Consider the following 113,624-nt stretch of genomic DNA (forward strand, 5'->3'; position numbering starts at 1 on the left):
CGCTGCGAGTACTTACCTGAGCGCACTCTCCCTCCTGAGAGTGCGCTGGCCCCGTGCATCTGCACGAGGGCCGTTTTTATTGCCATCGGAACCTGGCGACGCGAGCCCCGCCCGTGTCGCATCGCTTGACTAGCCACCAGCCACTCCAGCCGAAGGCCAGAACCGTCATGACGAGACCCACGCCCGAGACCCTCGCCCACACCGCCCGCCGGGCCCGCGCCTCCGCCGACCCCGCCGTCGACGTCGACCCGGCCGCCGCACGCAGCGCGGCCACCCCGGCTGTCCCGGCGGTACGACCCACCGCCTCGGCCCAGGTCTCCGGGGCCGGCTCGCTCGTGCGGTCCCTCGAGGCGCTCGACGTCGACGTCGTCTTCGGCATTCCGGGCGGCGCGATCCTGCCCGCGTACGACCCGCTCTACGACTCCACCGTCCGGCACATCCTGGTGCGGCACGAGCAGGGCGCCGGACACGCGGCGACCGGTTACGCGCAGGCCACCGGCAAGGTCGGCGTCTGCATGGCCACCTCCGGCCCGGGCGCGACGAACCTGGTCACCCCGATCGCCGACGCGTACATGGACTCGGTGGCGATCGTCGCGATCACCGGGCAGGTGGCCAGCCCGTTGATCGGCACGGACGGCTTCCAGGAGGCCGACATCCAGGGCATCACCCTGCCGATCACCAAGCACAACTTCCTCGTGCAGAACGCCGAGGAGATCCCGCGGGTGCTGGCCGAGGCGTTCCACCTGGCCAGCACCGGGCGACCCGGCCCGGTGCTGGTCGACATCCCCAAGGACGTGCTCCAGGCGCCGACCACCTTCAGCTGGCCGCCGACCCTGGACCTGCCGGGCTACCGCCCCACCCTGCACCCGCACGGCAAGCAGATCCGGGAGGCGGCGCGGCTGATGGCCGGCGCCCGCCGGCCGGTGCTCTACGTGGGCGGCGGCGTGCTCAAGGCCGGCGCCACCGACGGGCTGCGCCGGCTGGCCGAGCTGACCGGCATCCCGGTCGTCACCACGCTGATGGCGCTCGGCGCGTTCCCCGACTCGCATCAGCAGCACCTGGGGATGCCCGGCATGCACGGCACTGTCGCCGCGGTCTACGGCCTGCAGAAGGCGGATCTGATCGTTGCGCTGGGTGCCCGGTTCGACGACCGGGTCACCGGCAAGCTGGACTCGTTCGCCCCGGACGCGACGGTGGTGCACGCGGACATCGACCCCGCCGAGATCGGCAAGAACCGGCACGTGGACGTGCCGATCGTCGGCGACGCCAAGCACGTCATCGACGAGCTGATCGCCGCGGTGACCGTCGAGCGGTCGGCGGGTCACAGCACCGACCTGGGTGACTGGTGGACCCAACTGGACGACCTGCGCAACCGCTACCCGCTGGGCTACGACGAGCCGTCCGACGGCACGCTCTCCCCGCAGTACGTGATCAAGCGCCTGGGCGAGATCGTCGGCTCCGACGCGATCTTCGTGGCCGGGGTGGGCCAGCACCAGATGTGGGCGTCCCAGTTCATCTCCTACGAGAAGCCGTACACCTGGTTGAACTCCGGCGGTCTCGGCACGATGGGCTACGCGGTGCCGGCGGCGATGGGCGCCAAGGTCGGCAAGCCGGACACGGTGGTCTGGGCGGTGGACGGTGACGGCTGCTTCCAGATGACCAACCAGGAGTTGGCCACCTGCGCGTTGGAGGGCATCCCGGTCAAGATCGCCGTCATCAACAACGGCAACCTCGGCATGGTCCGGCAGTGGCAGACGCTGTTCTACAACGAGCGCTACTCCAACACCGAGCTCGGCACCCACAAGCACCGCATCCCCGACTTCGTCAAGCTCGCCGAGGCACTGGGCTGCGTCGGTCTGCGCTGCGAGAACGCGGCCGACGTGGACAAGACCATCGCCGCCGCAATGGAGATCAACGACGCCCCGGTGGTGATCGACTTCGTGGTCGGCAAGGACGCGATGGTCTGGCCGATGGTCGCCGCCGGCACCAGCAACGACGAGATCATGTTCGCCCGCGGCGTCCGCCCGACCTTCGACGAGGATGACATTTAACTATGAGTGAGCGAAGCGAACGAATCATCGAGCTCAGTGATGCGCAGGGGCGTGCCAGGACCGAGCGAAGCGAGGTCGTGGCATGACGATGCACACTCTGTCCGTGCTCGTGGAGAACAAGCCGGGCGTGCTCGCCCGGGTCTCCGGCCTGTTCTCCCGGCGCGGGTTCAACATCGACAGTCTCGCCGTGGGTGAGACCGAGAACCCGGACGTCTCCCGGATCACCATCGTGGTCAACGCGGAGTCGTCCCCGCTGGAGCAGGTCACCAAGCAGCTGAACAAGCTGGTCAACGTGCTGAAGATCGTCGAGCTGGATCCCCAGGTCTCGGTTGCCCGTGAGTTGCTGCTGGTGAAGGTCCGCGCCGACAGGTCCGCGAGGTCCCAGGTGCTGGAGACCGTCAACCTGTTCCGCGCCCGGGTCGTCGACGTCGCACCGGACACGCTGACCATCGAGGCCACCGGCACCCCGGACAAGCTCGACGCGCTGCTGCGCGATCTCGAAGCCTTCGGCATCAAGGAGATGGTCCAGTCCGGCCTGGTGGCGATCGGGCGCGGCTCGCGTTCGATCACCGCCGGTCCCGCGCTGCGGGCCGCCTGACCGCCACCCGGTCGGCCCTGGCGGGCTGCCCCGGAACCCATCAACACAGACCACGACGGGCCGCCCCGGCCGTCGTACGAAAGGGAAGTTCTCATGAGCGTTGAGGTGTTCTACGACGACGATGCCGACCTCGGCCTGATCCAGGCCAGGAAGGTCGCGGTGATCGGCTACGGCAGCCAGGGTCACGCCCACGCGCTGTCGCTGCGTGACTCGGGCGTCGACGTGGTGATCGGTCTGCCGGAGGGCTCGAAGAGCCGTCCCAAGGCCGAGGAGCAGGGCTTCCGGGTCCTCACGCCGGCGCAGGCCTCCGCCGAGGCCGACGTGATCATGGTGCTCGCACCGGACACCGCCCAGCGTTCCATCTACTCGGAGTCGATCGCCCCGAACCTCGCCCCGGGCAAGGCCATCTTCTTCGGCCACGGCTTCAACATCCGGTACGGCCTGATCACGCCCCCGGCCGAGGTGGACGTGGCGATGGTCGCGCCGAAGGGCCCCGGCCACCTGGTGCGCCGCCAGTACGCCGACGGCAAGGGCGTGCCCTGCCTCGTCGCCGTCGAGCAGGACGCCAGCGGCAACGCGTTCGCCCTCGCCCTCGCGTACGCCAAGGGCATCGGTGGCACCCGCGCCGGCGCGATCAAGACCACCTTCACCGAGGAGACCGAGACCGACCTCTTCGGCGAGCAGGCGGTGCTCTGCGGCGGTGCCTCCGCACTGGTGCAGACCGGCTTCGAGGTGCTCACCGAGGCGGGTTACGCCCCGGAGGTCGCCTACTTCGAGTGCCTGCACGAGCTGAAGCTGATCGTCGACCTCATGTACGAGGGCGGCATCGCGAAGATGCGTTACAGCATCTCCGACACCGCCGAGTACGGCGACCTCTCCCGCGGCTCGCGCATCATCGACTCCCGGGTCAAGGACGAGATGCGCAAGATCCTGGGCGAGATCCAGTCCGGCGAGTTCGCCCGCGAGTGGGTCGCCGAGGACGAGGCCGGCCGGCCCAACTTCACCAAGTGGCAGGCCGAGGGTACGGCGCACCCGATCGAGGAGACCGGCAAGAAGCTGCGCGGCATGATGAGCTGGGTCGACCGCCCGATCACCGAGACCGCCTGACGCATCCTGCGACACCGACGGCCCCGGCCGGCGCTCTCCCCAGCGTCGCCCGGGGCCGTCGACCATGCGCCGCCCGCCCCTCAACGCGCTCGATGCCCTCCGTGATCCGGGCAACATCAGGGATATTGCGCCCTCAGGTTGCTTCGAGGCAGCAGTTTCCCCGATGTTGCGCGGGTCATGGCACCGGTGGGCGGGCGCGGCGGCGGGCGGGACCGTTTCGGCCCGGTGAACGGTCGATGTCCGCCGCCCGACCGGGCGTGTGAGGGCCCTCACCCCGAAGACCGGAACATGCTGGGCAGCAAGGCACCTACGATCGCGGGTAGGTGCAGCAGCCGGCACCTGACGGCCACGGCACGGATCAGCGCAGGGTGCAGTGCGGCGCCCCGCCGCCCGGGCCGATCGCAAACACGACCTCTACGAGGACCGATGAATCCTGTCGTACTGATCGCCGAAGAACTCGCCCCCGCCGCCATCGAGGTGCTCGCCCACGACTTCGACGTCCGTCACGTCGACGGCACCGACCGTCCGGCCCTGCTCGCGGCGCTCTCCGAGGCCGACGCCGTGATCGTGCGCAGCGCGACCCAGATCGACGCCGAGGCGGTCGCCGCCGCGCCGCGACTCAAGGTGGTCGCCCGGGCGGGCGTCGGGCTGGACAACGTCGAGGTGCCGGCCGCCACCGCCCGGGGCGTCATGGTCGTCAACGCGCCCACCTCCAACATCGTCTCCGCCGCCGAGCAGGCCGTCGCACTGCTGCTGGCCGTCGCGCGTAACACCGCGAGCGCCAGCTCCGCGCTCAAGGCGGGGGAGTGGAAGCGGTCGAAGTACACCGGCGTCGAGGTGCAGGGCAAGACCGTCGGCGTGGTGGGGCTCGGTCGGATCGGGGTGCTCTTCGCGCAGCGCATCGCCGCGTTCGGCACCCGGTTGATCGCGTACGACCCGTACATCCAGCCGGCCCGCGCGGCGCAGCTCGGCGTACGTCTGGTCGGTCTGGAGGAGCTGCTGCGGGAGAGCGACTTCATCTCCATCCACCTGCCCAAGACGCCGGAGACGGTGGGGCTGATCGGTGAGAAGGAGCTGGCGATCGTCAAGCCCGGCGTTCGCATCGTCAACGCCGCCCGTGGCGGGCTGGTCGACGAGCAGGCGCTCGCGAACGCGATCGCCGAGGGGCGGGTCGCCGGCGCCGGTGTCGACGTGTACAGCAAGGAGCCGTGCACCTCGTCGCCGCTGTTCGCCTTCGACAACGTGGTGGCCACCCCGCACCTGGGCGCCTCCACCCACGAGGCGCAGGACAAGGCGGGTCTCGCCGTGGCCAGGAGCGTCAAGCTGGCGTTGCAGGGCGAGTTCGTCCCGGACGCGGTGAACGTGCAGGCCGGCGGCGTGGTCGCCGAGGACGTCCGGCCGCTGCTGCCGCTGGCGGAGAAGCTGGGTCGGGCGTTCACCGCTGTCGCCGGTGGGGTTGCCGCCAGCGTCACGGTCGAGGTGCGTGGCGAGATCGTCAGCCACGACGTGTCGGTGCTCAAGCTCGCCGCCACCAAGGGCCTGTTCAGCTCGGTGGTCGAGGAGCAGGTCACCTACGTCAACGCCCCGCACCTGGCGGCCGAGCGTGGCGTCGAGGTCACCCTGGCGACCCTGGCCGAGACGGCCGAGCAGCCCACGTTGGTGACTGTGCGTGGCGCGCTGCCGGATGGTCGTACGGTCAGCGTCTCCGGCACTGTCACGCACTCCGGTGCCCGGGACGTCCTCAAGCTGACCGAGGTGGACGGCTTCGACGTGGAGATCGGCGCGGAGGGCATCCTGCTCTTCCTGCGCTACGCCGACCGGCCCGGCGTCGTCGGCACCGTCGGCACCCTGCTCGGCGAGTCCGGCATCAACATCGCCGCCATGCAGGTGGCTCGGCGCGAGGCGGGCGGTGAGACGCTGATGACGCTGACCGTCGACCAGGCGCTCGGCGCGGACCTGCTGACCTCTGCCGCCGACTCGATCGGTGCCACGTCGGCCAGCGCCGCCGACCTGCGCGACGAGTAGTAGACGACAAACACCGTGGGGGGCCTGGCGATTCGCCGGGCCCCTCGTCATTTCCCGTCCGTGCCGCCGGTCAGGTCAGCCGGGCAGCCGGGCCGGGGGCGGGTAGACCGAGCCGTCCTGCGGGTCGAAGAGCATCAGCCCGTGCTCGCCGGCCAGCCGTTCGATGTCCAGCAGCACCTGGTCCGCGCAGGTCGGGTGCAGGTTCAACTCGACGTGATCGTGTGCGGCGTGCAGTGGCGCCACCGCCCACGGGCTGTTCGGGCCGGGGTGGCGGTCCGGATAGGAGGCGGTGATGGCGCGGTAGAAGCTGACCACCCTCGGGTCGGGGTAACGGTCCACGTGTCGCCCCTGTCGGCAACCCTCGACCGCTGTCCGTACGTCCTCGGGCGTCGCCCCGTGCTCCAGGGCCCACACGCTCAGATCGAAACTCACGGCGGACAGCGTGCCATCCGTCGTTCACCATGTCGAAACTGCCTCGCCGCCGGGTCAACCAACCGGATACCGCAGTCTCCGGTCACGACGGTCCGCTGTGGAGACTCTTGCGTCGAGTTGCGTCGATTCGCTAGCGTACGTCTGCGGTCACTGGCCGAGTTCGAGGCGCCGGCCCGTCTTCGGGTGGCGCGGTCGACGTCCAGCCCGACCGGTCCGCACCCCTCGATTGTGCGAGCCACGCGCACTCGTCGCTGACCGGCCCCCACGGTCGTTGCCGAGACCGTGGGGGCCGATCGCATTGGCCCGTCCGGCCGCCTGTAAGCGACCGAGGTGCGAATCGGGCCCGAGCGCCGCGGGGAGACGGGCTCGCTGCGACCGCGTTCTTCTCAGCGTCGGTGTGCGAACAGCGCCCGATAGTCGGAGTTGCCACGGAACCACGACAGGCCGGTGGGGCCGGCCGCGTAGAGCGCTGTGGCGTAGGCGTCGGCGATGGTGAGGTCGGGGCCCACGACGGTGGCGGCGACGAGCTGGTCGGCCGGCTCACCGGTGTGCGGGTCCACCACGTGCCCCTGCCGCCCGGTCACCCCGGACGTGCCGACCGCTCCGGCGGTCATCTCCAACACCAGCGGGGCGCGCTCGGGTGCGGTGGGGTGGTGCACCGCGACCCGCCAGGGCCCACCGTGCGGCGCGTGGCCGCGAACGACGAGGTCGGCACCGGTGAGGACGGCGTAGTCGTGGATGCCGGCGGCGCGAAGCCGCTCGGCGGCGCGTTCGACAGCCCAGCCGCCGAGCAGACCACCCGGGTCGAAGCCGCCGGGCACCGCCCAGGCGTCGAACCACCCGTCGGTGGCGGCGCGCATGGCCGTGCAGCGGTCCACCAGGTCGGCGAGTGGCGGGTACGAGTCGGGGCTGATCTCGCCCCTGCGCAGGCGGGAGACCAGGCTCTCCGGCCGGTTGGGACCGTAGGTGAGGTCGATGGCGCGCAGCTCCGCCACGCTGTCCCGCAGTGCCTCGCCGACGCCGCGGCGGCCGAGCCACGCGGGGGCGTTGAGCAGGAGGGTGTATTCGGCGGTCGCGGTGCGAACGGTGTGCTGCACCGCGATCCGGCCATCGGTGGCGGAGGTTGGGTCGATGCGGTGTCGACGGCTGCCGAGTCGGAGGTCCGGCCGGCGGTGGCGGAATGCGGCCGGGTCCGGCCAGCGGGTCCGCGGCTGCTCGTCGATGCGCATCGCATCTACCCCCTCGCGCTTGGCGTCGCGTCGTCGCGACGCCGATGGTCGGCAGGCCCCCGTGACCCGCTGATCACCACGGTATGCAGCGGACATGACCGCCCCATGAGTCTCAGCTGAGAGGGTGCTGTGCATCCGCGCGTCCCGAATATTGGAAGGCGCGTACCGGGAGGCGGGACACCCACGTACCGTTGCCCCGGAGGAGAACCCGTTGAGCAGAGGAGTGCGGTCGTGGCGCGGATCGCGGTGGTTGCCGGGGACGGTATCGGGCCCGAGGTGGTCGCGCAGGCCCGCAAGGTGCTCGACGCGGTGCTGCCCGGCGTGCAGGCCACCGAGTACGACCTCGGCGCCGCCCGCTGGCACCGTACCGGAGAGGTGCTGCCCGACTCCGTGCTGACCGAGCTGGCCGGGCACGACGCGATCCTGCTCGGCGCGGTCGGTGACCCGACGGTTCCGCCGGGTGTGCTCGAGCGAGGGCTGCTGCTCAAGCTCCGGTTCGCCTTCGACCAGTACGTCAACCTGCGCCCGTCCCGGCTCTGGCCCGGGGTCGCCGGCCCGCTCGGCAACGTCAAGCCGGGCGAGGTCGACCTGGTGGTGGTGCGCGAGGGCACCGAGGGTCTCTACGCCGGGGCCGGTGGTTCGCTGCACCGGGACACCCCCGCCGAGGTCGCCACCGAGGAGAGCCTGAACACCCGGCACGGCGTGGAGCGGGTCATCCGCGACGCTTTCGCCCGCGCCGGCCGCCGCGAGCGGCGCAAGGTCACCCTGGTGCACAAGACCAACGTGCTCACCCACGCCGGATCGCTCTGGTCGCGCACCTTCGACGTGGTCGCCGCCGAGCACCCGGACGTCGCCACCGAATACCAGCACGTCGACGCGGCGGCCATGTTCCTGGTCACCCAGCCCCAGCGCTACGACGTGGTGGTCACCGACAACCTCTTCGGCGACATCCTCACCGACATCGCTGCCGCCGTCACCGGCGGGATCGGGTTGGCCGCCAGTGGCTGCATCAACCCCGAGGGGGCGTACCCCTCGATGTTCGAGCCGGTACACGGCTCGGCGCCGGACATCGCCGGGCAGGGCATCGCCGACCCGGTCGCCGCGGTGCTCTCCGCCGCGTTGCTGCTGGAGCAGCTCGGGCACGCCGAGGCTGCGGCCCGGGTCAACGCGTCGGTCGCCGTCGAGCTGGCCAGCCGCACTCCGGGCGTGACGCTGCGTACCGAAGAGGTAGGCGACCGGCTCGCCGCCCACGCCGTAGCCTGACCGACCCGACCCCACCAGCGACCGGCCCGGCCTCGGCCCGGCCGGGCCGCTCTGTCTCGCCCGAGCGGCGCTACCCGCTGAACGACCGTTCGGGGTAAGTTTCTGGCACAGCCAAGTCGGTGTGCGATTCCGCATGCCGTTGTCCCGCAGGGAGGTCAGCGCGATGAGCGGTGGTGACAAGCTCGACTTCGAGATCCGTCCGAATCCCGCACCGGTATCGGCCGCCGACCGGGCCGCCCTGCTGGCCAACCCCGGGTTCGGCCGCGTCTTCACCGACCACATGGTCACGGTCCGTTACGCCGACGGCAAGGGCTGGTACGACGCCCGGGTCGAGGCGCGGGCCCCGATCCCGATGGACCCGGCCAGTGCGGTGCTGCACTATGCGCAGGAGATCTTCGAGGGGTTGAAGGCGTACCGGACGGCCGACGGTGGCGTGACGATGTTCCGACCGGACGCCAACGCCGCACGCTTCGCCACGTCGGCGCAGCGGATGGCGATGCCGGTGCTGCCGCCCGAGGTGTTCGTCGACTCGCTGCACAAGCTCATCGAGATCGACCGGGAGTGGATCCCCACCGACGAACACGGCAGCCTCTACCTGCGGCCGTTCATGTTCGCCAGCGAGGTCTTCCTCGGCGTCCGACCGGCCAACGAGTACCTCTACATGGTGATCGCCTCACCGGTCGGCGCGTACTTCACCGGTGGCGTCAAGCCGGTGACCGTCTGGGTCTCCCCGGACTACACCCGGGCCGCGCCCGGCGGCACCGGCGCGGCCAAGTGCGGCGGCAACTACGCCGCGTCGCTGGCGGCCCAGGCCGAGGCCATCGAGGCCGGCTGCGACCAGGTCGTCTTCCTGGACGCGGTGGAGCGCCGGTTCGTCGACGAACTGGGAGGCATGAACGTCTTCTTCGTCTACGACGACGGCACGGTGGTGACCCCACCGTTGACCGGCACGATCCTGCCGGGCATCACCCGCGACGCCATTCTCGCGCTGGCCGGGGCGGCCGGGCACCAGGTCGAGGAGCGGCCGGTCAGCTTCGCCGACTGGCAGGCTGACGCCGCCAGCGGACGCCTGAAGGAGGTGTTCGCCTGCGGCACCGCCGCGGTGGTCACCCCGATCGGTGGGGTCCGCTTCCCGGACGGCGAGTTCCTGATCGGTGGCGGCGAGCCCGGCCGGGTCACCATGGCCCTGCGTCAGCAGCTGGTCGAGATCCAGCGTGGCGAGGCCGCCGACCCGCACGGCTGGGTGCAGCGGGTCTTCTGACATCCGTCGCCGCGCCGGCCCGTCCAGAGGGACGGGCCGGCGCGGTCGGACCGGTACAGGCGTCCGGAACCTCGGCGGTCTACGCCTCGGTGGGCTCGGCGAGCAGGTGGGCGCGGAGCGCGGCGAGCTGCTCGTCGGTCACGCCGGCGTGCCGCAGGTACGCCTCGACCGAACCGTGCCCCTCGCGCAGCTCGTCCAGGAAGATCTGCATCGCCTCGGCGGGTGAGGCCAGGAACGGCGCCGGCAGGTCCCCGCCGCCCGGGTTGATGGAGGCCAGCCACGCGCTGTACCGGGCCGACGCCTCGCTGCTGAGCGCGTAGTCCGCGGTGATGTCCGCGTCGTCGACGCCGAGCACGGCGAGGGTCAGCGCGCAGACGATGCCGGTGCGGTCCTTGCCGGCGACGCAGTGCACCACCACCGGGGCGTTGGCGGAGTCGGCGATCAGACCGACGGCCTCGGCGAGCCCGGCGGTGCCGGTCTGGGCCAGGGCGGCGTACCGGTCCGCGAGGTACCGGGCCAGGCTCGCGCCCTCCTCGTGCGGCACGCCCGCCCAGTCGTCGTGCTCCGGGTGGATGTGCCGGTAGGTCAGCCCCTGGTATGCCGGCACCCGGCCGTCCCGTTCCACCTCGGTGGGGCGGCGCAGGTCGATGACCGTGCGGATGCCGATCGCGACGAACGCGTCCCGGTCCTGTTCGGTGAGGCGGTGCAGCGAGTCGGAGCGGTAGAGCCGACCACGGCGTACGGGTCGGCCACCGTGCCCGAGGTAGCCGCCGGCGTCGCGGAAGTTGAAGGTGGCGGGGAGCGGGATCTGTCGGCTGTCGTCGATGGCGTCCACGCCCTCACGGTAACGGCCGGTGGGTCCGTGCCCCACCGGCCGTCGGGGCCGAACCGTCAGCGTGCCGTGCCGGGTGGAAGCGCACCGTACGTCTCGTCGTAGTAGCCGCCCAGCTGGTCCCGGTAGCTCGGGTCGCTGTGGCTGGTCTCGTCGTACTCCGGGGCGGCCTTGATCTGGTCGCGGGTCCGGTCGACGGAGACGGTGCGCTGGTCGTGGTCGACCTGGTTGACGGTGCCGGCCGGCAGCATCACCTTCTTACCGAAGATCCAGGGGCCGGTGTCCACGACCAGGTAGCTGCCGCCCACCTCGTGGCTGGCGCTGTCGATCTTGCCGATTCCACCGTCGGTGGCCTCGACCTTGTAGCCGACCAGGTCGGCGTCGGCCACCCCGGCCTGGTCCCGGTAGCGCCAGGGGTCGAAAGTGCCGGCCGGCGCGCCGCCGGGCACCGTGCCCTGGTCGCCACCGCGCAGCGGGTCCGGCCCGGCGTGGGTGGCGTGGGGATCGATCCTGTCCATGCCGTTCACTCCTGACTGTCGCCGATCGTCTCGGCGTAGGTGGGTGCGTCCCCGCAGGAGCTACCCGTCCGCCGGGGGCCGGAAACGGCAGGAGGCCGAGGCCGCGGTGCGGCGGGACGCCGAGCCGCGCGGTGCTGCGGCGGCTCGTCGGGGCGTACGTGCTCGGCCCGGCGCTGGGGGCCACCCAGAGCGACCGTCCCGCTATATGGATTGTTCCTCCCAAAACCACGGGCGGAGTGGCAGAGTGGCCATCGTGACCAGCACCGCCCTGATTATTGCGACCTAGCGCGCCGGCCCCCTCCGCCGAGCGCGCAGACCTCCCGCATCCGCGGGAGGTCTTTTTGTTGCTCCGAGAAAGGATCCTGATGACGTTCCAGGTCTTCGACACCACGTTGCGCGACGGCGCCCAACGCGAAGGGCTCACCTACTCGGTGGTCGACAAGCTGGCCGTGGCCCGGCTGCTCGACGAGTTCGGGGTCGGCTTCATCGAGGGCGGTTGGCCGGGCGCGGTGCCCAAGGACACCGAGTTCTTCCGCCGGGCGCGCACCGAACTGGACCTGCGGAACGCCGTCCTGGTCGCGTTCGGCGCCACCCGCAAGGCCGGTGTGGCGGTCACCGACGACCCACAGGTGCGTGCCCTGCTGGACGCGCAGACGCCGGCGGTGGCGCTGGTCGCCAAGGCCGACAGCCGGCACGTCGAGCGCGCGTTGCGCACCACCGGTGCGGAGAACCTCGCGATGATCCACGACACCGTCAGTCACCTCGTCCGCGAGGGCCGACGGGTCTTCGTCGACGGCGAGCACTTCTTCGACGGCTACCGGCACGATCCCGCGTACGGCGCGGCGGTGGTGCAGACCGCGCTGGCCGCCGGCGCCGAGCGGATGGTGCTCTGCGACACCAACGGCGGCATGCTGCCGTCCCAGGTGACCGCCGTGATCGCTGACCTGACCGACAGGCTGGGGATCGACGCCGCGCTGCTCGGCATGCATGCCCAGAACGACACCTCCTGCGCGGTGGCCAACACGATCGCCGCCGTGGAGGCGGGTGTCCGCCACGTCCAGGGCACCGCCAACGGGTACGGCGAACGCCCCGGCAACGCCGACATCTTCGCGGTCGTCGCCAACCTCCAACTCAAGCTGGGCATGCCCGTCCTACCGGAGGGCTGCCTGGCACAGATGGTGCGGGTCTCGCACGCCATCGCCGAGATCGCCAACATCGCCCCCGACACCCACCAGGCGTACGCCGGGGCTGCTGCCTTCGCTCACAAGGCGGGGCTGCACGCGAGTGCGATCAAGGTCGACCCGTTGCTCTACAACCACGTGGACCCGTCGGTGGTGGGCAACGACATGCGGATCCTGATCACCGAGATGGCCGGCCGGGCCAGCGTCGAGCTCAAGAGCCGTGAGCTCGGCCTGGACCTGGCTGGCAGCCCGGAGGCACTGACCCGGGTCACCAATCGGGTCAAGGAGCTGGAGGCGGGTGGCTGGTCCTTCGAGGCCGCGGACGCCTCCTTCGAGTTGCTGGTCCGCTCCGAGCTGCCGGAGGGCAGCCCGGCCCGACCGTTCACTCTGGAGTCGTACCGGGTGCTGGTCGAGCACCGCGAGGACGGCGCGGTGGTCTCCGAGGCGACCGTCAAGATCCGGGTACGCGGTGAGCGGGTGATCGCCACCGCCGAGGGCAACGGCCCGGTCAACGCGCTCGACGAGGCGCTGCGGGTGGGGCTGGCCCGGCATTACCCGCAGCTGCGCGACTTCGAGCTGGCCGACTACAAGGTGCGCATCCTGGAGGGCAGCCACGGCACCGGCGCGGTGACCCGGGTGCTGCTGGAGACCGCCAACGGCACGGGCCGGGACTGGACCACTGTCGGTGTGCACCCCAACGTTGTCGAAGCGAGCTGGCATGCCCTGGTCGACGCCCTCACCTACGGCCTGGCCCCCACCACGGTCTAACCCCCGCCCCACCCCCACCCCACCCCACCCCCACCCCACCCCCACCCCACCCCACCCCACCCCAACCACCCCACCTGATCGATCATGGAGTTGTGGTGCTCCGCAAAACGGGTTTCCGTTCTCAAAATGCCCACCACAACTCCATGATCGACCGCAGCTGGGGTGGGCGTGACGACCGCAGGGGGGTTACCGGGTTGGGAGGGTCACGGTGGCTAGGACGGGGCGGTGGTCGCTGCCGGGTAGGGCGAGCACCTTCACCGACCGGACCGCGATGCGCCGGTCGACGAGCACGTGGTCGATGGTGACCGGTGGGATGAGGTCCCCGTCGTACGGGCCCCAGGTGCCGGTCAGTCCCTCTCCGGCGGCGTCGGCGGCGTCGACGTAACCGGTGCTCAGCAGGGCCCGCAGAGGGCTGTGGTCGAGGGTGGCGTTGAAGTCGCCGGCGAGGATCTGCAGGCCGCCGTCCGGGGTGGCCGGTGGTTGACCCTTCAGGTCGGCACGCCAGGCGCCAACCTGGTCCACCGCGTACGGCGCCGAGGGGTGGGCCGACTCCACGCGGACCGGGGGCCCGTCGGGGATGGCTATCGTGCCGTGCGCCTGGGTGAAGCCCCAGCCGCCGAGGTTGCGCCGCAGGCCGACGTCGGTGAGCGGCCACCGCGAGTAGAGCCCGGAGCCGGGTGTGCCGATCTCCGGGTTGAGCTGCCGGTGCGGCAGCAGCCCGTCGAGGCCGAACCGATCCAGGGCCGCCTGCGCGTCCGGGGTGAACTCCTGCACGGTGAGCACGTCCACCTCGTAGCGCCGGACCAGCTCGACCAGGGTCCGCGCGTCGCCGGCGCCGGCGAGCATGTTGGCGGTGAGCAGCCGGACGGTCGGCCCGGCCACCGTCGGCTGCGCGGAGGCCAACGCCCGGGGTGCCACGGCACCGAGCAGTGCCACCGCCGCCACTGCCGCGAGGGCCGCCGGCCACCAGCGCCGCAGGGCGAGGGCCAGGGCCAGGGGCAGCACGCTGAAGCCCGCGACGTACGGCGTGAAGGCGAGCGCCTGCACCAGCGGCCCCCGGTCCAGGCCGATCAGCCGGAGGGCGGCCCAGAGGGCTGTCGGGGCGACCACCAGCCAGCAGACCGCTGTGCGGAGCCGAGCGCTTCGGTGCCACCCCGGCGTGGGAATGGGCGTTGACGGAGCGTCGACGATCATGGCGCTGATCCTAGTTCAGAAGACCGAAGCAATTTCGTGAATGGTGACGCGCTCATCTTTCACAATTATCTGACGGCTGATTGACAGCTCGCCAAAGTGAGATCAACTATTGACTCCCGGCTTTTTCCGGTGCTACGTTCCATCTGGCTTAAACGACGCAACTCTGAGTAGTAATCCCAGCTCAGACGGGTTAGAGGTCGTTGAGAAATCAACCTCACTGGGTGCAGGAGAAACAACTTGCCCCAGCCCTGCCGTCGTCGTGTCGCCTATTTGAGGGCAGTCATCCGTCCCGCCCCGCGGGTCGGCCGAATTCGCACGGTCACACAAGGGGGACCTGTCATGAGCACATCTTTCCGACGTAAGGCGGCAGCGGTCACGTTCGCCGTCCTGGCGCTCAGCCTGGCTGGTGGGGGGATCGCTATCGCCCAGCCGTCGGCGAAGGCGCCGCAGGAGGCTGTCCAGCCCGCGGCCCGCGGCACGAACTCCCAGCCGCCGGTCACCGCCGAGTCGGCCCGGATGGCGAAGGCCGCGCTGAAGTCGGGTGCGGCCACCACGCTGGTCGCCAGCACCACCGTGGTCGTCGTCAACTCCAACGGCACCAAGGCACGCGGCGTCGGCACCGTCATCAAGTACGGCGTCGGCCAGTACGAGGTCCAGTTCGGTTACACCGTCACGTCGGGCGTCTTCGTGGCCACCGTCGGCCGGGCTGACGCCTGCTGCATCCCGCCGGCCGGCGAGATCTCGGTCGCGCCCCGGCTCAGCACGCCCAACGGGGTCTTCGTGCAGACCCGCAACTCGGCCGGCACCCCGACCGACCTGGGCTTCCACCTGGTCGTCCACCTCCCCTGATCGACCGACGTCCGGCCCCCGCGCCTCGTGCGCGGGGGCCGCACCATGTCCGCTGCGGGGCCCACCGGTCCCAGCCTGACTCCGGCTCTGATCCACTTGGTCTCCCGCAAGGTCCGGTTTCCGTGGTCCCGAGTCGACCGGCCGTCGCCGCGTGCCTCGTGCCGTTCTTCACCCGTTCGCGCGGCTCATCCCCGTTCGGGTCACCCAGGGCCGGTCCGGCCCGCACAATCCGACGTTTGCCGGGCACGTGCCCGGGAAGCAAGCACCGTGACGGACATCTCGGACACCCTGGCCAGCATGCCCAGCTCGGTCGATCCCGAGCCGACGGGCGCCGAGCTGGAACAGACCCTCTTCGAGGTCAAACGCGTGATCGTCGGGCAGGATCGCCTCGTCGAACGCCTGCTCACCGCACTGGTCGCCAACGGGCACTGTCTCCTGGAGGGGGTGCCCGGCGTCGCCAAGACACTGGCCGCCCAGACCCTCGCCACAGTGGTCGGTGGCAGCTTCTCGCGGATCCAGTTCACTCCGGACCTGGTCCCCTCCGACATCGTCGGCACCCGGATCTACCGGGCCTCCAAGGAGACCTTCGACATCGAGCTCGGCCCGATCATGGCCAACCTGGTGCTGGCCGACGAGATCAACCGTGCCCCGGCGAAGGTCCAGTCGGCGCTGCTGGAGGCGATGGCCGAACGGCAGGTCTCGATCGGCGGGCGGAGCTGGCCGGTCCCGGAGCCCTTCCTGGTGCTGGCGACCCAGAACCCGATCGAGTCGGAGGGGGTCTACCAGCTCCCGGAGGCGCAGCGCGACCGATTCCTGATGAAGGTGGTTGTCGACTACCCCAGCGACGCCGACGAACTGGCCATCCTCTACCGGATGAGCACCGACCGGCCGAGCCCACGGCGGGTGCTCGACGCCCAACGGCTGCGGGACCTCCAGCTCCACGCCGAGAGGGTCTTCGTCCACCACGCGCTGGCCGAGTACGTGGTGCGGTTGATCCTCGCCACCCGGGACCCGGGCCGGTTCGGGCTGCCGGAGATCGCACCACTGCTGGCGTACGGGGCCAGCCCGCGGGCCACCCTGGGCCTGGTCGCGGCCGCCCGGGCGCAGGCCCTGCTGCGGGGACGGGAGTACGTGCTGCCCGAGGACGTCCGTGAACTCGCCGTCGACGTCCTCGCCCACCGGCTGGTGCTCTCCTTCGACGCTGTGGCCGACGGGGTGTCGGCCGAGAGTGTGGTGCGCCGACTGGTCGAGGCGGTGCCACCGCCTCGGCTGGCCAGCCCACAGCAGACGCCGGATCTGGCGGCGGCATGAGACGCGTGCAGGTGGCACCAGCCGCCGCGCCGGCCGACCCCGGCCTGGCCGAGCTGGCCCCCGACCAGCGGTTGCGCCGCCTGGAGCTGACCGTCACCCGCCGACTGAACGGCCTGCTGCACGGCCAGTACCGCGGCCTGCTGCCCGGACCGGGCAGTGAACCAGCCGGCAGCCGCGAGTACCGGCCGGGCGAGGACGAGGTACGCCGGATGGACTGGGCGGTGACGGCCCGTACCGCCGTTCCGCACGTCCGGCAGGTCGACGCCGACCGTGAGCTGACCACCTGGCTGTTGGTCGACGGCAGCGCCAGCATGGAGTTCGGCACCGCCGAGCTGGACAAGCGGGAGCTGGCGGTGGCAGCCGTCGCGGCGGTCGGGTTCCTGACCGCGGGCGTCGGCAACCGCCTCGGCGCCCAGGTGCTGCGCGCGGACGGGGTACGCCGCTTCCCCGCCCGCGCCGGACGTACCCATCTGCTTGCTCTGCTCCGCGCGCTGCTCGCCGCCCCTCGTGCCACCGCACCCGGGTCGGAGGCCGGGGGACAACCCCGCCCGCCGGATCTGGCCGACGGGCTCGACGCGCTGCACCGGATCGCCAACCGGCGGGGACTGGTCGTGGTGGTGTCCGACTTCCTCGACGGGCTGCCCGACGACCCCGACAGGCAGGCGCCCTGGGAACGGACGCTGCGCCGGCTGACCGCCCGGCACCAGGTGCTGGCGATCGAGGTGACCGACCCGCGTGAGCTGGAGTTGCCGGACGTCGGCCTGATCACGCTGATGGACCCGGAGACCGGGCGTTGCCGTGAGGTGTGCACATCGGACCGTCGGTTGCGGGAGCGGTACGCCGAGGCCGCCGCCGCCCAACGCGATCAGGTCCGCCAGGCCTTGCGCCGCAGCGGGGTCACCCACCTGCCGTTGCGCACCGACGGGGACTGGAGCGCGGACATCGTCCGGCACGTCCACGCCCAACGTCGGCTCGCCGCCGCGCCGGCCGGCCACCGACGGGGAGGTGTCGCGTGATCTGGCAGTCGCCACTGCGACTCTGGCTGCTGCTCGGCGTGCTCGCCTTGGTCGTCGCGTATCTGGTGGTGCAGCGCCGACGCAGCCGCTACGCGGTCCGCTTCACCAACCTGCGGTTGCTGGACCGGGTTGCGCCCGAGCGGCCCGCCTGGCGCCGGCACGTGCCGGCCGGGCTCTTCCTGGCCATGCTGGCGCTGCTCGTGGTCGGGTTCGCCCGACCCAGCGCCGAGGTACGGGTGCCCCGGGAACGCGCCACGGTGATGGTGGCGGTGGACGTGTCCACGTCGATGCTCGCCACCGACGTGGAACCGGACCGGTTGACCGCCGCGAAGCAGGCGGCCCGGCGCTTCGTCGAGGGCCTGCCCGACGAGTTCAACGTGGGCCTCGTCGCCTTCGCGGGCAGCGCCGCCGTGCTGGTGCCGCCCGGCACCGACCGGGGCGCCCTCGACGAGGGGATCGACCGGCTCGCCGAAGGAATCACCGGGGTGCAGGGCACCGCGATCGGCGAGGCCATCAACACCTCGCTCGGCGCGGTCAAGAGCCTGGACAGCGAGGCCGCCAAGGAGACGCCGCCGGCCCGGATCATCCTGCTCTCCGACGGCGCCAACACCTCCGGGATGGACCCGATGGAAGCGGCGGCGGAAGCGGTGACCGCCGAGGTGCCGGTGCACGCCATCTCGTTCGGCACACCGTCCGGGTTCGTGGACCGTGGCGGACGGCCCATCCAGGTGCCTGTCGACGGGCAGACGCTCAAGGCGGTCGCCGAGGAGACCGGCGGCATGTTCCACGAGGCCAGCACCACCGACGAGTTGCGAGCCGTCTACGACGACATCGGCAGCTCGGTCGGATACCGCACCGAGCGGCAGGACGTCTCGGCCCGGTTCATCGGCCTCGGACTGGTGTTCGCGATGGGTGCCGCCGCCGGCTCGATGCGCTGGTTCTCCCGGCTGCCCTGATCGCCGCGCACGACCGACGTAGACCGTGAGGAGTACGCATGGCAGTGCAGACCGGACTGGGCGAACCGCGCGGTCCCTGGTTCATCTCGCCGGAACTCGACCCGGACGGGCGCGGGTGGTGGGACCCACCCGAGCGGGAACCGGGCGGGCGACAGCCTGGGCGGCTGCTGGCCGTGCTGGCCGTGGTGGCGGTCTCCGCGGTCTCCGGTGCTCTCGCCGGTGGCGTGGTGGCCAGCCGGGACGGGGCTGGGGGCCCGGCAGCGGCGTCCGCCGCCCCGGTGCCGGCCGAGCTGGTCACGGCGGCGGAGCGGACCGTACCCGGGGTGGTGTCGGTGCTGGCCGGCGGCGGCGCGACCGGCGGGTCCACGACCAGCGGGTCCGCGACCGGTTCGGGCTTCGCCGTCGACGACCAGCAGCACCTCATCACCAACGACCACATCCTGGCCAAGGGGGGCGGTGGGCCGGTGACAGTGGAGCTGCCCGACGGCCGCCGGTTCGCCGCCGAGGTGGTCGGACGGGAGCCGCGCAGCGACCTTGCCGTGCTGAAGGTGCCGGCATCGGCCGGGCTCACCCCGTTGCCCCTGGCCAAGCCGGGAGCGACCCGGGTCGGTGAGCCGGTCCTCGCCGTCGGTTCGCCGCTCGGCCTGGCCGGGACGGTCACCGCGGGCATCGTCAGCGCGTTGGACCGCGAGGTGCGGCTGGGCAACAACCGGCACACTGCCGTGCAGACCGACGCCTCCATCAACCCCGGCAACTCCGGTGGGCCCCTCGTCAACGCCCGCGGGGAGGTGGTCGGGGTGAACACCGCGATCGCCACCATCGACGGAAACGGATCGATCGGCATCGGCTTCGCCATCCCGATCGACCAGGTGCAGCAGACCGCCGACACGATCATCGGCAAGGGTGGCTGAGCTGCCCGGACGACCTCGCGGCGGGCGGTGGCAGCGCGGCCACTGTCAGATATCCGGCGGGACAGCATCGGGCCATGGAAATATTACGGTCGGTATGGATACTGGCGGAGGTGGAGAGTCCCCTTCTTGCGGTCCTCCTGCTGGTGGGCCTGGTCATTGGATGTGCAGTGGGGTCGGCGTACGCCCGGGCACGACGCGGGTGGAACGATTACCAGACCGTCAAGAAATCGGTGCCGGGCGCCCGTCGAGGCGCCTGGACACTCGTCCGTGGGCTCGTCGTCAAGGCCGCGGTGATCGCGCTGCTGCTCTTCGGTGCGGTGGCGTACGCGGCGGTCGGCGCCGACGAGGAAACCGCCGGGCCGACGCCCAGCCAGTCCCCGCCGCAGAGTGAGCGTCCACACCGATGACCCCCGGCGGGTCGTCGCGGGTTAGCCTCGGGGCGTGGACGACGGACTGCGGGTGACCGACCGGTGGGTCGTCCCCGCCGGGGAGCTGCGGGAGCGTTTCTCCCGCTCGTCCGGGCCGGGTGGGCAGGGAGTGAACACCGCGGACTCCCGGGTCGAGCTGAGCTACGACCTGGCCAACTCGCCGGCCGTGCCTGAGTGGCTGCGGTCGCGGGCCCTGGCCCGGCTGGCCAACCGCCTGGTCGACGGGGTGCTGACGATCGCCGCCAGTGAGCACCGGGCCCAACTGGCCAACCGGGAGGCGGCCCGCGAACGGATGACCGCCCTGCTGCGGGAGGCCGCCGCACCCCCACCGCCGGCCCGCCGAGCGACCCGCCCGTCGCGGGGGGCCAAGGAACGCCGGCTGGCTGAGAAGAAGCGCCAGTCCCAGCGCAAACGCGACCGCCGCGCCGACGACGACTGACTGGCGGCCCGGCTCAGGCCGGGACGGCGGCGAGCAGCCGGTCGCGCAGCACGGCGGCCCGGTCGGCGAACCCACGTTGCGCCGCCGCGTACTCCGCCCGACCCTCCGGCGTCTCCACCCGCACCGGCGGACAGCCCAGCGCCGCCAGGTCGTACGGGCTGGCCCGCATGTCCAGCGTGCGGATCTCCCGGGCCAGCTCGAACGCGTCGGCCACCAGTTCCGAGGTGACCAGCGGGGACAGCTTGTACGCCCACTTGTAGAGATCCATGTTGGCGTGTAGGCAGCCCGGCTGTTCGAGTGCGTGCTGCGTCTCCCGGGTCGGGGTGAGCAGGTTCAACTGTCGAGCCGGCGGCGTGAAGAACCGGAACGCGTCGAAGTGGCTGCACCGCACGCCGCGCTCCTCGACGACCGCGGCGGTCCGCTCCGGGGTCAGCCGCAGCGGCCAGGCGTTGTGCCGCAGCTCCTCACGGGTCTGCCGGTAGACCATCGCCCACTCGTGCATTCCGAAGCAGCCGAAGTGCGGGGCCCGCCCGGCGGTGGCCGCCAGCAGGGATCGGATCCAGGTGATCGACTCACCGCGCCGTGCGCGTACCGCATCGGTGTCGAGGGTGACCCCGGCGGCGGTGGCGCGGTAGTCCCGGCCGAACTCGGCCGGGTCGGCGTCGCGCAGCTCGACCCCGGCCCCCGGGTGCCAGCGACGGAGCTGGGCCGGGCGGTGCGAGTAGTAGGTGAACAGGAAGTCGGCCACCGGATGCCGCTCACCACGCCGTCGGCGGGCCAGGTGCGGCGTCAGCCAGACGTCCATGCGCTCCTCGTGGGCCCGTCGGCGGGCCTGCCACTGCGCCACGTCGAGCACGGCGGGGGCGAGGGCGGCGGTCACGCACCCAGGGTACGACCGCCGCCCGCACACCGGTCAGGGCATGTGCACCCGGACGCCGGCGGAGAACACCCCGCTGCGCAGCTCCAGCTGCTGGGGCGGGTCCCGCCCGTCGACGGTGAAGACCAGCGGGAGCACCATCCGGGTGCCCGCAGCCATCGGGTCGGCGAAGATGTCCCGACCCAGGTTGGCCGCCCGGGTGGCCGGCTCGTCGGTGCTCACCCAGCGCCCGCCGGGCAGGTACGCCCGTTGCAGCTGACCGTGCCAGGGCTGGTGGTCCCCGGTGACGTTGCGCACACCCACTGTGGCCTGGCAGCGTCGACCGTTGGCCGGTGCCGCACCACCGCCGTCGGTCTTCGCGGCAGAGCCGGGCGCACCACACGACATCCGGTACACGGTGAACTCGAACGCCGACTCACGCAGCGGCACACCCACCGGTCCGGTCACACCGCTACCCCTCCACGCGCCGCTGGTCGGCTGCTTCTGCGTGTCGATCTCCGAGACCTGCCGGGTCGCCGTCCAGCCGGCGGTGCCGACGACGCCGGCCAGCACCACGACGGCGGCACCCACCAACAACCAGACCGGCGGGGTACGCCGACGACTCGCCGGCCTCGGGGCTGCCGGACGCGGATAGATCGTCCCGCGATCACCCTCCGGCCCGCCGCTGGTGGCCAGTGCGGCAGCCGTCACCCGACGCCCGCGCCGATGTCGCCACACCCACAGCAGCGCGGCGCTGACCAACAGCAGGACCGCCAGGCCGGCGAGCAGCACCGGGTACCGCCGCCAGGGCGGCGCCTCGGTGACCTCGGCCGCCGGTGCTCCCGCCGCCTTCCAGGTGGCCGTCGCGCAGTCGTACGGCCGGCTGCCGTCACTGGTGAACGCGCAGGCCGGCGCGGTCAGCGGCTGGCCCGGCGCGGTCGCGGCGAGCGCGGTGCCCAGCGTGGTGCTGCTGTGCGCCGGCAGCCGCAACCGCCAGGTCACCTCCGTGCTGGAGCCGCCGGCGCTGGTGGACCGGCCGCCGGCGCTGATCGCGGTCGGCGAGGAGCCGGCCGGCAGCTCCTGACGCACAGTGGTGTCCACCGGCGCGTTGCCCACGTTGCGCACCTGGATCCGGTACCTCGGCGCCGGGCTGCTCTCCGGCGCGACCGCCACCGTGACCTGTTGCGGGGGCGCTGACGCCGGCGCCCGGGAGGGTGGTGCCACCGCCGGTGGCGCCGAGGGCGGGGTGGGCTCGGTCAGCCACGCGACCACCGCGACCGGCGGCTGCGTGACGGTCGGCCCGGCGGTCTCCGCCGGTGGCCGCGTGGCGCCCTGTCGTGGCGTCGCGGCGACTGGCGGCGCCGCAGCCGACGACCGTGGCGTCGCGGTCGTTGGTTGTGGCGTGGCGGCCGGTGGTCGTGGCGTGGCCGCCGCCTCCGGGGCCGCCGACGGCAGGGCCGGCACGGCGGCGAGGATGCCGAGGCAGTGTACGAACACTGCGAGGGCTCTGTGGTGTCGTGTCGATGCAGGCATACGAACGAACCTCCGGAGCCGACGGTAGGGGCGAGTTGCCTTCGTGCGGGTACGAAGTCGGGAAGACCGCCCCGCTCACCTCCTGCTCCGATAGGGTGCCGCGCTGACGTGTTGCGCACACCGCACGGCCGGTCCTGGCCGGTGGAGGTGTCGGCGGGGCTAGATTGGCCGGGTGCGTATCGCTCGTTTCGCCCATGCCAAGGGAATGTCGTTCGGTGCCGTCGAAGGCGAAGCGGAGGCCGGGCCGGAGGGCCTGACCATCGCCGAGATCGAGGGCCACCCGTTCGGCAAACTCTCCTTCAGTGGGGCCCGTTGGGCCCTTTCCGACGTTCGGCTGCTCTCGCCGATCCTGCCCAGCAAGGTCGTCTGTGTCGGCCGCAACTACGCCGACCACGCCGCCGAGCTCGGCAACGACGTGCCCAAGGAGCCGCTGCTCTTCCTCAAGCCGTCCACCTCGGTGATCGGCCCCCGCGACGCCATCCGACTGCCGATCTTCTCCAAGCAGGTCGAGCACGAGGCGGAACTCGCGGTCGTGATCGGGGCGCCGGGGGCGCGCCGCGCCGACCGGGCCGCCGCCGAACGGGCCATCTTCGGCTACACCTGCGCCAACGACGTCACCGCGCGGGACCTCCAGCGCTCGGACGGGCAGTGGACCCGGGCCAAGGGCTTCGACTCGTTCTGCCCGATCGGTCCGTGGATCACCACCGGTCTGGACGTCTCCGACGTGGAGATCCGCTGTGAGGTGGGTCGCAATCCGGAGGAGATGGAGGTACGCCAGCTCGGCCGGACCAAGGACATGGTCTTCGACGTGGCGGGCCTGGTGTCGTACATCTCGCACGTGATGACTCTGCTGCCCGGAGACGTCGTTCTCACCGGCACTCCGGCCGGGGTTAGCCCGCTTGTCGAGGGGGATACGGTCACCGTGCGGATCGAGGGCATCGGCGAGCTCACCAACCCGGTGGTTCCCGTCGCCTGATCCGTCCGATGCCCCTGTTTTCGCAGCTCACGAGTGGTTCGGGGGGATCGGATTTGGCCAGTCGGCACCGGGAGGGTAAAGTTCACTCCCGGCGCCGCAAGGTGCCAATGGGGTATGGGGTAATTGGCAGCCCGACTGATTCTGGTTCAGTTAGTCTAGGTTCGAGTCCTGGTACCCCAGCGCTGCTGGAATTCGCGAGAGTTCCAGACGCTGGATTCTGACGGAGTTCGACTCCGCCCCTTCGGGGGCGGAGAGTGGTCTTCGGTAGAGTGCAGCTCCTCCGCCCGCACGGGTGGGGGAGCAAAAGCTAGTTCTGGCCCCGTCGTCTAGTGGCCCAGGACGCCGCCCTCTCAAGGCGGTAGCGCCGGTTCGAATCCGGTCGGGGCTACATTGTGCACAGCCCGTCTCACCTGGTGAGGCGGGCTGTTTTGTTGTCCGCTTTGTGGTCCGAGCCAGCCCGCTGTGCGCCCTCTGGGCGCCCTCTGTGCGCCCGCACCCCGCGATCACGCCGGCGCGACGGTGCCGCTAGACTACAGCCGTGCCGCCCGCGAGGGCGGTGAACGGAAAAGTTCTGGCCCCGTCGTCTAGTGGCCCAGGACGCCGCCCTCTCAAGGCGGTAGCGCCGGTTCGAATCCGGTCGGGGCTACAACACCCAAAGCCCGTCCCGCCAATGGCAGGACGGGCTTTCCCGTACCCCACCCCGGCCCCCGGCCGCCTCCACCCAGCCCGGGTGATCAAGAGCTTTGCGTCACCACTTCCGGCGTGTCTTGACGCAAACCTCTTGATCACCCGGGCTGGGTGGGAGGGGGGCAGGGGCGGGGTGGGGTTAGAGGCCGGAGAGGCGTTGGCCGGCTCTCACCACTGCCATGGCGTGGCGTTCGCCGGGGCGGCGGCCCAGGCGCTCTATCGGGCCGGAGATGCTCACCGAGGCGATCACGCGGCCGGTGCGGTCACGGATCGGCGCGGAGACGCTCGCCACCCCGGCCTCCCGCTCGGCGACGCTCTGCGCCCAGCCACGACGGCGTACCTCGGCAAGGGTCCGGCCGGTGAACTTGCTGCGCGGCAGCAACGGCATCACCGCCTCCGGCGGCTCCCAGGCGAGCAGGATCTGGGCCGCGGAGCCGGCCGTCATCGGCAGCACCGAGCCGACCGGAACGGTGTCCCGCAGGCCGCTGGCGCGCTCTGCCGCCGCCACGCAGATCCGCTCGTCGGCGCGGCGCAGGTAGAGCTGTGCGCTCTCGCCGGTGGCGTCGCGCAGGGCGGCCAGCAGTGGCTCGGCGGCGGTGAGCAGAACGTCCGGTGCGGCGTTGGCCAGCTCACCCAGGCGGGGGCCCGGTCGCCACCTGCCCTGGGTGTCGCGCACCAGCATCCGGTGAATCTCCAGGGCCTGTGCCAGCCGGTGCGCGGTGGCTCGGGGCAGCTTGGTGCGTTCAACGAGTTCGGCCAGGCTGGCGCCGTCGACGCAGGCGGCCAGGATGACCACCGCCTTGTCGAGAACGCCGACACCGCTCATACTGTGTCCCACAAGCCGAAACTTACCTCCCAGAATTTAGGATGTCCAGATGGTGGGAGTCACTCCTGAGCCGAGGACCCTGGCCGAGAAGGTCTGGGACACGCACGTCGTACGGTCTGCCGCTGGTGAGCCGGACCTGCTCTTCATCGACCTGCACCTCCTGCACGAGGTGACCAGCCCGCAGGCGTTCGACGGGCTGCGGCTCGCCGGGCGCCGGGTGCGTCGTACCGACCTGACCCTCGCGACCGAGGACCACAACACCCCGACCGGGTACGCCGACCCGGCGTTCCGCCTCCGCCGTGGTGACCTGCTCACCATCGAGGACCCCACGTCGCGTACGCAGATCGAGACGCTGCGCCGCAACTGCGCCGAGTTCGGGGTGCGGCTGCACCCGCTCGGTGACGACAACCAGGGCATCGTGCACGTCATCGGCCCGCAGCTCGGTGTCACCCAGCCGGGCATGACGATCGTCTGCGGCGACTCGCACACCGCCACCCACGGCGCGTTCGGCGCGCTAGCCTTCGGCATCGGCACCAGCGAGGTGGAGCACGTGCTGGCCACCCAGACTCTGCCGCAGAGCCGGCCGAAGACGATGGCCGTGAACGTCACCGGCCGCCTCGCCCCCGGCGTCACCGCCAAGGACCTGGTGCTGGCGCTGATCACCCAGGTCGGCACCGGCGGTGGGCGCGGGCACATCGTCGAGTACCGCGGCGAGGCGATCCAGGCCCTCTCCATGGAGGGGCGGATGACCATCGCCAACATGTCCATCGAGTGGGGCGCCAAGGCCGGCATGATCGCGCCGGACGAGACCACCTTCGCGTACCTCAAGGGTCGGCCGAACGCGCCGCAGGGCGCGGACTGGGACGCGGCGCTGGCGTGGTGGCGGACGCTGCCCACCGACGAGGGCGCGCGCTTCGACGCCGAGGTGACCCTGGACGCCAGCCGGGTCACCCCGTTCGTCACCTGGGGCACCAACCCGGGCCAGGGGGCGCCGCTGAGCGCGCCGGTGCCGGACCCGGAGGAGTTCACCACCGACTCGGAGCGCGCCGCCGCCCGCCGTGCCCTGGAATACATGGACCTGCGCCCCGGCACCCCCCTGCGGGAGCTGCCCATCGACGTGGTCTTCGTGGGCTCCTGCACCAACGGTCGTCTGGAGGACCTGCGGGCCGCCGCCGACGTGCTGCGGGGGCACCAGGTCGCCGACGGCGTCCGGATGCTCGTGGTGCCCGGTTCCGCCGCAGTGCGGGAGGCCGCCGAGGTCGAGGGGCTGGACAAGGTCTTCACCGACGCCGGGGCCGAGTGGCGGTTCGCCGGCTGCTCCATGTGTCTGGGGATGAACCCCGACACGCTGAAGCCGGGCGAGCGCTCCGCGTCCACCTCGAACCGCAACTTCGAGGGCCGACAGGGCCGGGGTGGGCGTACCCACCTGGTCTCCCCGCCGGTCGCCGCCGCCACCGCCGTGGTCGGCCGGCTGGCCGCCCCCGCCGACCTGTAGAAGGGACCGAGGAGATGGACAAGTTCACCACCCACACCGGCACCGCCGTGCCGCTGCGTCGGTCCAACGTGGACACCGATCAGATCATCCCCGCCGTGTACCTCAAGCGGGTGACCCGGACGGGTTTCGCCGACGGGCTGTTCAACGCGTGGCGGGAAGATCCGGAATTCGTGCTCAACGATGACAGCTATTCCGGGGCGTCGATCCTCATCGCCGGCCCGGAGTTCGGCACCGGCTCCTCCCGGGAGCACGCCGTGTGGGCCCTGCGGGACTGGGGCTTCCGCGCGGTGGTGGCCCCGCGCTTCGGCGACATCTTCCGTGGCAACGCCCTCAAGGAAGGTCTGTTGCCGGTCGAGTTGGAATTGAAAGCCGTCGAAGAGTTGTGGGATCTGGTCGAGTCGGATCCGACCACCCCGGTGACCGTCGACCTGACCGCCCGCCAGCTCCGGGCGGGGGACGCCAGCTGGTCGTTCCCGCTGGACGACTTCAGCCGTTGGCGGCTGCTGGAGGGCCTGGACGACATTGGACTCACCCTTCGGCACGCCGCCGACATCGACTCCTACGAGGCGCGTCGACTGCCGTTCCTGCCCTCCGTGGCATAGCCGTATGCCCGCTCACACAGCGAATTCCACCCCCATCGGTCCAACCGGTGGGGGTGAATCCGTTACGACACAAGGGCTTTTTTCTACCGAATGTTTGTGTCTCGGCAGCACAGGGCATAACGTGCGCGCAGAATGGCTCGCGTCGAGTCAGTTGCACAATCGGGAGGAAGTCGTGAACAAGGCCGAGCTCATCGAGGCGCTCGCTGTTCGCCTGGGGGACCGGAAGATGGCGACGGCCGCGCTCGACGCGGTCCTCACCGAGGTCCAGGCGGCAGTCACCAAGGGCGAGAAGGTGGCGATCACCGGATTCGGAGCATTCGAAAAGCGTGTACGTGGCGCGCGAACAGCGCGCAACCCTCGTACCGGCGAGGCGGTGAAGGTCAAGAAGACGTCAGTCCCGACCTTCCGCGCTGGCGCCGGGTTCAAGGAGATGGTGGCCAGCGGCAAGGTGCCGAAGGCCACGGTGGCGACGAAGAAGGCCGCCACCAGCACCGCCACGGCCAAGGCGGCCGGCACCAAGGCAGCCGGCACCAAGGCGGCTGGCACCAAGGCTGCTGGCACCAAGGCGACCGCGGCCAAGACGGCCGCCAGCAAGAAGACCGCCCCGGCCAAGGCGAGCAAGAGCACCACGACGGCCAAGACGGCCGCCAGCAAGAAGACCGCCCCGGCCAAGGCGAGCAAGAGCACCACGGCGACCAAGACGGCCGCCAGCAAGAAGACCACCGCGGCGGCGAAGAAGACCACCGCGGTGACCAAGTCGACCGCGGCGAAGAAGACCACCGCGGCGGCGAGCAAGAGCGCGGCGGCCAAGAAGGCGCCGGCGAAGAAGGCTCCGGCCAAGAAGGCGGCCAGCAAGCGCTGACCGACCTGTTCCGAAAGGGCGTCCACCCGTGGGTGGGCGCCCTTTGGGCGTACGGGGACCGTTGACCCGCTCGCCTCGCTCGCGCAGAATCGCCGTGCCGGTCCCCCTCCGCCGGCCCGTCGACGCGAAATGGGGCGCCGGTGCGCTACCGCCAGCTCACCACCGGGACGCTCGCGCTGGGCGTCATCCTGCTCATCGACGTGCTGCGGGTCTGGCTGCCCGGCATCATCACCATCTTCGGCCAGGCGGCGTCCACGCCGGCCGAGCTGATGGGCGCGTTCGCCCTCGGCTGGTTCGTGCTCGCGCTGGGCGCACCCGCTGTGGTCCGCCGGGTCGGCGCCCGCCCCGTCACGGTCGCCGCCGCCGTTCTGCTCGCCGTCGCCCGGCTCGCGCTCACCGCAACACCCGGCGGGCGTACGCAGCTCTGGTTGGCCACCGCCGGGCTGCTCGCCGGGCTGGTCTGGCTGGTCGGCGTCGCCGCCGACACCGACCGCCCGGTTCCGGGGCTGGCGTTGGGTTTCGCTGTCAACGCGGCCCTGCACGCGGTGTTGGACACCGTCGACATGGTGTGGCGGGGCGGCTGGTTGGCCTGGCTGCTCAGCTCCGTCGCGGTCGTGCTGTTCGTGCTCGGGACGGCGCAGCCCGGCACCCGTGCCGATGGCGTGACCGGTACCGGTGGGGTGCGGGCCTGGCTGCTGGCCGGGCCGGCGCTGCTGCTGGCCGCAATGGTGGCGCTCTCCCCGGCGCTGGCCCGGACCGGGATGTCGTACCTGGTGGCCGGGGACGGGGTGGCTCGTTCGCCGCTGTTCGGCCTGGCGCCGGTGCCGGTGGCGGTCGCCGGGTTCCTGTGTACCGCGTTGACCCGACCGCCCCGGGGGTGGAGCCGTGCGTACGGGCCGGTGACGCTGCTGGCCGGCGCGGTGCTGTTCGCCCTTGACCGGGGTGACCTGCTCCTCCCGGCCATCCTGCTCGCGGCAGTCGGTCTCGGTGCCTGCCTCGCGCTGACCGACGACGCCAGCGGCCCGGACGGCGACACCAGCAACGCCAGCGACACCGCGAGCGCCAGCGACACCAGCAACGCCAGCGCCAGAGCGGCCCGCCGGGGGTACGCGGTGGCTGCCGGCATGCTCGTCTTCGCGCTGGGGGCGGTCGGGTATTACTCCGCCTACGACCTCGGCTACCCCAACGCGGCGGTGCCCGTGGTGGTGGCCGGGCTCGTCGCCGTCGTGGCGTTCGCCGCCCGTCCCGTCGTGCACCGGCTCCCCGGGCCGTTTCCGCCGCTACGGGCCGCCGCCGCGGTCACCGCGCTGGCCCTGCTGGCGCCGGTGTTCGCCGACGACATCCCGGTGGCCAGCAACCGGGACGGCCCGCCGGAGCGGCTGACCGTGGTGGCCTACAACATCCGAATGGGTTTCGGGCTGGACGGTCGGTTCGACCTGCCCGGCCTCACCGAGGTCGTCGAACGGCAACGACCCGACGTGGTGCTGCTCAGCGAGGTGGACCGCGCCTGGCTGCTCAACGGTGGGCACGACACCCTGGACCTGCTGGCAGGCCGGCTGGGTATGCCGTACGTCTTCGGGCCGGCTGCCGACCCGGTCTGGGGTGACGCGGTGCTCAGCCGTTGGCCGATGCGCGACCCGCGCAGCCTCCCGCTGCCGAGCGTCGGGGCGCCCACCGGTGCGCAGGCCCTCGCCGTCACGCTGGACCTGGGTGACGGTGTCCGTACCGCCGTGGTCAGCACCCACCTGCAACCGCCACCGGGGCGGGGCCCTGTGGTGCAGGCCCGCGCGGTCGCGGACTTCGCCACCCGGTACGCGGCCGGCCGACCCCTGGTTGTCGCCGGCGACCTGAACACCGAGCCCGGCGACGAGGCGTACGCGCAGTTCACCGACGCGGGCCTGGCCGACGCGTTCGCGGCCGCCCGACCGCTGGCGACCAGCCCGGCGGACGACCCGCGCCAGCAGATCGACCACATCTTCGTCTCGCCCGGCCTGACTCCCGGCGGCCCGGTGGCGCCTCGCAGCACGGCCAGCGACCACCTGCCGGTCGCGGTGACCCTGACCCTCCCGCCCCGCTGAAACGCCCTACAGGCGGTCGACGGCCAACAGGCGGTCGGCGGTGAAGGCAAGCAGCCAACCGCCGCCCTTGGGCGTCGTGAAGTCCTCGTCGGTGCGGCCGGTGAGCTGCTCCAGGGCGCCCGGCAGCACCTTGCCCTGGCTGCACACCGCCACCTGTCCACCGGCGTTGGCCAACTCCAGCAGCCGGGCGGCGGTGGCCAGGATCTGCTCGTCGCTCTGCTGGCCGGGCTGGGGTTCGTCCAGGTCGCCGCAGATCTCGATCGGCAGGTCGAGCAGCGCCGCCGCCGGGTCCAGTGTCTGCACGCACCGTCGCGGTGACGCCGACACCAGCCGGGACGGCCGGATCAGGGCGACCAGGTCGGCCAGGGCGCTCGCCTGGGCCCGTCCCTCGCCGTCCAGGGGCCGCCCGACGTCCGGGCCGGACCAGGTGGCCCGCTTGCCTGCGTGCGCGTGCCGGACCAGCGCGACAGTCGCGGTCACCGGCGGCAGCGCGGCGAACGCCGCCAGGACCTCGGCGTCGTGCGGGTAGCTGACCAACCGGATCGCGTCGTCCACCGCGAGCCAGCGCATGTCGTCCACCTCGGTGTCCGGTTGGAAACCGCCGCTGGCCACAGCGAGCATCGACCAGTAGTCGACGAGCTTGGCCTGCCCCTCGCTGCGGTACCGCACCGACGGCAGCCGGACCTGCGGTACGCCCCGCACGTCGGACTCCTCGGCCACCTCACGGACCGCTGCTGCCAGCGCGTGCTCACCCGGCTCCAGCTTGCCCTTCGGCAGCGTCCAGTCGCCGTAGCGGGGGCGGTGCACCACACAGACGCGTACGCCGTCGGGGGTCGGCCGCCAGGCCACCCCGCCCGCCGCCCGGATGCCGATCACGGCAGCCAACTGGTCCGCCGTCGCCGGGTCGCCCGGTGCCAGGCGGCCGGTAGGAGGCCGCGCGTGCGGCGTACCGACCCGCGTTCCCGTTCGGCGAGCCGCCCGGCGGTGACCGCCAACTCGTGGTCGTCCGGCCGCTCGGCGGCGATCTCCAGCCAGGTGTCCGCCGCGACTGCCGCATCCTGGTGCTCGCCGAGCACGTCCTGCACCCGGGCCAGGGCGCGGGACAGTCGACGCGCACCCTTGCCGACCGTCGGTGCCACGGCGTTGACCGCGTAACGGGCCTGTTTGGCCTCCTTGCGAACGGCGTGCCAACTGTCGTCCGGCGACTGTGCGTCGAGCCCGTCGACCCCGTCCGGCCCGGCCAGCCGCGCCCACGGCCGGGCCACCAGCGCGGGCAGCGCCTGACCCGCGGGCGCCGCCGCCCTGCGGGTCAGCCGGGGCGCGCGGGCGGCCAGCACCAGGGAATCCACCAGGGCCAGGTAACGCGCGGAGCGCAGCGCCTCGTCGATGGCGGCGTGCGCCGTCCGCTGCCGTTGGGCGAGCACCTCGTCCAGGCGGTCCACCGCGCCCTGGTCGAGCGGGCTGAGCGGGTCGGCGTCGGCGGTGCGGCGCAGCCGTGCGCGCAGCACCTCGGCATCGCGGGCCGCGCCGAGGACACCGGCCAGCCAGCGCAGCTCGTCACGCAGCGGACGGGACCACGTCTTGCGGAGCAGTGGCCTGAAGGTGCGCAGGTCACTGCGCAGGCGTCGACAGGCGACCCGCATCTGGTGCACGGCGGTGTCGCCACCGGCGGCCGGGGCGCGCAGCCGGACCAGTGGGTCGTGCGCCAGCAGCCGGCGGATCTCCTTGCGGACCGCTTCGGTCACCACGTCGCCCGCGCTCGCCTCGGCGGTCAGCCCGGCCGGCGCGACCAGGTCCGGATCGGCCTGCGCCGTCTCGCCCAGCGCCCGTACGTGCTTCGGGGTGAACGATCCACCCCGGGCACCAGCCTCGCGCAGCACCGCGCCGATCCGGTCGAGCAGCTCGCGGTCGCCAGCCTTGCGTTCCGCCTCCACCTCGCGGAACGTGTCGGTGGTGGCGTCGGAGTCGTCCAGCACGGTCACCCGGTCGTCCACCACCTCGGCGAGCACCGTGCCGGCCTTGTCACACACCTCGTACGCGTGCCGCACCGTCCGCACCACAGTCACCGGGGCCAGCGGCGCCCCCCGGTGCAGGACGGTGACCAGCTCCACCAGCTCCGGTGGTGGCCGCCCCTTCGGCCCTGGACGGGAGATCTCGTGCCGGACACCCTGTGTCCCGGTCGGCAGTTTCACCGTCCAGGGCAGCTCGTCGCCCTTGCGGTGGCGCAGCGAGGCACCGGCGCGGGCCAGCCGCAGGTCGACGGTGTCGAGATAGCGGGCGACCAGCGTCACCGGTGGCAGCGCCCGGACCCGACCCCCGGCCGGGGCCGTGGCGGTCAGGTCCGGCAGCACGTAGGCGTCGTCCACCTCGTACTTCTGCTCCTCCTCGACCATCAGCTCAGCCTATGCGCTGATCGTTCAGCCGGCCGTGCCACCGACGCGGCGCAACAACAGTTCCTGCAGATGCACCCGGGCGTTGTCGTCGACGCTGGTCCGCCGGGTCCAGCTACCGTCGCCGGCCAGCTCGAACGCGTCCACGTCCGGGCTCATCGCGGCGGTCAGCACGTGGTCCAGCTCGGCACGGGCGATCGGGTCGGTCACCTTCACCAGCGCCTCCACCCGACGGTCCAGGTTGCGGTGCATCAGGTCGGCCGAGCCCATCCAGAACTCCGCCTCGCCGTTGTTGCCGAAGCGGAAGACCCGCGAGTGCTCCAGGAAACGGCCGAGGATCGAGCGGACGCGGATGTTCTCCGACAGCCCGGGCACCCCGGGACGCAGCGTGCACATGCCCCGGATGAGCAGGTCGACGTGGACGCCGGCCTGGGAGGCCCGGTACAGGGCGTCGGTCACCCCCTCGTCGACCAGGGAGTTGACCTTGAACTGGACCAGACCGGGCATGCCCAGTCGGACGTGCGAGATCTCCCGCTCGATCCGCTCGATGAGGCCGGTGCGGATGCCCTGCGGGGCGACCAGCAACCGCCGGTAGGCGGTCTGCCGGCTGTAGCCGGTGAGGACGTTGAACAGGTCGGTGAGGTCGGCGCCGATCTCCGGGTCGGCGGTGAGCATCCCGAAGTCCTCGTAGAGTCGGGCGGTCTTCGGGTGGTAGTTGCCGGTGCCGATGTGGCAGTAACGGCGGATCTGGTTGCCCTCCTGGCGGACCACCAGCGCGGTCTTGCAGTGCGTCTTCAGGCCCACGAGGCCGTACACCACGTGGCAGCCGGCGCGTTCCAGCGTGCGGGCCCAGCCGATGTTGGCCACCTCGTCGAAGCGGGCCTTCACCTCCACCAGCACCACCACCTGCTTGCCGGCGGCGGCCGCGTCGACCAACGCGTCGACGATCGGGGAGTCGCCGCTGGTGCGGTAGAGGGTCTGCTTGATGGCCAGCACGTTCGGGTCGGCGGCGGCCTGCTCGATGAAGCGCTGCACGCTGGTCGCGAACGAGTGGTACGGGTGGTGCACCAGGATGTCCCCGTCGCGCAGTGTGGAGAAGACGCTGCGCGGCACCTCGCCCTCGGCGAGCCGGGGGTGGGTGGAGGGCACGAACGGCGGGTCCTTGAGGTCCGGCCGGTCGGCCTCGCCGTAGACCTGCCACAGCGCGGACAGGTCCAGCAGTCCGGGCACCCGCAGTACGTCCTGGTCGTCCATGTCCAACTCGCGGACGAGCAGCTCCAGCACGTGGTCGGAGATGGACGCGGCCACCTCCAGCCGGACCGGTGGACCGAACCGCCGCCGGGCCAGCTCCCGTTCCAGGGCCTGCAGCAGGTCCTCGTCGCGGTCCTCGTCGACCTCCACCTCGGCGTTGCGGGTGACCCGGAACAGGTGGCACTCGACCACCTGCATGCCGCTGAACAACTGCCCCAGGTGCACTGAGATCAGGTCTTCCAGGGGCAGCATCCGCACGCCCGGCTGACCCCTGTCGACCCGGACGAAGCGGGGCACGTTGTTGGGCACCTTCACCCGCGCGAACAGCTCGGAACCGCCGTTCGGGTCGCGGACCGCCACCGCCAGGTTCAGCGAGCGCCCCGAGATGTACGGGAACGGGTGCGCCGGGTCGACCGCGAGCGGGGTCAGCACAGGGAAGATGTGCTCCCGGAAGTAGGTGCGCAGGCGTTCCCGCTCCGGGTCGCCCAGCTCGCCCCAGCGCAGGATGCGGATGCCCTCGTCGGCCAGCTTGGGCAGCACGTCGTCGACGAAGCAGGCGGCGTGCCGGGCACCCAGTGCCGCGGTGCGCTCGGCGATCAGCTCCAACTGGGTACGCAGGGGCAGCCGGTCCCCGCCGCGCACCGGCAGGCCGGCGGAGAGGCGCCGCTTCAGCCCGGCGATCCGCACCATGTAGAACTCGTCCAGGTTGCTGGCGAAGATCGCCAAGAACTTGGACCGTTCCAGCAGTGGGGTGCGCTGGTCCTCGGCCAGGGTGAGCACGCGGGCGTTGAAGTCGAGCCAGGAAAGCTCCCGGTTGAGGAACCGGTCCTCCGGCAGCGGCGCCGGCGGCTCGTCGTCCTCGTCATCGGCGCCGGTCGGTAGGTCGCCGGGCAGGACCTGGTGGACGCCATCGGCGGTCGGGCCGGCAGCCTCGACGCTCGGCGTGGGGTCGAGGACCTCGTCCAGCCCGGAGGAGGCGGCAGCCGGGTCGTCGGCGAGGGTGTCGGCGCGGGCGGCGCTGGCCCTCTCCGCGCGGGACGGGCGGAAGCGGCCGTCGGTGCCGCGTACGCGGGAGCCGTTGCGGAGGTCGGTGGTGGGCGGGTGGGCCGGTTGCTCGCGAGGGGTGCTCACCCGCTCATAATCACCCGATTACGGTGAACGCAAAATGAACTTGGGCTCGCCGGCTCAGATCATCGTCGGCAATGTCACCCGGACGACCTCTCCGTCGGGATCCGTGTCGATGCGGACCCGCTGGCCCAGCCGGAGCAACCGCAGCCCGGAGGCATCGAAGGCCCGCGCGGGGAAGCGCATCTCGGTGCCGTCGTCGAGCAGCAGCACCCCGCTGCGTGTTGCCGCGTCATAGCTGGCCACCGTGCCCTGCATGCTGGCACCGTACACCCGGGGGTCACCCGGCGGAGCGGGCCGGACGGCTGGCGGCGGCGACGAGTGCGGCGGTGCGCGGCCCCAGTCCGAGCCGGGCGGCGGCGGCCAGGTCCGCGGCGGTGTCCACGTCCCGGCGCAGGCTGGGCCAGTCGCCGGTCAGGGGCAGCGCCCCACTCGCCGCGTGCGCGACCGCCGAGCCCACCCCGAAGCGAGGATCCAGCGGCACACCCGGCGGGGCGGCGAGCAGCACAGTGCCGCTGCCGGGCGCGTCCGGCACGAACCGGCGTACCCCTTCCCGGCCGTTCTGCGCCGCGAGCAGCGCGCCGGCCAGCTCGGCCGGGCGCAGCGCAGGCAGGTCCGCGGTGAGCCCGGCCACCCAGCCGGCGGTGGTCCCGGCGGCACCGTGCCGGAACGCCGCGTTCAGGCCGGCGTCCGGCCCGTCGGGCAGCACCCGCGCGCCGGCGCCCAGCGCCGCCGCCGCGACCCGGGCGTCGTCGGTGACCACCAGGACCTCGGCGACCGCCGGGCAGGCCAGCACCGCGCGGAGGGTGTCGGCCGTCAGGGCCAGCGCCAGCTCCTCGTGCGGTACGCCGGACAGCGCGCCCCGCAGCCGGCTCTTGGCAGCAGCCAGATGCTTCACCGGCACCACCACGGCCCACCTCGGCTGACTCACGCCCGCAATCCTGCCAGCCGCACGGCGGGACCCTCGCTGGCCGTACCGGGGGCGAGCAGGCATGATTTCCGCTGCGGGTGTCGCGGGCGGGATCGCGGCGGGGTTGGGGCGCGACGAGGAGGCACAGTGGCACGGCGGAGGCTGGGGTTCTGGCAACGGTTCGCCGTGTGGCTGATCAAGCCGGTGATGACCGTGTGGACCCGGCGCACCTGGCGGGGCCAGGAACACCTCGGCGGCGACAGTGGCGTGATCATCGTGGCGAACCACATCTCGCACGCCGACCCGCTCGTCTCCGCGCACTTCATCTACGACTCCGGGCGCTGGCCGCAGTACCTGGGCAAAGCCAGCGTGTTCCGGGTGCCGGTGGTCGGCTGGATCCTGCACCGGTGCCTGCAGATTCCGGTCGAGCGGGGCAGCGTCGACGCGGTCCGCTCGCTGGACGCACTGGTCGCCGCGCTCGATCAGGGCGGTGCCGTGGTGATCTACCCGGAGGGCACCACCACCCGACAACCGGAGCTGTGGCCGATGAAGGCCAAGACCGGTGCCGCCCGGCTGGCCCTGGCCACCGGCGCACCCGTCGTACCGGTGGTGATGTGGGGACCGGAGCGGATCTTCGACCCCCGGACCAGCCGCGTCAACCTGCGCCCCCGGACCCCGGTGACCGTCGTCGCCGGAGACCCGATCGACCTGAGCCGGTGGGCGGACGCCCCGCCGACCCGGGCCACCCTCGAGGAGATGACGGACACCATCATGTTGCGGCTGCGGGACATGCTCGCCGAGATCCGTGGCGGCACCCCGCCGCCGCTGTGGGAACGACCGGCCCGGTCCTCCGTCCGGCACGAGCAGCAGGGCGACCTGGCATGACCGGCCACGTCGCAGTGCTCGGCGCCGGTTCCTGGGGCACCGCGTTCGCCAAGATCCTGGCCGACGCGGGGCGTGACGTGACAGTGTGGGCCCGCCGTGCGCCGGTCGCCGAGAGCATCCGGACCGAGCGCCGCAACCCGGAGTACCTGCCCGACCTGCTGTTGCCCGCCCGGGTCACCGCCACCGCCGACGCGACCGAGGCGATCACCGGCGCGGAGCTGGTGGTGCTGGCAGTGCCGTCGCAGACCCTGCGCGGCAACCTCGCCGAGTGGGTCGGACACCTGCACCCCGACTCCACCCTGGTGTCGCTGATGAAGGGCATCGAGCTCGGCACCACCAAGCGGATGAGCGAGGTCATCGTGGAGACCGCCGGGGTCGCCGCGGACCGGGTGGTCGTCGTGTCCGGCCCGAACCTGGCCCCCGAGATCGCCGCCGAGCAGCCCGCCGCGACCGTCGTCGCCGGGACGAACAGCCACCGCACCGCGCTCGTGCAGGCGTCGATCCGGACGCCATACCTGCGGCCGTACACCAACGACGACGTGATCGGCTGCGAGCTGGGCGGGGCCGTCAAGAACGTGATCGCCCTGTCGTACGGCATCGCCACCGCGATGGGTTTCGGCGACAACACCCGGGCCATGCTGATGACGCGAGGGCTGGCCGAGACCGCCCGGCTGGGCGTGGCGCTCGGCGCGGACCCGATCACCTTCGCCGGCCTCGCGGGAATGGGCGACCTGGTCGCCTCCTGCTCGTCCCCGCTGGCCCGCAACCGCACCTTCGGCGAGCACCTGGGCCGGGGCGAGACGCTGGAGCAGGCCCAGACGGCCACCCGGCAGACCGCCGAGGGTGTGAAGAGCTGCCTGGCGATTCGCGACCTGGCCCGCGCGCACGGTGTGGAGATGCCCATCACCGAGCACGTCGAGCGGATCTGCCACGAGGGGATGGACCCACGCCTCGCCGTGGAAGCCCTGATGAGCCGCACCGCAAAACCCGAGTCGTACGAGTGAGGAAACCGATGAGCGAGTTGGGAGACGGCACCCGCTGCGTACGCGCCGGGCTGCCGGAGCCGGCACCAGGGGACCCGTTCCTGCCCGGGCCGGTCTTCGCCGCGCCGTACCACCTCGACCCGTTCCAGGGCCAGGGCACGTCGCCGAACGGCTACGGTCGCCCCGACAACCCGACCCGGCGGCTCCTGGAGGCGGCCGTGGGCGAGTTGGAAGGCGGCGACTGCCGCGTCTTCGCCACCGGTCAGGCGGCCATCACCGGCCTGCTGCTCACCCTGCTGCGCCCCGGGGACACGGTGGTGCTGCCCTCCGACGGATACTTCCCGGTCCGGGCGTTCGCCACCGACGTGCTGGAGGGCATCGGCGTCCGGGTGCTGTTCGCGCCGACCGCCGGGCCCTACCCGTCGTTCGAGGGCGTCCGGCTGGTGCTGGTGGAGACGCCGGCCAACCCGGGCCTGGACGTGGTCGACGTGGCGGCCCTGGCGGAGAGGGCGCACGCCACGGGCGCGCTGCTCGCGGTGGACAACACCACCGCCACCCCGCTCGGTCAGCGCCCACTGGACCTCGGCGCGGACCTGGTGGTCGCCTCGGGCACGAAGGCGCTCACCGGCCACTCCGACCTGCTGCTGGGTTACCTGGCCAGCCGGTCCACCGAGCTGATCGGGGCGGTGACGACCTGGCGTACGACCACCGGGGCGGTGCCGGGAGCGTTCGACGCCTGGCTGGCACACCGGTCGCTGGCCACCCTCGATCTGCGGCTGGCCCGGCAGAGCGCGAACGCCGCCGCGGTCGCCGACCTGCTGGCCGCCCGGCCGGACGTGACGGGCCTGCGCTGGCCGGGGCGGCCGGGCGATCCCGCGTACGCGGTGGCCTCGGTCCAGATGCGTCGGATGCCGGGGGTGCTCTCGTTCGACCTGGGTAGCGCCGACCGGGTGGGCCGCTTCATCCAGGCCGCCCGGCTGGTGGCGGCGGCGACCTCCTTCGGTGGCCTGCACACCACGGCGGACCGGCGGGAGCAGTGGGGCGACGACACCACACCCGGCTTCGTCCGGCTCTCCTGCGGTGCGGAGGACACGGCCGACCTGGTGGCCGACATCTCCGCCGCCCTGGACGCGGCCGGGTCGGTCCGAGGAGGCTCGTGACGTCGGCGCCCCTGGCCGACCGGTCCGCGCTCGTGGGCCGGCTGCGTGCCGCCGGCTGCGTGTACGCCGAGGACGAGGCCGACCTGCTGCTGGCCGCCGCGGACACTCCGGCGGCGTTGGCTGAGCTGACCGACCGCCGGGTGGCCGGTGAACCGCTGGAGTACCTGCTCGGCTGGGCCGAGTTCTGCGGGCTGCGGATCGCCGTCGACGCTGGCGTCTTCGTGCCGCGTGGGCGGACCGCGCTGCTGGTCGAGGTGGCCGCCGAACTGACCGGCCCGGCCCCGGCCGTGGCCGACCTCTGCTGCGGCTCCGGGGCCACCACCGTCGCGCTGGCGCACCGGCTCGCCCCACGCTGGCTGGCCGGTGCCGACATCGACCCGGCGGCCGTAGCGTGCGCACGCCGCAACCTCGCCGGGCTGGACGCCGAGGTGTACGAGGGCGACCTCTTCACACCGCTGCCCCGGCAGTGGCGGGGTCGGCTGGACCTGGTGGTCGCCAACGCCCCGTACGTGCCGACCGACGCCGTGGCGCTGATGCCCGCCGAGGCGCGGCTGCACGAGGCCCCGGTGGCGCTCGACGGCGGGCCGGACGGGCTCACCGTGCTGCGCCGGGTGGGCGTGGGTGCCGCCTCCTGGCTGGCCCCTGGCGGACACCTGGTGGTCGAGGCCAGCGACGCCCAGGCGGACGTGCTCTGCGCGGCGCTCGCCGCCGCCGGGCTGGTGCCGAGCGCGCGACACGACGAGGACCTGGACGCCACAGCGGTGACCGCCCGCCGCCCCGACTGAGCCCGCTCGGGTGGCCGGGCGTAGCGGGGGAGGAGGGTTGGCACTAGCCTCGGCTCACACTCATGACGGCGGGAGGCGGTATCGGTGGGCAGCGCAGGTGTGCCGGTGGTCGTCGGGCTGGACAACGGCGGCACCAGCAACAACGCCACCGTGCTGACGGTGGACGGCCGCTTCCTGGTGGACGGGCTGTTGGAGATCCCCAGCGAGGTACGGGCCGGGCCGGAGGCGGCGATCGAGGCACTCGCCCAGGCGCTGGACGGCGCCCTGGCGCAGACCGGGGTGCCGCGCGACCTGGTCCAGGCGGTCGGGCTGGACACTCCAGGCCCCGCCAGCGCCGACGGCGTCATCTCGTCGCGGGGCTCCACCAACTTCTCCCAGCCGGCCTGGCGGGGCTTCGACGTGCGGGGCGCGCTGGAACGACGGCTCGGCCTGCCGGTCGTCTATCACAACGACGGCAACGCGGCGGCGCTCTACGCCCACCACGTGTACTTCGGCGCCGACGCGATGGGCCGCTCGTCGGTCTCCGCGATCGTCGGCACCGGCCTCGGCGGCGGTGTGGTCGAGAGCGGTCGGGTGATCGCCGGTGCGGCCGGAATGGCCGGGGAGCTCGGTCACGTGCACATCCCGCTGAACGGGCTGCTCAGCCCGGGGCAGCAGGAACCCACCTGTGCCTGCGGCTTCACCGGTGACGTCGAGAGCGTGGCCTCGCTGACCGGCATCGAGCGCAACCTGCTGCCGTACTGGCTGACCCGCTACCCCGACCACCCGCTCGCCGCCGAGCCGTTGGCCCGGGCGGCCAAGCTGGTTCGCGGGTACGGCGAACGGGGAGACGCCCTCGCACGGGACCTCTTCACCCAGCAGGCGATGGCGCTGGGCCGGCTGTTCACCGTTGCGGCGAACTTCACCGACCCGCACGCGTACTTCGTCGGTGGCGGGGTGGTCGAGGCGGCACCGGAGTTCCGCGACTGGTTCCTGGCGACGGTCCGCGAACACACAGTGCTCCGCGAGGAGCAGGCCGCGGTGGCCACCTTCGCGCTGGTGCCGGACCGGGACATGGCTGGCGCCCGGGGCGTGGCGATCGCCGCGCTGGAAGCCCTGCGCGCCGTCCCGGAGCCCCGCCCGCTGGTCGCCTGAGCCTGCCGGGCCTGGGCCTGCCACGCCTGGGCCTGCCACGTCCCTGGCCTGGCCCGCCGCGCGCCCTGATCGGCGGCGCGGCGGGCGGTCAGCAGGGGGCGGTGCCCGGTCCGGACTGCGGTGGCCCCAGGTCGGGTCAGCGGTGCGACGGCCTGGTCAGCGGCGAGGTGGCGCCTGAGCGAAGGCGGCCCAGGCGCCCGTTGCGAACAGCAGAGCCGGGCCGGCCGGGTCCTTGGAATCGCGGACGGCCACCAGCCGTGGCAGCGCGGCAACCTCGACGCATGCACCCTCGTCGCCGCTGCGGCTGCTCTTGCGCCACGCGGCCGCGGCCAAGGCCGCTGTGATTGTCGGTGTCATCGGTCCTACCGTCCCTTCAGGACTGACAGGAGCATCTCGCGGCTGTCCGCCGGGCTGAGCGCCACGCTTCGGAGATGCTCCATGATCTTGGTGCAGGTACGCGTCTCGCCGGCCCGGTCGAGGATCATCTGACCTGCCACGGTCTCCACCGAGGCGATGATCGGGTCCTCCGGGTCGGCGAACTCCAGGATGTGCAGCGAACCCCGCGTGCCCCGGTGGTAGCCGGCGGAGAGCGGGATCACCTGGACGCTGATGTTGGGCAGCTCGGCCATCTTGACCAGGTGACGCAGTTGCCCGTCCATCGCCGACTTGTCGCCGACGGGACGCAGCAGCGCGCCCTCGTCGATGATCGCGTCGAAGATGGGCGGGTTGTCGGCGGTGAGCCGTTGTTGACGGTCCAGCCGGATCTTGACCCGTTGCTCCACCAGGTCGTCGCCGAGGGTGTGCGGCCCGCCGCGCATCACGCCACGGACGTAGTCCGCGGTCTGTAGCAGGCCGGGCACCACCGAGGGCTCGAAGTTGGCGATGGCCGTCGCCTCGGCCTCCAGCGCGATGAAGTCGATGGTGCGCGGATCCAGCAGGTACGAGTACGACACCCACCAGCCCGGCTTGCGGGCGTCCTTCGCGAGCTGCACCGCCGCAGCCACCTCCTCGGCACCCACCCCGTACGACGTGAGCAGGGCGCGCACGGTGGCCGGGCTGATCAGGGTCTGGGCGTTCTCGTACCGGGAGAGGGTGCTGCGGGTGCTGTTGATCTCATCCGCCGCGGTTTCCAGCGTCAGGCCGGCGGCTTCCCGGTGATGGCGCAGGGCGATGCCGAGCCGGCGGGCGCGGGCGGTCTTGGGAGCCATACATCGATGGTCGCACACATTTGCGGGAACGTCTGCATGAGAAAACGTCGATGAGAGTTGCATTCACGGCTGTACACGTGTCAATCTGTTACCGCGTCCTCACCGCCGGTTGTCGTGGCGACGGTGGTGGTGAGCGACCGGAGGGGATGGGGCGCGCGGCGATCGGGTTTCTCCCCCGTGCCCGATCGTCGCGTGCCGCCCCGCCATCCCGTCCCGCCGGAAGGAGACGACGTGCGAACCTGTCCGGAGCCCTCCGCCGTGCACCCGGGCGGCTGTCGATGACCCGCTTCCTCGTGGTTCTCACCGACGTGCGCCCCGTCGAGGGCATCGACCGCAACGAGAGGGTCGCGCCCGAGCGGCGCCGACAGGTGGTCGGCGCCAGCAGTCGGGAGGCCGCCGACCGGATCGCCGGAGCGTTCATGGCGCTGGGCATGGTGCGGGCCGGCCGGCAACGGGTCAAGGTGATCGCGGTCGGTCGCCGGCACTCCCGGGACTGAGCAGGCCCAGGTCACCGGTCTGCAACACCGCGACTGTCCCGTCACGCACCGTACATCCTCTGTTGACCGATTGCCGTGTCGTGCTGTGGCTCGCCGGGTATCGCCTCGCCCTATCGCCACGCACAGTAAGGTCAACCGGGTGAGCGCCACCGGCGAGCACGACCAGCCGCAGTCGCGTACGAAGAGGTGACCGGAGTGACCACCCCAGGCAAGACCCGCGTGGCGATCGTGTTCGGCGGCCGCAGCCCGGAGCACGGCATCTCCTGCGTCAGCGCCGGCAGCGTCTTCGGCGCGCTCGACCCCGACGAGTTCGAGGTGGTGCCCGTCGGCATCACCCGGGCCGGCCAGTGGGTCCTGACCAGCGGAGATCCCGCCCAGCTCGCGATCAACGCCCGTCAGCTGCCGGAGATCACCGCCGACTCCGGCGACGACATCGTGCTGCGCGCCGACCCCACCGGCAACGGGCTCATGGTGCTCGACCCGACCGAGGGCCCCCGGGTGCTCGCCGACGTCGACGTGGTCTTCCCGGTGCTGCACGGCACGTACGGCGAGGACGGCACCATCCAGGGCATGCTGGAGATGGCCGGCATCCCCTACGTCGGGGCGAACGTGTTCGCGTCCGCAGCGGCGATGGACAAGGAGTTCACCAAGAAGCTCTGCGCCGTCGAGGGCATCCCGGTCGGCTCGTACGCCGTGCTGCGCAACGGCATGACGCTCAGCGAGCAGGACAAGGAGCGGCTCGGTCTGCCAGTCTTCGTCAAGCCGTCCCGGGCCGGGTCGTCGTTCGGCATCACCCGGGTCACCGACTGGGCGCAACTCGACGACGCGGTCGCCGCCGCCCGGCAGTTCGACCCGAAGGTCATCATCGAGGCCGCGATCATCGGCCGCGAGGTCGAGTGCGGTGTGCTGGAGGGCGAGGCCGGCGGTGCGCCCGAGGCGTCCGTGCTGGCCGAGGTGCGGGTCGTCGCCGACCACGACTTCTACGACTTCGAGGCGAAGTACCTCGACGACTCCTGCGAGTACGACATCCCGGCCGGCCTGCCGGACAAGGTGACCCGCCAGGTGCAGGAGTACGCCGTCCGCGCGTTCACCGCGCTGGACTGCGCGGGCCTGGCCCGGGCCGACTTCTTCGTCACCCCCGAGCTGGATATCTACCTCAACGAGATCAACACGATGCCCGGGTTCACCCCGACATCGATGTTCCCCCGGATGTGGGCGGCCTCCGGCCTGGAATATCCGAAGCTGGTCAACCGCCTGATCCGCACCGCCCAGCGGCGCGGCGTCGGCCTGCACTGAGCCACCCGGCCCAGGAGCGTCAGCCAGCTGAGCCGCCGGGTCCCGCCCGATGTGCGTCAGGCGGCGCGGGATCGGGTCAGCGCTGGCAGCCGGACGGGATGGCACCGCCGGAGGGCACTGTCGCCACGATCGTGCTGGAGATGGTCGTCAGCCACTGCAACGGCTGCTCGTAGGAGCGCGGGACACGCACCGTGATCAGCGTCTCCCGGTCGACAGTGCTGAGCACCGCCGCGTCGGCCTGCTCGGCCAGGTGCCAGCAGACCCGGTTCACCGTCCAGACCTCGTCGGTGCTGGGGAACTCCGGCTCGGTGCCGCCGCAGGCCACGGTGAGAGCGGGGTCTCCGTACGCCGCGTTCTGCTCGGGTCCGGCGGTGACCGGCCGCTGGGTCAGGTCGCGGATGTTCGCCGGCAGTTGAGAGAGCAGGGCCCGGCAGACCGTGGCCGGGCGGGCGGCCAGCGCCGGGGCGGCCATCTCCACCGGGGCGGTGGACTGCACCCGGGGAGTCGTCGCGGACGGGGTCGGCGCGGCCGCGGGTGCGCCCGGGCTGAGCTTGTTGAAGGCCAGCACGGCCACCAGCAGCGTGATCGGCAGCGCGATCACCGTGGCCAGTAGCGCGGCGCCGCGAATGGTCCGGTCCCGGCCGGCCGGCGCGGCGACGGCGGTGTCGGCCGGGTCGCGGTTACCGTCAGCCGGCTCACGCGTCCGGTCGTCGTCACGTGCAGAGGAGGCCGTCATCTCGTCCACTTACAGCCGCACCACCGAACACGTGAGGGTGCGGGTGATGCCAGGCACCATCTGCACCTTGCTGACGATGAGCTTGCCGAGCTCGTCGACGGTGTTCGCCTCGGTGAGGACGACCACGTCGTACGGCCCGGTGACGGCGTCGACGCGCACCACGCCGGGGATGTCCGCGATGAGACCCGCCACGTCACGTGCGCGGCCGACCTCGGTCTGGATGAGGATGTACGCCTGTACCACGACTCGACCTCCGTCCGTCGCCGCCCGGGAGCGGCCCGAAGGGTGAAACTACCTTACGGACCAGGTCTGATCCCTATCGGTCGTCAAGGAGCAGCGGTGAGCGAGCACGGCGGAGCCGGGCAGCACGGGCAGAACGCCGGCAGTGGCGCCAGTGTGTCCGGGATCGGGGAGTTCGGGCTGATCGGGAAGATAACTGCCCGACTCTCGTTCGGGCCCGCGACCCTGCTCGGTCCCGGCGACGACGCGGCGGTGGTGGCCGCCCCGGACGGCCGGGTGGCGGCCTCCACCGACGTGCTCGTCGACGGTCGGCACTTCCGGCGGGACTGGTCCTCGGCGCGCGACGTCGGGCACCGGGCGGCGGCGGCCAACCTGGCCGACATCGCGGCGATGGGCGCCACGCCGACCGCCCTGCTGGTCGCGCTCTGCATGCCGGCTGACCTGGAGACCGGCTGGGCGGAGGAGCTGGCCGACGGGCTCGCCGCCGAGGCGGCCACGGTCGGTGCCAGCGTCGTCGGCGGCGACATGTCGGCGAGCCCCACCCTGACCGTGGCGGTCACCGCGCTGGGCGACCTGGAGGGCCGCCCACCCGTGCTGCGCTCCGGCGCCCGTCCCGGTGACGTGCTCGCCCTGGCCGGGCGCAGCGGGTACGCGGCTGCCGGGCTGACCGTGCTCACCCGCGGCTTCCGCACCCCCCGGCTGCTGGTCGAGGCGTACCGGCGGCCGCAGGTGCCCTACCAGGCCGGCCCGCAGGCCGCCCGGCTCGGCGCCACCTCGATGATCGACGTGTCGGACGGGCTGCTCGCCGACCTCGGCCACGTGTCCGCGGCCAGCGGGGTGGCCATCGACGTGCGGCGGGACGCGTTCGAGGTGCCCCGGCAGATGGCCGACGCGGCACAGGCACTCGGCGTCGACCCGTACACCTGGATCCTGGCGGGTGGCGACGACCACGCGCTGGCCGCGACCTTTCCCCCGGCGGTCGTGCTGCCGCCGGACTGGCGGCCGGTGGGCCTGGTCACGGAGGGTGCCGGGGTGACGGTCGACGGCGCGCCCCACGACGGCCCGACCGGCTGGGACCATTTCCGGTGAGGCCTGGGGCCCGCCGTACCCTGGACACCGTGAGTGAGATCGAGATCCGGACGGTGCGGTTTGACGCACCGGTGGCACAGCAGTTGATCCAAGCCGCACTGGCCGACCTCGGCGCCCGCTACGGCGGCACCGGCGACGACACCCCGGTGGACGCGACCGAGTTCGAGCCGCCGGATGGCGCGTTCCTGGTCGCCTACCTGGCGGGCGAGCCGGTTGGGTGCGGTGGCTGGCGCAGCCACGGCGCGGACACCGCGGAGCTGAAGCGGATGTACACGGCCCCGGCTGCGCGTGGGCGGGGCGTGGCCCGCACGGTGTTGGCGGCCGTCGAGCGCTCGGCCCGGGAGCAGGGCCGCAAGCGGGTGGTCCTGGAGTGCGGGGACAAGCAGCCCGAGGCGATCGCGATGTACAGCTCCGCCGGTTACGAGCGGATTCCGAACTTCGGCTTCTACAAGGACGCGGAGGGCTGCGTCTCCTTCTGCCGCACCCTCTGACTCCGTTGCGGCGATCGACTCGGGTTTCTTGAACTCGGGCTGTCCCCAGCGCCGGACACCCCGACTCCCGGAAAACCGAGTCGATCAAGGCGGCACGCCACAGCTCAAGCAGCACAGCTCAGGCGGCGACCGGACGCGACAGAGCCGGCGGACCTCAGGGTCCGCCGGCTCCGCCGTACGAGAAGGTGGGTGCTACCGCGTCAGGCGCGGGTGACCTTGCCGGCCTTGATGCACGAGGTGCAGACCTGCAACTTCTTGGTGTTGCCGCCACCGGCCGGGGTACGCACCGACTGGATGTTCGGGTTCCAGCGGCGGTTGGTCCGCCGGTGCGAGTGGGACACGTTGTGGCCGAAGCCCGGTCCCTTGCCACAGACGTCGCACACGCTAGCCACGGGATACTCCTGGGATTGATACGTTCATGGGGTCGCCGGCAGGTGCTGCCCGGGCAACCTGGTCAGGTTACCCGATGACTCGCCGACCCGGCCAACCGGCCCGGTCCGGCGCTCGCCCGTGCCCCGGCTTGTGCCTGGTCGTGGGCCCGCCCGCCCGTGGGTGGGACCGGCCCGGCGGCAAGGGTACCGGAGGAGTTTGCCCGTGTTACGGCCACCGCCGGAGCGGGGCGCGGGGGACACGCGGGACGAGTCCGACGCGTGTCGGTGCGCGCCAGTAGGCTTCTGGCCGTGCTGGACACCCTCGACGCCGCCGCGGTCCGCCGCTGGTGTGCGAGCGGGTTGGCCGCGCTCAAGCGTCACCAGGGCGAGATCGACCAGCTCAACGTCTACCCGGTGCCCGACGGCGACACCGGCACCAACCTGGTGCTCACCCTCACCTCGGCCCAGCAGGCCCTCGCCATGAACCTGGACACCCTCCCCGACAGCGGGCCGACCGCGCACGGGCACGCGCTGCGGCTGATGGCGCAGGGCGCGCTGCTCGGCGCGCGGGGCAACTCCGGGGTGATCCTCTCGCAGATCCTGCGGGGGTTCGCCGACGAGGTTGCCGGGGTGCCGGCGGTGCGCGGCCGGGAGTTGGCCGCCGCGCTGCGCTCCGGCGCCGCCGCGGCGTACACCGCGGTTGCCCGGCCGGTCGAGGGCACAGTGCTCACGGTGGTCGCAGCGGCGGCCACGGGCGCCGAACGGGCGGACAGCGACGACCTGCCGGCGGTGGTCCGCGCCGCAGCCCGGGCCGCCGCCGAGGCGCTCTCCCACACCCCGGAGCAACTGCCGGCGCTGGCCCGCGCAGGCGTGGTCGACGCGGGTGGCCGAGGGCTGTGCGTGCTGCTCGACGCCCTGGTCGCGGTGCTCACCGGGGAGAGCACCCCTCAGCCCGCGCCGACGCCGCGCTCCGCCCGCCCGGCGGCCACCGTCGCCCGGGAGACCGGTTCCGACGAGTACGCGTACGAGGTGCAGTTCCTGCTCGACGCCGGGGCGGAGGCGGTCGACGGGTTGCGACGGGCGCTGGACGCGCTGGGGGATTCGCTGGTCATCGTCGGCGACGGGCGTGAGCCCGAGGGCACCTGGAACGTGCACGTGCACGTCAACGACGTGGGCGCCGCGGTCGAGGCGGGGGTCGCCGCCGGTCGCCCGTACCGGATCTCGGTGACCCGCTTCGCCGACCAGTCGGAGCCGCCCTCGGGCCCGGTAACGGCCGGGCGGGCCGCGGTGGTGGTCGCCACCGGCGGAGGCATCGCCGAGTTGTTCGCCGCCGAGGGCGCCACAGTGGTGCCGGGCAACCCGTCCACGGGTGAGCTGCTGGACGCCGTGCGCAGCACCGGCGCGGCCCGGGTGGTGGTGCTGCCCAACGACGCCAACACCGAAGCGGTGGCGAGCGCGGCGGCCCGCGAGGCCCATCGGCACGGCATCAAGGTCAGCGTGGTGCCGACCCGATCGCCCGTGCAGGCGCTGGCCGCCCTCGCGGTCCGCGACGGCGACCGCCGATTCGAGGACGACGTAATCGCGATGGCCGAGGCGGCCGGTGCCTGCCGCTACGCCGAGGTCTGCCACGCCAGCCGGGAGGCGCTGACCGTCGCCGGCCCGTGCCGTCCCGGCGACGTGCTGGCGCTGGTCGAGGGGGAGGTGCACCTCATCGGCACCGACCTCACCGACACCTGCGCCGCCGTGGTCGACCGGATGCTCGGCGGCGGTGGCGAGATGGTCACCCTGCTGGCCGGGGCGGACGCCCCGGCCGGGCTCACCGATGCCGTCCGCGCGCACGTCGCGAGACGCTGGCCGTTCGTCGAGGTGCACGCGTACCCGGGGGGCCAGCCGTTTTATCCGCTCCTGGTAGGGATCGAATGAGCGAACCAGCCACGGTGGACACTCCGCTGAAGAAGCTGGTCGGGGACAAGACAGCCAAGGCGCTGGCCACGCACCTCGACCTGCACACCGCGGGTGACCTGGTCTACCACTTCCCCCGTCGTTACGACGAGCGCGGCGAGCACACCGACATCCGCTCGCTGGACGTCGGCGAGCAGGTCACCGTGCTGGCACAGGTGCAGCGCACCGCGGTGCGCCCGATGCGGCAGCGGCGGGGCAACCTGCTGGAGGTGACCGTCGGCGACGGCTCCGGCGGGGTGCTGACACTGACCTTCTTCGGCAACCAGGCATGGCGCGAACGGGAGCTGCGCCCCGGCCGGTGGGGGCTGTTCGCCGGCAAGGTCACCGAGTTCCGGGGCAAGCGGCAGCTCAACGGCCCGGAGTACGTCCTGCTCGGCGAGGGTGGCGACGGCGAGGCGGCGGTCAGCGACGAGATCGAGGAGTTCGCGGGCGCGCTGATCCCGGTCTACCCGGCCGCCGCGGCCGTGCCGACCTGGGTGATCGCGCGCTGCGTGCGAGTCGTCCTGGACACGTTCACCCCTCCGGACGATCCGCTGCCGGGCACCGTGCGCGCCAGCCGCAAGCTGGTCGGGTTGGGCACCGCGTTGACCGAGATCCACCGGCCGTCCAGCAAGGAGGAGCTGCACCGGGCGCGGCGGCGGCTCAAGTGGGACGAGGCGTTCGCCGTCCAGCTGACCCTTGTGCAGCGCAAACACCGGGCAGCCGACTGGCCGGCGCGACCCCGCCCCGCGCGGTCAGGTGGGCTGCTGGACGCCTTCGACGCCCGACTGCCGTACGAGCTGACCGCCGGTCAGCGCGACGTCGGCGTGGAGATCGCCGCCGATCTGGCCGCGCCGCACCCGATGCACCGGTTGTTGCAGGGCGAGGTCGGCTCGGGCAAGACCGTGGTGGCGCTGCGGGCGATGCTCCAGGTGGTCGACGCGGGCGGGCAGGCCGCGCTGCTGGCGCCCACCGAGGTGCTGGCCGCCCAGCACTACCGCGGCATGCTCGACCTGCTCGGGCCGCTCGGGCGGGCCGGCGAGCTGGGTTCCGCCGAGCACGCCACCCGGGTCGAGCTGGTCACCGGCTCGCTGGGCGCTGCCGCTCGACGGCGGGCCCTCGGTGAGGTCGCCAGCGGTGCCGCCGGCATCGTGCTCGGCACCCACGCCCTGCTCTACGAGGGGGTCGACTTCGCCGATCTCGGGCTGGTGGTCGTCGACGAGCAGCACCGTTTCGGTGTGGAGCAACGCGACGCTCTTCGCTCCAAGGCCGACCAGCCGCCGCACGTGCTGGTGATGACGGCCACCCCGATCCCGCGCACGGTGGCGATGACCGTCTACGGCGACCTGGAGGTCTCCACCCTCTCCCAGCTGCCCCGGGGGCGATCGCCGATCGCCTCGCACGTGGTTCCCGCCGCCGAGAAACCGGCCTACCTGGACCGGGCCTGGCGCCGACTGCGCGAGGAGGTCACGGCCGGCCACCAGGCGTACGTGGTGTGTCCGCGCATTGGCGAGGGACCGGCCAGCGAGGAGGAGCCGCCACCGGTGGACGACAACGGCCGCCGACCGCCGCTGGCGGTGACCGAGGTGGCCCCGTTGCTGGCCGAGGGGCCGTTGCACGGGCTGCGGATCGGGGTGCTGCATGGCCGCCTGCCGGCCGACGAGAAGGACGCGGTGATGCGCTCCTTCGCGGCCGGTGACCTGGACGTGCTGGTGGCGACCACAGTGATCGAGGTCGGCGTGGACGTGCCGAACGCGACCGTGATGATCGTGCTGGACGCCGACCGCTTCGGTGTCTCCCAGCTGCACCAGCTCCGTGGCCGGGTCGGCCGGGGCTCCGCCGCCGGGCTCTGCCTGCTGGTCAGCGAGGCGGCCGAGGGTTCGTCGGCGCGCGAGCGGCTGGACGCGGTGGCGTCCACGAGCGACGGCTTCAAGCTCGCCGAGCTGGATCTGGAGCAGCGCCGCGAGGGTGACGTGCTGGGTGCCACCCAGTCCGGGCACCGCTCACACCTGCGGTTGCTGTCTCTGAAACGCGACACGGAGCTGATCCGCGACGCCCGTGCCGAGGCGATCACCCTGGTCGAGGACGACCCGGAGCTGACCCGCAATCCCGCGCTGGCCGCCTCGGTGGCCGCGCTGGTGGACGAGGACCGCGCGGAATACCTGGAGAAGGGCTGAGGATCGCCCGCTCTGTGATCCCCGGCCCGGCCGGTGATCCTCCGCAATAGACCAAGGGCGCGTCGACCGGGTGGTCGACGCGCCCTCAGTTGTCAGAGCGGGTTGTCTCAGGCGGTGAAGCGCACCCGACGACGACGCGCCATCACGAACAGGCCAGCACCGGCGGCGAGCAGCACCACGGCGCCCGCGATGATCCCGCCGGTCGCGGCACCGGTCAGGGGCAGGGTCGGCTCGTCCTTGCCGCCACCCTGACCCGGGTTGCACTCGGCCGGCTTCTCCCAGGCGATCGGGGCGGTGTCGTCCAGGCCCTCGGCGGCCGGCGTCACGGTCAAGCCCTCGAACGCCTCGAACTCGACGAACACGGTCTGGCCCGGCTCCACGGTCCGCTTCTGGGCCTCGCCCTTGTTCGGGGTGAGGGTTACCTCGAAGGCCTTGCCGTCCTTCGGGTTAGCGAAGCCGAAAACGAGCTTGTCGCAGGTCGACTCGTAGCCAGCCTGGGGCTCGCCGGGCTTGACGCAGTCTTCGGGACTCGCCCAGGTGTAGGGCTTGTCGACCGCCTTGTCACCCTCGCTGACGGTGATCTCGCCGGCCTTGGCGGGAACGACGATGTCGCCCTTGCTGGCGCCCGGCTGGACGGTGTACGTCTTCTCGAAACCCTTGGCCTTCACGGTGAGCTTGGCCGCGGTCGTGGCGTCGGCAGCGTTGGCCAACGTGACCGTGACGGCGCCATCGCAGTCAGAGGCGAAGCTGGCCGTCGGGACGGTCACCGCCGGGGGGGTGGTCGGCGTGGGGGTGGTCGGCGTGGGGGTCGGCGTCGGCTGAGTCGGCTCTGGCGACGGCGTTACCGGAGTTTCCTCCTTGGCGCAGGTGCCCCCGAAGGTGACCTCGCCCTTGCGAGCGCTCTCCTCCTTGTAGCCGTCGTTCCACTTGGCCTTCACCGCGAGGGTGGCCTTCGTCGCCGACCCCGGCACCCGCTGCACACCGGTGAGCGGCGTGTTGACGTCGTGGGGGTAATTGTTGCCAGCGGTCTCGACGATGTTGGTAACGGTGGTGTTCTCCGGCGCCAACTTGACGCTGTGCAGCTTGAAGCCGGTGGAGGAGTAGTGAGCGACACTCTTCACGGTCCAGGTCACCACCCACTCGCCGGTAGCGGTGTCGCAGATCGCTTGGCCGCTCGGCACGGTGTAGTGGGCGCTGGCGGGGCTCGCCACGACGCCGATACCGGCGAGGCCGATCAGCGCGCCGGCGGCGATGGCCGCGACGCGCCGGAACGGAGACTTGGGACGGATCACGGGTACTCCTGGAGTGCTGAAGCGTCAGGGGTGTGGCACGGGAGCGACAGTGGACGGTTACTGCACGTCCGATCGGAGAGGCGCGCTCCCGCACCGCGGGCCGGTGGGTTGCCGCCGGCACCCGGCAGACCCTAGCGAGATCGCCGCTCGTGATACAGCGCTCAGGATTTGCTAAGGCGAATGTTACGAATTCGAGATCATTGATATACGAAAGGTGATCATGTGGTCGCCGTGCCGGTGCTGACGCTGTCGGCAGCCAGATCCGACGGGTCGCGTAGCGTCGCGGGCATGAGCAGGAGGAGACAGTGACCCGGATCGTGGCCGGGACGCTCGGCGGCCGGCGGATCGCCGCGCCCCCCGGTGCCGGCACCCGACCCACCTCCGACCGGGTCCGCGAGGCGCTGTTCAGCGCCGTCGAGGCCGAGGTCGACCTCGACGGCGCCCGCTTCGCCGACCTGTACGCCGGCTCCGGCGCGGTCGGGTTGGAGGCGCTCTCCCGCGGGGCCGCGCACGTGCTGCTGGTCGAGTCGGACGCGCGGGCGGCCCGGGTGATCCGGGAGAACGTGGCGGCTCTGCGTGCCGGCCCCGCCGCCCGCCTGGTCACCGGCAAGGTGGCGACGGTGCTGGCCGCCGGTCCGGACGGTGGGCCGTACGACGTGGTCTTCGCCGACCCGCCCTACGCCGTGCCGGACGCGGAGATCACCGCGCTGCTGACCACGCTGGTCGACGGCGACTGGCTGGCGCCGGACGCGCTGGTGGTGGTGGAGCGGTCCCGGCGGACCAGGGAGTTCGACTGGGTGGACGGGATCACCCCGGAGCGCAGTCGCCGTTACGGCGAGACCACCCTTTGGTACGGTCGCCGATCATGAGACGTGCGGTGTGCCCCGGTTCGTTCGACCCGGTCACCAACGGACACCTCGACATCATCGGGCGGGCCAGTCGGCTCTTCGACGAGGTGATCGTCGGTGTGCTGATAAATCAGTCGAAGAGTGGCCTGTTCACCGTCGAGGAGCGGATCGAGATGCTCCGCGAGGTGACCTCGTCGTACGGCAACGTGCGGGTCGAGTCGTTCCGAGGGCTGCTGGTGGACTTCTGTCGGGCCCAGCAGGCGAGCGTGCTGATCAAGGGTCTGCGGGCGGTCAGCGACTTCGACTACGAGTTGCAGATGGCCCAGATGAACATCGGGCTGGCCGGCGTCGAGACGCTCTTCATGCCGACCAACCCGCTCTACTCGTTCCTCTCCTCAAGCCTGGTCAAGGACGTGGCCAAGTGGGGTGGCGACATCTCCGCGCACGTCCCCGACCTGGTCCGTGAGGCCCTTCAGGCCCGGCTCGGCCCCCGCCCCTGACACCCCCCATCCGGCGGTCCTGCCGCTTCGGTCGCCGTGACGCCCCTTTTGCGGAAAATGACGCAAGAGTGCGCGCAGGGTGGGCGCGGTGTGACGATGTCGCGACGCGCCGGGTTGGGGTGGATGGGGCCGGTGTGGGGCCGGCACGACATGATTGGTGGCGCGGGGAACGGCCGTAGCCCGCATCATGGAGGTCGGCCGAAGAACGACAGGAGTGAGGTACCGGTGGACCCGCTCGATCGCATCGACGAACTGATCGCCATGGTGGAGCAGGCCCGCTCCGTCCCGATGTCGCGTAACAACTGCATGGTCGACCGGGGTGAGATGATCGCGGTCCTCGACGAGATGCGCGCCGACCTCCCCGCCGACCTGCGTCGCGCCGCCGCTCTCCTGGAGGAGCGCGACAAGATCATGGAGGCCGGCAAGCGCGAGGCGGACCGGATCATCAGCGAGGGTGAGGCAGAACACGCCCGCCTGGTCTCGGTGAACGAGATCACCGTGTCGGCCGAGCACGAGGGTGCCCGGATCATCGCCGAGGCCCGGGCTGAGGCACAGCGCCTGCGTGAGGAGGTCGACGACTACGTCGACACCGCCCTGGCCAACTTCGAGCAGTTCCTCACCCGGGCGCTGGCCTCGATAGAGCGCGGCCGGGACAAGATGCACGCACTGCGGGAGATCGGCACCTTCGCTGGGGATGAGGCGGAACGCCCGCTACCCTTCTGAGCGGCACCTCACCAGCCGACTTCTCAGGCGGGCGTCGCCCCCGGTTCGACGGTCCGGCGGTCGTCCAGGTAACCTTTTTTGTCGGCCTCTCACCGGCCGGAGTCTGACTATGCCCAAGCACTCGCCATCGACACTCAACCCCAGGTCGCCGTTGGTCCTCGACACGAGGGACCTCCCGCGCCGCCCTGGCGCGTTGCGTGAAGTCCGGCGGGTCGTGCCGGCACCGGCGGACCTCGGTGTGGAGTTGATCGGCGTGCCGGAGGGCGCGGACCTCGACCTCGATCTGAGGTTGCAGTCGGTGTCCGAGGGCGTGCTCGTCTCCGGGACCATCACCGGTCCCGTTCAGGGCGAGTGCGGCCGTTGCCTGCGCGAGATCAACGACTCGATGGGCGTGACGATCCAGGAGCTGTACGCGTACGAGGACAGCACCACGGACGCCACGACCGACGAGGACGAGGTGGGCCGGATGCAGGGCGATCTGATCGACCTGGAGCCGGCGCTGCGGGACGCGTTGGTGCTCACGCTGCCGACCAACCCGCTCTGCCGGGAGGACTGCCCAGGACTGTGCCCTGAATGTGGGGCGCACTGGGACGATCTGCCGGCCGACCACAGTCACCAGCAGATCGACCCGCGTTGGGCGGGCCTGTCGCAAATGACCGTTACAGAGGAGTAAGAACCGTGGCCGTCCCGAAGCGCAAGATGTCGCGCAGCAACACCCGGTCCCGCCGGGCGAACTGGAAGGCGACCGTGGTCGCGACCGTTGCGTGCCCGCAGTGCAAGTCCCCGAAGCTGCCGCACGCCGCCTGCTCCGTCTGCGGCACCTACAACGGCCGCCAGGTTCTCGAGGTCTGACCTGGACGCCGAGTGACGCCCCCGACCCCAGGTCGGGCGGCGCGCGCATCCTGGCATTCGCCCGGTGCCCCGGCTCCCTCCGACGCCCGGCCCACTCCGGCCGGCGTCCCGGTGGAGCCGGGCACCGCGCGGATCGCCGTTGACCTCCTCGGCGGGGACGACGCTCCCGCCGTCGTGGTTGACGGCGCTCTGCGGGCCATGCGCGCCGACCCTGACCTGCACCTGCTCCTCGTCGGCCCGACCGAGGTCGCCGACGAGATGATTGCTGCCCTCGATCCGGCGCAACGCGCCCGGATCACTGTGCGGCCCGTCCGCGATGTCGTCGGTATGGCCGACCACCCCAGTGCCGCCCGCGCGGAGAGCACCGTCCGTGCCGCGGTCACCGCCGTTCGCGACGGCACCGCCGACGCCCTGGTGTCCGCCGGTGCCACGGGTGCCACCGTCACCGCCGCCGTCCTCGGCCTCGGCCGTTGGCCGGAGATCCGCCAACCTGCCCTGGCCGCCACCCTGCCCGCCGTGGCCGGGCCGGTCGTCCTGCTCGACGTCGGCGGCTCCCTCGAACCCCGTCCGGCCACTCTCGCCCGCCACGCCGTGCTCGGCGCCGCGTACGCCGCGGTGGCGCACTCGATCGCCGCGCCGCGGGTCGGCCTGCTCTCGGTCGGCACCGAGGCCGGCAAGGGCGACCGGGTCCGCCGGGCCACCGACCCGTTGCTCGCCGTCGAGCCGCTCCCCGGCGGGGCGCGCTACGTCGGCCTGGTCGAGGGGTACGACGTGGCCCTCGGCGCGCGCGCCGATGTGGTCGTCACCGACGGCTTCACCGGTAACGTGCTGCTCAAGGCCATCGAGGGCGCGTACGCCATGGCTGGCGGCCCTCCCAGCGGGGGTGGCGCGCCCCGCGCGGCCGCCCTGTTGGGCGTTGCGGGGACTGTGGTCGTCTGCCACGGTTCCGCCCGCGCCGACGACGTCGCCTCCGGCATAGCTCTCGCCGCTCACCTGTGGCGGCGGCGCGCCACCGATCTGGTCTCCGCGTTGCTCGACGGCGACGCCGCGACGGACCGCACCGACCGTTCCACCGACACCGAGGTACGCACATCATGAGCAACGACAAGCGGCGGCGGGCATCCGTCGGTCACCTGGAAGCCGCCTTCGGCGTGAGCCTGGAACCCGAGCTGCTGCAGCGTGCGCTGACCCACCGCTCGTACGCGTACGAGAACGGCGGGTTGCCCACCAACGAGCGGCTGGAGTTCCTCGGCGACTCGGTGCTCGGCGTGGTGATCACCACAGCGCTCTTCCACAACCACCCGGACCTGCCCGAGGGGCAGCTGGCCAAGCTGCGCGCCAGCGTGGTCAACATGAGGGCCCTCGCCGACGTGGCCCGTGGTCTGGGCCCGGACGGCCTCGGCGCGTACCTGCTGCTCGGCAAGGGCGAGGAGACCACCGGCGGCCGGGACAAGGCGAGCATCCTCGCCGACACGCTGGAGGCGCTGCTCGGCGCGATCTACCTCCAGTACGGGTTGGACACCACGGGGATCGTCATCCACCGGCTCTTCGACCCGCTGATGGCGGAGTCGGCCGGCCGGGGCGCCGCCCTGGACTGGAAGACCAGCCTGCAGGAGTTGACGGCGGCGCTGGGGCTCGGCGTCCCGGAGTACCGGATCGAGGGCACCGGCCCGGACCACCTGAAGACGTTCACCGCCTGGGTGGTGGTGGCCGGCAACCGGTACGGCGGCGCCGAGGGGCGCAGCAAGAAGGAGGCCGAGCAGCGGGCCGCCGAGGCCGCCTGGCGGACGCTCGCCGAGCAGAACGGCCAGAACGACGACGGTCAGGACGGGCGGGCCGGCGACGGGCGCCAGGACCAGCCGGTCGACCGGGGCGGCTCGGCCGACTCCGACGAGCCGTTCGGGCCGTTGGAGCGCGCCGAGCGGGCGGCCCAGGCCGAGCAGGCCGACCATCTGGCGCAGGCACTGCCGGCCGGGGGTGCCGACGGCCACGAGACGGGGTCACGGGGTGCCTGAGCTGCCCGAGGTGGAAACCGTTCGGCAGGGCCTGGCCCAGTGGGTCGTCGGCCGCCGGATCACCTCGGTCGAGGTCCGTCACCCGCGTGCGGTCCGCCGGCACATACCGGGTGACGTGCACTTCGCCGACGTGCTCGCCGGCCGGACGGTGCTCGACGCCCGCCGTCGCGGCAAGTACCTGTGGCTGCCACTGGACAGCGGCGACGCCATCATCGGGCACCTCGGGATGTCCGGCCAGATGCTGCTCCAGCCACCCGGCACCACCGACGAGACCCACCTGCGGGTCCGGTTCCGGTTCGCCGACGACGGGCCGGAGCTGCGCTTCGTCGACCAGCGCACGTTCGGCGGGCTCTCGGTGAGCGAGGGCGGCGCCGAGCTGCCCGACGAGATCGCGCACATCGCCCGCGACCCGATGGACCCGGAGTTCTCCGACGCGGAGTTCGTCGCCGCGCTGCGCCGCCGGCACACCGAGGTGAAGCGGGCCCTGCTCGACCAGACCCTGATCTCCGGGGTGGGCAACATCTACGCCGACGAGGCGCTCTGGCGCGCCGGGCTGCACGGCGCCCGACCCACCGACGCGCTGACCGGCCCTGCCGCGCAACGCCTGCTCGGCCACGTCCGCGACGTGCTCGGCGAGGCGATCAGACAGGGCGGCACCAGCTTTGACGCCCTCTACGTCAACGTCAACGGCGAGAGCGGCTACTTCGACCGGGCGCTGAACGCGTACGGCCGCGAGGGAGAGCCGTGCCGGCGGTGCGGCGCACCGATCCGACGCGAGGCGTTCATGAACCGGTCCTCGTACAGCTGCCCGCACTGCCAGCCACGGCCCCGGGGTTCCCTTCGGGGATGACCCGGAGCCGACTCCGGGGTGGTGCCGGCGGGTCGCGGCCGGCCGCTCCGGGCTGGACCCTGGCGTACGTCCCGATAGCGGGCTGACGCCCGCCGAACCGACCCCCGCGCGCCCTGCGGTGATTCCGGGGTGCGCCGGGGCCGATCCCCGATGTGACCGCCTCGTCACGCACCTAACGTCAGCACCGATCACTGGGGGCTGACGTGACAGGGGGAGTCGGAATGAGGAAAAGACCGGTGACGGTGCGGCTGGCGCGGTGGAGCGCCGAGCACCCGTGGCGGGCGCTCGCGATGTGGGCGGTGTTCGTGGCGGTGTGCTTCGTCGGCGGCAGCGCCGCCGGTCTCAACGAGGCCACCAGCGGCGACCAGGCGATCGGCGAGACGGGGCGGGCCGGCCTGATCGTGGACGCCGCTGACTTCGACGACCCGGCCGTGGACAACGTCCTCATCACCTCCCGGGGCGGTGCGCTGGACGAGGCGGCGGCCCGGGCGGCGGCCGACGACGCGGCGGCCCGGCTGCGCACTGTCGTCGGGGTCGCCTCGGTGGGCCAGCCGGTCACCGCCCGGGACGGCTCGGCGCTGCTGCTGCCGATCACGATGTCCGGTGACCCGGAGACGGCATCGGAACGGGTGCAGCCGTTGCGCGACGCCACCGCCGACGTGCAGGCCGAGCACCCGCAGTTGCGCGTCGAGCAGGTCGGCGGGCCGTCGATCGGCCAGGCCCTCGACGACACCCTGGGCAAGGACTTCAAGCGTGCCGAACTGCTCAGCCTGCCGGTCACCCTGGCGATCCTGATCATCGCGTTCGGGGCGCTGATCGCGGCCAGCGTGCCGGTGCTGCTGGCGCTCTCCTCGGTCGCCGCCGCGATGGGTCTGTCCACTCTCGCCTCACACCTGGTGCCGGCCACCGACACCACCGCCCCGGTGATCCTCCTGATCGGCATGGCGGTCGGGGTCGACTACTCGCTGTTCTACATCCGTCGGGAGCGGGAGGAACGTGCCAAGGGCCGATCCGGCCTCGACGCCGTGGAGATCGCCGCGGAGACCTCCGGACACGCGGTGGTGGTCTCCGGCTTCGCGGTGATCATCTCGATGGCCGGGCTGCTGCTCGCCGGCGACGTGGTCTTCTCGTCCCTCGCCGTCGGCTCGATCCTCGTGGTCGCCGTCGCGGTGACCGGCTCGCTGACCGTGCTGCCCGCCCTCCTGGCCAAGCTCGGCCGCTGGGTCGACCGGCCCAGGGTGCCACTGCTCTGGCGGCTGACCGCGCCGCGCACCGGCCGGCACGGCGAGCCCCGCAAGCCCCGGCTCTGGCCCGCGGTGCTCCGGCCCGCGCTACGCGCTCCGGTGGTGACGCTGGTCATCTCGGTCGGATTGCTGCTCGCGCTGGCAGCGCCGGCGCTCGGCATGAAGCTGAAGTTCCCCGGCATGGAGGACCTGCCCCGCACCACGCCGGCCATGCAGGCGTACGACCGGCTCACCGCCGCCTTCCCGAGCACCGGCACCAATCACGTGGTGGCCGTGCGGGCGCCGGCCGAGCAGGCTGACCGGGTTCGCGCCGCCCTCACCGAACTGTCCACCCGTGCCGCTGGCGATCCGTTGTTCGCGCCGGTCGAGGCGGACGGTCCGAAGATCGAGGTGTCGGCCGACCGGCGGGTGTCGGTACTGGACGTGGCCACCCCGTACGCCAGTCGGGACGACCGGTCGGTGCAGTCGCTGGAGAAGCTGCGCGCGGACCTGGTCCCGGCGGAGCTGCGGGGCATCCCCGGCATCGAGTACGCGGTCGGCGGCAGCGTGGCCGACAGCGAGGACTATGCCGCTCACGTCCGGCAGAAGTTGCCCCTGGTCATGGGCTTCGTGCTGGTGTTGACCTTCCTGGTCATGGTGTTCACCTTCCGGTCGGTGGTGATCGCGGCGAGTTCGATCGCCCTGAACCTGCTCTCCGCCGGCGCCGCGTACGGGCTGCTGGTGCTGATCTTCCAGGGTGAGTGGGCCCAGGGGTTGCTCGGTTTCACCTCGATGGGCGCCATCGTGTCCTGGCTACCGCTGTTTCTCTTCGTGGTGCTCTTCGGCCTTTCGATGGACTACCACGTCTTCGTGGTGAGTCGGATCCGCGAGGGGATCCGGGCGGGGATGCCCAACCGCGACGCGGTGTCCTACGGGATCACCTCCTCGGCCGGGGTGGTGACCAGCGCCGCGATCGTGATGGTCGGGGTCTTCTCGATCTTCGCCACGCTGAGCACTATCGACATGAAGCAGCTCGGCATCGGCCTCGCGGCGGCGATCCTGCTGGATGCCACGATCATCCGGGGTGTGGTGCTGCCGGCGCTGATGACCATGCTGGGCGACGCCAACTGGTGGGCCCCGCGCTTCCTGCGCCCGCGTCCGGCGCCCGCGCCGGCCGACCCGCCGGCCCCCGCCCCTGAGCTGGTGCCGGTGCCCTGACCCGCCCGGAAACCGCCCACGCCGTCCCCGCCCCACCGCTCGCCGTTCTTGCCCCTTGATCAACTCGGGTTCATTGATGTCGCGGTATCCCAGGCCGCCTGATACCGCGACATCATGAAAGGCGAGTCGATCAAGGGGTGGAGGCGAGCGGGGCGGGATGCGGTGGGGTGTGGCGGGGCTGGGCTGGGCTGGGTGTAGCCGGGCCACGGCCACGGCCACGGCCCGGCCCACAGCCGTGTCAGGGCAGGGGGCAGGCTTCCCGCCAGGCGTCCAACGGACGGTCCTTTCGGATCGACGCGAAGCCGTAGCCGACGGTGGTGACGCAGAACTCGTCGGTCGAGCTGGCGTACTCCACGTGGAAGACCGGTTTGCCGGCGTCGACGAACGGCAGCAGCTTGGCGCACTGGCCCAGTCGGACGCACTCCTCGTTGACGACGAAGTCGAAGTCCGGGGCCAGTGCGGCGAGCTGGGGCACGTCGTTGACCAGCCCGGGGGAGAGGCTCAGCGAGCGGGCCAGCTCGGCCAGCCGGCGGTTGAACAGCAGTTGGTCGTCGAAGTCGAGCGGGAAGCCGGTGCGGGACGCGTACCCGTCGGCGTCGGCGAGCGCCACCGCGCCAAAGCCCTTGCCCCGGCACAGTCGGAAACGGTCGGCCAGCACCGGCTTGAGTGCGTCCCAGCTCCGCACGTCCAGCCACCGGCTGTCGGGCCGACGCCCGATCGAGCCCTGGACGATGTCCGGGAACCGGCTGGCGTCCGGATCGGTGGTGCGGACCGACCCGACGTGCACCTGGCAGATCAACCGGCGGTCCCGGGAGCGCAGGTCGGTGGTCTGTTCGGTGGTGGTGACCACCGGGTCGAGCAGGAAGACGTCTGCATCCACCGTCGGGTCGAGCGGGCCGCTGAGCTGCCACTGCCACTGCCACGTGCGGGCCGACGCGGTCGGCCACGCGGTGGGCGCGCCGGGCGGGGTCAGCTTGGCTCGGCACCCGTACGCCGGCACGACCAGGAGGAGCGCGACGCCGGCCGACAGGACGCGGCGCAGTGGGCGTACGGCGACGTGTCGCCGCGGCCGGATCCACATCGGCAGCTCCCGGGTCCCGGACGGCCCGTCGCCGCCCGCACCGGTACGCCGCCCCGCACCCTCGGCCCGACGTACCTCACCGGGTCAAACGAGCGCGGGGGCGCGGACGACGCGCGGTCAGCGCGGCGCGGCGAAGACCTGCGTCCAGTACGGCCCGTTGCTGCTGGCGATGCCGACGCCGATCTCGGTGAACGCGCAGTTCAGGATGTTGGCCCGGTGGCCGGAGCTGTTCATCCAGGCATCCATTACCGCAGCCGGGGTCTTCTGGTTCCAGGCCACGTTCTCGCCGTAGGTGCGCCAGGTGTAGCCGACCCGGTTCAGGCGGGTGCCGGCGTTGCTGCCGTCGCTGCCGGTGTGCGACATCTTCTGGTGGTCGGCCTGGTCCTGACTGTGCTTCTGGGCGGCGGTCATCAGCTTGGCGTCGATGCTCAGCGCCTTGCAGCCGGCCTTGGCCCGCTCGGCGTTGACCAGGTTCACCACCTCGCGGGCCTGGGTGCTGACGGTGCCGCTGGAGCCGCTGTTCGTGTTCGGCGCGGTGCTGCGCTCGACGCTGCGGCGCGACGCGGCGGTGGTCCGTGACGCCGCCGGGGTCGGCTTGACGACCTTGCTCGGCGAGGGGCTCGGCTGCGCCGGGCTGGGCGTCGCGGACGCGGAGGGTGCGGCCAGGGTGTCGATGGCCGGCTGCTCGGCCGGGGCCTCCGTCGCGAAGGTGTCGTCGACGGCGGTTGGCTGACTGCCCCCGTTGTCTCCGCCGGGCAGCGCGAGCGCGCCGACGCCGAAGCTCACCACGAGGGTGGCCGCTGCGGCAGCGCCTCCGATCATCAGTGGCTTGCGCCAGCGGCGGGGAGAGCGGTGCCGGCCCTCGCCGGGCCGGCCGGTCACGCCGACGCTCATCTCCGGGTCGCCGTCGGTGCGCCAGCCGCCGGTGGTCTCCGCGTCGGTGTCCGGGTGCCAGCCGCCGGTGGGGTCCTCGACCGGGCGGCTGTTGGCCCAGGCGCCGCTCCCGCCTTCCGGGCGGTGGGCCGGCCAGGTGGCGGTGTGGGCGTCGGCCGAGTCGACAGGTGTCGCCGGGTCCGACTGCCAGCCGGTGGCGGGCTGCTCCGGGTGCCACTCGTCGCCGGGCTGGTTGGAGTCGTCACCGAACAGGTAGGCCGAGCGGGGTTCCGGGCGGTCGTGCAGCCAGGCCGGCTCGTCGGTCGGCCGTTCGACGCGCCGGGGTGCGCCGTTCGGGTCCATCGGGTCGGTCCAGCCGTACACGCCTATGCCTCCAGGGGTCGGTTGCGGGCCGGGGTGACGCTACGGCGCGGCCCCGAGCTGCGGCAACGTGGCTAAGGAAGAGTTAAGGGGAAGTCGGACGCGAGGGGGCGGACTTCCGGAAATCCGGGCGTACAGTAAAGGTGTCCGGACAGAGAGTGTCCGTGCCTTGAAGGCAGCCCCCCGACAAGTGGACAGGTCGACGTGGAGATGATCTACGGCCTGCGAGAACTTGACGAAGGAGGGGGTTTCGGCTCAATATATAGGTGTCGCCAGTCGCGCCCGGTCATGCCCAGATACAGCCTGGAATGACAGCCGCGTACTTAATGGGCGCGCGTTGGCCGGCCTTTCCGGCAGCGCATATCAAGGAGTCAGCATGGCGAAGGCCCTCTACGGCCACGTAGGTGCAGCGCCCGACCGGCGTCTGCTCGACGAGGTCACCCGACTGCGTGCCAGGGTGCAGGCACTGGAGTTCGAGATCACGCGTCTGCGTGCCGACAACGATCGGCTCGCGGCGGCTGCGGCGGAGGCGGACGATCTGCTCCGTCTGGCCGAGCCGGCGCTGACCTGATCTCCACCTCGACAAAACTGAATCGCACTATCGCAAAAAGCGCGCCGACACGTTCTGTGCCGGCGCGCAACACTGTCCGGTTCCTTTCGGGCCGACGATTTGTGATCTTGTGGTCGGTCGCACGGGAACCGTCCCGGCCGCATCCGAATAGCGCGCCCACGGATAAGCCGATCATGAACTGCTCTCGCCATTATCGGGGCCGTCGGAACAACAGCGCGGTGGTGCCTCGCGCCCTCGACGCACACGACCCGGGGCGGGTCGCGTGCTCCTCCGCTCCCACCACCGGGTTAGTCTGCGAGTTCACCCAGGTCCCCAGAGCCGGCGACGGTACGGCGGCCACCGGACGAGGATCGAGAAGGTGTATCTCAAGAGCCTGACGGTGAAGGGCTTCAAGTCCTTCGCCTCCGCCACGACGTTGAAGCTGGAGCCCGGGATCACCTGTGTGGTGGGCCCGAACGGCTCCGGCAAGTCCAACGTCGTCGACGCCATCGCCTGGGTCCTCGGCGAGCAGGGCGCCAAGGCCCTGCGCGGCGGCAAGATGGAGGACGTCATCTTCGCCGGCACCGCCGGCCGGGCGCCACTGGGCCGCGCCGAGGTCACCCTCACCATCGACAACACCGACGGCGCGCTGCCGATCGAGTACACCGAGGTCTCCATCACCCGCCGGATGTTCCGCTCCGGCGAGAGCGAGTACGAGATCAACGGCAACACCTGCCGGTTGCTCGACATCCAGGAGCTGTTGTCCGACTCCGGCATCGGCCGAGAGATGCACATCATCGTCGGGCAGGGCCGGCTCGACGGCATGCTGCACGCCAAGCCGGAGGACCGGCGGGCGTTCATCGAGGAGGCGGCCGGCGTCCTCAAGCACCGCAAGCGCAAGGAAAAGGCGCTGCGCAAGCTCGACGCGATGCAGACCAACCTCAACCGCCTGACCGACCTCACCGCTGAGCTGCGCCGTCAGCTCAAGCCACTGGGCCGGCAGGCCGAGGTGGCCCGCCGTGCCGCCGCCATCCAGGCCAACCTGCGCGACGCGCGGCTGCGCCTGCTCGCCGACGACCTGGCCACCCTGCGCACCACCCTCGATCGGGAGATCGCCGACGAGACCGCGCTGCGCGAGCGGCGTGAGCAGATCGAGGGCGAGCACGTCGAGGTGCAGGGCCGGCTCGGCGAGTTGGAGGCCGCCCTCGCGGAGGACGCGCCGCTGCTCGCCGCCGCCCAGGACACCTGGTACAAGCTGTCCGCCCTCCAGGAGCGCTTCCGCTCGATCGAGCAGTTGGCCCGGGAACGGCTGCGGCACCTCAGCGCCAGCGGCGACGACGAGCGGCCCGGCCGCGACCCGGACCAGCTGGAGGCCGAGGCGGAGCGCGTCCGCGAGCAGGAGGAGGAGCTGCGCGGGGCACTTACCGACGACCAGATCCGGCTGGCCGAGGCGGTCGAGCACCGCCAGGAGCTGGAACGGCAGCTCGCCGCCGCCGAACGGGAGCTGGTCGCCGCCGCCAAGGCCATCGCCGACCGCCGGGAGGGGATGGCCCGGCTCACCGGGCAGGTCAACTCGGCCCGCGCCCGGACGACCAGCGCCGGCGAGGAGATCGAACGACTCGCCGTCGCCCACGCCGACGCGCTGGGCCGCGCCGAGCAGGCGCAGGCCGACCTGGACGCGGTGGCCGCCCAGTCCACCGAGGCCGACCGGGACAACGCGGACCTGGACGCCCGGCACGCCGAGGCGGTCGCCGTGCAGGAGCGGGCGCAGGCCACCGTGCGCTCGCTGTCCGACGCCGAGCGGGCGGCGGAGAAGGACGCCGCCACCTGGAAGGCCCGGGAGGAGGCGCTGGCGCTCGGGCTGCGCCGCAAGGACGGCGCGGGAGCGCTGCTCGCCCGGGCCGGCGACGTGCCCGGCCTGCTCGGCAGCCTCGCCGGGCTGCTCACCGTCGCGCCCGGCCACGAGGCCGCGCTGGCCGCCGCGCTCGGCGGTCTCGCCGACGCGGTCGCCGTCAGCGGGGTGGACGAGGCCGTCGAGGCGATGCGCCTGCTGAAGATCTCCGACGCCGGCCGGGCCGGCCTGCTCGTCGGCAGCCCGGCGGGGCCCGGCATGACCGGTTCCGCCGACGCGCTGCGCCCGAAGCTGCCCGACGACGCCCGGTGGGCCCCCGACCTGGTGGAGTGCAGCGCTGAGCTGCGTCCGGCCGTGCACCGGGCACTGCGCGACGTGGCGCTCGTCGACGATCTCGCCGCCGCCGCCGACCTGGTCGCCAGCAACCCCGAGCTGCGGGCGGTCACCCCCGACGGTGACGTGGTCGGGGCGTACGCGGCGGCTGGTGGGTCGGCCAAGGCCCCCAGCTACATCGAGGTGCAGGCCGCCGTCGAGGAGGCCCGCGCCAACCGGCTCACCGCCGAGCGCGCGGGCGTGGAGCTGCGCGACCAGCTCGTCGAGGCGCGCGCCGAGGGGGCCGCCGCCAAGGAGGCCGTGCAGCACGCCGCCGCCGAGAAGCGTGAGGCGGAGAGCCACCGCAACGCCGCCGCGCGCCGGCTGGCCGAGCTGGGGGCGGCGGCCCGCTCGGCGAAGGCGGAGACCGACCGGCTCGGTGAGTCCCGCTCCCGCGCCGAGGCGGCTCGACAGCGGGACCTCACCGCACTCGCCGAGCTGGAGGAACGGCTGCGGCTGGCCGAGGAGACCCCGGTCGACGCCGAGCCGTCCAGCGAGGAACGGGACCAGCTCGCCGCGATGGTGCCGCAGGCCCGGCAGAACGAGATGGAGGTCCGGCTCGCCGTGCGTACCGCCGAGGAGCGGGTCTCCTCGATCGCCGGTCGGGCCGACTCGCTGGCCCGGCAGGCCACCGCGGAGCGGGCCGCCCGGGAGCGCGCCGCAGCCCGGCGGGCCGCGCGCACCAGGGGTGCGGGCATCGCCCGGGCCGTCGCCGGCGGCGCCCGGGAGGCCCTCACCCGGCTCACCACCTCGATCGCGACGGCCGAGGAGCACCGCGACGCGGTCGCCCTGGAACGCGCCGCCCGTGAGGCGGAGCTTCAGGAGGTACGCGGGGCAGCCAAGCGTCTCGGCGCGGAGCTGGAGCGGCTGACCAGCCAGGTGCACCGTGACGAGGTGGCCCGCGCCGAGCAACGACTGCGCATCGAGCAGTTGGAGGCGAAGGCCGCAGAGGACTTCGGGCTGGACGTGGAGACGCTGGTCGCCGAGTACGGCCCCGCGCAGCCCGTTCCGCCGACCCAGGTCGACGTCGCGACGGCCGAACGGGACGGCCTGCCGGTGCCCGAGCCGGTGCGCTACGAGCGGCCGGTGCAGGAGAAGCGCGCCGCCAAGGCGGAACGCGAACTGGCCCTGCTCGGCAAGGTCAACCCGCTCGCGCTGGAAGAGTTCGCCGCGCTGGAGGAGCGCTTCAAGTTCCTCTCCGAGCAGTTGGAAGACCTCAAGGCCACCCGTCGGGACCTGCTCACCGTGGTCAAGGACGTGGACGAGCGGATCCTGGAGGTCTTCGCCAGCGCCTTCGAGGACACCGCTCGGGAGTTCGAGCAGGTGTTCACGGTGCTCTTCCCGGGCGGCGAGGGCCGGCTGATCCTCACCGAGCCGGACGACCTGCTCACCACCGGCGTCGAGGTGGAGGCCCGCCCGCCGGGCAAGAAGATCAAGCGGCTGTCGCTGCTCTCCGGCGGCGAGCGGTCGCTGACCGCGGTGGCCATGCTTGTGGCGATCTTCCGTGCCCGGCCCAGCCCGTTCTACATCATGGACGAGGTGGAGGCGGCCCTCGACGACGTCAACCTGGGCCGGCTGATCCTGTTGCTGGCACAGTTGCGGGAGAAGAGCCAGCTGATCGTCATCACGCACCAGAAGCGGACGATGGAGATCGCGGACGCGCTCTACGGGGTCACCATGCGCAGCGGGGTCACCCAGGTGATCAGCCAACGGCTCAACCGGGCCGACGAGGACGACCAGCGGCACGGCCGCGGCGAGGAGAACGGGTAGTGGCTCGGGAACGCGCGACGGCGCTCCTGCTGGACTTCGACGGCGTACTGCGCCGGTGGGATCCGGCGGTGGCTGCCGGTGTCGAGCGGGAGTACGGCCTGTCCGAGGGGGTGCTCGGCGAGATCGCCATGCAGTGGGGCCGGCTTCAGCCGGTGCTCACCGGCCAGGTCAGCCACGCCGAGTGGGTGAGCAGCGTGGCCGACGCTCTCGCCGAGCCGGCCGGTGGCCCGGACCGGGCCCGGGCAGCGGTGGAGCAGTGGCAGCGCTACCGGGGTGAGGTGGACACCGAGGTGCTCGACTTCGTCCGCGAGGTACGCGCGGCCGGGATCACCGTCGGGCTGGGCACCAACGCCACCGACCTGCTCGACGCCGACCTGGCCGCCCTCGGTCTGGTCGGCGAGCTGGACGTGGTGGTCAACTCCTCCACCCTCGGAGTGCACAAGCCCGCCCCGGAATACTTCCAGGCCGCCTGCCAGGCCCTGGCCACCCCGCCGGCCCGGGTGCTCTTCGTCGACGACGAGGACTGGGCCGTACGGGGTGCCCGCTCCGCCGGGCTGTCGGCGCACCGCTGGGGTGGCCACGCCGACCTGCGTTACCTGCGGGCGGCTCTGGGCCACTGAGCCGCGCCGCCTCTCAGCGCAGGCCGGGGACCTCGGTCACCGTGAACGGTGGCGCCGGCGCTGTCGCGTTGAGCTGGCTGTTGACCCACAGCAGCCGGTCGTGGTCGCGGGCCAGGGTGGTCGGGGACTGCTCCAGGCCGGCGGTGTGGGACTGTCGGACCACCCGGGCGGCCCGAAGGTCGCCGTCCAGCACCGCCAGGTTGACCGCGAAGCGGTACCCGCCAGCGGGATCGGGGAAGTTGACCACGCCGTAGAGGCGGTCGCCCTCCAGCAGCAGCCCGTCGGCGCCGAGTTGTCCACCCGACACGGCGACCTCGCTGGCCGTGGCGTCGGCGAGGTCGATGCGCCACAGACGTTCGGTGCCTGGCTCACCGGTGCCCTGGTCGGCAACGAGCGCGAGCCGACCGTCGGCGGTGGCGACGATGCCGTTGAGGAAGCCGGGGGCGGCCGGGAAGTCGGACGGCAGCAGCCACGGTACGAGCGGGCCGACGCGTCCACCGTCCAGCGTGGCCCGCCAGATCGTGCCGCCGGCCGAGTCGGTCACGTACACGGCATGGTCGGTGATCACCAGGTCGTTGAGAGCCGCACCGGTCACCGCGCTCCGCCTCGCCAGCAGGCGGCCGTCCGGGTCGTACACGAAGAGGGTCGCGGTGTCGTAACCGGCCACGAAGAGCCGGCCGGCGCGATCGACGTGGACCCCGGCGGCGCGGGTCCGCCCGTCCGAGCCGGCGGGGAGGAACGGGCGCAGCCACCGGTGTCGGACGTCGCCGCGGTAGACGGCGCCGGTGGCGACGCTGGTGACGTACATGGTGCCGGTGCGGGTGACGGCGATGCCCTCGGGCAGCACCCCCGGCACGCCGGAGACCACGTACGTGTCGGGACGCGCGACGGCGGCGTGCGCTGGCGCTCCCGAGGTGCCGGTGAGCACGACCAGGCTGGTGGCCAGGACAAGGAAGATGTTCATGGGCCGAGGATTCCGGTCCGGTCGCAGCCTGCTCCATGCCCTTTCAGGCAGGGCCGAAGGGTGGCTAGCGTCGGCTCATGCTGACGTTGCAGCTCACCGCGACGGATCTGAGCCGCACCGTCCTGCGCTCCGAACCCGCGGTGCTGCTGGAGCTCGGGGCGGCCGGCCAGCGGCTGTTCGAGGCCGCACCGGAACACCTCACGGTCTGGCGGGCACGCACCCGGGCGGCGCTGCGCCCGGAGATGCGCCCGTACCTCGACCTGTGCCGGCTGCCCTGGTGGTTTCCGGACTTCCTCACCCCGCCGAGCCTCGGCAGCGACCTGCCGGCAGCCCTGGACGAGGTGCTGGCCACCCCGACGGCGACGCTGGCGGCGGAACTGCGCCCCCGGATCGCCGCCGGCGACCTGCCGGCCCGGGTCGGTGCCCTCGCCTCCGGCGAGACGGCCGCCCGGCAGCGACTGAGCGCGGCGATGCGGGCGTTCCACCAGGTCGCGGTCGCGCCGTACCAGGACACGATCACGGCAGCGGTCCACGGCGACCGGGCCGTGCGGGCCCACACCATGGTGGACGCCGGGATCGACCGGGTCCTGCGTGACCTGAGCCCGTACCTGTTCTGGAAGCCGTACGGCGAGCGGTATGAGCTGTCGTACGAGTGCGGATTCGCCAACGGAGTCACCCTGGCCCCGGCCGGCCGAGGCGTCACGCTGGTGCCGTCGTACCTGCTGCCCCGACCGTGCGTCCTGGACGACCCGGCTGGCCCGATGGTGCTGGCCTACCCGATCCGGCCCACCCGACGGGCGCTGGTGAGCAGCAGACCTCTGGCCGACCTGCTGGGGCGCACCCGAGCGGCAGTGCTGGGTGCGATCGCCGACGGCCCGAGCACCTCACAGGTGGCCCGGACGGTCGGCATCTCCCTCGCCTCGGCCAGCCAGCACGCCACCATCCTCCGGTCGGCCGGGTTGGTCACCACCCGCCGGGCGGGCCCGGCGGTGCGACACACGCTCACCCCGCTGGGCGAGCACCTGCTCCGGGCCGGGCGCCCCGGCTGACGAGGGCAGCGGGTCAATCGCCGGTGACGCCGTCGATGCGTTCCCGGATCAGGTCGGCGTGGCCGTTGTGCCGGGCGTACTCCTCGATCATGTGGACGTACGCCCAGCGCAGGCTGAAGGTGCGTGTCCCATCGCTGCGGGTCAGCATGAACGTCTCGTCCAGGGACCGTCCCTCGGTGGCCGCCCGTGCCGCTTCGACCTCGGCTCGGAAGGCGGCGAAGGCGGCCTCCGCGTCGGCGCCCGCCGCAGCGTGGAAGTCGGCGTCGTTGTCGGTGGAGTAGTCGAAGAGGTCGGGCAGGTCCTGGCCGGCGAAGCGCTGGCGGAACCAGGAGCGCTCGACGTCGGTCATGTGCAGGACCAACCCGAGAAGGCTCAGGCCGGACGGCTCGACGCTTGCCGTGCGCAACTGCTCGGCGGTCAGGCCGGCGCACTTGTGCAGCAGGGTGTCGCGGTGGTAATCGAGCCAGCCCTCCAGCATGGTGCGCTCATCTGCGACCAGAGGCTCGTGACTGCGGTCGATCTCCGGTGCTCTCCATGTCGTCATCGCGTCATCCTGCGGCTCGGGTACGACAGCCGCGACCGGTTGTCAGGGCACCACGACGACGGGCCACCGGCCGGTGCGGACCAGCCGGGTGGCGACCGAGCCGACCAGCCGGTGACCGGCCTGCTCGGACGCGCCCACCACCACCATGTCGGCCTGGAACTCGTCCGCCGCCGCGCACAACTCCCCGTACGCGTCACCGCGCCGGGACAGGAAAGTCAGCGGTACGCCCAGTTCCTCGGCGCCGCGGCGGCACTCCCGGCGTAGCTCGGCGGCCAGCTCGTCGTGGGTCCGCTGCACCGCGCCGGCGTCCATCCCCGGCATCAGGGCGGTCAGCCCGCTCGTCGAGCTGACGTAGACCACCACCAACGCGGCACCCTGCCGGCGGGCCAGGCCGGCGGCGTACCAGCCGGCCCGCTCGGAGGTGCGGGTGCCGTCGACGCCGACCAGGACCACCCGGGGCCCGTCCGTGCCGCGTTCGAACGGCAGCGGGCGGGTCCGGGGGCCGTACTCCTCGCGGTCCGGTGCTCCCACGCTCATGGCTGGCTACCTCACCTCTGCTCGGCGGTGCGGACCACGGCGGCACCAGCGCCGGCCGCGATGGTTGATTCCTGCTCGACCTCGGTGCCGACCGGAGCGCTGCTGTGCTGCCGCAGCGGCACCTCCTTGATGAAGCTCACAGCGATCAGTGCGATCAGCGCGAAGGGGGCGGCGGCCAGGAAGATGTCGCCGGCGCCGTGGCCGTACGCGCTCTCCACCACGGCCCGGATCGGCCCGGGCAGGGTGTGCACGTCGGGCAGGACACCACCGCTGCCCGAGCCGGACGCGGCGATCCCGAGCCGACCGAGGCCCTCAGCGGTGTAGCCCGTGACCTTGTGGGCGAGCACCGCGCCGAGCACGGAAACGCCGATCGCGCCGCCCAGGCTGCGGAAGAACGCAACCGTCGAGCTGGCCACGCCGAGCTCGTGCGTGCCGACGGTGTTCTGGACGGCGAGGACCAGGTTCTGCATGGTCATGCCCAGGCCGATGCCGACCAGCGCCATGTAGACGCTGAGCAGGGTGAAGCTGGTGTCGGCCCGGAGCGTGCCCATCAGCGCGAAGCCGGCGGTGAGCAGCGCCGTACCGATGACCAGGAACCTCTTCCAGCGTCCGGTACGGGTGATGATCCGTCCGCTCAGCGTGGAGGAGACCAGCAGACCGAGGATCATCGGCAGCGTCATCAGGCCGGACATGGTCGGGCTCTGGCCGCGGCTGATCTGGAAGTACTGGCCGAGGAAGACCGAGGCGCCGAACATGCCTACGCCGACCGCGATGCTGGCGACGACGGCCAGGGTGATGGTGCGGTTGCGGAACAGCCGCGGCGGGATCATCGGCTCGGCGGCCCGGGTCTCGACCCGGATCGCCAGCGCGCCGAGCACCAGGGCACCGACCACCATGACGGCGCTCTGCCAGGAGGCCCAGGCGAACTGGCCGCCAGCGAGCGAGACCCAGATCAGCAGCAGCGAGACGGCTGCGGTGATCAGCGTGGCGCCCCACCAGTCGATCTGTGCCTTCCGCTTGATCACGGGCAGGTGCAGGGTCTTCTGGAGCACGACCAGCGCGGCGATGGCGAACGGCACGCCGACGTAGAAGCACCAGCGCCAGCCGAGCCAGGAGGTGTCCACGATCACACCGCCGATCAGCGGGCCGCCGATGGTGCCGACGGCCATCACAGCGCCGAGGTAGCCGCTGTAGCGGCCCCGCTCGCGTGGCGCGATCATGGTCGCCATGATCACCTGAGCCAGCGCGGTGAGGCCGCCGGCGCCGATTCCCTGGAGCACCCGGCAGGCGATCAGCTCGCTGGTGCCCTGTGCGGCCCCGGCCAGCACCGAGCCCAGCACGTAGATCCCCAGGGAGATCTGGACCAGGAGCTTCTTGCTGGTCAGGTCCGCGAGTTTGCCCCAGATGGGGGTGGTCGCGGTGGTCGCGAGCAGGGCGGAGGTGACCACCCAGGTGTACGCGGACTGACTGCCGTGCAGTTCGGTGATGATCCTCGGCAGCGCGTTCGAGACGACCGTGGAGGAGAGGATCGCGACGAACATGCCCAGCAGCAGGCCGGAGAGGGCCTGCAGGATCTGCCGGTGCGTCATGTCGACGCCGGTCGCCCGTGGGGGCGCTGTCGCCTGGGTCATCGTTGCTGCCTCCGGAGGGAGTCGAGGTGAAGCGACGGGGGCGGTTTCGCGAGGGTCGCCTGAGAGTTGCCTGAGACAACCGTATATTTGGTTGCCTGAAGCAACAACCTGACGGAGTGGTGCGCTATTCCCCGCCCCGGAGCGCTACTGCCAGGAGTCGTTGAACCGGCCCAACAGCCGGGCGAACTCCTCGACGTCCCGGGCCGGCCAGTCGTTCAGCGTTCGGAGCAGCTCTCCCACCCGCGCAGACCGGGCTGCGTCGAACCGGCGCTGGCCCTCCTCGGTGAACGTGATCTGCGCTGCCCGTCGGTCGCTCGGGTCGGGGTCGCGGTAGACCAGGCCGAGGACCTCCAGGGCGTTGATCTGCCGGCTCAGCGTTCCCTTGCCCACACCGAGCCGCGCCGCCAACTCGGTCAACCGGATCGACCCACTGCGCCGCAACCAGAGCAGCAGCCCGTAGGTGTTCGGCTCCAGGTTCGGGTGCACCTCGCGGGCGATCTCCCAGGAAACCGCCCGCCCACGGCGCAGCAGGGCGGTCAACTCGTGCTCAACCGCCCGGATCGGTTCCGGCAGGTGCTCGTCCACGCGTAGAGACTACGGCGAGGTCGGCCGTGCGGCGGCCGAGAGTCGGCGCCGCATCACGGGGCGTAGGTGGCCGTCCTTCGTGGTGCCCTCGATCACCACGTCAGCCCTGCGCCCCTCATGCGTCAGGGTCGCGACCGCGTTGCCGAAGTAGGGACCGGCCAACTTGCGCCACCGCACCCCCGGCCGCCGGACACCCGCGGAGCGAGCCAGCGCCCGGGTGGCACCGGCCGGACCGGCCGACCAACCGAGCCGCATCAGCGGACGGATGCCGGCCGGCACCTGGTTGTGGATCGGTGAGCAGGTGAGCTGGTGCACGGGTGTGACCACCGCCGGGTCGCCGAACCGGGCCCGGGCCACGTACGAGTGGTGCACGTCCCCGGAGAGCACGCTGATCGACGCCGGCGGGGCGTACGCCGGACCGGCGCCGACCCGCGCGCCGGACTCCCGGGGGGTGCCGGTGCCGATGCGGGTGAAGGTCTCCGCCAGCGCCTCGAAGGAACGCCGGAACGCCGCCCAATGCTCCAGGTCCAGTGCGCGGCGCAGCTTCTCCGCCCCGTGGGCCACCCAGGGGCGACGCGAGTCCGCCAACTTCTCGTTCCACGCCTCGATGTGGTGGATGCCCTGCGGCAGCAGCCAGGGCAGCGAGGCACCGACCACCAGGTGGTCGTAGACCCCGTGCGCCTGGTCGAGGAACCAGGACCACTCGCCCGGCGGCAGCATCGCCCGGCTGCCCGGGTCGAGCACCCGGCTGCACCTGTTGTCGAGCATGACCAGCCGGGTCCGGCCCAGGTCCAGTGCGTAACTCCACTGGTACTGCACCGCGCGCCAGCGCTCTGTGTCGTGCGCCACGTCCGACTCCTGGTCGACCCGGTGCCCGAAATCGCGCAGCACCCCGGTGGCGTCCTCGGCGGCGGCGACCTTCGCGAAGACCGGGTCGGCGGCGATCTCGTCCGGGGAGAGGTTGCCGAGGTGCTGGTAAACCCAGTACGAGGCGAGCCCGCTGCCGATCCGCTCCTGCCACCACGGCTGCTCGCGCATCTCGGCACGCCACGCCGCCGAGGTGTTCCAGTCGTCGATGATCTCGTGATCGTCGAAGATCATCACGCTCGGCACGGTGGAGAGCAGCCAACGGATCTCCGGGTCACGCCAGGACTCCAGATAGAGCTTCGTGTACTCGTCGAAGCTCACCACCTGGTCGGCCGGGGCGCCCTTCGGGCGCCGCCGGCGCCGACGCAGCAGCCGGCGCACCGTGGGCGAGGTGACGTCGGCGTAGACCTGGTCACCGAGCAGCACCAGCAGGTCCGGCGGCGGGTTCGCCTCCGGGTCGGCCATCAACCGTCGGGCGTACGCGTCCAGCGCGTCCGGTGGCAGCTTGCGGGTCGTGGAGTGCTGGGTGGTCTCGCGGCACGAGCCGAAGATCAGGTTGACCGGCTGGTCCCGGTCGTCGGCGGCCCGGGTGCGGATCACGCTCGGCGGGAAGCCGCTGCTCGGCACCGGCCAGACCACCTCGTCGTCGACGACCACCTCGTAGGTGGTCGCGCTGTCCGGGGTGAGCCCCTCCACCACCACGAGGGCGTAGTGGTGGTCGTACGCCGAGAAGGTGGGCGCGGTGCCGGTGGCGCCGTCGGCGGTGCGGACGGTGACCACGGCGGGCGCGGCCGTCTCCACCCAGACGGTCGCTCGGGTGTCCACCACTCGCCGCAGGAGTGGGCCGATGAGGAGGTGTGCGGCGGGCATGCGCCCGAGCCTACCGCCGGTTCCCGGCACCGGCCTGGTGCGGTGGTTGAGACTCCGGGCACCGCTCGGGGTGCGGTGGCTGAGACTCCGGGCACCGCTCGGGGTGCGGTGGCTGAGACTCCGGGCACCGCCCCGGGTGCGGTGGCTGAGACGCCGCCGCCCGCATCTGACAGGATTCCGGCATGGCCGAATATCTCGTCCTCGCTCTGGTCCTGCTCGGTGTGCTGATCGCCGGCACAGTAGGGCTGGTCGTGCCGCGCCTGCGGCGTCGGCCCGAGCCCCCGCTGCCGCACACCGAGGTCGACACCAGGGCCGAGGAAGATCTCGCCGGCCCGCCGGTCGAGGCACCGGAGTCCGAACTGTCCACCGGCGTCCTGGTCGAGCCGCCGCCGGTCATCGAGGCGCCCGCACCGGTGGAGGTGCCCGAGCCGACCGCCGGGCGGCTGGTCCGGCTCCGCTCGCGACTGTCCCGCTCGCAGAACGTCTTCGGCAAGGGCCTGCTCGGCCTGCTCGCCCGCGACCACCTCGACGAGGACGTCTGGGAGGAGATCGAGGACAGCCTGATCACCGCCGACGTCGGCGTCGACGCCACCCGCGACATCGTCGACCGGCTTCGTGAGCGCACCCTGGTGCTCGGCACCCGTTCGGCGTCCGAGCTGCGGGCACTGCTCGCCGCCGAGCTGGTCAACGCGCTCGACCCGAGCCTGGACCGCTCGTTGCGGACCGCCCCGAAGGACGGCGTGCCGGCGGTGGTCCTCGTCGTCGGCGTCAACGGCGCTGGCAAGACCACCACCTGCGGCAAGATCGCCCGGGTGCTGGTCGCCGACGGCCGTACCGTGCTGCTCGGCGCCGCGGACACCTTCCGGGCCGCCGCCGCCGACCAGCTGGAGACCTGGGGCTCGCGCGTCGGCGCGGAGACCGTCCGGGGGCCCGAGGCCGCCGACCCGGCCAGTGTCGCCTTCGACGCGGTCAAGCGCGGCATCGACACCGGCGTGGACACCGTGCTCATCGACACCGCCGGCCGCCTGCAGAACAAGGTCGGCCTGATGGACGAGCTGGGCAAGGTCAAGCGCGTGGTGGAGAAGCAGGGCCCGATCGACGAGACACTGCTCATCCTGGACGCCACCACCGGCCAGAACGGCCTGGAACAGGCCCGGGTCTTCACCGAGGTGGTCAACGTGACCGGCGTGGTGCTGACCAAGCTCGACGGCACCGCCAAGGGCGGCATCGTGATCGCCGTGCAGCGCAAGCTCGGCATCCCCGTGAAGCTGGTCGGCCTCGGTGAGGGCAAGGACGACCTGGCCCCGTTCGACCCGGCGCAGTTCGTCGACGCGTTGCTGGGGACCGAGGCCACCGGACGGGACGCGTAGTCTCGGGTGTCCAGTGACAACCGCGCATACGCGGGCTGGCGTGACCCCGGCCACCCCTCGCAGCGCCTCGGGAGACCGTACGTGACTTCGCAGGAGATCCCGCTGCACGGCGGCAACGTGAGCACCGTCGTCCGCGTCGGTGACACGGTCCGCCGCAACGCCGGCCCGTGGACACCGTCCGTGCACGCCCTGCTGCGGCACCTGGAGTACGTGGGCTTCACCGGCGCACCCCGGGCGCTCGGCATGGACGAGCGCAACCGCGAGGTGCTGTCGTACCTGGAGGGGGAGTGCGGGGAATACCCGCTCGCCCCGCACTGGGTGACCGACGAGGCGCTGGTCACCGTCGCCACCATGCTGCGGATGTTCCACGACGCGCAGTACGGCTTCACCCCGCAGCCGGGGGCGGTCTGGCGCTCGTTCGGGCCCCCGCCACCGGACACCGAGGTGATCTGCCACCACGACGCAGCGCCGCACAACGTGATCTGGCGGCCGGACGGCACGCTCGGGCTGATCGACTTCGACCTCGCCTCACCCGGCGCGCGGATCTACGACGTGGCGTACGCGGCCTGGACCTGGGTGCCGATCTTCGCGGACCGTGACTCGATCACGCTCGGCTGGAAGCACCCGGACCGGCCGCGCCGGCTCCGGCTCTTCGCCGACGCGTACGGGCTGATCCCTCGGGATCGGCACCGGCTGATCCGGACCATCCGCAAGCGGATCGTGGACCACGTCGAGGGCATCCGCCGGATGGCCGCCGCCGGTGAGCCGGCGTTCGTCCGGATCGTGCACAAGGGCCACCTGCGCCGGCCGATGCGCGATCTGCGGCTGCTCGACTACGAGCGGCACGCACTGGAGAACGCCCTCCGCTGACCGTCGACCGGTCGATGCTCGGCCGGTCCCGTCAAGCGGACCGGTCGATGGGCCTGGCCGGTCAGCCATCGACGTCCACCGTCCGACCGATCCACCATTGTCCATGCCGCCGACTGTGCGGACTTCGTGACACGTACGAAACAACCCGTCACGAAACGGAAACCCGCCCGGGACCCTCTGTGAAACAGCCGGCCGCGAAGCTTCCGCGCAACCGGCCTACGGGCGACGCTGCCCCGGAAAGCCGCGAAGGAGGAATTCACCCTTTAGGAGGCCAGCGTGCCTGAAGCACCGACGATCGACGGCGCCAACACCACGTGGCTGCTGGTTTCGACCGCGCTCGTGCTGCTCATGACCCCGGGACTGGCGCTGTTCTACGGCGGCCTCAACCGGGCCAAGGGCGTACTCAACATGATGATGATGAGCTTCTCCGCTATCGGGCTCATCTCTATTCTGTGGTGGTTCTACGGATTCAGCGTCGCCTTCGGGACCGACGTGAACGGCTTCTGGGGCGACCCGGGCGCGTACCTCGGCACCAAGACGTTCCTCGCCGAGACCGACCTGTGGGGTGCCACGGCGGAGAACCCCAGCGGCATCGGGGTCCCGCTCTACGTGTTCATGGCCTTCCAGATGGTCTTCGCGGTGATCACCGTCGCGCTGATCAGCGGTGCCATCGCCGACCGGGCAAAGTTCGCCGGCTGGCTGCTCTTCGCCTTCGGCTGGGCCACCCTGGTCTACTTCCCGGTCGCCCACTGGGTGTGGGGCGGCGGCATCATCGGCGCCGACATCCACGCCCTGGACTTCGCCGGTGGCACCGCGGTGCACATCAACGCCGGTGCGGCGGCCCTGGCCGTGGCTCTGGTGCTCGGCAAGCGGCTCGGTTGGCCGCGTGAGGGCATGAAGCCGCACAACATCCCGCTGGTCGCGCTCGGTGCGGGTCTGCTGTGGTTCGGCTGGTTCGGGTTCAACGCCGGCTCCGAGCTGACCGTCGACTCGGTCGCCGGCCTCGCCTTCATCAACACCCAGCTCGCCACGGCGGCGGCCGTGCTCGGCTGGATCGCTGTCGAGTGGGTCAAGACCCGTAAGCCGACGATGGTGGGCGCCTCGTCCGGCGCCGTCGCCGGCCTGGTCGCCATCACCCCGGCCTGTGGTTTCATCGCCCCGTGGGCGGCCGTCCTGCTCGGCATCGTCGCCGGTGCGGTGTGCGCGCTCGCCGTCAGCCTCAAGTACAAGCTCGGCTACGACGACTCGCTCGACGTGGTCGGCGTGCACTTCGTCGGTGGTTGGATCGGCTCGCTCTGGCTCGGTCTCTTCGCCACCAACTCGGTCAACGCCGCGATCAGCGACGTGGTGGGCGCCTCCGACGGTCTCTTCTACGGCGGCGGCGCGACCCAGCTCGGGCGGCAGGCCCTCGCCGGCCTGATCGTCACCGTCTGGTCCTTCGGCATCGCCTGGGTGCTGGCCTTCGTCATCGAGAAGACGATCGGCTTCCGGGTCAAGGGTGAGGACGAGGTCGAGGGCATCGACATCGCCGAGCACGCCGAGAGCAGCTACGACCTGTCCCCGGCCGGTGGTGGCACGGGCAGCGCGTTCGCGATGGCCGGTATCGGCACCCCCGCCGGCGGCACGAGTGGTGCCAAGCCGCCGGCGGAGCCCGCCGAGACGGTCAGCGAAAAGGTCGCCGGTTAACGTTCCTGGGATGGAGGGGTTGGACATGAAGCTGGTGACCGCAGTCATCAAGCCGTACCAACTGGACGCGGTGAAGGAGGCCCTGCACGCCCTCGGGGTGGCCGGGCTGACCGTCAGCGAGGTTCAGGGGTACGGGCGCCAGAAGGGGCACACCGAGGTCTACCGGGGTGCTGAATACACGGTCGAGTTCCTGCCCAAGATCCGGGTGGAGGTGCTCACCGACGAGATCGACGTGGACAAGGTGGTGGACGCCATCGTCGGGGCAGCCCGCACGGGCAAGATCGGTGACGGCAAGGTCTGGGTCACCGGTGTCGAAGAGGTCGTCCGGGTGCGTACCGGCGAACGCGGCCTAGACGCCCTCTGATCGCGCAACGACCGACATGACCTCGTTGATCAAGAAGAACGCGTCAGGACACGCCGGTGACGGTGACGCGAACCTCTTGATCAACGAGGTCGTCGGCGTTCCCGGGGGGATCGGGGAGTCCGCCCGGCTGGGGCGGGCGAGCGCTTACGACACCTTTCTGCGAGGGCTGCTGCCTTCGCGGGAGGGGGTCGCGCTGATCGCCGTCGGAGGGTTGGGGAGGCGGCAGTGCGCCCCGTACGGCGACCTCGACCTGGTTCTGCTGCACGCCGGGGTGCCCGGCACCGACGAGTTGGCCGCCTCGGTCTGGTACCCGATCTGGGACGCCGGCCTACGGCTCGACCACTCGGTACGCACCGTCTCCGAAGCACTCTCCGTGGCCCAGGACGACGTCAAGGTCGCCCTCGGGCTGCTCGACGCCCGGCTGGTGGCGGGCGACCAGACGTTGGCCGACGCGCTGATCCGCACCGCCGCCGACCACTGGCGGCGCACCGCCGTCCGGCACCTGCCCGGCCTGCGGGCGGTCACCGAAGCACGCTGGCAGGCCCACGGCGAGCTGGCCTTCCTGCTGGAGGGCGACCTGAAGGAGGCCGCCGGCGGTCTGCGCGACGTCGGGCTGCTGCGAGCGATCTCCGCCGCCGGCATCACCGACGCGCTGCGCCCCGCCGTACGCGCCGCCCACCTCCGCCTGCTGGACACCCGGGACGCCCTGCACCAGCAGGTCGGCCGCCGGGTCGACCGGCTGGTCGCCCAGGAACGAGACGGTGTGGCCGCGCTCCTCGCGCTGGAGGACGGCGACGCCCTCCTGCGACGGGTCGCCGGTGACGCCCGCACGGTCAGCCACGCCCTGGACGACGCGTTCCGTGCCGCCGACCGGCTGCGATCCGGCCGGTCCCGAGGGGGCGGCGCTCCCCCCGCGCGCCGCCCGGTGGCCCGCGACGTGGTCGAGCACGACGGCGAGCTCGTGCTGGCCCGTACGGCGATCGGGGCTCGCCCCGACCCGAGCCTCTCACTGCGGGTGGCCGCCGCGGCGGCCACGACCCGACTTCCGATCGCCCGGGCCACCTGCGAATGGCTGGCGGCGTACTGCCCGCCACTGCCCGCGCCCTGGCCGGCTGATGCCCGGGCCGCGCTGACCACCCTGCTCGGCGCCGGTCCCGGCCTGGTGCCCGCCTGGGAAACCTGCGACCGGTACGGACTGGTCGACAACTGGCTGCCCGAGTGGACCCGGCTGCGCAGTCTGCCGCAGCACAACCCGGTGCACCGCTACACCCTCGACCGGCACCTGGTGCAGACCGCTCATGAGGCCAGCCGGCACGCCCGTGAGGTGGAGCGGCCCGACCTGCTGCTCCTCGGCGCTCTCCTGCACGACATCGGCAAGGGACTTCCCGGTGATCACAGCACCGTCGGGGTGCCCGTCGCCCAGGCGGCGGCGACCCGGATCGGTCTGCCCCCCACCGAGGTCGAGCTGATCGGCACGCTGGTCCGGTTGCACCTGCTGCTGCCCGACGTGGCCACCCGCCGTGACCTGGCCGACCCGGTCACCATCGCCTCGGTGGCCGAGTCGGTGGGGGACACCGGCACCCTCGACCTGTTGCACGCGCTGGTCCGCGCCGACGCGGCGGCGACCGGGCCGGCGGCCTGGTCGGACTGGAAGGGCCGACTCGTCGCCGAACTGGTCGGTCGGGTCCGCACCGCACTGGACACCGGCGTACTGCCCGAACCGCCCACCCCGGATCCGGCGCTGCTGGCCGGGCCCCTGCCGGTCGTCCACCTGACCGGCGACCGGGTGTCGGTCGCCGCAGCCGACCGGCGGGGCCTGCTCGCCACGGTCGCCGGCTGCCTGGCGCTGCACCGGCTGGAAGTGATCTCCGCGGATGCCTCCGTGGTCGACGGCCGTGCCCTGGTCGAGTGCCTGGTCCAACCCCGCTACGGTCTCCCGCCCGACCCGGTCCCGCTCCGCGCAGACCTCCGTCGTGCGGTCGGCGGCGACGTGTCGGTCACCCAGCGGCTGCGGGGTCGGGCGCTCGCCGCCCGCGGCGGTGGGGCTGCTCCCCGGGTCGTCTGGCACCGCGAGGCGGCCACCAACGCCGTGCTGCTGGAGTTGCGCGCCGCCGACGCGGCCGGGTTGCTCTACCGGGTCGCCTGCGCGCTCGACGAGGCGGGCGCCCTGGTCCGCGCGGCCCGCATCTCCACTCTCGGCGCCGACGTGGTGGACGCCTTCTACCTGGTGGGCGGCTGGCCGGACGACGCCACCCGGGCCCGCCTGGAGGCGGCCGTCCTCGCCGCCGTCTGACCTACGGCGACACCGCCGGCGGTTGCTGTCCGGCTGCGGCGCGCTGACACAGCCGGCCGCCTTGCTGCCTCGCCGACGAGTGCGGCCCGGTGCTGCTCGGCCGTTTGGCCGCTCGCGCCAGCCGGTCACTCCCACGAGCGTGATGCCCCAGAGTCATCTTGATGCCTCACAGTCATCAGGCTCATGCGGGTGTCCGCTGCCGTTGCCGGGTGCGGTCGGGAGGTTCATCAGGCTCGTGAGGGTGTCCGCCGCCAACGCGGTGCGATCGAAGGCCCCGTGCGCGGGTACGTCCGGGGGCGTAGCCGCGGTGCCGCTCGTGGACGCACGTCAGGTGGCCTCGGCGCGGGCAGAATGACGGCCATGCGAGGCAGCGGGCGGGGGCGGTGGCCGGAGGTGGCGGCAGACGCCGCGCTGGCTCTGGTGCTGCTCGGCTTCGGGCTGCTCGCCACCGGTCTGGCCGGGGACAACCAGCCGGGGTCGACACCGGTGGACGCCGCCAGTCGGGTGCTGATCGCGGTCGCCGCGCTCGCTCTGCTGTTCCGCAGGCGCGCCCCGATCGCCACCCTCGCCGTGGTCACCGTGGCCACGTCGACGTACCTGGTGTTCGGCTACCCGTACGGGCCGATCCTGGTCGCGTTCCTCATCGCGGTGTACACCGTGGCGGTGCGACTGCCGGTGCGCCCGGCGGCGCTCGCCCTTGGTGGCGCGTTCGTCCTGTTGTTGGCGCACGTCTTCTGGTCCGAGGGTCCGGCGCCCGGCTGGGCCGGAGTGCTGCCCGCGTCGGCGTGGGTGGTCGTACCGTTCGCGGTGGGGGTCGTGGTGCGGGTCAACCGCGAGACGGCCGCGCGCAGCCGGGCCGAGGCGGCCCGCGATCGCGCCGAACAGGCCCGGCGGCAGGCCGACGAGGAGCGACTGCGCATCGCGCAGGAGGTGCATGACGTGGTGGGGCACGGGCTTGCCGCGATCAGCATGCAGGCGGAGATCGCCCTGCACCTCCTGCCGAAACGGCCCGAGCAGGCGGAGACCGCGCTGACCGCGATCAGCCGGACCAGCCGGGAGGCGCTGGACGAGCTTCGGGTCACCCTCGGTGCGGTGCGGCAGGGCGCCGAGCGAGGGCCGGTGCCCGGTCTGGCCCGGCTCCCCGCGCTGCGCGACCGGCTCGCCGGGGCCGGACTCGCCGTCGACCTGCGTGTGACCGGCGACGCTCGGGACCTACCGGCGGCGCTGGACCTGACCGCGTACCGGGTGGTGCAGGAGGCGTTGACCAACGTGCTGCGTCACGCGGGGGTGGCCAACGCTGAGGTGCGCGTCGACTACCGCGCCGACGAGGTGACCGTCGAGGTCACCGACGAGGGCACCGGCGTGCGACGAGGCCGAACGGATCCGGTCGACGACGAGGGTGGGCACGGTCTGGCCGGGATGCGGGAGCGGGTCGCAGCGTTGGGCGGGCGGTTGGCCGCCGGGCCGCGCCCCGACGGCGGATTCCGGGTGTACGCCCGGCTGCCCGTGGGGCCCACCACGTGATCCGGGTGCTGGTCGCCGACGACCAGGACCTGGTCCGGCTCGGTCTGCGCGCGCTGGTGGAGAGCGAGGACGACCTCGCGCTCGCCGGCGAGGCGGCCGACGGTTTGCAGGCGGTCGAGCTGGCGCACCGGGAACGGCCGGACGTGGTGCTGATGGACATCCGAATGCCCGGCATCGACGGCATCGAGGCGACCCGGCGGATCGTCGCGGACCCCGACCTGACCGGTACGCGGGTGGTGGTGCTGACCACCTTCGAGCTGGACGAGTACGTCTTCGACGCGCTGCGGCACGGCGCGAGCGGGTTCCTCACCAAGGACACCCGACCGGCCGAGCTGCTGCGCGCCATCCGGTTGGTCGCCGAGGGGGAGGCGCTGCTGTCGCCGTCGGTGACCCGTCGGGTGGTGCGGGAGTTCGCCACCCGACCGTCGCGGGTGCTTCGTCCGCACCCCCGGCTGGGCGCGCTGACCGATCGGGAGCGCCAGGTCGTCGGTCTGGTCGGGGAGGGCCTGAACAACGAGGAGATCGCCGCCCGGTTGGTGGTCAGCCCGGCGACCGCGCGGACCCACGTCAGCCGGGCGATGGGCAAGCTGGGAGCCCGGGACCGGGCCCAGCTCGTCGTGTTCGCGTACCAGTCGGGGTTGGTGTCGGGGTGAGGCCCGGGCCGGGCGACAGCGGCCTTGCGGCGGGGCGGTTACCCTAGCGGTGGCCGGACTCCGCAGTGCCGGCCGCGTTGTGCCCGCCGGAACACTGACAAACGGGATGTTCGCGTGTTTGACACCTTGAGTGACCGCCTGTCCGGGATCTTCACCAAGCTCCGCGGCAAGGGGCGGCTCACCGACGCCGACATCGACGCCACCGCGCGCGAGATCCGCCTCGCGCTGCTGGAGGCGGACGTCGCGCTGCCGGTGGTCAAGGGCTTCATCGCGGCCGTCAAGGAGCGGGCCCGCAGCTCCGAGGTCTCCCAGGCGCTGAACCCGGCCCAGCAGATCATCAAGATCGTCAACGAAGAGCTGATCACCGTGCTCGGCGGCGAGGGCCGGCGGCTCCAGTTCGCCAAGCAGCCGCCGACGGTGATCATGCTGGCCGGTCTCCAGGGTTCCGGTAAGACCACCCTGGCCGGCAAGCTGGCCCGCTGGCTCAAGGGCCAGGGGCACCAGCCGCTGCTCGTCGCCGCCGACCTCCAGCGCCCCAACGCCGTCGGGCAGCTCCAGGTGCTCGGTGGCCGGGCCGGTGTCGAGGTGTACGCCCCGGAGCCCGGCAACGGCACCGGTGACCCGGTGCAGGTGGCGCGCGCCTCGATCGAGCACGCGAAGCGGGCTGCCCGCGACATCGTCATCGTCGACACCGCCGGCCGCCTCGGCATCGACGCCGAGATGATGCAGCAGGCCGCCGACATCCGCGACGCGGTCCAGCCGGACGAGGTCATCTTCGTCATCGACGCGATGGTCGGCCAGGACGCCGTCCGCACCGCCGAGGCGTTCCGCGACGGCGTCGGCATCACCGGCGTGGTGCTCTCCAAGCTCGACGGCGACGCTCGCGGTGGTGCCGCGCTGTCGGTGCGCGAGGTCACCGGGCAGCCGATCCTGTTCGCGTCCACCGGTGAGAAGCTGGAGGACTTCGACGTCTTCCACCCCGACCGGATGGCCAGCCGGATCCTCGGCATGGGCGACGTCCTCACTCTGATCGAGCAGGCCGAGCAGGCCTTCGACTCCGATCAGAAGGAGAAGATGACCGCCAAGCTGATGGGCGGCGAGCAGTTCACCCTGGAGGACTTCCTCGACCAGCTCATCGCGGTCCGACGGATGGGCCCGATCGCCAACGTGCTGGCCATGATGCCGGGCATGGGGCAGATGAAGGACCAGCTCGCCGAGCTGGACGACACCCACTTCGACCGGGTCACCGCGATCATCCGGTCGATGACCCCGGGCGAGCGGACCAACCCGAAGATCATCAATGGCTCCCGCCGGGCGCGTATCGCCAACGGCTCCGGGGTCACCGTGATGGACGTCAACCAGCTGCTCAACCGCTTCACCGACGCGCAGAAGATGATGAAGCAGATGGGCGGCATGATGGGCCTGCCCGGCGGTGGCCGGCGCAAGGCGACCAAGTCTCCGAAGAACAAGCGCAAGGGCACCAAGGGTGGCGGTCGGCCGCGTACGGGAGCGGGTGCCGGAGCCGGGATGCCGGGCGGCTTCCCGGGTGGCATGCCGCAGCTCCCGCCGGGGATGGACCCGAACGACCTCGCCGGCGGCCAGGGCCTTCCGCCCGGCTTCAAGCTCCCGAAGATCGACTTCAACAAGCTCGGCAAGGGCGACAACCGCCCCCGCTGACGTCCGTGCCGGTCGAGGGTGACCTGCTCGCCCCCGACCGGGCGTGATCGGGTAGGACTGTGCGCATGGCTCTTCACGTGCGCGGTGTGCTGCTCCCCGACGACGAGGTCCGGGATCTCTGGCTGGTCGGGGACCGGGTGACCTTCACTCCGGTGCCCGGTGCGGAGACGGTCGTCGACGGCGGCTTCGTCCTGCCGGGGTTGGTCGACGCGCACTGCCACATCGGCATCGCCCGAGGCGGCGCCCCGATCACCTCACTCGACCAGGCCCGCGAGTTGGCCCACATCGACCGGGACGCCGGCGTGCTGGCGATCCGCGACGCCGGGTCGCCGTACCCGTACCCCGAACTCGACGACGAGCCGGACCTGCCGCGACTGGCCCGCGCCGGCCGGCACGTCGCGCCGCCGAAGCGCTACCTGCGGGACATCGGCGTGGAGGTCGACGCCACCGAGGTGGCCGCGACGGTGGCCGCCCAGGCGCGGGCCGGCAACGGCTGGGTCAAGCTGGTCGGCGACTGGATCGACCGGGGTGTGGGTGACCTCGCGCCGGCCTGGGACGCGGACACCCTCACCGCGGCCGTCCAGGCCGCCCACGCCGCCGGGGTACGCGCCGCGGTGCACACCTTCTCCGAGTCGGCGGTCGAGATCATGGTGCGGGCCGGGGTGGACTCGGTGGAGCACGGCACCGGGCTCAGCCTGGACCTGATCGACGAGATGGCCCGGCGGGGCACCGCGCTGATCCCCACAATGATCAACATCGCCACCTTCGGCGGCATCGCCGAGCAGGCGCGGGGCAAGTTCCCCGGGTACGCGGAGCACATGCTCGCGCTGCGCGACGGTTTCCCCGAGGTGGTGCGTGCCGCGTACGAGGCGGGGGTGCCGATCTACGTGGGCACCGACGCCGGAGGCGGCATCGACCACGGCCTCGCCGCCGAGGAGATGCTTCTGCTGCACGAGCAGGCCGGCATGGCGCCCATCGACGTACTCGCCGCCGCCTCCTGGGGCGCCCGACAGTGGCTGGGCTTCCCCGGCCTGGTCGAGGGTGGCCTCGCCGACCTGACCGTCTACCCCGAAGACCCCCGCCGCGACCTGCGCGTCGTCCGCGCCCCCTCCCGCACGATCCTGCGCGGCCAGGTAGTGCGCTGACCCCGCGCCGTGCCCCGGCGCGCCGTGCCCCGGCCAGGGGAGGCAGCAACATCGGGGATGTTGCTGCCTCCCGCGCGCCGGAGGCAGCAACATCCGGGAAGTTGCGGGCGCGGCGCCGCTCGGCGGTGCGGGTGCGCGGGAGAGTGCGCCGCGGCGGGGGCGGCGGGCGGGGTCAGCGGGCTGGGCGGATGGCGGCGCTGAAGAGGTGTACGGCCAGGTCGGCGAGGGCCGTGGCGGTCTGGTCGATCGGCGCGCGGGGGAGCACGATGTGGCTCACCACCAACCGGACGATCGTGTCGGCGGCGAAGGCCAACGCGGCCTGGTCCGCTCCGGGAAGGTGATCGCCGGCCCACTCGATGAGCGCCCCGGACGCCTCGGTGAGCACCACCTCGGCCCGCGTGGTGAGGTACGGAAGCAGCTCGTCCGAACCACCTCGGGCGCTGGTCAGGATGGCCTTGACCAGCGGGTTGTCGGCTGCCGTGGCGAGGGTGTGCGCGATCGCGGCGTACGCGCCGGTCCGTACGTCGGTCCCGTGCGCGAGCAGGGCGGCACGGACGTCGCCGACGAAGCGGTCCACCTCGCGGCGGGCGAGTGCCTCGGCCAGCCCGGCCTTGTTGCCGAACTCGTTGTAGACGGTCTGCCGGCTCACTCCCGCCGTGGTGGCCACGCCGCCCATCCGGACCGCGTCCCAGCCGGCGGCGATGGTCTGCGCGCGGGCGGCGTCCACGATCGTGTCGCGCAGCCGCTGACGCGGCGAGTCCGTCGTTGCAGTCATGATGGTCGAATTCTAGGGGCCGCCCGGCCGCCCGCCCAGAGCGCATGGCCCGCCCGCCCGACGTGCGCCACCGGCTGGCCAGCGAACGCCGTCGAGGCGCCCACCGGCCGCCGTCGAGTTGTCCAGCGCCGTCACCACCGACGCCGCGAGCATGCGCAACAGCCACCCGAAGGGGCTGCGACACGGCGCTGCGGCTCCCGGGCGCGGTGTCGCCCCGCGTGACGCATAGGATGTGCGGTCATGGCACGCGTGCTCACTCCCCGTGCGGAGGATTTCCCCCGCTGGTACCAAGACCTGATCGCCAAGGCAAAGCTGGCCGACAACGGCCCGGTTCGCGGCACCATGGTCATCCGACCGGCCGGCTACGCCATCTGGGAGCGTATGCAGGCCGAGATGGACGCCCGGATCAAGGCGGCGGGTGCGGAGAACGCGTACTTCCCGCTCTTCATCCCGGAGAGCTACCTCAAGCGTGAGGCCCAGCACGTCGAGGGCTTCTCGCCGGAGCTGGCGGTCGTCACCCACGGTGGTGGCAAGCCGCTCGCCGAGCCGATCGTGGTGCGCCCGACCAGCGAGACGGTCATCGGCGAGTTCATGGCCAAGTGGATCGACTCGTACCGGGACCTGCCGCTGCTGCTCAACCAGTGGGCGAACGTGGTCCGGTGGGAGCTGCGCCCGCGGCTCTTCCTGCGTACCAGCGAGTTCCTCTGGCAGGAGGGGCACACCGCGCACGCCACCCGCGAGGACGCCCGGGCGTACGCGCGGAAGATCCTGCACGAGGCGTACGAGGACCTGATGGTCAACGTCATCGGCATTCCGGTGGTGGTGGGCCTGAAGACGACGCGCGAGCGGTTCGCCGGGGCGACGGCCACGTACACCTGCGAAGGCATGATGGGTGACGGCAAGGCGCTGCAGTTGGGCACCAGCCACGAGCTGGGTCAGAACTTCGCCAAGGCGTTCGACATCAGCTATTCGTCCAAGGAGGGCGGCCGGGAGCACGCCTGGACCACCTCCTGGGGCACGTCCACTCGGATGCTGGGTGGCCTGATCATGGCGCACGGCGACGACAACGGTCTGCGCGTGCCGCCGAGGCTGGCCCCGATCCAGGCGTACGTCATGATCGTCAAGGACGGCGAGGGCGTCGCCGAGGCGGCGGCCAAGCTGCGCGACGGCCTGCGTGACGCCGGTGTCCGGGTCGCGCTCGACGACCGGACCGACACCGCGTTCGGCCGCCGGGCCGTCGACGCCGAGCTTCGTGGCTATCCGGTACGCGTCGAGGTCGGCCCCCGGGACCTGGCCGTCGGCAACGCGACGGTGGTGCGCCGCACCGACGGCTCGAAGTCCCCGACGCCGGTGGCCGACGTGGTCGCCGCTGTGCTGGCCGCGTTGGAGACGGACCAGCAGGTGCTGCACGACCAGGCGTTGGCCAACCGCGAGTCGCGGACGGTGGAGGTCGCCACGCTGGCCGAGGCGATCGAGGCTGCCGCGAACGGCTGGGCACGGGTGCCGTGGTCGGCGGTCGGCGTGGCCGGCGAGGCCGAGGCGAACGGTCAGGGCGTCACGGTGCGCTGCCTGCTGCGCGCCGACGGCTCGGTGCCGGACTCCGAGGACGAGCCCGACCTGATCGCCATCCTCGCCCGCGCCTACTGAGGTGTAGGGACGCCTGGGCCGGCGCGCCTGGGCATCCTTCTCCACGCCGGCGGCAGAGGAAGAACAACCCGAAGGTTGGTGCGGTGCGCTTCGAGCCGGGTCGGCTGATCATGCATCGGAACGTGCGGCACGGTCGGATCGGGTGGGTCCGGCCGGGCCGCGTGGTCAGCGACGACGACCGGGGTCTGCTGGTGTGGATCGCCCGCGACTCCCCGGTGGCCCACGAGGTGACCGAGGCCGGGCTGGGGATGCGGGCGATGCCGTTCGCCCAGTGGATCTCGTCGTCGTACCGCTTGGCGCACGGGCGCTGGAACGGCCCGCCGCTGCTGAAGTTCCTGCCCAGCGGGTCGGCGCACTCCGTCTGGTGGTTCCGCGACGCGCGGGGCCGGTTCGCCAACTGGTACGTCAACCTGGAGGAGCCCGGTGTCCGCTGGGACGACGGTCCGGTGGCCGGCGTCGACGTGGTGGACCAGGACCTGGACGTGGTGGTGCGACCGGACCTCAGCTGGGACTGGAAGGACGAGGACGAGTTCGTCGAGCGGCTCGCCTTCGGCGACGACTACTGGGTGACCGACGAGAAGGCGGTCCGCGCCGAGGGGGAGCGGGTGATCGCGCTCGCCGAGGCCGGCGTGTTCCCGTTCGACGGCACCTGGTGCGACTTCACACCCCCGCCAGACTGGGACGTACCGGATGAACTTCCACCCGGATGGGACCGTCCGCCGGTGCGCTGAGAGGTGTCCCGCGTCACCGGTGACGCGGTGTCCGGGTCCGATGCGTGCGATCGGCATCGGATCTGGCAGAATGGGTCGCTGGTATCCGGCGCGCGTCCGGCGCCCTCTAACCCGGGCACGTCGCTAGTCCACCGAGTAGTCTCCGGCCCAACCCCACGGGTCCGGTCGGCGCTCACCCATGCACACCGCCCGCACGGGCCGGTGAGATCGCAACAGGAGCGAAACAACTGTGGCCGTAAAGATCCGGCTCCTGCGGATGGGCAAGATCCGCAACCCGCAGTACCGCATCGTCATCGCCGACTCGCGCACCAAGCGTGACGGTCGGGCGATTGAGTTCGTCGGGATTTACCAGCCGAAGGAAGACCCTTCGATCATCGAGGTCAAGTCGGAGCGGGTCCAGTACTGGCTGTCCGTCGGCGCTCAGCCGAGCGAGGCGGTGCAGCGGCTGCTGGAGCTGACCGGTGACTGGCAGAAGTACAAGGGCCTGCCGGCCCCGCCGCCGCTCCTGGTCGCCCCCGAGCGGGCCGACCGCAAGGCTGTGTACGAGGCTGAGTCGAAGGCCGCCGCCGGGCTCGCCCCGGAGACGCCGGCCAAGCCGGCCAAGAAGGCCGCCAAGACCGCTGAGGCTCCGGCCGAGGCGCCCAAGGCTGAGGCTGCGAAGACCGAGGCTCCGGCTGAGGCTGCGAAGACCGAGGCTCCGGCCGAGGCTCCGAAGGCTGAGGCTCCGGCCGCCGCTGCCGACGCCGGTGAGCAGGCCTGACATGCCTCTGCGTCCGGCGTTGGAGCACCTGGTCAAGGGCATCGTCGACCACCCGGACGACGTCCGGGTGCGGATGGTCGATTCCCGTCGGGGCAAGCGGCTCGAAGTCCGCGTGCACCCCGAGGACCTCGGCACGGTGATCGGGCGGTCCGGCCGGACCGCCAAGGCGCTGCGCCAGGTGATCGGCTCCATCGGCGGGCGCGGGGTACGCGTCGACATCGTCGACTCGTACTGATGCAGCTCGTCGTTGGCAGGATCGGCAAGCCGCACGGCGTCCGCGGTGAAGTCACCGTGGAAGTGCGGACCGACGAGCCCGAAGCACGGTTCGCCCCCGGCACAGTGCTGCGCACTGAGCCGGGGGCGATGCCCCCGCCCGTTTCCCCGCGCAGCGAGCTGGGGGCGACGCCCGCTCCGGCGGACGAGCCCGGCGTTCCGTTCCGGGTTCCGGCGGAGCTGACCATCGAGGAAGCTCGCTTCCACCAGGGCCGGGTGCTGATCGCGTTCGCTGGAATCCCGGACCGCAACACCGCAGAGGCGCTGCGCGGCACCCTGCTCGTGGTGGACAGCGCCGATGTGACCCCGCCGGACGACCCGGAGGAGTTCCACGACCACCAGCTCGTCGGGCTGGCCGTGGTCACCCCGACCGGTGAGCGGCTGGGCGAGGTGGCCCGGATCGACCACGCGCCGTCCTCGGACCTGCTGGTGCTGCGACGCCCCGAGGGACGTACCGCGTTGATCCCGTTCGTCCGGGCGATCGTCCCGGAGGTCGACCTGGCCGGTGGACGTGTGATCGTCGACCCGCCAGCCGGACTGCTCGATCTCTAGGATCACCCCGCTATGCGCGTCGACGTCGTGTCGATCTTTCCGGAATACTTCGCCCCGCTCGACCTGTCGCTGATCGGGCGGGCGCGGGCCAACGGCGTACTCCAGCTTGCCGTGCACGACCTGCGGACCTGGACCCACGACGTGCACCGCACCGTCGACGACACTCCCTACGGCGGCGGGCCGGGGATGGTGATGCGTCCGGAGCCGTGGGGTGAGGCGCTGGACGCGCTCGCGCCGGCCGAGGCCCCGCCACCCCGGTTGCTGGTGCCGTCGCCGGCCGGTGCCCCGTTCACCCAGGCCATGGCTCACGAACTGGCCGCCGAGTCGCATCTGCTCTTCGCCTGTGGCCGGTACGAGGGCATCGACCAACGCGTTCTGGCGCACGCCGCCACCCGGATGCCGGTCACCGAGGTCTCGCTCGGTGACTACGTCCTCTTCGGTGGCGAGGTCGCGGTGCTGGTGATCCTGGAGGCGGTCACCCGGCTGCTGCCGGGGGTGCTGGGCAACGCGGGCTCGCTGGACGAGGAGTCGCACGCGCACGGGCTGCTGGAGGCACCGATCTACACCAAGCCGCCGAGCTGGCGCGGGCACGACGTGCCCGAGGTGCTCCGCTCCGGTGACCACGGCAGGATCGCCCGTTGGCGGCGTGAAGAGGGTCTGCTGCGCACCGCCGCCCGCCGCCCCGACCTGCTCGCCGCGCTGCCCGCCGATCGGCTCGACAAACGGGACATGGCGGCCCTGGACCAGGCCGGATTTCAGCTGCCGGCGGGGGATGTGGCAAAGTAGGGGGGTTGCCGCATCCGTCCGCGCCCGCGGGCGGCTGCGAGGATCCCCGACCGGGGTCGGCCCGCCGACATCACCCGGGGATCAGAATCACCCACCCGCGCACCGAGTGACGGTGCGCCGTGAGCCTTACGAGGACGCAGCGATGAACATCCTGGACGCCCTTGACGCCCAGTCGAAGCGGACCGACCTTCCCGACTTCCGGGCCGGTGACACCGTCAAGGTGCACGCCCGCGTCGTCGAGGGCAACCGGTCCCGTGTCCAGATCTTCCAGGGCGTCGTGATCCGCCGCCAGGGTGACGGTCTGCGCGAGACCTTCTCGGTCCGCAAGGTCAGCTTCGGCGTCGGCGTCGAGCGGACCTACCCGATCAACGGCCCGGGCATCGACCGGATCGAGATCGTGACCCGCGGTGCCGTGCGCCGCGCCAAGCTCTACTACCTGCGCGAGCTGCGCGGCAAGAAGGCCAAGATCAAGGAGAAGCGGGAGAAGCAGCCCAGCTGACTTCCCGCTCACCACGCCGCCTGAGCTGTGCGTATGCCGTACCGACCAGACCGCACTACCCTGGTCGTACGGGCGCAGCGAGGCGGCGGCCCCGCCCACGTGGCGGGCAGCCGTCCACTACCGCCCGTGGAGCCTCGTCGAGGCTCCCGGGCGGTAGTGCTTCTGTGGACCGGGGAGTGGCGTGGTGCAGACGCTTGACGAGGACGGCACCGTCGATCCGTGGCGCCGGCGGGCTCGCCGTGCCCGCCGCCAGATGCCTCTCTGGCAGGAGCTCCCGCTGCTGCTGGTGGTCGCGTTCTGCCTCGCGGTGCTGATCCGCACCTTCCTGCTCCAGGCGTTCTTCATCCCGTCCAGCTCGATGGAGGACACGCTCCTCATCGGGGACCGGGTGCTGGTCAACAAGGTCGTCTACGACGTACGCGACCCGCAACGCGGCGAGGTGGTGGTCTTCCGGGGCACCGACCGCTGGGCGCCGCAGGTCGACGAGCAGCCGGCGCCCGGCGTCGCCGGCAAGCTCACCCGCACCGTCGGTGACCTGGTCGGGGTGAGTCGCCCCGGCGAGAAGGACTTCATCAAGCGCGTGATCGGTCTCCCCGGCGACCGGGTCAAGTGCTGCGACAGCCAGGGTCGGGTGACCGTCAACGGCACGCCGCTCAACGAGCCGTACGTGCTGAGGGACTCCCCGCTGGACCTGCCGCCCAACCCGGCGGAGTGCCGCTCCCGGCGCTTCGACGAGGTCGTCGTACCGCCCGGTCAGATCTTCGTGATGGGTGACCACCGCGAGGTCTCGCAGGATGCACGTTGCCAGGGCCCGGTGCCGATCGACAATGTGGTCGGGCGGGCCTTCATCGTGGTCTGGCCCTCGTCGCGGTGGACTTCGCTGTCGGTGCCGTCGACGTTCGACGACGTGTCCGCGCCGGCGACGGCTTCCCCCGGCGCACCCCCGGTGCAACCTACCCCGCAGGGCGGTGTGCTGCTGATACTCCCGTTGGCAGCCGCACTGCGTGGTTCCCGCGCGTTCCGGTCGGTGGCGTCCAGTTCGGCAACGTAGGCTCCTTGGCGTGATTGACGAGCAGACCGACAAGCCGCGCAGCTCCTTCTGGAAGGAGCTGCCGATCCTGCTGGGTGTGGCGATCCTGGTCGCGGTGCTGGTCCGCGCCTTCGTGCTGCAGACCTTCTTCATCCCCTCCCCGTCCATGGAGAACACTCTCAAGATCGACGACCGGGTGCTGGTCAACAAGCTGGTCTACGACTTCCGATCGCCGCACCGCGGCGAGGTGATCGTGTTCAAGGCTCCGACCGCCTGGAGCGGCAACCCCGACGGTGAGGACTTCATCAAGCGGGTGATCGGCGTCCCCGGTGACCACGTGGTCTGCTGCGACCCGGAGGAACGGCTGATGATCAACGGCAGGTCGTTGGACGAGCCGTACATCTTCTCGATGGACGGCATCCGCGACAAGCCCGCCGATCAGGAGTTCGACATCACCGTGCCGGAGGGCCGGCTGTGGGTGATGGGCGACCACCGCTCGGCTTCCGGCGACTCCCTGGAGCACTGGCAGCAGTCCGGGCAGAACATCACCGAGGCCACGATCCCCGAGGACGACGTCGTCGGTCGGGCGTTCACCGTCTTCTGGCCGGTGAGTCGGGCCACCTGGCTGACCGTGCCAGACCAGTTCGACGGCATTCCCAAGCCGTAGGCCGCCCGGGGCGTGGGCGATCCGCCGCCGGTCTGGCAGGCTGGGGCGGTGACCGTGAGCGCGAGGAGTGAGCCTGCGAGCCCCGCAGCCGCGAGCAGTGCCGACCGTGCCTACACCCCTCGACGCGCCGCCCGCGTGCTGCTCGTCGACGCGGCCGGCCGGGTCCTGCTGTTCGAGGGCTTCGACCCGGCCCGACCAGGGCACCGCTACTGGTTCACCCCCGGCGGTGGGCTCGACCCGGCGGAGTCCCCGGCAGCCGGCGCGGCACGGGAGCTGGCCGAGGAGACCGGGTTGCGGCTCGACCCGGCCGAGTTGGGCGAGCCGGTCTGGTGCGACACGACCGAGTTCACGTTCGACGGCACCTGGTACCGCCAGGAACAGGACTTCTTCCTTTTCCGGGTGCAGTCCTGGCAGGTGGACACCACGGGCTTCAACGACATCGAGCAGCGCAGCATCGCCGGTCACCGCTGGTGGCTTCCCGCCGAATTGGCGGTCAGCGGTGAGCGGTTCTATCCCCCCGAGCTGCCCGTCCTGCTGACCCGGCTGGGGCAGTCGACCGGCGCGGGCCAGGGCGAGGCGCCGTGCTGACCCCGCCGCGCACCGTCGTGCGCCGCGAGGCCGGCCTGTACGCCCTGGAGCGAGCACTCCAGCGGCGCGGCTTCCGGCACGTCGCCGGCGCGGACGAGGCGGGCCGGGGTGCGTGTGCCGGTCCGCTGGTCGCCGCCGCGGCGGTGCTGCCCGAGGGGCGGCGCGGCGAGATCGAAGGGCTGGCCGACTCGAAGCTGCTCACCCCGGCGAGCCGGGAACGGGTGTACGCGGAGGTGGTGGACCGGGCACTGGCGTACGCCGTGGTGGTCATCCCCGCGGACGAGGTCGACGCCCGGGGGCTGCACGTGTGCAACCTGGCGGCGATGCGTCGGGCGCTCGCCTCCCTCACCACCCGCCCGGAGTACGTGCTGACCGACGGCTTCGGCGTGGACGGCCTGGGCGTGCCCGGCCTGGCGGTGTGGAAGGGCGACCGGGTCGCGGCTTGTGTGGCGGCGGCCAGCGTGCTCGCCAAGGTCACGCGGGACCGGATCATGGTGGAGCTGGACGGGGTGTTCCCGGCGTACGGCTTCGCCGAGCACAAGGGTTACATCACCCCGGAGCACTCCGCTGCGCTGCGGGAGCACGGGCCGTGCCGGGAGCACCGGTTCTCGTACGTCAATGTCGCCGCGGTCTCCGGCCGCGACGGCCGGCCGCCCCGGGCCCGACGGCCCGGCGGCCACGCGCTGGAAGAGCCGATGGAGCGCTCCTGGGCGTCAGGGGGTACCGTCGGCGTGGCGTTGGGCGAGCAGCCTCGGCCTCCGGCGCCGGTGGGGGAAGATGTGGCCATGGAAGGCGGAGTGCGATGAGCGCGGAAGATCTCGAGAAGTACGAGACCGAGATGGAGCTGCAGCTCTACCGGGAGTACCGCGACATTGTCCGCCAATTCTCGTACGTGGTGGAGACGGAACGTCGGTTCTACCTGGCCAACCAGGTCGACCTGCATGTGCGCAACTCCGACGGCGAGGTCTACTTCGAGGTCGAGATGCACGACGCCTGGGTGTGGGACATGTACCGTCCTGCCCGCTTCGTGAAGAACGTCCGGGTGATGACCTTCAAGGACGTCAACGTCGAAGAGCTGGAGAAGCCCGACATCTCGCTGCCCGCCGACTCCGGCTTCGGCGGCTGACCGCACCCACGCCGGTCGGCCGCACCACGGGCCCCCCACCCGCGGCGTGACCCCCGCTGCCGATCACTCGGCCGGCACCAGGTCACTCGGCCGGCACCTCTTCACTCGGCCGGCACCACGACCTCGACCCGCTGCACCAGGTTGTTGGCGAAGCCGCCACGGTTCCACGGCTGCTCGACCGGCTGGGTGCGACCCGACGCGTCGGTCGCCCGGGCACCGAACACGTGCCGGCCCGGCGTGGCGGACCACTCGTAGCGCCACCGCCGCCAGGCGAAGTCGCCGCCGTCCGCCGGGTCCAACTCGGCCGGCACCCAGTTCTGCCCACCGTCGGTGGTGACCTCCACGGAGACCACCGGCGCGTGCCCCGACCAGGCCCGACCGTCCACCGTGCACGGCCCGGGCCGCAGCACCCGGCGGCGGGACATGAAATCGGGGAAGCCGGGCGGGCGGACCAGCGCGCGGGGTTCGATCCGGGTGACCGGAACGCCCGGGTCGTCGGCGTCGGTGCGCACCCGGTACGCGACGGCGTTCTGGTAGCCCTCGAACGGCTCGGTGCGGATCTCGACCGACTGGAGCCACTTCACGTGCGCCATGCCGTACCAGCCGGGCACGATCAGCCGAAGCGGGGCGCCGTGCTGCGGCAGCAGGGGAGCGCCGTTCATCTCGTACGCCAGCAGCACCTCCTCGCGCAGCGCGTCGGAGACCGGAAGGGCCCGCTGGTAGTCCTGCTCGACCCCACGCTCGACGCCGTGGTCGGCGCCGGTGAAGACGACGTCCACCGCGTCCGGCCCGAGGCCTGCCTCCCGCAGCAGCGGAGCGAGGGGGGTGCCGGTCCACTCGGCGTTGCCGACCGCCTCGACCAGCCAGGGCTGGCTGACCGGCCGGGGGTGCAGCAGGGCTCGTCCGTTGCCGGCGCACTCCAGGGTCACCTGCTGGGTGACCCGTGGCCGCTCACGCAGGTCGGCGAGGGTGACCGTCAGCGGGCGGTCCACCGCGCCGCCGATGGTCAGCGTGTGCGCCGCCGGGTCGACGTCCGGGATGTCGTAGTGGATCAGCAGGTAGTGCAGCCCGGCCGGGGTGACGTCGTAGCGCAGCGCCTCCAACGGGATGCCGTGGTTGCGGGCGGCGAGCTGCAACTCCTCGGCGCTGATCGCCTCGTCCGGCTCCGCGAGCCGGGACGGGCCGCTCACGTCGGCCACCGTCGGCGTCCGGTCATCGACAGTGGTCATGCCTGGGCCTCCCCGGTCCACACGGCGGCACCCGCCGTACGCGGACCAGCCTAGGCCCTCCCTGGCAGCACGAACATGGCCCGGGGGACGGTGGGGTGAGGTCAGCAGGGGAGGAGGAGACTGGCGCCGGTTCGGCCGAACAGTCCCGGTGGAGGCTCCCAGTGCTCGCAGATGAGGAATTCTGGCGGCTCGTCGACATGCTGGGCGGTCAGCCCGAGGTCCAGGACGACCGTCCGTACGAGCGGTTGACCTCGGTGCTGTCGGAGCAGCCGGTGGAATGGATCATCGACTTCGCCGAGGCGCTCGCGTTCAAGCTCCACCAACTGGACCGTCGGGTGCTGGCCCAGGCTGTCCTGCCCGGCGCCGACCGACTGTCCGATGACGACTTCCTGTATGCGCGGTGCGCGGTGGTGGTGGCGGGACCAGCGGCGATGGCAGCCGTGCTGGCGGATCCCGCAGCGTTCGAGCGTTTCACCACCGTCGAGGCCGCTCATGCGGAATCGATCCTCGACGTCCCCTCCGACGCCTACCAGAAGGCGACCGGGAAGGAGTGGGACCACGTCGAGGAGTACGACTACGAGACCGGCTCGAACGAGCAGTGGTGGTGACCTGACCGGCCGTAGCAGATCATCGGCATCGCTGGGTGGTCGTCCACAGGAGCTCCGGTTGTCCACAGGTCCGCAGGCCGGGCTGGCGGACGACCCGGCTTCGGCCGGAGGCTGCCGTCATGCGACCCCGATCCGTCCCGCGCACCGGCCCGGTCCGCCATGCCGGGCTGCTCCGCGCCGCGCCTGCCCTCGCGCTGATCGTCCAGCTCTGCGGGTTGGTCGAGGCGACGCCCCGCGAACCATCGACGCCGGCCGTGCCGGTCGCGGCGGCCCTGCCGTCCGCCCCGCAGCCCGCCGGGCGGTTCCGCTGGCCGGTCACCGGGGCGCCTCGTCCGGTACGCCGATTCGACCCGCCGCCCCGGCCGTGGCTGCCCGGTCACCGGGGCGTCGACCTGGCCGCGCCGGCCGGAACGGTGATCCGCAGCGCCGGTCCGGGCGCCGTGCTCTTCGCCGGTCTGGTGGCCGGGCGACCGGTGATCACCGTGGGGCACGCCGACGGGCTGCGAACCACCCACGAGCCGGTCCGACCCGCCGTACGTCCCGGCCAGCAGGTCACCGCCGGCACGCCGCTGGGCGAGCTGCTGCCCGGACACCCGGGTTGCCCGGCCGCGGCGTGCCTGCACTGGGGCCTGCGCCGGGGCACGGACTATCTGGACCCGCTGGCACTGCTCGGCCTCGGCCCGGTGCGACTGCTGCCGGTCAATGAGGCCGGCCCTCCGCTGCCGGTCCGTGGGACCGGCCTCGGCGGGGTCAGCGCTGGGCGAGCAGCGCCGGCAGCCGCACGGCCAGCCGCTCGTACTCGTCGGCGGTGTTGTAGACCTGACCGGTGAGGCGCAACCACCCCCGGCCGTTCCAGCTCATCACCGCCACCTCGGCGGCGAGCCGTTCGCCGATCCGCGCCTGCAACGCCCGCGCCGCGTCGATGGTGGCGGCCAGGCCGGCCGGCAACGGAATGAGGCGCAGAGACACCCCCGGTCCGCCGGGGTCGGGCAGTTGGGCGGGAGGCACCCCCAGCGCGTCCGCGACCACCCGCTGGCCGTACGCGGCGAGCGCGGCGTTGTGCGCCCGCACCCGGTCGACGCCGAGACTGCGCAGCGTGAACAGGCCCGCCGGAGCGGCCAGCCAGGACGTGTAGTCGAGGGTCGCCTGCCACTCGACCCGGGCCGGGAAACCAGACTCCTGCTCCCAGGACACCACCAGCGGCTCGATCCGGTCCCGCCACTGCGGTGCCACCGCCAGCAGGGCGGTCCCGCGCGGGGCGTACGCCCACTTGTGCAGGTTGCCCACCCAGAAGTCCGCGCCGATGCTGGCCACCGTCGTGGACAGCATCCCCGGGGCGTGTGCGGCGTCGACCAGGACCGGTACGCCGTGTTCGCGGGCCACCCCGACGATCGCGGCGGTCGGGAAGAGCTTGGCCGTGGCCGAGGTGAGCTGGTCGACGACGAGCACCCGGGTCCGACCGGGCCGCAGGCCCGCGCGGATGATCTGCACGAGCTGCTCGTCGCTCGCGGCCAGCGGGATCGGCAGCACCCGGCTGACCGCTCCGGTGCGACGGCACTCGCGCTGGATGGCCAGGCTCACCGCCCCGTACCCGTGATCGGTGCTGAGCACCTCGTCGCCGGGTTGCAGACCCAGCGACTGGAGCACGACGGCGACGCCGGTCGTGGTGTTGCCCACCAGGGCGCTGCCGTCGGGGTCGGCACCCAGGAACCCGGCGAGGTGCCGGCGGGTGTGCGCGATCCGGTCGACCAGGCCCTGGGTGAAGAAGCGCAGCGGGTTGGCCTCCATCTCGTCACGCAGCCGCTGCTGGGCCCGCTGCACCCCGATCGGGACCGCGCCGAACGAGCCGTGGTTGAGGTGGCTGACCGCCGGGTCCAGGGAGAAGAGCAGGCGGGCGCCCGGGATGGGTTCAGGGGGCTGCGGGACGCTCACGTGATGATCGTAACCGCCGGGGCCCCCGCCCTCCGGCCCTTGATCAGGCGCGCGGGTGGGCCTGACGGTAGGCGGCACGCAGCCGCTCCACAGAAACGTGCGTGTAGATCTGCGTGCTGGCCAACGACGCGTGGCCGAGCAGCTCCTGCACGGCCCGCAGGTCCGCGCCGCCCTCCAGGAGGTGGGTGGCCGCCGAGTGGCGCAGACCGTGCGGGCTCGTCCGGGGCAGGCCGGCGGCCTCGGCGTACGCACCGACGATCTGACGCGCCGTCGTCGGGTTGAGTCGGCCACCCCTGGCACCCAACAGCAGCGCGTCCCCGGAACGGGCACCCACCAACGCCGGACGGCCCCGACGCAGCCATTCGTCCAACGCCCGCTGTGCGGGCACCCCGTACGGCACCGCGCGCTCCCGTCCGCCCTTGCCGAACACCCGGATCACCCGTCGGCCATGGTCGACGTCCCCGACGTCCAACCCGCACGCCTCGCTGACCCGTACACCGGTGGCGTAGAGCAGCTCCAGCAGCACCCGGTCACGCAGCGGCACGGCCTCGGTCTCGGCCGTCTGCGCCGCGCCCGGTGTCGGCCCGGGAGATGGGTCGGTGGGAGCTGGGCTCACGGACGGCGCCGGCCGCACCGGCGGGTTGGTGGGAGCTGAACCCACGGGCGGTGCCTGCCGCGTCGGCGCCTCGACCAGGGCAGCGGCCTGGTCGGCGCGTAGGACGCTGGGCAGCTCGCGGTGCGCACGCGGACTGGCCAGCGCCGCACCGACGTCGGCGGAGAGCAGCCCGGCCCGGTGCGCCCATGCGCTGAACGCCCGCGCCGACGCGGCCCGGCGGGCCAGCGAGGTGCGGGCCGCGCCGGTGGTGCGTTGCTTCGCCAGCCAGCTGCGCAGCACCGACAGGTCCAGCTCGGCCAGGTCGACGCAGCCCATCCGGACGGCGTGGTCGAGCAGCGAGACGAGATCGGTGACGTACGCGCGGACGGTGTGCGCCGACCGGTTACGCACCCGGGACAGGTGCTCGGCGAAGTCGTCGACGGCGTCACGCAGCTCGGGCGGTAGTGCCTGGTGCATGGCCCGGGTGCCCCGGTCCGGCCGGCTCATCGTGGCCGCGCCGACTTGCGGACCGGTCCATCGGCCCCGGCACCTTCACTGGCAGCTGGCACGGCACCAGCCTACGGCCGAGCGACGAGGGTCACCGGCCCCCACGGTGCCGATGTTCGTCGGGCCTCGACTATCGCCTGTTGGACCTCCTGATCAGCACCACCACCAGGCCGGCAATGAGCACGGCGGACGTGAAGAGACAGCACAGCACCGTGATGTGCCACGGCTTGACAGCACCCATGACCGGGCACCGTACCGGTAGGAGCGACATCTCAGTGCCCCCGCGCTGGCGCCCTCAGGCCGACCCGGACGTCGTCGCCGCCGTCGTGCGCTTCGGTCGGGAGGGCGGGACGAGGGCGTAACCGCCCTCGCGACGAACCACCATGGACAACTCCTCCAGGAGAGACAGCTTGCGCAACGCGGTCCGTACGTCGACACCCGCGCGGGCGGCGAGACGGTCCACGCCCATCGCCCCTCGCCGCGGCAGCGCCTCGAGCAGTGACCGCGCGTCGTCGTCGAGCGCGTCGGCGGGCCGTCGCGGGCCGCGCGTCAACGGAGCCAGGTCCGCGCCGATCCGGCCCACCTCCTCAAGGACGTGCGCCAGCCCGGTGACCAGCCGAGCCTTGGGGAAATCGCGGAGGAACTCGTGCGCGCCGACGGACATCGCCGAGGTCACCGGCCCAGGCACCACCATGACCGCCCGGTTGGTGTAGATGGCTCGCCGCGCGGTCTGCGTCGCGCCACTGCGTGCCGACGCCTCCACCAGGACGGTGCCCCGGGTGCCTCCGGCGATCACCCGGTTGCGGATCAGAAACCGGGGCCGCAGGGGTTCGGCACCGGGCGGCCACTCGCTGACCAGCAACCCGGTGTCGGCGATCCGGTCGAAGAGTGCGGCGTTGCCCATCGGGTACGGCCGGTCCAGCCCACAGGCGAGCACCGCGACGGTCAGGCCACCGGCGTTGAGAGCACCCCGGTGGGCGGCGGCGTCGATGCCGAACGCGCCACCGGACACGACCGTCCAGTCCCGCTCGGCGAGCCCGTAACCCAACTCGGTCGCGACGTGCTGCCCGTAGCCGGTGGCCGCCCGCGCCCCGACCACGGCCACCGAACGATCCAGGGCCTCGCCCAACGGCCAACTTCCGCGTACCCAGAAGCAGAGCGGCGGGGCGGTCTCCACGTCCACCCGGCGGGTGACATCCGGCAGGCGCAGGTTGGCCAGGACCGCGACCTGGGCTGGCCACTCCTCGTCGTCCGGCGTGACCAGGCGTGCTCCGAGCCGGTCCGCGCGCTCCAGCGCCTCGGCCGCCACCGCCCGGGCGTCGCCGGCCGCCGTCCGGGCGGCCACCGTGCTGTGCAGCCAACCGTCCGGGCTGCCGCCGTCGAGCAGCAGGTCCAGGGTCGCCACCGGGCCGTGCCGTTCGACCAGTCGGTGCACCGCGCGGGTGCCCGGCTCGGCCAGCCAGGTCAGGGCGACCCGGGCCAGCCGCCGTTCGTCGTCGGCGCTCATGTCGCTTCTCCCGTCCGGAGTTGGATCGCTTCCCGCACGTCGTCCAGGTCCGGCCGATCCCGGCCGTCCAGGTCAGCGATGGTCCAGGCCATCCGAATGACCCGGTCGAAGCCGCGCGCCGACAGCGAGCCGGAGTCGAGCCGGCCCCGCAGTTCGGCGGTGACCCGGGCGGGCAGCCGCCACGGCGGTCGGCGCAGGTGCGGGCCGTCCACCTCGGCGTTCACCCGCCGGCCGAGACCGGCCCAGCGGGTGGCCGCCGCCTGCCGGGCCGTTGCCACCCGGGCGGCGACCGTGGCCGACGGCTCGGTGTCGCCCTCGGGTGCCAGCAACTCCGCCGCCCGCACCGGCATCAGCCGAACCTGTACGTCGATCCGGTCGAGCAGCGGCCCGGAGAGCCGGCCCAGGTAGCGGCGGCGGACCAGCGCTGTGCACTCGCAGTGCGCGTCGCCGGACGGCTTCGCACACGGGCACGGATTGGCGGCAAGCACCAGTTGGGTCCGGGCCGGGTACACGGTGCCGCCCCCGCTGCGACTCAGCTGGATGCGACCATTTTCCAGTGGTTGGCGCAGGGCCTCCAACGCGCCCTTGCTGAACTCGGGGGCCTCGTCCAGGAACAACACCCCGCGGTGTGCCAACGACACCGCGCCGGGCCGGGCCAGCCCCGAGCCTCCACCGACCAGCGACGGCACGGTCGCGGTGTGGTGCGGCGCCTGGAACGGCGGGCGACGCAGCAACCGGCCGCCCGGCGGCAGCAGCCCGGCAATCGAGTGCAGCGCCGTGACCTCCAGCGCCGCGTCGTCGTCCAGCTCGGGCAGGATCGACGGCAGCCGTTCGGCCAGCATCGTCTTGCCGGCACCCGGAGGGCCGAGCAGGGCCACGTGGTGCCCGCCGGCGGCGGCGACCTCCAACGCGCGTCGGCCCAGCTGCTGCCCGGCGACATCGGCGAGATCCGGTCCGTCGTCCAGCGGTGCCGGGACGGCCGTCGGAGGCTCGATCAGCGGAGTGCCGTCGCGAACGAAGGCGACCAGCCGGTGCAGGTTGTCCACTGCTCGCACCCGTACCCCCGGGATGACCGCGGCCTCGGCGGCATTGCCGACCGGCACGATCACTCGCCCGACGCCGGCCTGGGCCGCGGCGGCGACCATCGGGAGCACGCCGCGCACCGGTCGGACCGTCCCGTCGAGCCCCAACTCGCCGAGGACCACGACCCCCTCCAGGGGGAGCAGCGGCAGTTCACCGGAGCCGCCGAGTAGCGCCGCGGCGATGGCGAGATCGAAGGCCGAGCCGAACTTCGGCAGCGTGGCGGGCAGCAGGTTGAGGGTGATCCGCCGGTTGGGCCACCGCTGGCCGGAGTTGACCACGGCGGCGCGGACGCGGTCGCGGGCCTCGTGCAGGGCGGTGTCCGGTAACCCGGAGATCACCACCGCCGGCAGGCCGGCGGACAGGTCGGCCTCCACCTCGACCAGGTGACCGGTCACCCCGACCAGGCCCACAGAGAGCACCTTGGCGTAGCTCATGGCGCCGTCACCGATCCTTGGGAGCGCGCATGTCAGAACGCGCCCTTGAGGTGGTCGACCTGCGCCGGGCCGGCGTCGGGCAGCCGTACCGACAGCACGTCGAAACGCACCTCCTCGGCGGTCGTGCCGGTCTCGGTCAGCCAACGGGCGGCGAGCCCTCGCAGCCGGCGGGCCTTGGCCGGAACGACCGCCTCGGCCGGGGTGCCGAAGTTGTCGCCCCGGCGGGTCTTCACCTCGCAGAAGGCGAGCACCGGCCCGTCCCAGGCGATGATGTCGATCTCCCCGGCCGCGCAGCGCCAGTTTCGGGCGATCGGGCGCAGCCCTGCCTCGGTCAGGTGCCGGGCGGCACACCGCTCGCCGTACGCGCCGACCGCCTGGTTCCGATTTGTCATGGCCGGCACGGTGCCCGCCAGAGAGCGCGTTTCGCGACCCCGGTGACGGCCCAGCTGTGGACGACGGGTGTCCTGTGGACAACCGGACGATCATGCCCGGATGTGCTACGGCGACATCCTGGACAGGTTGCGCCTGCAGTGTCGCTGAGCTGGGGCCGGATGGCGCGCGGGCTGCCGGTCGCATACGGTGCCTGACGTGGACGGACGACGGAGCTTTCCGGAAGATCAGGAGTCGCGCTGGTACCCCGATGAGCGGGGTCGCGGTTACGGCGAGTCGGAGTGGCGCGGCACGGGCGAATCGCGGTACCGGGACACTGAGGTTCCCGAGCAGCGCGGCCCCGACGAGAGCCGCTCCGTCGAGGACACCGGCGTCGGCCGCCGCCGGGAGCCGGACTCCGGTCGCTTCGGCGCCGTCGATGCGAGCGGCCGCTTCGGTACGCCTGAGTCGGACTCGGGTCGGCTGAGCGCGGTGGACGCGGGCCGTTTCGGCGCCCCCGAACCGGACTCGGGCCGCTTCGGTGCCGTGGAAGCCCCGCCCGGTCGGTTCGGCGCGGGTGAGCCCGAATCGGGACGGTTCGGTGCGGCTGACCCGTTGAGCGATGCACGATCGGAAGCGGACGGTTACCGGGCGACCCGCTCGCGGAGGGCTGACCGGGACCCATCGGAGGTCTCCGGTGAGCTGCCCGGTCGACGGGCCGCCCGCGAGTCGACCGGGCTTGGTTCCCCACTGACCACCGGCCTGCCGGAGGCCACCCGGGACGCCCTGCCGGCGTCCGACACGTCCGCTGCCGTGCTCGCCGACCAGGTGCGTCCCGCCCCACTGGCTGGCTACCCGATCATCGAGCCGAGCCGGGGCGGTGACACGCCACACCCGCTGGAGATGCCGACCGGCCCGATGCCGGGGATCGGTCCCCGCCCGGACCTGCCCGCGACGGAGCCGTCGACGTACCCCCCGGTGGCTGACGGCGTCTACCGGACCCGCCGGCCGGTGCTGGCCGTACTCTTCGCTCTGCTGGTGTTGATCTTCGAAGTCCCCGCGCTGCGCGTGCTGCTGGCGGGCGTGACCGGCGACCCGGTGGACGCCGGGAACGTGGTGGTGGGTATCGCCCTGGTCGCCGGGCTGCCGATCTTCGCGACCGGGCTCTACGGGCTCCGGACCGGCGGTCTGGCGCTCTCCGACGGTGGTCGGGGATGGCTCCGCCCGCCCACGGCCTACCTGACGGTCGGGCTGGTGCTCTTCCTCGCGGCCGCGCTCGCTGTCGGCTGACCCGTCGAGCGCCGCCAGCTGTGCGTGGCGCTGCCTGCCGCGTCTTGATCGACTCGGCTTTCAGGAAGTCGCGGTGTCCGGATGGGCGCGAAGCCGCCCCGTGCTCAGGTGGTCGTAGCAATCGATCTTGTCGTTCGTTGGTCTCTTCGGCGGGGTGATCGCTGAGAGGCTGGTGGGGCGTGGCGGGTCGTAGGCCGTTGACGGTGGTGGACCGGGAAGAGATCACGCGGGGGATCGCTGAAGGGCTCTCGGGTCAGCAGATTGCGGCGCGGATTGGTCGGGATCCGAGTGTGGTGTCGCGGGAGATTTGTCGGGGTGGTGGGCGGGGGTTCTATCGGGCGTGGCGTTCGCAGCGGCAGGCGCAGCGGGCGCGGCGCCGGCCGAAGCCGTGCAAGCTGGAGTTGGACGCGCGGCTGCGGGAGGTGGTGGTGGCGTTGTTGGGTGAGGGTTGGTCGCCGGATCAGGTCGCTGGGCGGTTGCGGGTGGACTATCCCGAGGACGAGGCGATGCGGGTGTCGCACGAGGCGATTTACACGTGGATGTATGCGTTGCCGGTCGGGGAGTTGGCACGGCAGCACCTGCGGTTGCGCAGTGGCCGCAGGAACCGTCGCCCGGCGCGTTCGCCGGCGTCGCGGGCGCCGAAGATCCCGAACCCGACGTTCATCGATCAGCGGCCCGTCCAGGCCGAGGACCGGCGGGTACCTGGGCACTGGGAAGGCGACCTGGTCATCGGCAAGAACGGCGCCAGCGCCACCGCCACGCTGGTGGAACGCACCTCCCGGTTCCTGATCCTGATCCCGCTATCAGGAAGAGACAGCCCCACCGTCACCAGCGCCGTGGCCACCGGCATCGCCGGTCTGCCCGACGCCCTGCGCCGCACCCTGACCTGGGACTGCGGCACCGAAATGGCCGAACACGCCGCCCTGAGCATCGCCGCCGGTATCGACGTCTACTTCGCCCACCCCCACAGTCCCTGGCAACGCGGCACCAACGAGAGCACCAACCGGTGGATTCGCGAATACCTACCCCGCGGCACCGTCATCCCCAACGACCACGACCACCTCAACGCCATCGCCGACCGACTCAACAACCGACCCCGCCGTATCCTCGGCTACAAGAAACCCAAAGAAGTCTTCGCCGAGCTGCTGACCAGCCAGATTGCTTCCACCGGCTGAGCACGGGCGCGGTTTCCAGGAAACCGAGTCGATCATCGCCGAACGCGCCGCCCGGCCGTGCGCCCGCCGCGCATCCCGCGCACTTCGCACCCCGGGGCGGCTGAACGGGCGAGGGGCGTACACTGGCCAACTGGCGACCGCCTCGTGCGGTCGACCTCGCGCGCCCTCTTCACGAATCGTCGTGGAGCGACGGCCTCCCTGGTCCCGATCTTGATCGGGTCCACCATGGGTCGGCGACCAGGCGCCAGGACGCCCGGCCACCGGCCGGGCGTGACAACCAGGGATCTTGAGGAGTACCCCAACCATGGCCGTCGTGACCATGCGCCAGCTGCTGGAGAGCGGTGTCCACTTCGGGCACCAGACCCGGCGCTGGAACCCGAAGATGAAGCGCTTCATCATGACCGAGCGCAACGGCATCTACATCATCGACCTGCGCCAGACCCTCGAGTACATCGAGAAGGCGTACGAGTTCGTGCGTGGGACCGTCGCCGAGGGTGGCAGCATCCTGTTCGTCGGCACCAAGAAGCAGGCCCAGGAGGCGATTGCCGAGCAGGCGACCCGGGTCGGCCAGCCGTACGTCAACCACCGCTGGCTCGGTGGCATGCTGACCAACTTCCAGACGGTGTACAAGCGGCTCCAGCGGATGAAGGAGCTGGAGGGCCTGGGTGACCTCAGCGGCACCGCCGCCGGTTACACCAAGAAGGAGACCCTGCAGCTCTCCCGCGAGAAGATCAAGCTGACCCGCACCCTCGGTGGTCTGCGGGACATGCAGAAGCTTCCCGCCGCGGTCTGGATCGTCGACACCAAGAAGGAGCACATCGCCGTCGACGAGGCCCGCAAGCTGGGCATCCCGGTGATCGCGGTGCTGGACACCAACTGTGACCCGGACGAGGTCGACTTCCCGATCCCGGGCAACGACGACGCGATCCGCTCGGCGGAGCTGCTGACCAAGGTCGTCGCCGCCGCCGTCGCGGATGGTCTGATCGCGCGTTCCGGCCGTCGCCGGGGCAACGACGAGAAGCCCGAGGGTGTCGCGAGCGACGAGCCGCTGACCGAGTGGGAGCGCGAGCTGCTGGAGCCGAAGAAGGCCGACGAGTCGGCCGCCCCGGCCGCCCCGGCCGAGCAGCCCGCCGCTGCCGCCGCCGAGCAGCCCGCCGCCACCCCGGAGCAGCCGGCGCAGGCCGCCACCGAGCAGCCGGCGGCAGCCACCGCGGAGTGATCGCACCGTCGCTGCCCGCCGTCCGTTTTCGCGAACGGCGGGCAGCGACGGTACGCCGGGCACGATCCGCCCGGATCCGGGTAACCGTCACCTCTGACCATCCACACGCCGTCTCAACACCGAAGAGAGAGCCATGTCCCAAATCACCGCCGCGGACGTCAAGAAGCTCCGCGACCTCACCGGCGCCGGCATGATGGACAGCAAGAAGGCGCTGACCGAGGCCGAGGGCGACTTCGACAAGGCCATCGAGATCCTGCGCGTCAAGGGCGCCAAGGACGTCGGCAAGCGGGCCGGTCGTACGGCCGCCAACGGCCTGGTCGCCCACTCCGGCAAGGCGCTGCTCGAGCTCAACTGCGAGACCGACTTCGTCGCCAAGACCGAGTCGTTCATCGCGCTGGCCCAGCAGCTGGTCGAGCACGGCGAGCGCGCCGGCGTGAACACCGCCGAGGAGCTGCTCGCCACCGAGCTCGACGGCAAGGTCGTCGCGGACCTGATCCAGGAGCAGTCGGCCAAGATCGGCGAGAAGCTGGTGCTCAACCGGTTCGCCCGGGTCGAGGGCACCACCGCCGTCTACCTGCACCGCAAGGCCCAGGACCTGCCGCCGGCCGTTGGTGTGCTGGTGTCGTACACCGGTAAGACCGACGAGGCGGGCGACGCCGACGCCCGTGGTGTGGCCATGCAGATCGCCGCGATGCGGCCGAAGTACCTGACCCGGGACGAGGTTCCGGCTGAGGTCGTCGAGTCCGAGCGGCGCATCGCCGAGCAGACCGCCCGCGAGGAGAACAAGCCCGAGGCGGCCTTGCCGAAGATCATCGAGGGTCGGGTGAACTCGTTCTTCAAGGACTACGTCCTGATCGAGCAGTCGTCCGTCGCTGACAACAAGAAGTCGGTGAAGCAGTTGCTGGCCGAGGCTGGCATCGAGGTCACCCGCTTCGTGCGGTTCGAGGTCGGCCAGGCCTGAGCCGTCACCGGGCGCCGTGGGCGCCCGTGGGCAGAAGACGTCGACGAGGAGGCCGCCGGTGTACGTGACAGGCACCGCGGCCTCCTTGTCACATAGGGTCGGCAGCGGCAGGTTCGCGGTACGCGCCGCACGGGGCGTGCGCGTGGGGAAGGGCGGGGCGGATGACGCAGGTTGTGAGTGACCGGACGCTGGCGGTGGACGATCCGACGGCACCGCCGCCGGGACGCGCCCGCCGGGTGGTGCTGAAGCTCTCCGGTGAGGTGTTCGGCGGCGGCGCGATCGGCGTCGACCCGGACGTCGTCCAGGCCATCGCCCGGCAGATCGCCACCGTGGTCCGTCGCGGCGTGCAGGTCTCCGTGGTGGTCGGCGGCGGCAACTTCTTCCGCGGCGCGGAGCTGCAGAAGCGCGGGATGGACCGGGCCCGCGCCGACTACATGGGCATGCTCGGCACCGTGATGAACTGCCTCGCGTTGCAGGACTTCCTGGAGAAGGAAGGCATCGAGACGCGGGTGCAGAGCGCCATCACGATGGCTCAGGTCGCCGAGCCGTACATCCCCCTGCGGGCGATCCGGCACCTGGAGAAGGGCCGTGTGGTCATCTTCGGCGCCGGCGCCGGGATGCCGTACTTCTCCACCGACACGGTGGCCGCCCAGCGGGCTCTGGAGATCCGGGCCGACGTGGTGCTGATGAGCAAGAACGGCGTGGACGGCGTCTACACCGCCGACCCGCGGATCGACCCCACCGCCAGCAAGCTCGACTCGATCACCTTCTCCGAGGCGCTGCGCCGCAACCTGCGGGTGGCCGACGCGGCGGCGTTCAGCCTCTGCATGGAGAACGGCCTGCCGATGCTGGTCTTCGGCGCGCAGGGTGACGACACCATCATCCGCGCTGTGGGTGGCGACAAGATCGGCACCCTGATCACCGCCTGAGCCCCGCCGACGGCGACGGCAGCGGCGGTCCTGACGACTTTCAGCAGAGCCCACCACGAGCACAGAAGGAGGCGAGGAGACCGGTGATCGACGACACCCTCCTCGAGGCCGAGGAAAAGATGGAGCGTGCGGTTGAGCACGCCAAGGAGGAGTTCGGCGCCATCCGTACCGGTCGCGCCAACGCCGCCATGTTCTCCAAGGTCATCATCGACTACTACGGCACGCCCACGCCGCTGACCCAGATGGCGTCCATCGCGGTGCCCGAGCCGCGGATGGCCATCATCAAGCCGTACGACAACTCGCAGATCAATGCGATGGAGAAGGCGATCCGCGACTCGGACCTCGGGGTGAACCCGAACAACGAGGGCAACCAGTTGCGCATCCTGCTCCCGCAGATGACCGAGGAGCGCCGCCGCGACATGATCAAGGTGGCCCGGCACAAGGGCGAGGAGGCCAAGGTGGCGATCCGCAACGTCCGCCGCCGTGGCAAGGAAGAGCTGGACCGGATCGTCAAGGACGGTGAGGCCGGCGAGGACGACGGTCGCCGCGCCGAGAAGGAACTCGACGATCTGACCCAGCGCTACGTCGCCAGCATCGACGACCTGGTCAAGCACAAGGAAACCGAACTGCTCGAGGTGTGACCGTCCGCCCGTCGCTCGGGTGAGATGCGCCGAGGCCCGACCCCCACCGGGGCCGGGCCTCGTGTCGTACGTGAGCGGGGAAGCCGGACGGTCCTGAGGCTCTTCCCGGATCGTGCGGGAGACGAGTCGGATCATGACTGCGGTCTGCGTACCGGATGGGTGGGTATCGCTCGGCGACGGGCCGCCGGCCAGGGGCGATGTCGATCGCCGTGCCTCGTCCGCCGTGCCGATCCGGCGGGTGCAGTAGGCTCGGCAGGATTCCCGGCCACCGGGCGGTGAACACCGGGAATCGACCGACCGTCGGGGCGGTCAATCGGAGGAACATCGCGCGTGTAGGGGATGCTTGTGGTCTTGCGTCATGTGGTGGTTCTCGCGCCTCGTCGCGGTGCGTGATGTCCCACCCCGACCCCTACGGCAGCGAGCCTCGCGGCTGGGACCGCGCCGAGCGCCCGGTGGCACTGCCGTGGCCCGAGCAGGACCTGGAGGCCGGCCAGTGGAGCCGCCGTCCCACGGCCGGCCCTGAGCTGTACGCCGACCCGCACACCCGGCCGTACGCGGACCCGAACCCGTACGACGAGCGCGGCCGGACCGTCCGCCCGGACGACCGGGACCGTTTCGACGACCGCGACCCTCGCGAGGACGACGAGCCTGGCCGTTACGACGGCCCGCAACCGTTCGACGGACCGGTCCGCTACGACGACGACGCCGGTTACCCGACCGCGCAGCTCGCGCCCATCGGGGCCGAGATCGCACCGGACCCGGAGCCGGTGATCGAGCCGGAGCCGCCGTCCGGTCGGCGGACGAAGGGCCGACGCCGGGCCAGTGTCGATCGACCGGCCACCCAGCAGTTGGGCACCGGGCGTGCCGGCCGCAACCTCCCGGCGGCGATCGGCGTGGGGCTCGGCCTCGGCGCGTTGATCGTGGTGCCGCTGGTGGTCTACCCGTTGGCGTTCCTGCTGGTGCTGGCCGGTGCCGTCGCCGTCGGCATGTGGGAGATGGCCCGGGCGGTCCGACGCAGCGGCGCGCACCCGCCGTTGGTGCCGTTGATCGCCGGTGGCGTGCTGACCGTGGGCCTGGCCTGGTTCGCCGGCCCGGACGCGCTCAGTCTGGGGCTGTTGGTCACCGTGCTGGGCACCATGATCTGGCGGCTGGGTGACGGGCCGGCCGGCTTCCAACGGGATCTCACCGCCGCCACCCTGATCGCGGTCTACGTGCCGTTCCTCGCCGGGTTCGCGGCGTTGCTCGCGGCGGCCCCCGACGACGGCCCGTTGCGCATCCTGGCCACGCTGATCGCGGTGGTCCTCTCCGACACCGGTGGGTACGCGGCCGGCGTCTCCTTCGGGCGACACCCGATGGCTCCGTCGATCAGCCCGAAGAAGTCCTGGGAGGGCTTCGCCGGCTCGGTTACGGCGGCGGCCCTGGGCAGTGCGTTGCTGTTGTGGCTGATGTTCGAGGTGGCCCCCTGGTGGGGTGCGGTGTTCGGGGTGGCCGTCTCCTGCGCGGCGGTCCTCGGCGACCTGGCCGAGTCGATGATCAAGAGGGATCTCGGCGTGAAGGACATGAGCAACCTGCTGCCCGGCCATGGCGGTCTGATGGACCGGCTGGACTCGATCCTGTTCGCGGTGCCGACGGCCTACCTGCTGCTGGCCGTCTTCGTGCCGGTGGTGAACTGAGGCATGATCACGGCGTTCCGGTCATCTGGCTGCGGCGGTCGCCGCCCGTTCGACACCTCCGCACCGGCACCTGCCGCCGACGGCGTGACACACTAGACCAGCCATGACGAGCCTGCCGTTGATCCCCGCCATCTCGGACGCCACCGCCGCGCGCCGAGCCTCCATGCCGCCGAAGCACCTCGCCGACCTGGACCTGGCCGGCCGCCAGGCGCTGGTCACCGAGTTGGGTGAGCCCGCGTTCCGTGCCAAGCAGGTCTCGAATCACTACTTCGGGCGCCTGGTCCGCGACCCGCAGGCCATGACCGATCTGCCCGCGGCGACCCGGGAGCGGCTGTCCGAGCAGCTCATGCCCACCCTGCTCACCCCGGTGCGCGAGCTGGCGTGTGACGACGGCGCGACCCGTAAGGCGCTCTGGCGGCTGCACGACGGCGCTCTGGTGGAGAGCGTGCTGATGGGCTACCCGGACCGGGTGACCGTCTGCATCTCAAGCCAGGCGGGCTGCGGGATGGCCTGCCCGTTCTGCGCGACCGGCCAGGCCGGGCTGACCCGCAACCTGTCCACCGCCGAGATCGTCGACCAGGCCGTGTACATGGCCGGCGTGGCGGCCTCCGGCGCGGTGGTCGGCTCCCCGCCGCGGCTGTCGCGTGTCGTGTTCATGGGCATGGGCGAGCCGTTGGCCAACTACAACCGGGTGATCGGTGCGATCCGTCGCCTGGTCAGCCCTGCTCCGGAGGGGCTCGGCCTGTCCCAGCGGCACATCACCGTTTCCACGGTCGGCCTGGTTCCGGCCATCCGCCGACTGGCCAGCGAAGACCTCTCAGTGACCCTTGCGCTGTCGTTGCACGCGCCCGATGATGATCTGCGCGACGAACTCGTGCCGGTGAACCAGCGCTGGAAGGTAGCCGAGGTGCTGGACGCAGCGTGGGACTACGCCGCCCGGACGGGCCGTCGCGTGTCGATCGAGTACGCGATGATCAAGGACGTGAACGACCAGCCGTGGCGAGCCGACCTCCTCGGGCGGCTGCTGGCCGGCAAGTTGACCCACGTGAACCTCATTCCACTCAATCCGACGCCGGGCAGCCGCTGGGACGCGAGCCCGAAGCCGGTGGAGCGGGAGTTCGTCCGGCGGTTGCGCGATGCCGGGGTGTCCACCACCGTACGGGACACCCGAGGTCGCGAGATCGACGGCGCGTGTGGTCAGCTCGCCGCCGCCGAGGACAACGACACCAACACCGACCGCGCCGGAGAGGCACCGGCGTGACCGGGCGTGGCGAACGAGACCAGGAGACATAGTGGCGAGTCAGGGTCAGCGTTTCCGGCGCAAGGCGCTCCGCCGGGGATACAAGGTCGACGAGGTGGATGCCTTCCTCGACCGGGTCGAGGCGACACTCGACGGCCGACAGGTCGGCGCGCCGGTGGCCTCCCAGGAGGTCCAC

108 protein-coding genes, 3 tRNA genes and 1 pseudogene (1 of these 112 only partly in view) are annotated in these 113,624 nt (G+C 72.1%); 78 read left to right on the forward strand and 34 right to left on the reverse strand.

What is annotated here, in order from left to right; genetic code table 11:
- The first annotated feature begins 167 nt into the window (after positions 1-167).
- From FBZ33_RS05040 to serA, 4 genes are all read left to right on the forward strand, one after another.
- Positions 168-2,051, forward strand: a complete 1,884-nt coding sequence (locus FBZ33_RS05040; protein WP_141908174.1) for an acetolactate synthase large subunit — start codon at positions 168-170, stop codon at positions 2,049-2,051.
- 82 nt (positions 2,052-2,133) lie between these two features.
- Positions 2,134-2,649: an acetolactate synthase small subunit gene (ilvN, locus tag FBZ33_RS05045; RefSeq protein ID WP_088946549.1), complete on the forward strand. Its 516-nt coding sequence runs from the start codon at positions 2,134-2,136 to the stop codon at positions 2,647-2,649.
- Between the two features lie 93 nt (positions 2,650-2,742).
- Positions 2,743-3,756 carry a ketol-acid reductoisomerase gene (gene ilvC / locus FBZ33_RS05050; RefSeq protein ID WP_141908175.1) on the forward strand — a complete coding sequence of 338 codons (1,014 nt, stop codon included), beginning with the start codon at positions 2,743-2,745 and terminating at the stop codon, positions 3,754-3,756.
- 426 nt (positions 3,757-4,182) lie between these two features.
- Positions 4,183-5,781 (forward strand): phosphoglycerate dehydrogenase, encoded by a 1,599-nt coding sequence (gene serA / locus FBZ33_RS05055; RefSeq protein ID WP_141908176.1) that lies wholly within the window; start codon positions 4,183-4,185, stop codon positions 5,779-5,781.
- A gap of 75 nt (positions 5,782-5,856) precedes the next feature.
- Here the strand turns inward: serA and FBZ33_RS05060 are convergent, their stop codons facing one another.
- Both FBZ33_RS05060 and FBZ33_RS05065 read right to left on the reverse strand, forming a co-directional pair.
- Entirely contained in the window at positions 5,857-6,213 is a 357-nt protein-coding gene (locus FBZ33_RS05060) for a hypothetical protein (RefSeq protein ID WP_141908177.1), read from the reverse strand.
- A gap of 386 nt (positions 6,214-6,599) precedes the next feature.
- Positions 6,600-7,442 carry an FAD:protein FMN transferase gene (locus FBZ33_RS05065; protein ID WP_088946553.1) on the reverse strand — a complete coding sequence of 281 codons (843 nt, stop codon included), beginning with the start codon at positions 7,440-7,442 and terminating at the stop codon, positions 6,600-6,602.
- A gap of 231 nt (positions 7,443-7,673) precedes the next feature.
- On the opposite strand from FBZ33_RS05065, the gene FBZ33_RS05070 reads away from it, so the two are divergent.
- On the forward strand, positions 7,674-8,705 hold the full coding sequence (locus FBZ33_RS05070) for a 3-isopropylmalate dehydrogenase (RefSeq protein WP_141908178.1): 1,032 nt from the start codon (positions 7,674-7,676) through the stop codon (positions 8,703-8,705).
- Between the two features lie 163 nt (positions 8,706-8,868).
- On the forward strand, positions 8,869-9,966 hold the full coding sequence (locus FBZ33_RS05075; protein ID WP_088946555.1) for a branched-chain amino acid aminotransferase: 1,098 nt from the start codon (positions 8,869-8,871) through the stop codon (positions 9,964-9,966).
- Positions 9,967-10,045: 79 nt separating this feature from the next.
- On the opposite strand, the gene FBZ33_RS05080 is transcribed toward FBZ33_RS05075, so the two are convergent.
- On the reverse strand, positions 10,046-10,792 hold the full coding sequence (locus tag FBZ33_RS05080; protein WP_370453074.1) for a tyrosine-protein phosphatase: 747 nt from the start codon (positions 10,790-10,792) through the stop codon (positions 10,046-10,048).
- Positions 10,793-10,857: 65 nt separating this feature from the next.
- Positions 10,858-11,316, reverse strand: coding sequence for a PRC-barrel domain containing protein (locus FBZ33_RS05085; protein WP_141908179.1), 459 nt, complete (start codon positions 11,314-11,316; stop codon positions 10,858-10,860).
- 365 nt (positions 11,317-11,681) lie between these two features.
- Between FBZ33_RS05085 and cimA the strand changes: the two genes are divergently transcribed.
- Positions 11,682-13,265 (forward strand): citramalate synthase, encoded by a 1,584-nt coding sequence (cimA, locus tag FBZ33_RS05090; protein ID WP_141908180.1) that lies wholly within the window; start codon positions 11,682-11,684, stop codon positions 13,263-13,265.
- A 186-nt stretch (positions 13,266-13,451) separates the two neighbouring features.
- On the opposite strand, the gene FBZ33_RS05095 is transcribed toward cimA, so the two are convergent.
- Complete coding sequence (locus tag FBZ33_RS05095; protein ID WP_141908181.1) at positions 13,452-14,459, reverse strand: endonuclease/exonuclease/phosphatase family protein; 1,008 nt, start codon at positions 14,457-14,459, stop codon at positions 13,452-13,454.
- A 339-nt stretch (positions 14,460-14,798) separates the two neighbouring features.
- Between FBZ33_RS05095 and FBZ33_RS05100 the strand changes: the two genes are divergently transcribed.
- The 7 genes from FBZ33_RS05100 (at position 14,799) to arfB (ending at position 20,369) form a co-directional block, all read left to right on the forward strand.
- Positions 14,799-15,308, forward strand: coding sequence for a hypothetical protein (locus tag FBZ33_RS05100; protein WP_088946561.1), 510 nt, complete (start codon positions 14,799-14,801; stop codon positions 15,306-15,308).
- Between the two features lie 267 nt (positions 15,309-15,575).
- The gene (locus FBZ33_RS05105; RefSeq protein ID WP_088946562.1) at positions 15,576-16,619 is read left to right on the forward strand and encodes a MoxR family ATPase; all 1,044 of its coding nucleotides are present in this window, start codon (positions 15,576-15,578) and stop codon (positions 16,617-16,619) included.
- Positions 16,616-17,635 carry a DUF58 domain-containing protein gene (locus tag FBZ33_RS05110; protein WP_141908182.1) on the forward strand — a complete coding sequence of 340 codons (1,020 nt, stop codon included), beginning with the start codon at positions 16,616-16,618 and terminating at the stop codon, positions 17,633-17,635. The genes FBZ33_RS05105 and FBZ33_RS05110 overlap by 4 nt, the downstream gene beginning before the upstream one ends.
- Positions 17,632-18,591, forward strand: coding sequence for a VWA domain-containing protein (locus tag FBZ33_RS05115; RefSeq protein ID WP_088946564.1), 960 nt, complete (start codon positions 17,632-17,634; stop codon positions 18,589-18,591). Before FBZ33_RS05110 ends, FBZ33_RS05115 begins: the two co-directional genes overlap by 4 nt.
- Positions 18,592-18,629: 38 nt before the next feature.
- On the forward strand, positions 18,630-19,502 hold the full coding sequence (locus FBZ33_RS05120) for a S1C family serine protease (RefSeq protein WP_088946565.1): 873 nt from the start codon (positions 18,630-18,632) through the stop codon (positions 19,500-19,502).
- A gap of 110 nt (positions 19,503-19,612) precedes the next feature.
- Positions 19,613-19,909 carry a hypothetical protein gene (locus FBZ33_RS05125; protein ID WP_088946566.1) on the forward strand — a complete coding sequence of 99 codons (297 nt, stop codon included), beginning with the start codon at positions 19,613-19,615 and terminating at the stop codon, positions 19,907-19,909.
- A gap of 34 nt (positions 19,910-19,943) precedes the next feature.
- A complete protein-coding gene (gene arfB / locus FBZ33_RS05130) occupies positions 19,944-20,369 on the forward strand; it encodes an alternative ribosome rescue aminoacyl-tRNA hydrolase ArfB (RefSeq protein ID WP_099851126.1) in 426 nt (141 codons plus the stop codon).
- A gap of 13 nt (positions 20,370-20,382) precedes the next feature.
- On the opposite strand, the gene FBZ33_RS05135 is transcribed toward arfB, so the two are convergent.
- Both FBZ33_RS05135 and FBZ33_RS05140 read right to left on the reverse strand, forming a co-directional pair.
- Complete coding sequence (locus FBZ33_RS05135; protein ID WP_141908183.1) at positions 20,383-21,249, reverse strand: 3-methyladenine DNA glycosylase; 867 nt, start codon at positions 21,247-21,249, stop codon at positions 20,383-20,385.
- A gap of 33 nt (positions 21,250-21,282) precedes the next feature.
- Complete coding sequence (locus FBZ33_RS05140; RefSeq protein WP_141908184.1) at positions 21,283-22,758, reverse strand: hypothetical protein; 1,476 nt, start codon at positions 22,756-22,758, stop codon at positions 21,283-21,285.
- A gap of 172 nt (positions 22,759-22,930) precedes the next feature.
- Between FBZ33_RS05140 and FBZ33_RS05145 the strand changes: the two genes are divergently transcribed.
- From FBZ33_RS05145 to FBZ33_RS05160, 4 genes are all read left to right on the forward strand, one after another.
- Positions 22,931-23,734 carry a fumarylacetoacetate hydrolase family protein gene (locus FBZ33_RS05145; protein WP_141908185.1) on the forward strand — a complete coding sequence of 268 codons (804 nt, stop codon included), beginning with the start codon at positions 22,931-22,933 and terminating at the stop codon, positions 23,732-23,734.
- Between the two features lie 108 nt (positions 23,735-23,842).
- Positions 23,843-23,914 (forward strand) — tRNA-Gln (locus FBZ33_RS05150).
- A gap of 135 nt (positions 23,915-24,049) precedes the next feature.
- Positions 24,050-24,122, forward strand: a tRNA-Glu gene (locus FBZ33_RS05155).
- Positions 24,123-24,307: 185 nt separating this feature from the next.
- Positions 24,308-24,380 (forward strand) — tRNA-Glu (locus FBZ33_RS05160).
- 180 nt (positions 24,381-24,560) lie between these two features.
- Here the strand turns inward: FBZ33_RS05160 and FBZ33_RS05165 are convergent.
- Positions 24,561-25,247, reverse strand: a complete 687-nt coding sequence (locus tag FBZ33_RS05165; RefSeq protein ID WP_007456408.1) for an IclR family transcriptional regulator — start codon at positions 25,245-25,247, stop codon at positions 24,561-24,563.
- A gap of 49 nt (positions 25,248-25,296) precedes the next feature.
- On the opposite strand from FBZ33_RS05165, the gene leuC reads away from it, so the two are divergent.
- The 4 genes from leuC to FBZ33_RS05185 all read left to right on the forward strand — a co-directional run bounded on the left by leuC (position 25,297) and on the right by FBZ33_RS05185 (position 30,284).
- The gene (gene leuC / locus FBZ33_RS05170; protein ID WP_088946571.1) at positions 25,297-26,742 is read left to right on the forward strand and encodes a 3-isopropylmalate dehydratase large subunit; all 1,446 of its coding nucleotides are present in this window, start codon (positions 25,297-25,299) and stop codon (positions 26,740-26,742) included.
- A gap of 14 nt (positions 26,743-26,756) precedes the next feature.
- Positions 26,757-27,344, forward strand: coding sequence for a 3-isopropylmalate dehydratase small subunit (gene leuD / locus FBZ33_RS05175; RefSeq protein WP_088946572.1), 588 nt, complete (start codon positions 26,757-26,759; stop codon positions 27,342-27,344).
- 172 nt (positions 27,345-27,516) lie between these two features.
- The gene (locus FBZ33_RS05180) at positions 27,517-28,206 is read left to right on the forward strand and encodes an HU family DNA-binding protein (protein WP_185755216.1); all 690 of its coding nucleotides are present in this window, start codon (positions 27,517-27,519) and stop codon (positions 28,204-28,206) included.
- Between the two features lie 140 nt (positions 28,207-28,346).
- Positions 28,347-30,284, forward strand: a complete 1,938-nt coding sequence (locus tag FBZ33_RS05185; RefSeq protein ID WP_141908187.1) for an endonuclease/exonuclease/phosphatase family protein — start codon at positions 28,347-28,349, stop codon at positions 30,282-30,284.
- Positions 30,285-30,290: 6 nt separating this feature from the next.
- Here FBZ33_RS05185 and FBZ33_RS05190 read toward each other — a convergent pair whose 3' ends face one another.
- The 5 genes from FBZ33_RS05190 to cofC are packed head-to-tail and all read right to left on the reverse strand — an operon-like array spanning position 30,291 to position 35,981.
- Entirely contained in the window at positions 30,291-31,169 is an 879-nt protein-coding gene (locus tag FBZ33_RS05190) for an NUDIX hydrolase (protein ID WP_141908188.1), read from the reverse strand.
- A complete protein-coding gene (locus FBZ33_RS05195; RefSeq protein ID WP_141908189.1) occupies positions 31,157-32,677 on the reverse strand; it encodes a CYTH and CHAD domain-containing protein in 1,521 nt (506 codons plus the stop codon). The genes FBZ33_RS05190 and FBZ33_RS05195 overlap by 13 nt, the downstream gene beginning before the upstream one ends.
- Positions 32,678-32,701: 24 nt before the next feature.
- Entirely contained in the window at positions 32,702-35,056 is a 2,355-nt protein-coding gene (locus FBZ33_RS05200) for an RNA degradosome polyphosphate kinase (RefSeq protein WP_141908190.1), read from the reverse strand.
- A gap of 54 nt (positions 35,057-35,110) precedes the next feature.
- A complete protein-coding gene (locus tag FBZ33_RS05205) occupies positions 35,111-35,308 on the reverse strand; it encodes a cold-shock protein (RefSeq protein WP_030335323.1) in 198 nt (65 codons plus the stop codon).
- A gap of 22 nt (positions 35,309-35,330) precedes the next feature.
- Complete coding sequence (cofC, locus tag FBZ33_RS05210; protein ID WP_141908191.1) at positions 35,331-35,981, reverse strand: 2-phospho-L-lactate guanylyltransferase; 651 nt, start codon at positions 35,979-35,981, stop codon at positions 35,331-35,333.
- Between the two features lie 126 nt (positions 35,982-36,107).
- Here cofC and FBZ33_RS05215 point away from each other — a divergent pair, with 126 nt between their 5' ends.
- The 5 genes from FBZ33_RS05215 (at position 36,108) to FBZ33_RS05235 (ending at position 40,907) form a co-directional block, all read left to right on the forward strand.
- The gene (locus FBZ33_RS05215; protein ID WP_141908192.1) at positions 36,108-36,845 is read left to right on the forward strand and encodes a 1-acyl-sn-glycerol-3-phosphate acyltransferase; all 738 of its coding nucleotides are present in this window, start codon (positions 36,108-36,110) and stop codon (positions 36,843-36,845) included.
- Positions 36,842-37,849: an NAD(P)H-dependent glycerol-3-phosphate dehydrogenase gene (locus FBZ33_RS05220; RefSeq protein WP_088946580.1), complete on the forward strand. Its 1,008-nt coding sequence runs from the start codon at positions 36,842-36,844 to the stop codon at positions 37,847-37,849. The genes FBZ33_RS05215 and FBZ33_RS05220 overlap by 4 nt, the downstream gene beginning before the upstream one ends.
- 8 nt (positions 37,850-37,857) lie before the next feature.
- Positions 37,858-38,988, forward strand: coding sequence for a cystathionine gamma-lyase (locus FBZ33_RS05225; RefSeq protein ID WP_141908193.1), 1,131 nt, complete (start codon positions 37,858-37,860; stop codon positions 38,986-38,988).
- Positions 38,985-39,773 (forward strand): putative protein N(5)-glutamine methyltransferase, encoded by a 789-nt coding sequence (locus FBZ33_RS05230; protein WP_141908194.1) that lies wholly within the window; start codon positions 38,985-38,987, stop codon positions 39,771-39,773. Before FBZ33_RS05225 ends, FBZ33_RS05230 begins: the two co-directional genes overlap by 4 nt.
- An 84-nt stretch (positions 39,774-39,857) precedes the next feature.
- A complete protein-coding gene (locus tag FBZ33_RS05235; RefSeq protein WP_088946583.1) occupies positions 39,858-40,907 on the forward strand; it encodes an ROK family protein in 1,050 nt (349 codons plus the stop codon).
- Between the two features lie 156 nt (positions 40,908-41,063).
- On the opposite strand, the gene FBZ33_RS05240 is transcribed toward FBZ33_RS05235, so the two are convergent.
- Both FBZ33_RS05240 and FBZ33_RS05245 read right to left on the reverse strand, forming a co-directional pair.
- Positions 41,064-41,264: a DUF397 domain-containing protein gene (locus tag FBZ33_RS05240; RefSeq protein ID WP_088946584.1), complete on the reverse strand. Its 201-nt coding sequence runs from the start codon at positions 41,262-41,264 to the stop codon at positions 41,064-41,066.
- A 5-nt stretch (positions 41,265-41,269) separates the two neighbouring features.
- Entirely contained in the window at positions 41,270-42,115 is an 846-nt protein-coding gene (locus tag FBZ33_RS05245; RefSeq protein ID WP_141908195.1) for a helix-turn-helix transcriptional regulator, read from the reverse strand.
- A 278-nt stretch (positions 42,116-42,393) separates the two neighbouring features.
- On the opposite strand from FBZ33_RS05245, the gene FBZ33_RS05250 reads away from it, so the two are divergent.
- Together FBZ33_RS05250 and FBZ33_RS05255 are read left to right on the forward strand one after the other, a co-directional pair.
- Positions 42,394-42,612, forward strand: a complete 219-nt coding sequence (locus FBZ33_RS05250; RefSeq protein WP_088946586.1) for a hypothetical protein — start codon at positions 42,394-42,396, stop codon at positions 42,610-42,612.
- 195 nt (positions 42,613-42,807) lie between these two features.
- A complete protein-coding gene (locus FBZ33_RS05255) occupies positions 42,808-43,908 on the forward strand; it encodes a D-alanine--D-alanine ligase family protein (protein WP_141908196.1) in 1,101 nt (366 codons plus the stop codon).
- A 76-nt stretch (positions 43,909-43,984) separates the two neighbouring features.
- Here the strand turns inward: FBZ33_RS05255 and FBZ33_RS05260 are convergent, their stop codons facing one another.
- A complete protein-coding gene (locus FBZ33_RS05260; protein WP_141908197.1) occupies positions 43,985-44,644 on the reverse strand; it encodes a DUF3515 family protein in 660 nt (219 codons plus the stop codon).
- Between the two features lie 9 nt (positions 44,645-44,653).
- Positions 44,654-44,887, reverse strand: a complete 234-nt coding sequence (locus FBZ33_RS05265) for an Lrp/AsnC ligand binding domain-containing protein (RefSeq protein ID WP_030487446.1) — start codon at positions 44,885-44,887, stop codon at positions 44,654-44,656.
- A gap of 153 nt (positions 44,888-45,040) precedes the next feature.
- Here FBZ33_RS05265 and FBZ33_RS05270 point away from each other — a divergent pair, with 153 nt between their 5' ends.
- Together FBZ33_RS05270 and FBZ33_RS05275 are read left to right on the forward strand one after the other, a co-directional pair.
- Positions 45,041-45,973: a thiamine-phosphate kinase gene (locus FBZ33_RS05270; protein ID WP_370453075.1), complete on the forward strand. Its 933-nt coding sequence runs from the start codon at positions 45,041-45,043 to the stop codon at positions 45,971-45,973.
- Positions 45,974-46,002: 29 nt separating this feature from the next.
- Positions 46,003-46,464 (forward strand): GNAT family N-acetyltransferase, encoded by a 462-nt coding sequence (locus FBZ33_RS05275; RefSeq protein WP_141908199.1) that lies wholly within the window; start codon positions 46,003-46,005, stop codon positions 46,462-46,464.
- A 200-nt stretch (positions 46,465-46,664) separates the two neighbouring features.
- On the opposite strand, the gene rpmB is transcribed toward FBZ33_RS05275, so the two are convergent.
- Entirely contained in the window at positions 46,665-46,856 is a 192-nt protein-coding gene (gene rpmB / locus FBZ33_RS05280; protein ID WP_007456456.1) for a 50S ribosomal protein L28, read from the reverse strand.
- Positions 46,857-47,144: 288 nt separating this feature from the next.
- On the opposite strand from rpmB, the gene FBZ33_RS05285 reads away from it, so the two are divergent.
- Positions 47,145-48,758: a DAK2 domain-containing protein gene (locus FBZ33_RS05285; protein ID WP_141908200.1), complete on the forward strand. Its 1,614-nt coding sequence runs from the start codon at positions 47,145-47,147 to the stop codon at positions 48,756-48,758.
- Entirely contained in the window at positions 48,755-50,953 is a 2,199-nt protein-coding gene (recG, locus tag FBZ33_RS05290) for an ATP-dependent DNA helicase RecG (RefSeq protein WP_099851154.1), read from the forward strand. Before FBZ33_RS05285 ends, recG begins: the two co-directional genes overlap by 4 nt.
- Positions 50,954-51,060: 107 nt before the next feature.
- Here recG and FBZ33_RS05295 read toward each other — a convergent pair whose 3' ends face one another.
- Positions 51,061-52,245 carry an LPXTG cell wall anchor domain-containing protein gene (locus FBZ33_RS05295; RefSeq protein WP_141908201.1) on the reverse strand — a complete coding sequence of 395 codons (1,185 nt, stop codon included), beginning with the start codon at positions 52,243-52,245 and terminating at the stop codon, positions 51,061-51,063.
- A gap of 305 nt (positions 52,246-52,550) precedes the next feature.
- On the opposite strand from FBZ33_RS05295, the gene rsmD reads away from it, so the two are divergent.
- The 9 genes from rsmD (at position 52,551) to FBZ33_RS05340 (ending at position 60,474) form a co-directional block, all read left to right on the forward strand.
- Complete coding sequence (rsmD, locus tag FBZ33_RS05300) at positions 52,551-53,114, forward strand: 16S rRNA (guanine(966)-N(2))-methyltransferase RsmD (RefSeq protein ID WP_088946594.1); 564 nt, start codon at positions 52,551-52,553, stop codon at positions 53,112-53,114.
- On the forward strand, positions 53,111-53,593 hold the full coding sequence (gene coaD, locus FBZ33_RS05305; protein ID WP_088946595.1) for a pantetheine-phosphate adenylyltransferase: 483 nt from the start codon (positions 53,111-53,113) through the stop codon (positions 53,591-53,593). Before rsmD ends, coaD begins: the two co-directional genes overlap by 4 nt.
- Positions 53,594-53,818: 225 nt before the next feature.
- Positions 53,819-54,316, forward strand: a complete 498-nt coding sequence (locus tag FBZ33_RS05310; RefSeq protein ID WP_099851159.1) for a hypothetical protein — start codon at positions 53,819-53,821, stop codon at positions 54,314-54,316.
- A gap of 109 nt (positions 54,317-54,425) precedes the next feature.
- Positions 54,426-54,989: a DUF177 domain-containing protein gene (locus FBZ33_RS05315; RefSeq protein WP_088946597.1), complete on the forward strand. Its 564-nt coding sequence runs from the start codon at positions 54,426-54,428 to the stop codon at positions 54,987-54,989.
- A 5-nt stretch (positions 54,990-54,994) separates the two neighbouring features.
- The gene (gene rpmF / locus FBZ33_RS05320; RefSeq protein ID WP_030335284.1) at positions 54,995-55,168 is read left to right on the forward strand and encodes a 50S ribosomal protein L32; all 174 of its coding nucleotides are present in this window, start codon (positions 54,995-54,997) and stop codon (positions 55,166-55,168) included.
- A gap of 111 nt (positions 55,169-55,279) precedes the next feature.
- Positions 55,280-56,266, forward strand: coding sequence for a phosphate acyltransferase PlsX (locus FBZ33_RS05325; RefSeq protein ID WP_141908202.1), 987 nt, complete (start codon positions 55,280-55,282; stop codon positions 56,264-56,266).
- Positions 56,263-57,183, forward strand: a complete 921-nt coding sequence (gene rnc, locus FBZ33_RS05330) for a ribonuclease III (protein WP_370452980.1) — start codon at positions 56,263-56,265, stop codon at positions 57,181-57,183. Before FBZ33_RS05325 ends, rnc begins: the two co-directional genes overlap by 4 nt.
- Positions 57,176-58,033, forward strand: a complete 858-nt coding sequence (gene mutM / locus FBZ33_RS05335) for a bifunctional DNA-formamidopyrimidine glycosylase/DNA-(apurinic or apyrimidinic site) lyase (protein ID WP_141908204.1) — start codon at positions 57,176-57,178, stop codon at positions 58,031-58,033. Before rnc ends, mutM begins: the two co-directional genes overlap by 8 nt.
- A gap of 221 nt (positions 58,034-58,254) precedes the next feature.
- Positions 58,255-60,474, forward strand: coding sequence for an MMPL family transporter (locus tag FBZ33_RS05340; RefSeq protein ID WP_141908205.1), 2,220 nt, complete (start codon positions 58,255-58,257; stop codon positions 60,472-60,474).
- 238 nt (positions 60,475-60,712) lie between these two features.
- Here the strand turns inward: FBZ33_RS05340 and FBZ33_RS05345 are convergent, their stop codons facing one another.
- Positions 60,713-61,555 carry an endo alpha-1,4 polygalactosaminidase gene (locus FBZ33_RS05345; protein WP_141908206.1) on the reverse strand — a complete coding sequence of 281 codons (843 nt, stop codon included), beginning with the start codon at positions 61,553-61,555 and terminating at the stop codon, positions 60,713-60,715.
- Between the two features lie 117 nt (positions 61,556-61,672).
- Positions 61,673-62,812: a CAP domain-containing protein gene (locus FBZ33_RS05350; RefSeq protein ID WP_255508725.1), complete on the reverse strand. Its 1,140-nt coding sequence runs from the start codon at positions 62,810-62,812 to the stop codon at positions 61,673-61,675.
- Positions 62,813-63,185: 373 nt separating this feature from the next.
- Between FBZ33_RS05350 and FBZ33_RS05355 the strand changes: the two genes are divergently transcribed.
- The 3 genes from FBZ33_RS05355 to FBZ33_RS05365 all read left to right on the forward strand — a co-directional run bounded on the left by FBZ33_RS05355 (position 63,186) and on the right by FBZ33_RS05365 (position 67,973).
- Positions 63,186-63,380, forward strand: coding sequence for a hypothetical protein (locus FBZ33_RS05355; RefSeq protein WP_007456482.1), 195 nt, complete (start codon positions 63,186-63,188; stop codon positions 63,378-63,380).
- Positions 63,381-63,738: 358 nt separating this feature from the next.
- Complete coding sequence (smc, locus tag FBZ33_RS05360; RefSeq protein WP_141908207.1) at positions 63,739-67,353, forward strand: chromosome segregation protein SMC; 3,615 nt, start codon at positions 63,739-63,741, stop codon at positions 67,351-67,353.
- Positions 67,353-67,973 (forward strand): HAD-IA family hydrolase, encoded by a 621-nt coding sequence (locus tag FBZ33_RS05365; protein ID WP_088946604.1) that lies wholly within the window; start codon positions 67,353-67,355, stop codon positions 67,971-67,973. Before smc ends, FBZ33_RS05365 begins: the two co-directional genes overlap by 1 nt.
- Positions 67,974-67,986: 13 nt before the next feature.
- On the opposite strand, the gene FBZ33_RS05370 is transcribed toward FBZ33_RS05365, so the two are convergent.
- Positions 67,987-68,937, reverse strand: coding sequence for an SMP-30/gluconolactonase/LRE family protein (locus tag FBZ33_RS05370; protein WP_141908208.1), 951 nt, complete (start codon positions 68,935-68,937; stop codon positions 67,987-67,989).
- 77 nt (positions 68,938-69,014) lie between these two features.
- Here FBZ33_RS05370 and FBZ33_RS05375 point away from each other — a divergent pair, with 77 nt between their 5' ends.
- Positions 69,015-69,986, forward strand: coding sequence for a helix-turn-helix transcriptional regulator (locus FBZ33_RS05375; protein ID WP_099851173.1), 972 nt, complete (start codon positions 69,015-69,017; stop codon positions 69,984-69,986).
- 13 nt (positions 69,987-69,999) lie between these two features.
- On the opposite strand, the gene FBZ33_RS05380 is transcribed toward FBZ33_RS05375, so the two are convergent.
- The 5 genes from FBZ33_RS05380 to FBZ33_RS05400 all read right to left on the reverse strand — a co-directional run bounded on the left by FBZ33_RS05380 (position 70,000) and on the right by FBZ33_RS05400 (position 75,020).
- Entirely contained in the window at positions 70,000-70,530 is a 531-nt protein-coding gene (locus tag FBZ33_RS05380) for a DinB family protein (protein ID WP_141908209.1), read from the reverse strand.
- Between the two features lie 42 nt (positions 70,531-70,572).
- Complete coding sequence (locus FBZ33_RS05385; RefSeq protein ID WP_185755217.1) at positions 70,573-71,067, reverse strand: universal stress protein; 495 nt, start codon at positions 71,065-71,067, stop codon at positions 70,573-70,575.
- A gap of 11 nt (positions 71,068-71,078) precedes the next feature.
- Positions 71,079-72,698: an MDR family MFS transporter gene (locus FBZ33_RS05390; protein ID WP_141908210.1), complete on the reverse strand. Its 1,620-nt coding sequence runs from the start codon at positions 72,696-72,698 to the stop codon at positions 71,079-71,081.
- A gap of 144 nt (positions 72,699-72,842) precedes the next feature.
- Positions 72,843-73,283 (reverse strand): MarR family winged helix-turn-helix transcriptional regulator, encoded by a 441-nt coding sequence (locus FBZ33_RS05395; RefSeq protein WP_231927243.1) that lies wholly within the window; start codon positions 73,281-73,283, stop codon positions 72,843-72,845.
- Between the two features lie 9 nt (positions 73,284-73,292).
- Positions 73,293-75,020, reverse strand: coding sequence for an alkaline phosphatase D family protein (locus FBZ33_RS05400; RefSeq protein WP_141908211.1), 1,728 nt, complete (start codon positions 75,018-75,020; stop codon positions 73,293-73,295).
- 182 nt (positions 75,021-75,202) lie between these two features.
- Between FBZ33_RS05400 and ftsY the strand changes: the two genes are divergently transcribed.
- The 9 genes from ftsY (at position 75,203) to FBZ33_RS05445 (ending at position 86,602) form a co-directional block, all read left to right on the forward strand.
- Positions 75,203-76,390 (forward strand): signal recognition particle-docking protein FtsY, encoded by a 1,188-nt coding sequence (gene ftsY, locus FBZ33_RS05405; RefSeq protein WP_141908212.1) that lies wholly within the window; start codon positions 75,203-75,205, stop codon positions 76,388-76,390.
- Positions 76,391-76,396: 6 nt separating this feature from the next.
- Positions 76,397-77,260 carry an aminoglycoside phosphotransferase family protein gene (locus tag FBZ33_RS05410; RefSeq protein ID WP_172861967.1) on the forward strand — a complete coding sequence of 288 codons (864 nt, stop codon included), beginning with the start codon at positions 76,397-76,399 and terminating at the stop codon, positions 77,258-77,260.
- Between the two features lie 276 nt (positions 77,261-77,536).
- Positions 77,537-78,946 carry an ammonium transporter gene (locus tag FBZ33_RS05415; protein ID WP_141908213.1) on the forward strand — a complete coding sequence of 470 codons (1,410 nt, stop codon included), beginning with the start codon at positions 77,537-77,539 and terminating at the stop codon, positions 78,944-78,946.
- A gap of 25 nt (positions 78,947-78,971) precedes the next feature.
- Positions 78,972-79,310 (forward strand): P-II family nitrogen regulator, encoded by a 339-nt coding sequence (locus tag FBZ33_RS05420; protein WP_172862163.1) that lies wholly within the window; start codon positions 78,972-78,974, stop codon positions 79,308-79,310.
- Positions 79,311-79,326: 16 nt separating this feature from the next.
- On the forward strand, positions 79,327-81,603 hold the full coding sequence (locus FBZ33_RS05425) for a [protein-PII] uridylyltransferase (protein WP_141908214.1): 2,277 nt from the start codon (positions 79,327-79,329) through the stop codon (positions 81,601-81,603).
- 360 nt (positions 81,604-81,963) lie between these two features.
- The gene (locus FBZ33_RS05430) at positions 81,964-83,127 is read left to right on the forward strand and encodes a sensor histidine kinase (protein WP_255508726.1); all 1,164 of its coding nucleotides are present in this window, start codon (positions 81,964-81,966) and stop codon (positions 83,125-83,127) included.
- Positions 83,124-83,780 (forward strand): response regulator transcription factor, encoded by a 657-nt coding sequence (locus FBZ33_RS05435; protein ID WP_141908216.1) that lies wholly within the window; start codon positions 83,124-83,126, stop codon positions 83,778-83,780. The genes FBZ33_RS05430 and FBZ33_RS05435 overlap by 4 nt, the downstream gene beginning before the upstream one ends.
- A gap of 114 nt (positions 83,781-83,894) precedes the next feature.
- Complete coding sequence (gene ffh, locus FBZ33_RS05440) at positions 83,895-85,457, forward strand: signal recognition particle protein (protein ID WP_088946615.1); 1,563 nt, start codon at positions 83,895-83,897, stop codon at positions 85,455-85,457.
- A gap of 65 nt (positions 85,458-85,522) precedes the next feature.
- Positions 85,523-86,602, forward strand: coding sequence for an amidohydrolase family protein (locus FBZ33_RS05445; protein WP_141908217.1), 1,080 nt, complete (start codon positions 85,523-85,525; stop codon positions 86,600-86,602).
- 172 nt (positions 86,603-86,774) lie between these two features.
- Here FBZ33_RS05445 and FBZ33_RS05450 read toward each other — a convergent pair whose 3' ends face one another.
- The gene (locus FBZ33_RS05450) at positions 86,775-87,377 is read right to left on the reverse strand and encodes a TetR/AcrR family transcriptional regulator (protein WP_099851194.1); all 603 of its coding nucleotides are present in this window, start codon (positions 87,375-87,377) and stop codon (positions 86,775-86,777) included.
- Between the two features lie 240 nt (positions 87,378-87,617).
- Between FBZ33_RS05450 and proS the strand changes: the two genes are divergently transcribed.
- The 12 genes from proS (at position 87,618) to FBZ33_RS05510 (ending at position 96,036) form a co-directional block, all read left to right on the forward strand.
- Positions 87,618-89,024 (forward strand): proline--tRNA ligase, encoded by a 1,407-nt coding sequence (gene proS / locus FBZ33_RS05455; protein ID WP_141908218.1) that lies wholly within the window; start codon positions 87,618-87,620, stop codon positions 89,022-89,024.
- Between the two features lie 83 nt (positions 89,025-89,107).
- The gene (locus tag FBZ33_RS05460) at positions 89,108-89,755 is read left to right on the forward strand and encodes a DUF402 domain-containing protein (protein WP_141908219.1); all 648 of its coding nucleotides are present in this window, start codon (positions 89,108-89,110) and stop codon (positions 89,753-89,755) included.
- Between the two features lie 229 nt (positions 89,756-89,984).
- Complete coding sequence (rpsP, locus tag FBZ33_RS05465) at positions 89,985-90,515, forward strand: 30S ribosomal protein S16 (RefSeq protein WP_141908220.1); 531 nt, start codon at positions 89,985-89,987, stop codon at positions 90,513-90,515.
- On the forward strand, positions 90,490-90,750 hold the full coding sequence (locus FBZ33_RS05470; protein WP_172862164.1) for an RNA-binding protein: 261 nt from the start codon (positions 90,490-90,492) through the stop codon (positions 90,748-90,750). The genes rpsP and FBZ33_RS05470 overlap by 26 nt, the downstream gene beginning before the upstream one ends.
- Positions 90,750-91,340: a ribosome maturation factor RimM gene (rimM, locus tag FBZ33_RS05475; RefSeq protein WP_141908221.1), complete on the forward strand. Its 591-nt coding sequence runs from the start codon at positions 90,750-90,752 to the stop codon at positions 91,338-91,340. The genes FBZ33_RS05470 and rimM overlap by 1 nt, the downstream gene beginning before the upstream one ends.
- Positions 91,341-91,352: 12 nt before the next feature.
- The gene (trmD, locus tag FBZ33_RS05480) at positions 91,353-92,126 is read left to right on the forward strand and encodes a tRNA (guanosine(37)-N1)-methyltransferase TrmD (protein WP_141908222.1); all 774 of its coding nucleotides are present in this window, start codon (positions 91,353-91,355) and stop codon (positions 92,124-92,126) included.
- Positions 92,127-92,268: 142 nt separating this feature from the next.
- The gene (rplS, locus tag FBZ33_RS05485; RefSeq protein WP_088946622.1) at positions 92,269-92,625 is read left to right on the forward strand and encodes a 50S ribosomal protein L19; all 357 of its coding nucleotides are present in this window, start codon (positions 92,269-92,271) and stop codon (positions 92,623-92,625) included.
- Positions 92,626-92,806: 181 nt separating this feature from the next.
- Positions 92,807-93,676: a signal peptidase I gene (lepB, locus tag FBZ33_RS05490; protein ID WP_088946623.1), complete on the forward strand. Its 870-nt coding sequence runs from the start codon at positions 92,807-92,809 to the stop codon at positions 93,674-93,676.
- Between the two features lie 10 nt (positions 93,677-93,686).
- A complete protein-coding gene (gene lepB / locus FBZ33_RS05495) occupies positions 93,687-94,322 on the forward strand; it encodes a signal peptidase I (RefSeq protein ID WP_141908223.1) in 636 nt (211 codons plus the stop codon).
- 54 nt (positions 94,323-94,376) lie between these two features.
- A complete protein-coding gene (locus FBZ33_RS05500) occupies positions 94,377-94,910 on the forward strand; it encodes an NUDIX hydrolase (protein ID WP_255509106.1) in 534 nt (177 codons plus the stop codon).
- The gene (locus FBZ33_RS05505; RefSeq protein WP_088946626.1) at positions 94,904-95,716 is read left to right on the forward strand and encodes a ribonuclease HII; all 813 of its coding nucleotides are present in this window, start codon (positions 94,904-94,906) and stop codon (positions 95,714-95,716) included. Before FBZ33_RS05500 ends, FBZ33_RS05505 begins: the two co-directional genes overlap by 7 nt.
- Positions 95,713-96,036 carry a DUF2469 domain-containing protein gene (locus FBZ33_RS05510; protein ID WP_007075222.1) on the forward strand — a complete coding sequence of 108 codons (324 nt, stop codon included), beginning with the start codon at positions 95,713-95,715 and terminating at the stop codon, positions 96,034-96,036. The genes FBZ33_RS05505 and FBZ33_RS05510 overlap by 4 nt, the downstream gene beginning before the upstream one ends.
- A gap of 101 nt (positions 96,037-96,137) precedes the next feature.
- On the opposite strand, the gene FBZ33_RS05515 is transcribed toward FBZ33_RS05510, so the two are convergent.
- Positions 96,138-97,265 carry a sulfite oxidase gene (locus FBZ33_RS05515; protein WP_141908225.1) on the reverse strand — a complete coding sequence of 376 codons (1,128 nt, stop codon included), beginning with the start codon at positions 97,263-97,265 and terminating at the stop codon, positions 96,138-96,140.
- 161 nt (positions 97,266-97,426) lie between these two features.
- Here FBZ33_RS05515 and FBZ33_RS05520 point away from each other — a divergent pair, with 161 nt between their 5' ends.
- Complete coding sequence (locus tag FBZ33_RS05520) at positions 97,427-97,873, forward strand: DUF4240 domain-containing protein (protein ID WP_141908226.1); 447 nt, start codon at positions 97,427-97,429, stop codon at positions 97,871-97,873.
- 119 nt (positions 97,874-97,992) lie between these two features.
- A complete protein-coding gene (locus FBZ33_RS05525; RefSeq protein WP_185755218.1) occupies positions 97,993-98,703 on the forward strand; it encodes a murein hydrolase activator EnvC in 711 nt (236 codons plus the stop codon).
- On the opposite strand, the gene FBZ33_RS05530 is transcribed toward FBZ33_RS05525, so the two are convergent.
- The 5 genes from FBZ33_RS05530 to FBZ33_RS05550 form a co-directional block, all read right to left on the reverse strand.
- The gene (locus tag FBZ33_RS05530) at positions 98,624-99,805 is read right to left on the reverse strand and encodes an aminotransferase class V-fold PLP-dependent enzyme (RefSeq protein WP_099851212.1); all 1,182 of its coding nucleotides are present in this window, start codon (positions 99,803-99,805) and stop codon (positions 98,624-98,626) included. The two genes, FBZ33_RS05525 and FBZ33_RS05530, sit on opposite strands and share 80 nt — an antisense overlap.
- A gap of 43 nt (positions 99,806-99,848) precedes the next feature.
- On the reverse strand, positions 99,849-100,907 hold the full coding sequence (locus tag FBZ33_RS05535; RefSeq protein WP_141908227.1) for a tyrosine-type recombinase/integrase: 1,059 nt from the start codon (positions 100,905-100,907) through the stop codon (positions 99,849-99,851).
- A gap of 295 nt (positions 100,908-101,202) precedes the next feature.
- Entirely contained in the window at positions 101,203-102,414 is a 1,212-nt protein-coding gene (gene dprA, locus FBZ33_RS05540) for a DNA-processing protein DprA (RefSeq protein ID WP_141908228.1), read from the reverse strand.
- Positions 102,411-103,931, reverse strand: a complete 1,521-nt coding sequence (locus tag FBZ33_RS05545) for a YifB family Mg chelatase-like AAA ATPase (protein WP_099851217.1) — start codon at positions 103,929-103,931, stop codon at positions 102,411-102,413. The genes dprA and FBZ33_RS05545 overlap by 4 nt, the downstream gene beginning before the upstream one ends.
- Positions 103,932-103,963: 32 nt before the next feature.
- On the reverse strand, positions 103,964-104,323 hold the full coding sequence (locus FBZ33_RS05550) for a YraN family protein (RefSeq protein ID WP_099851219.1): 360 nt from the start codon (positions 104,321-104,323) through the stop codon (positions 103,964-103,966).
- 159 nt (positions 104,324-104,482) lie between these two features.
- Between FBZ33_RS05550 and FBZ33_RS05555 the strand changes: the two are divergent.
- From FBZ33_RS05555 to FBZ33_RS05595, 9 genes and pseudogenes are all read left to right on the forward strand, one after another.
- Positions 104,483-105,590, forward strand: a pseudogene (locus FBZ33_RS05555) (hypothetical protein).
- 179 nt (positions 105,591-105,769) lie between these two features.
- Entirely contained in the window at positions 105,770-106,765 is a 996-nt protein-coding gene (locus FBZ33_RS05560) for an IS30 family transposase (RefSeq protein ID WP_141908230.1), read from the forward strand.
- Positions 106,766-107,069: 304 nt separating this feature from the next.
- Positions 107,070-107,984 carry a 30S ribosomal protein S2 gene (rpsB, locus tag FBZ33_RS05565; protein ID WP_088946655.1) on the forward strand — a complete coding sequence of 305 codons (915 nt, stop codon included), beginning with the start codon at positions 107,070-107,072 and terminating at the stop codon, positions 107,982-107,984.
- Between the two features lie 133 nt (positions 107,985-108,117).
- On the forward strand, positions 108,118-108,945 hold the full coding sequence (tsf, locus tag FBZ33_RS05570) for a translation elongation factor Ts (RefSeq protein ID WP_088946656.1): 828 nt from the start codon (positions 108,118-108,120) through the stop codon (positions 108,943-108,945).
- Positions 108,946-109,106: 161 nt separating this feature from the next.
- On the forward strand, positions 109,107-109,874 hold the full coding sequence (gene pyrH, locus FBZ33_RS05575; protein ID WP_088946657.1) for a UMP kinase: 768 nt from the start codon (positions 109,107-109,109) through the stop codon (positions 109,872-109,874).
- An 83-nt stretch (positions 109,875-109,957) separates the two neighbouring features.
- Complete coding sequence (gene frr / locus FBZ33_RS05580; RefSeq protein WP_088946658.1) at positions 109,958-110,515, forward strand: ribosome recycling factor; 558 nt, start codon at positions 109,958-109,960, stop codon at positions 110,513-110,515.
- 392 nt (positions 110,516-110,907) lie between these two features.
- Entirely contained in the window at positions 110,908-112,188 is a 1,281-nt protein-coding gene (locus FBZ33_RS05585) for a phosphatidate cytidylyltransferase (protein ID WP_141908231.1), read from the forward strand.
- A 103-nt stretch (positions 112,189-112,291) separates the two neighbouring features.
- A complete protein-coding gene (gene rlmN, locus FBZ33_RS05590; protein ID WP_088946660.1) occupies positions 112,292-113,449 on the forward strand; it encodes a 23S rRNA (adenine(2503)-C(2))-methyltransferase RlmN in 1,158 nt (385 codons plus the stop codon).
- A gap of 31 nt (positions 113,450-113,480) precedes the next feature.
- A protein-coding gene (locus FBZ33_RS05595) for a DivIVA domain-containing protein (protein ID WP_141908232.1) crosses the window boundary here: on the forward strand, positions 113,481-113,624 show its beginning. 1,026 nt of this gene lie beyond the right edge of the window; 144 of the gene's 1,170 nt are visible here — the first part of the coding sequence; its start codon is at positions 113,481-113,483; its stop codon lies off the right edge, out of view.

This window comes from Micromonospora sp. A202, assembly GCF_006715105.1.
Taxonomy (GTDB): Bacteria; Actinomycetota; Actinomycetes; order Mycobacteriales; family Micromonosporaceae; genus Micromonospora; species Micromonospora zamorensis.

Excerpts from the sequence above, each read along its gene's own strand:
- cimA (WP_141908180.1), top strand. The coding sequence starts at position 11,682 with ATGACGTTCCAGGTCTTCGACACCACGTTGCGCGACGGCGCCCAACGC.
- rnc (WP_370452980.1), top strand. The coding sequence starts at position 56,263 with ATGAGCAACGACAAGCGGCGGCGGGCATCCGTCGGTCACCTGGAAGCC.
- recG (WP_099851154.1), top strand. The coding sequence starts at position 48,755 with ATGAGCGAACCAGCCACGGTGGACACTCCGCTGAAGAAGCTGGTCGGG.
- serA (WP_141908176.1), top strand. The coding sequence starts at position 4,183 with ATGAATCCTGTCGTACTGATCGCCGAAGAACTCGCCCCCGCCGCCATC.
- FBZ33_RS05120 (WP_088946565.1), top strand. The coding sequence starts at position 18,630 with ATGGCAGTGCAGACCGGACTGGGCGAACCGCGCGGTCCCTGGTTCATC.
- tsf (WP_088946656.1), top strand. The coding sequence starts at position 108,118 with ATGTCCCAAATCACCGCCGCGGACGTCAAGAAGCTCCGCGACCTCACC.
- rpsB (WP_088946655.1), top strand. The coding sequence starts at position 107,070 with ATGGCCGTCGTGACCATGCGCCAGCTGCTGGAGAGCGGTGTCCACTTC.
- proS (WP_141908218.1), top strand. The coding sequence starts at position 87,618 with ATGGCACGCGTGCTCACTCCCCGTGCGGAGGATTTCCCCCGCTGGTAC.
- FBZ33_RS05245 (WP_141908195.1), bottom strand. The coding sequence starts at position 42,115 with ATGGCTCCCAAGACCGCCCGCGCCCGCCGGCTCGGCATCGCCCTGCGC.
- FBZ33_RS05375 (WP_099851173.1), top strand. The coding sequence starts at position 69,015 with ATGCTGACGTTGCAGCTCACCGCGACGGATCTGAGCCGCACCGTCCTG.
- dprA (WP_141908228.1), bottom strand. The coding sequence starts at position 102,414 with ATGAGCGCCGACGACGAACGGCGGCTGGCCCGGGTCGCCCTGACCTGG.
- FBZ33_RS05430 (WP_255508726.1), top strand. The coding sequence starts at position 81,964 with ATGCGAGGCAGCGGGCGGGGGCGGTGGCCGGAGGTGGCGGCAGACGCC.
- FBZ33_RS05425 (WP_141908214.1), top strand. The coding sequence starts at position 79,327 with ATGACCTCGTTGATCAAGAAGAACGCGTCAGGACACGCCGGTGACGGT.
- pyrH (WP_088946657.1), top strand. The coding sequence starts at position 109,107 with ATGACGCAGGTTGTGAGTGACCGGACGCTGGCGGTGGACGATCCGACG.
- FBZ33_RS05075 (WP_088946555.1), top strand. The coding sequence starts at position 8,869 with ATGAGCGGTGGTGACAAGCTCGACTTCGAGATCCGTCCGAATCCCGCA.
- FBZ33_RS05195 (WP_141908189.1), bottom strand. The coding sequence starts at position 32,677 with ATGGTCGAGGAGGAGCAGAAGTACGAGGTGGACGACGCCTACGTGCTG.
- FBZ33_RS05095 (WP_141908181.1), bottom strand. The coding sequence starts at position 14,459 with ATGATCGTCGACGCTCCGTCAACGCCCATTCCCACGCCGGGGTGGCAC.
- FBZ33_RS05510 (WP_007075222.1), top strand. The coding sequence starts at position 95,713 with ATGAGCGCGGAAGATCTCGAGAAGTACGAGACCGAGATGGAGCTGCAG.
- FBZ33_RS05205 (WP_030335323.1), bottom strand. The coding sequence starts at position 35,308 with ATGCAGGGCACGGTGGCCAGCTATGACGCGGCAACACGCAGCGGGGTG.
- trmD (WP_141908222.1), top strand. The coding sequence starts at position 91,353 with ATGCGCGTCGACGTCGTGTCGATCTTTCCGGAATACTTCGCCCCGCTC.
- FBZ33_RS05550 (WP_099851219.1), bottom strand. The coding sequence starts at position 104,323 with ATGACAAATCGGAACCAGGCGGTCGGCGCGTACGGCGAGCGGTGTGCC.
- FBZ33_RS05535 (WP_141908227.1), bottom strand. The coding sequence starts at position 100,907 with ATGAGCCGGCCGGACCGGGGCACCCGGGCCATGCACCAGGCACTACCG.
- FBZ33_RS05525 (WP_185755218.1), top strand. The coding sequence starts at position 97,993 with ATGCGACCCCGATCCGTCCCGCGCACCGGCCCGGTCCGCCATGCCGGG.
- FBZ33_RS05140 (WP_141908184.1), bottom strand. The coding sequence starts at position 22,758 with ATGCCTGCATCGACACGACACCACAGAGCCCTCGCAGTGTTCGTACAC.
- FBZ33_RS05250 (WP_088946586.1), top strand. The coding sequence starts at position 42,394 with ATGACCCGCTTCCTCGTGGTTCTCACCGACGTGCGCCCCGTCGAGGGC.
- FBZ33_RS05450 (WP_099851194.1), bottom strand. The coding sequence starts at position 87,377 with ATGACTGCAACGACGGACTCGCCGCGTCAGCGGCTGCGCGACACGATC.
- FBZ33_RS05085 (WP_141908179.1), bottom strand. The coding sequence starts at position 11,316 with ATGGACAGGATCGATCCCCACGCCACCCACGCCGGGCCGGACCCGCTG.
- leuD (WP_088946572.1), top strand. The coding sequence starts at position 26,757 with ATGGACAAGTTCACCACCCACACCGGCACCGCCGTGCCGCTGCGTCGG.
- FBZ33_RS05545 (WP_099851217.1), bottom strand. The coding sequence starts at position 103,931 with ATGAGCTACGCCAAGGTGCTCTCTGTGGGCCTGGTCGGGGTGACCGGT.
- FBZ33_RS05220 (WP_088946580.1), top strand. The coding sequence starts at position 36,842 with ATGACCGGCCACGTCGCAGTGCTCGGCGCCGGTTCCTGGGGCACCGCG.
- FBZ33_RS05420 (WP_172862163.1), top strand. The coding sequence starts at position 78,972 with ATGAAGCTGGTGACCGCAGTCATCAAGCCGTACCAACTGGACGCGGTG.
- FBZ33_RS05585 (WP_141908231.1), top strand. The coding sequence starts at position 110,908 with ATGTCCCACCCCGACCCCTACGGCAGCGAGCCTCGCGGCTGGGACCGC.
- coaD (WP_088946595.1), top strand. The coding sequence starts at position 53,111 with ATGAGACGTGCGGTGTGCCCCGGTTCGTTCGACCCGGTCACCAACGGA.
- FBZ33_RS05380 (WP_141908209.1), bottom strand. The coding sequence starts at position 70,530 with ATGACGACATGGAGAGCACCGGAGATCGACCGCAGTCACGAGCCTCTG.
- FBZ33_RS05260 (WP_141908197.1), bottom strand. The coding sequence starts at position 44,644 with ATGACGGCCTCCTCTGCACGTGACGACGACCGGACGCGTGAGCCGGCT.
- FBZ33_RS05355 (WP_007456482.1), top strand. The coding sequence starts at position 63,186 with ATGGCGAAGGCCCTCTACGGCCACGTAGGTGCAGCGCCCGACCGGCGT.
- FBZ33_RS05445 (WP_141908217.1), top strand. The coding sequence starts at position 85,523 with ATGGCTCTTCACGTGCGCGGTGTGCTGCTCCCCGACGACGAGGTCCGG.
- FBZ33_RS05340 (WP_141908205.1), top strand. The coding sequence starts at position 58,255 with ATGAGGAAAAGACCGGTGACGGTGCGGCTGGCGCGGTGGAGCGCCGAG.
- FBZ33_RS05400 (WP_141908211.1), bottom strand. The coding sequence starts at position 75,020 with ATGCCCGCCGCACACCTCCTCATCGGCCCACTCCTGCGGCGAGTGGTG.
- leuC (WP_088946571.1), top strand. The coding sequence starts at position 25,297 with ATGGTGGGAGTCACTCCTGAGCCGAGGACCCTGGCCGAGAAGGTCTGG.
- FBZ33_RS05165 (WP_007456408.1), bottom strand. The coding sequence starts at position 25,247 with ATGAGCGGTGTCGGCGTTCTCGACAAGGCGGTGGTCATCCTGGCCGCC.
- FBZ33_RS05345 (WP_141908206.1), bottom strand. The coding sequence starts at position 61,555 with ATGTGGATCCGGCCGCGGCGACACGTCGCCGTACGCCCACTGCGCCGC.
- FBZ33_RS05225 (WP_141908193.1), top strand. The coding sequence starts at position 37,858 with ATGAGCGAGTTGGGAGACGGCACCCGCTGCGTACGCGCCGGGCTGCCG.
- ilvC (WP_141908175.1), top strand. The coding sequence starts at position 2,743 with ATGAGCGTTGAGGTGTTCTACGACGACGATGCCGACCTCGGCCTGATC.
- rplS (WP_088946622.1), top strand. The coding sequence starts at position 92,269 with ATGAACATCCTGGACGCCCTTGACGCCCAGTCGAAGCGGACCGACCTT.
- FBZ33_RS05110 (WP_141908182.1), top strand. The coding sequence starts at position 16,616 with ATGAGACGCGTGCAGGTGGCACCAGCCGCCGCGCCGGCCGACCCCGGC.
- rlmN (WP_088946660.1), top strand. The coding sequence starts at position 112,292 with ATGACGAGCCTGCCGTTGATCCCCGCCATCTCGGACGCCACCGCCGCG.
- FBZ33_RS05390 (WP_141908210.1), bottom strand. The coding sequence starts at position 72,698 with ATGACCCAGGCGACAGCGCCCCCACGGGCGACCGGCGTCGACATGACG.
- FBZ33_RS05515 (WP_141908225.1), bottom strand. The coding sequence starts at position 97,265 with ATGACCACTGTCGATGACCGGACGCCGACGGTGGCCGACGTGAGCGGC.
- FBZ33_RS05100 (WP_088946561.1), top strand. The coding sequence starts at position 14,799 with ATGAGCACATCTTTCCGACGTAAGGCGGCAGCGGTCACGTTCGCCGTC.
- FBZ33_RS05315 (WP_088946597.1), top strand. The coding sequence starts at position 54,426 with ATGCCCAAGCACTCGCCATCGACACTCAACCCCAGGTCGCCGTTGGTC.
- FBZ33_RS05385 (WP_185755217.1), bottom strand. The coding sequence starts at position 71,067 with ATGAGCGTGGGAGCACCGGACCGCGAGGAGTACGGCCCCCGGACCCGC.
- FBZ33_RS05370 (WP_141908208.1), bottom strand. The coding sequence starts at position 68,937 with ATGAACATCTTCCTTGTCCTGGCCACCAGCCTGGTCGTGCTCACCGGC.
- ilvN (WP_088946549.1), top strand. The coding sequence starts at position 2,134 with ATGACGATGCACACTCTGTCCGTGCTCGTGGAGAACAAGCCGGGCGTG.
- ftsY (WP_141908212.1), top strand. The coding sequence starts at position 75,203 with ATGGCCGAATATCTCGTCCTCGCTCTGGTCCTGCTCGGTGTGCTGATC.
- rimM (WP_141908221.1), top strand. The coding sequence starts at position 90,750 with ATGCAGCTCGTCGTTGGCAGGATCGGCAAGCCGCACGGCGTCCGCGGT.
- FBZ33_RS05065 (WP_088946553.1), bottom strand. The coding sequence starts at position 7,442 with ATGCGCATCGACGAGCAGCCGCGGACCCGCTGGCCGGACCCGGCCGCA.
- FBZ33_RS05240 (WP_088946584.1), bottom strand. The coding sequence starts at position 41,264 with ATGACACCGACAATCACAGCGGCCTTGGCCGCGGCCGCGTGGCGCAAG.
- FBZ33_RS05040 (WP_141908174.1), top strand. The coding sequence starts at position 168 with ATGACGAGACCCACGCCCGAGACCCTCGCCCACACCGCCCGCCGGGCC.